At 45.9% G+C, this 115,343-nt stretch carries 61 protein-coding genes and 6 pseudogenes (1 of these 67 running past the window's edge); 27 read left to right on the top strand and 40 right to left on the bottom strand.

What is annotated here, in order from left to right:
• Both Xenpb_RS10750 and Xenpb_RS10745 read left to right on the top strand, forming a co-directional pair.
• Positions 1-94, top strand: the final stretch of a protein-coding gene (locus tag Xenpb_RS10750) for a hypothetical protein (protein ID WP_187654313.1). The gene continues 1,283 nt to the left of window position 1, outside the view; the window shows 94 of its 1,377 coding nt (coding positions 1,284-1,377); its start codon lies off the left edge, out of view; it ends in the stop codon at positions 92-94.
• 250 nt (positions 95-344) lie between these two features.
• Complete coding sequence (locus Xenpb_RS10745) at positions 345-845, top strand: cupin domain-containing protein (protein WP_368666815.1); 501 nt, start codon at positions 345-347, stop codon at positions 843-845.
• A gap of 465 nt (positions 846-1,310) precedes the next feature.
• On the opposite strand, the gene fabI is transcribed toward Xenpb_RS10745, so the two are convergent.
• From fabI to pspF, 7 genes are all read right to left on the bottom strand, one after another.
• Positions 1,311-2,099, bottom strand: coding sequence for an enoyl-ACP reductase FabI (fabI, locus tag Xenpb_RS10740; protein ID WP_187654312.1), 789 nt, complete (start codon positions 2,097-2,099; stop codon positions 1,311-1,313).
• A gap of 201 nt (positions 2,100-2,300) precedes the next feature.
• Entirely contained in the window at positions 2,301-3,110 is an 810-nt protein-coding gene (gene sapF, locus Xenpb_RS10735) for a putrescine export ABC transporter ATP-binding protein SapF (protein ID WP_099115205.1), read from the bottom strand.
• Positions 3,111-4,103: a putrescine export ABC transporter ATP-binding protein SapD gene (sapD, locus tag Xenpb_RS10730; protein WP_187654311.1), complete on the bottom strand. Its 993-nt coding sequence runs from the start codon at positions 4,101-4,103 to the stop codon at positions 3,111-3,113.
• Complete coding sequence (gene sapC / locus Xenpb_RS10725) at positions 4,103-4,990, bottom strand: putrescine export ABC transporter permease SapC (RefSeq protein WP_187654310.1); 888 nt, start codon at positions 4,988-4,990, stop codon at positions 4,103-4,105. Before sapC ends, sapD begins: the two co-directional genes overlap by 1 nt.
• Positions 4,977-5,942 (bottom strand): putrescine export ABC transporter permease SapB, encoded by a 966-nt coding sequence (gene sapB, locus Xenpb_RS10720; RefSeq protein WP_187654309.1) that lies wholly within the window; start codon positions 5,940-5,942, stop codon positions 4,977-4,979. Before sapB ends, sapC begins: the two co-directional genes overlap by 14 nt.
• Complete coding sequence (gene sapA, locus Xenpb_RS10715) at positions 5,939-7,759, bottom strand: ABC transporter substrate-binding protein SapA (protein ID WP_304952549.1); 1,821 nt, start codon at positions 7,757-7,759, stop codon at positions 5,939-5,941. The genes sapB and sapA overlap by 4 nt, the downstream gene beginning before the upstream one ends.
• Positions 7,760-8,116: 357 nt before the next feature.
• The gene (gene pspF, locus Xenpb_RS10710) at positions 8,117-9,136 is read right to left on the bottom strand and encodes a phage shock protein operon transcriptional activator (RefSeq protein WP_187654308.1); all 1,020 of its coding nucleotides are present in this window, start codon (positions 9,134-9,136) and stop codon (positions 8,117-8,119) included.
• Between the two features lie 257 nt (positions 9,137-9,393).
• On the opposite strand from pspF, the gene pspA reads away from it, so the two are divergent.
• The 6 genes from pspA (at position 9,394) to tyrR (ending at position 15,088) form a co-directional block, all read left to right on the top strand.
• Positions 9,394-10,065: a phage shock protein PspA gene (pspA, locus tag Xenpb_RS10705; protein ID WP_187654307.1), complete on the top strand. Its 672-nt coding sequence runs from the start codon at positions 9,394-9,396 to the stop codon at positions 10,063-10,065.
• Positions 10,066-10,113: 48 nt separating this feature from the next.
• Positions 10,114-10,335: an envelope stress response membrane protein PspB gene (gene pspB / locus Xenpb_RS10700; protein WP_187654306.1), complete on the top strand. Its 222-nt coding sequence runs from the start codon at positions 10,114-10,116 to the stop codon at positions 10,333-10,335.
• Positions 10,335-10,697, top strand: coding sequence for an envelope stress response membrane protein PspC (gene pspC, locus Xenpb_RS10695; protein WP_187654305.1), 363 nt, complete (start codon positions 10,335-10,337; stop codon positions 10,695-10,697). The genes pspB and pspC overlap by 1 nt, the downstream gene beginning before the upstream one ends.
• A gap of 185 nt (positions 10,698-10,882) precedes the next feature.
• Positions 10,883-12,280, top strand: coding sequence for a YcjX family protein (locus Xenpb_RS10690; protein WP_187654304.1), 1,398 nt, complete (start codon positions 10,883-10,885; stop codon positions 12,278-12,280).
• Positions 12,277-13,362 (top strand): YcjF family protein, encoded by a 1,086-nt coding sequence (locus Xenpb_RS10685; RefSeq protein ID WP_187654303.1) that lies wholly within the window; start codon positions 12,277-12,279, stop codon positions 13,360-13,362. The genes Xenpb_RS10690 and Xenpb_RS10685 overlap by 4 nt, the downstream gene beginning before the upstream one ends.
• A gap of 136 nt (positions 13,363-13,498) precedes the next feature.
• Positions 13,499-15,088, top strand: a complete 1,590-nt coding sequence (tyrR, locus tag Xenpb_RS10680) for a transcriptional regulator TyrR (protein ID WP_187654302.1) — start codon at positions 13,499-13,501, stop codon at positions 15,086-15,088.
• Between the two features lie 248 nt (positions 15,089-15,336).
• Here tyrR and Xenpb_RS10675 read toward each other — a convergent pair whose 3' ends face one another.
• From Xenpb_RS10675 to Xenpb_RS10585, 19 genes are all read right to left on the bottom strand, one after another.
• The gene (locus tag Xenpb_RS10675; RefSeq protein ID WP_187654301.1) at positions 15,337-16,350 is read right to left on the bottom strand and encodes a serine/threonine-protein kinase; all 1,014 of its coding nucleotides are present in this window, start codon (positions 16,348-16,350) and stop codon (positions 15,337-15,339) included.
• A gap of 25 nt (positions 16,351-16,375) precedes the next feature.
• Entirely contained in the window at positions 16,376-19,000 is a 2,625-nt protein-coding gene (gene tssH, locus Xenpb_RS10670) for a type VI secretion system ATPase TssH (protein ID WP_187654300.1), read from the bottom strand.
• Positions 19,001-19,070: 70 nt separating this feature from the next.
• Complete coding sequence (gene tssG / locus Xenpb_RS10665) at positions 19,071-20,165, bottom strand: type VI secretion system baseplate subunit TssG (protein ID WP_255523111.1); 1,095 nt, start codon at positions 20,163-20,165, stop codon at positions 19,071-19,073.
• 2 nt (positions 20,166-20,167) lie between these two features.
• The gene (gene tssF / locus Xenpb_RS10660; protein ID WP_187654299.1) at positions 20,168-22,042 is read right to left on the bottom strand and encodes a type VI secretion system baseplate subunit TssF; all 1,875 of its coding nucleotides are present in this window, start codon (positions 22,040-22,042) and stop codon (positions 20,168-20,170) included.
• Positions 22,043-22,056: 14 nt separating this feature from the next.
• Complete coding sequence (locus Xenpb_RS10655; RefSeq protein WP_187654298.1) at positions 22,057-22,608, bottom strand: type VI secretion system baseplate subunit TssE; 552 nt, start codon at positions 22,606-22,608, stop codon at positions 22,057-22,059.
• An 82-nt stretch (positions 22,609-22,690) separates the two neighbouring features.
• Positions 22,691-24,319, bottom strand: coding sequence for a type VI secretion system-associated FHA domain protein TagH (tagH, locus tag Xenpb_RS10650; protein ID WP_222942948.1), 1,629 nt, complete (start codon positions 24,317-24,319; stop codon positions 22,691-22,693).
• A gap of 95 nt (positions 24,320-24,414) precedes the next feature.
• Entirely contained in the window at positions 24,415-24,960 is a 546-nt protein-coding gene (locus tag Xenpb_RS10645; protein WP_187654297.1) for a type VI secretion system tube protein Hcp, read from the bottom strand.
• Between the two features lie 85 nt (positions 24,961-25,045).
• Positions 25,046-26,551, bottom strand: coding sequence for a type VI secretion system contractile sheath large subunit (gene tssC, locus Xenpb_RS10640; protein ID WP_187654296.1), 1,506 nt, complete (start codon positions 26,549-26,551; stop codon positions 25,046-25,048).
• Positions 26,552-27,103, bottom strand: coding sequence for a type VI secretion system contractile sheath small subunit (tssB, locus tag Xenpb_RS10635; protein WP_187654295.1), 552 nt, complete (start codon positions 27,101-27,103; stop codon positions 26,552-26,554).
• A 139-nt stretch (positions 27,104-27,242) separates the two neighbouring features.
• Complete coding sequence (gene tssA, locus Xenpb_RS10630; protein ID WP_255523106.1) at positions 27,243-28,319, bottom strand: type VI secretion system protein TssA; 1,077 nt, start codon at positions 28,317-28,319, stop codon at positions 27,243-27,245.
• A 38-nt stretch (positions 28,320-28,357) separates the two neighbouring features.
• Positions 28,358-32,041, bottom strand: coding sequence for a type VI secretion system membrane subunit TssM (gene tssM / locus Xenpb_RS10625; protein WP_187654294.1), 3,684 nt, complete (start codon positions 32,039-32,041; stop codon positions 28,358-28,360).
• A gap of 38 nt (positions 32,042-32,079) precedes the next feature.
• Positions 32,080-33,309 (bottom strand): DotU family type VI secretion system protein, encoded by a 1,230-nt coding sequence (locus tag Xenpb_RS10620; RefSeq protein WP_187654293.1) that lies wholly within the window; start codon positions 33,307-33,309, stop codon positions 32,080-32,082.
• A gap of 51 nt (positions 33,310-33,360) precedes the next feature.
• Positions 33,361-34,701, bottom strand: a complete 1,341-nt coding sequence (gene tssK, locus Xenpb_RS10615; protein WP_187654292.1) for a type VI secretion system baseplate subunit TssK — start codon at positions 34,699-34,701, stop codon at positions 33,361-33,363.
• 25 nt (positions 34,702-34,726) lie between these two features.
• Positions 34,727-35,209 (bottom strand): type VI secretion system lipoprotein TssJ, encoded by a 483-nt coding sequence (gene tssJ, locus Xenpb_RS10610; RefSeq protein WP_187654291.1) that lies wholly within the window; start codon positions 35,207-35,209, stop codon positions 34,727-34,729.
• 198 nt (positions 35,210-35,407) lie between these two features.
• Positions 35,408-35,812 carry a DUF4150 domain-containing protein gene (locus Xenpb_RS10605; RefSeq protein ID WP_187654290.1) on the bottom strand — a complete coding sequence of 135 codons (405 nt, stop codon included), beginning with the start codon at positions 35,810-35,812 and terminating at the stop codon, positions 35,408-35,410.
• A gap of 12 nt (positions 35,813-35,824) precedes the next feature.
• Complete coding sequence (locus Xenpb_RS10600; RefSeq protein WP_187654289.1) at positions 35,825-36,445, bottom strand: DUF3540 domain-containing protein; 621 nt, start codon at positions 36,443-36,445, stop codon at positions 35,825-35,827.
• A gap of 14 nt (positions 36,446-36,459) precedes the next feature.
• The gene (locus Xenpb_RS10595) at positions 36,460-37,533 is read right to left on the bottom strand and encodes a pentapeptide repeat-containing protein (protein ID WP_187654288.1); all 1,074 of its coding nucleotides are present in this window, start codon (positions 37,531-37,533) and stop codon (positions 36,460-36,462) included.
• Positions 37,530-40,097 (bottom strand): DUF2169 domain-containing protein, encoded by a 2,568-nt coding sequence (locus Xenpb_RS10590; protein ID WP_187654287.1) that lies wholly within the window; start codon positions 40,095-40,097, stop codon positions 37,530-37,532. Before Xenpb_RS10590 ends, Xenpb_RS10595 begins: the two co-directional genes overlap by 4 nt.
• Before the next feature lie 82 nt (positions 40,098-40,179).
• Positions 40,180-42,150, bottom strand: coding sequence for a type VI secretion system Vgr family protein (locus tag Xenpb_RS10585; RefSeq protein WP_187654286.1), 1,971 nt, complete (start codon positions 42,148-42,150; stop codon positions 40,180-40,182).
• Between the two features lie 953 nt (positions 42,151-43,103).
• Here Xenpb_RS10585 and tssI point away from each other — a divergent pair.
• The 4 genes and pseudogenes from tssI to Xenpb_RS10570 form a co-directional block, all read left to right on the top strand.
• Positions 43,104-43,798: pseudogene (gene tssI / locus Xenpb_RS10580) on the top strand (type VI secretion system tip protein TssI/VgrG); the annotation flags it as partial.
• On the top strand, positions 43,781-44,068 hold the full coding sequence (locus Xenpb_RS20015) for a PAAR domain-containing protein (protein WP_368666817.1): 288 nt from the start codon (positions 43,781-43,783) through the stop codon (positions 44,066-44,068). The pseudogene tssI and the gene Xenpb_RS20015, both read left to right, overlap by 18 nt.
• A gap of 11 nt (positions 44,069-44,079) precedes the next feature.
• On the top strand, positions 44,080-45,702 hold the full coding sequence (locus tag Xenpb_RS20010) for a hypothetical protein (RefSeq protein WP_255523105.1): 1,623 nt from the start codon (positions 44,080-44,082) through the stop codon (positions 45,700-45,702).
• Positions 45,703-45,757: 55 nt separating this feature from the next.
• Positions 45,758-46,603 carry a hypothetical protein gene (locus Xenpb_RS10570; RefSeq protein ID WP_187654285.1) on the top strand — a complete coding sequence of 282 codons (846 nt, stop codon included), beginning with the start codon at positions 45,758-45,760 and terminating at the stop codon, positions 46,601-46,603.
• A gap of 61 nt (positions 46,604-46,664) precedes the next feature.
• Here Xenpb_RS10570 and Xenpb_RS10565 read toward each other — a convergent pair whose 3' ends face one another.
• Positions 46,665-46,958: a transposase gene (locus Xenpb_RS10565; protein WP_368666816.1), complete on the bottom strand. Its 294-nt coding sequence runs from the start codon at positions 46,956-46,958 to the stop codon at positions 46,665-46,667.
• Here Xenpb_RS10565 and Xenpb_RS10560 point away from each other — a divergent pair.
• The 5 genes and pseudogenes from Xenpb_RS10560 to Xenpb_RS20005 form a co-directional block, all read left to right on the top strand.
• Complete coding sequence (locus Xenpb_RS10560; protein WP_187654284.1) at positions 46,942-47,118, top strand: hypothetical protein; 177 nt, start codon at positions 46,942-46,944, stop codon at positions 47,116-47,118. The genes Xenpb_RS10565 and Xenpb_RS10560 overlap by 17 nt on opposite strands.
• Before the next feature lie 52 nt (positions 47,119-47,170).
• A complete protein-coding gene (locus tag Xenpb_RS10555; RefSeq protein ID WP_187654283.1) occupies positions 47,171-48,004 on the top strand; it encodes a hypothetical protein in 834 nt (277 codons plus the stop codon).
• A 341-nt stretch (positions 48,005-48,345) separates the two neighbouring features.
• The gene (locus Xenpb_RS19685; RefSeq protein WP_222942947.1) at positions 48,346-48,501 is read left to right on the top strand and encodes a hypothetical protein; all 156 of its coding nucleotides are present in this window, start codon (positions 48,346-48,348) and stop codon (positions 48,499-48,501) included.
• Between the two features lie 52 nt (positions 48,502-48,553).
• Positions 48,554-49,405, top strand: coding sequence for a hypothetical protein (locus Xenpb_RS10550; protein ID WP_222942946.1), 852 nt, complete (start codon positions 48,554-48,556; stop codon positions 49,403-49,405).
• A 470-nt stretch (positions 49,406-49,875) separates the two neighbouring features.
• Positions 49,876-50,075, top strand: a pseudogene (locus tag Xenpb_RS20005) (IS3 family transposase); the annotation flags it as partial.
• Positions 50,076-50,110: 35 nt separating this feature from the next.
• Here the strand turns inward: Xenpb_RS20005 and Xenpb_RS10545 are convergent.
• Entirely contained in the window at positions 50,111-50,977 is an 867-nt protein-coding gene (locus tag Xenpb_RS10545; RefSeq protein ID WP_187654281.1) for a DUF817 domain-containing protein, read from the bottom strand.
• A gap of 598 nt (positions 50,978-51,575) precedes the next feature.
• Between Xenpb_RS10545 and Xenpb_RS20000 the strand changes: the two genes are divergently transcribed.
• Positions 51,576-51,794 (top strand): hypothetical protein, encoded by a 219-nt coding sequence (locus Xenpb_RS20000; RefSeq protein ID WP_255523103.1) that lies wholly within the window; start codon positions 51,576-51,578, stop codon positions 51,792-51,794.
• A 325-nt stretch (positions 51,795-52,119) separates the two neighbouring features.
• Here the strand turns inward: Xenpb_RS20000 and tpx are convergent, their stop codons facing one another.
• Positions 52,120-52,623 (bottom strand): thiol peroxidase, encoded by a 504-nt coding sequence (gene tpx / locus Xenpb_RS10535; protein ID WP_187654280.1) that lies wholly within the window; start codon positions 52,621-52,623, stop codon positions 52,120-52,122.
• A gap of 183 nt (positions 52,624-52,806) precedes the next feature.
• On the opposite strand from tpx, the gene Xenpb_RS10530 reads away from it, so the two are divergent.
• Both Xenpb_RS10530 and zntB read left to right on the top strand, forming a co-directional pair.
• Entirely contained in the window at positions 52,807-54,423 is a 1,617-nt protein-coding gene (locus Xenpb_RS10530) for an ABC transporter substrate-binding protein (RefSeq protein ID WP_187654279.1), read from the top strand.
• Between the two features lie 38 nt (positions 54,424-54,461).
• Positions 54,462-55,445 (top strand): zinc transporter ZntB, encoded by a 984-nt coding sequence (gene zntB, locus Xenpb_RS10525; protein WP_187654278.1) that lies wholly within the window; start codon positions 54,462-54,464, stop codon positions 55,443-55,445.
• 258 nt (positions 55,446-55,703) lie between these two features.
• Here zntB and panP read toward each other — a convergent pair whose 3' ends face one another.
• The 4 genes from panP to Xenpb_RS10505 form a co-directional block, all read right to left on the bottom strand.
• A complete protein-coding gene (panP, locus tag Xenpb_RS10520; protein ID WP_187654277.1) occupies positions 55,704-57,320 on the bottom strand; it encodes a pyridoxal-dependent aspartate 1-decarboxylase PanP in 1,617 nt (538 codons plus the stop codon).
• A gap of 107 nt (positions 57,321-57,427) precedes the next feature.
• The gene (locus Xenpb_RS10515; protein ID WP_255523102.1) at positions 57,428-72,253 is read right to left on the bottom strand and encodes a non-ribosomal peptide synthetase; all 14,826 of its coding nucleotides are present in this window, start codon (positions 72,251-72,253) and stop codon (positions 57,428-57,430) included.
• Positions 72,254-72,264: 11 nt separating this feature from the next.
• On the bottom strand, positions 72,265-79,002 hold the full coding sequence (locus Xenpb_RS10510; RefSeq protein ID WP_255523101.1) for a non-ribosomal peptide synthetase: 6,738 nt from the start codon (positions 79,000-79,002) through the stop codon (positions 72,265-72,267).
• Between the two features lie 14 nt (positions 79,003-79,016).
• Positions 79,017-101,873 carry a non-ribosomal peptide synthetase gene (locus tag Xenpb_RS10505; RefSeq protein ID WP_187654274.1) on the bottom strand — a complete coding sequence of 7,619 codons (22,857 nt, stop codon included), beginning with the start codon at positions 101,871-101,873 and terminating at the stop codon, positions 79,017-79,019.
• A gap of 461 nt (positions 101,874-102,334) precedes the next feature.
• Here Xenpb_RS10505 and Xenpb_RS20460 point away from each other — a divergent pair.
• The 6 genes and pseudogenes from Xenpb_RS20460 to Xenpb_RS10480 all read left to right on the top strand — a co-directional run.
• A pseudogene (locus Xenpb_RS20460) lies at positions 102,335-102,490 on the top strand (hypothetical protein); the annotation flags it as partial.
• Positions 102,487-103,701 (top strand): MFS transporter, encoded by a 1,215-nt coding sequence (locus Xenpb_RS10495; RefSeq protein WP_187654273.1) that lies wholly within the window; start codon positions 102,487-102,489, stop codon positions 103,699-103,701. The pseudogene Xenpb_RS20460 and the gene Xenpb_RS10495, both read left to right, overlap by 4 nt.
• Before the next feature lie 72 nt (positions 103,702-103,773).
• Positions 103,774-104,136, top strand: coding sequence for a DegT/DnrJ/EryC1/StrS family aminotransferase (locus Xenpb_RS19680; RefSeq protein ID WP_368666814.1), 363 nt, complete (start codon positions 103,774-103,776; stop codon positions 104,134-104,136).
• Entirely contained in the window at positions 104,102-104,293 is a 192-nt protein-coding gene (locus tag Xenpb_RS20455; protein ID WP_222942943.1) for a hypothetical protein, read from the top strand. Before Xenpb_RS19680 ends, Xenpb_RS20455 begins: the two co-directional genes overlap by 35 nt.
• A gap of 168 nt (positions 104,294-104,461) precedes the next feature.
• Complete coding sequence (locus tag Xenpb_RS10485) at positions 104,462-104,995, top strand: hypothetical protein (protein ID WP_187654272.1); 534 nt, start codon at positions 104,462-104,464, stop codon at positions 104,993-104,995.
• A 284-nt stretch (positions 104,996-105,279) separates the two neighbouring features.
• Positions 105,280-106,381 (top strand): annotated as a pseudogene (locus Xenpb_RS10480) (IS3 family transposase).
• Positions 106,382-106,911: 530 nt separating this feature from the next.
• On the opposite strand, the pseudogene Xenpb_RS10475 reads toward Xenpb_RS10480, so the two are convergent.
• The 5 genes and pseudogenes from Xenpb_RS10475 to Xenpb_RS10455 form a co-directional block, all read right to left on the bottom strand.
• Positions 106,912-107,238: pseudogene (locus tag Xenpb_RS10475) on the bottom strand (IS1 family transposase); the annotation flags it as partial.
• A 175-nt stretch (positions 107,239-107,413) separates the two neighbouring features.
• Positions 107,414-108,439, bottom strand: coding sequence for an ExeA family protein (locus Xenpb_RS10470; protein ID WP_187654271.1), 1,026 nt, complete (start codon positions 108,437-108,439; stop codon positions 107,414-107,416).
• Complete coding sequence (locus tag Xenpb_RS10465; RefSeq protein ID WP_187654270.1) at positions 108,372-110,036, bottom strand: DDE-type integrase/transposase/recombinase; 1,665 nt, start codon at positions 110,034-110,036, stop codon at positions 108,372-108,374. Before Xenpb_RS10465 ends, Xenpb_RS10470 begins: the two co-directional genes overlap by 68 nt.
• Positions 110,020-110,580, bottom strand: a complete 561-nt coding sequence (locus Xenpb_RS10460) for a recombinase family protein (protein ID WP_187654269.1) — start codon at positions 110,578-110,580, stop codon at positions 110,020-110,022. The genes Xenpb_RS10465 and Xenpb_RS10460 overlap by 17 nt, the downstream gene beginning before the upstream one ends.
• Before the next feature lie 168 nt (positions 110,581-110,748).
• Entirely contained in the window at positions 110,749-111,924 is a 1,176-nt protein-coding gene (locus Xenpb_RS10455) for an alginate lyase family protein (protein WP_187654268.1), read from the bottom strand.
• A gap of 326 nt (positions 111,925-112,250) precedes the next feature.
• Here Xenpb_RS10455 and Xenpb_RS10450 point away from each other — a divergent pair.
• Positions 112,251-112,436 (top strand): annotated as a pseudogene (locus tag Xenpb_RS10450) (type II toxin-antitoxin system HigA family antitoxin); the annotation flags it as partial.
• Positions 112,437-112,588: 152 nt separating this feature from the next.
• Here the strand turns inward: Xenpb_RS10450 and ttcA are convergent.
• Together ttcA and Xenpb_RS10440 are read right to left on the bottom strand one after the other, a co-directional pair.
• Positions 112,589-113,482, bottom strand: a complete 894-nt coding sequence (gene ttcA, locus Xenpb_RS10445) for a tRNA 2-thiocytidine(32) synthetase TtcA (RefSeq protein WP_099115850.1) — start codon at positions 113,480-113,482, stop codon at positions 112,589-112,591.
• Positions 113,483-113,834: 352 nt separating this feature from the next.
• Positions 113,835-115,343: thioesterase domain-containing protein (locus tag Xenpb_RS10440; protein WP_187654267.1), on the bottom strand; the 1,509-nt coding region annotated here is incomplete at its 5' end.

Genomic DNA, 115,343 nt, shown 5'->3' with positions numbered 1-115,343 from the left:
CGGCAGTGGCAAGGTGAAAGTCAGGGAACGGGTTGACACTATCCGGCCGCAACGTGTGGTAAGCCGCAATAAGACGCAGATGCGTAAGGGATAATACCTTTGCATCGGTTAAAACTGCGGCCTGTATGGCTGGAAGGCGAGCAGCCGCCCAATCGGCGGTAATATCCTTAGAAAACAAACTCCAGTTTTACTGGCTTTTTTAGAACAAAAAGTGTACTTCATGAAATAAAATTCAGTCCATAATACTTAATTCGTTAATTTATAGGTAAAAAATTTATGAAGCAGTACGAATTTCAACATAGTTAAAGACAACTAACAACATTCCATCACCTAGAGAAAGAACAGTGATAGACGAGAAGCCAAAGAATAATTTTATAATCAAAAATATAAATGAAGTTGAATTGGATAATTTTGAACGTTCTCCATTTTACGCATCTCGTGGAGCCTCTCTGACCGATGGCACTCCGGCTTGCAAGCTTGGTGCTTCTGTTGACTGCGTCCCTCCCGGAAAACGCGCAGTACCGTATCATTTCCATCATTCACAGGAAGAGATGTTCATTATTATGAATGGATCTGGAACACTCCGTATCGCTGATAACATAATCCCTATCAAAGAGGGTGATGTTATCTGCATTCCTCCGGGAGATAAATATCCACACCAAATTATCAATACGTCTGATGAAATGCTACGTTATATTTCTATAAGTACAATGGAAGGTCCTGAAATATGTGAATATCCTGATTCAAATAAATATTTAGCCAAATCGACGATAAATGGAGTTAACAAATTCAGAGCCATAAATTTTCGGAACGAGGACGTTGATTATTGGGAAAACGAGCCATAAAAAGGTTGAGGAATCCCCAGAAAAAATATAAAGGTTAAAGGTTGTTTTCTCAACGAGTATTACTGACAAAACAACCTCATAAGCCAAGCTGCATAGCAAACAGCTGCGTCAACAAAGGAGTAATTTTCCCGGCAGTACGTACTAACTCCCCATGCGGTATTCAATGGTCATGTGGTCAATGAATATACACCAGAAACCGGGGAAGATAATGGAATAACATCTGCATAGGGAATAAAGAACAGACAGGATTTAATTCATCAGTTATTGGGGCTCATTATGGACGGACATTTTGCTGGTTATTACGAGGTGAGAAATGATGTTATTTTCGCCCAAACTGTGGAAAAGAAATAAACCCAGCAATATTATCAAGCTGGGCTTATTTAATATCCTTTTCATCTTTCAAATTGCTGTCTTGTTAATTACAACTTGAAATCTATTGAGGATACAAACAATCAGTTATTGAGCTTATTTCAATTCCAATTCGTTCATAGCAGCGATGCTGAAACCACCGTCAACGTGCAGAATTTCACCTGTCACACCACCAGCCAGATCAGAACACAGGAATGCAGCAGCGTTACCAACATCTTCTGTAGTTACAGTACGGCGAATCGGTGTAACTGCTTCACAATGAGCCAGCATTTTACGGAAATCCTTAATACCGGAAGCTGCCAGTGTACGAATTGGGCCAGCAGAGATGCCGTTAACACGAATGCCTTCAACACCCATTGCATTTGCCATATAACGTACGTTGGCTTCCAGGGAGGCTTTCGCCAGACCCATTACGTTATAGTTAGGAATTGCACGTTCTGCACCCAGATAGCTCAAGGTAAGCAGGGCTGAGTTAGGATTCAGCATTTCACGGCATGCTTTCGCTATTGCAACGAAGCTGTATGCACTGATGTCATGTGCAATTTTGAAGCCTTCACGGCTGACGGCATTAACATAATCGCCATCAAGCTGGTCAGCCGGAGCATAACCGATAGAGTGAACGAATCCGTCGAATTTAGGCCATACTTTGCCTAATTCGGCAAACAATGTATCGATACTTTCGTCTTCAGCCACGTCACACGGCAGAACGATATTAGAATTCAGTGATGCAGCGAATTCTTCGACACGAGGTTTCAACTTGTCATTTTGGTAGGTAAAAGCCAGCTCTGCACCTTGTTCGTGCATTGCCTTAGCAATCCCATAAGCGATAGACAGTTTGCTGGCGACGCCAGTAATGAGAATGCGCTTGCCGGTCATGAAACCCATAGCAGTATCCTTATTGTTCTTTGTGATCAAAATAGTTCTTTGTGATCAAACACTAATAGTCATGAGTAACAAAATGATATACCCAACATGACCATAGTGTTTATTGTTAATAAACGGGGACAATTCTATCACGCCGGAGAAAAATGTGGTGAGTTTCCCACGCTGTTCCGATCAGTGAATAAAATGCACCCAATGAAAATATTAGGTGAGATCCTGACGCCATGCTTCAGCAGACAAGGCTTCACCAAAATGGCTGGCTATCAATTTGCGTGTAATATCATGCAGTGGAGAAGCCAGTACCTCCGCTGTATTGCCACGCTCTACAACTTCGCCTTGGTGCATTACCAGTACTTGATCACTGATATGTTTCATCATACCGAGATGTTGAGTGACATAGATATAAGAAATACCGTGTTTCTCTTGTAATTCCAGCATCAGGTTAATGATTTGAGAGCGCATCGACATATCAAGAGAAGCTAATGCTTCGTCTGCGACAATAATTTGTGGCTGCAATATCAAAGCCCGGGCCAGAGCTACACGCTGTTTCTGCCCTGATGCCAGCATATGTGGATAATAATTGGCGTGGTCTGGTAATAAACCCACTTGGCGCAATGTCTGATTGATCCGTTTCTCCCGTTCGGAAGGGGATAACTCAGTATTCAGGATTAATGGCATATCCAAAATCTGGCCGATGCGCTGGCGGGGATTCAATGAAGTGCTGGGATCCTGAAAAATCATGCGGATGCGCTGGCTACGGTAACTGTAATCACCATAAGCCAGCTTATGGTTGTTAATCAGAATTTCACCCGAAGTCGGTTCAATAACCCCTGATAACATCCTCGCCAAAGTAGATTTGCCAGAGCCATTTGCACCAATAATGGCCAGTGTTTTTTTAGATTGCAAAGTAAAGCTCACGGGTTTTACCGCGTCAAGATGATGACGGCGAAATAGCCCGGTGCGATAACGGAATGTTTTAGTCAGGTTTTTGACTTCCAATAATGTGTCAACCACTTACGATTCTTCCATATTCAAAGGGAAATGGCAGGCGAATGCGTGATTCTTAATCACCCGTAACCGAGGGGTCGCTATACAGGTTTTCTGTGCATAGGGGCAACGTGGCCCCAAACGGCATCCTATCGGCAGATGCTCCAGTGACGGGATAGCTCCGGGTAATGTATTCAACCGGCTCTTATGCGGCAGTGGGCTGCCAAAATCAGGAATTGAACGGATCAGCGCTTGTGTATAGGGATGATAAGGTCTTATCAGCAACTCATCCGGCGTAGCACTTTCTACTGTTTGACCGCAATAAAGTACATTGATGCGTTTCACCAGTTTGCTCATCATTTGCAGATCATGGCTGATCAACAGAATTGTCATGTTGTTATTCTGATTTAAGCTCGACAGCAAACGGAATATCTGAGCCTGTGTGGTTGGTTCCATTGCATTGGTTGGCTCATCTGCAATCAGCAAGCGTGGTTGATTGGCAAGAGCAATGGCAATCATCACTTTTTGGCATTCACCTTCCGTTAATTCATAAGGATAACTGTGCATGATGTCATAGTGGTCTTTGATACCAACACGATGCAGCAGTTCAATTGCACGGCGTTTTCTCCAATTAAATCTCTGCCACCAACGGCCTTTAAACGTCCATCCGGGAATAGCTTGAATAAGCTGCTTACCCACATTTTCTGATGGATCGAGACAGGATTGCGGTTCTTGAAAAATCATTGAGATATTGTGACCAATCACTTTACGGCGTTGCCGTGGTGTCAGGCGCAATAAGTCAATATCATTGAAACGAAAACGATCAGCGGTGACTTTAAGATTATCTTTTGTGACGCCACATATCGCTTTGGCAATCAAACTCTTCCCTGATCCTGATTCGCCCGCCAAACCGAGAATTTCACCTTCTGTCAGTGAAATACTCATGCGGTCAACCGCTTTGACGGGACCTTCTGCTGTCATAAACTCAATGGTGAGGTTTCGAATATCAAGCAATGGCATTATTCGACTCCTGCGTTAATGGCGCGGTGGAGTCCGTCACCCAGTAGGTTAACGAATAGAACGCTGAGCATAATTGCGCCTCCCGGCAACATCACAGTCCATGGCGCAGCATAGATCAATTCCAATGAATCTCCCAGCATCGCACCCCATTCAGGTGATGGCAGCCGTGCTCCAAGATCGAGGAAGCCCAAGGCTGCAATATCAAGGATGGCGATGGAAAGTGTGCGCGTTAGCTCAGTGACGATTACCGCAGTGATATTGGGAAAAACGGCATAGCGTAGAATATGGTAATTTGATGCGCCATCCAAACGTGCTGCGATAATATATTCCTTATCCAATTCGTCATGTACAGCCGTATAAATAGTGCGCACTATTCTTGGCAGTAATGCCAGCCAGACAGCTATCATGGCATGATGCAGACTGGCTCCAACGAAAGCAACGACAATAATCGCCAGCAATAAAGAAGGAATAGAGAGTAAGGTATCAAGGATATGGTTCAGGACCGCAGACTTAAACCCATGGGTCATCCCTGCGAGGCTGCCGATGATTAGTCCCACAATGGCTGCTGCCGCGGTTACAACCAGTGCAGATCCGAATGTGGAAGATGTACCAATCAGCAGGCGGCTGAAAATATCACGACCAAGATCATCGGTTCCGAGAAAAAAGGCGACATTACCGTGATGCGACCATGAAGGTGGCATCAGTTGATCCAGAAATTGCTGATCAAGCCGATAGGGGGCGAGATGGTTTCCCAACAAACTCAATGCAATTAAAACCAGTACCCCATAGAAACCCGTCATCGCTAATATGTCAGCATAGAAAAACCGCCCAATAACTTTCAACGGCGACGGCATTTTCTTTTCTTGGTAAAAATTATCTAAGGGCATACCATTCCTTATTCTTCAGAGGATTAGCCACCGCTCCGATGATATCAGTCAACACATTAACTGAAATAACTAACGTGCCTATCACCATAACTCCTGCTGAAATGACTGAATAATCCTGTTGGCGAATAGCACTGATAAGCCAGCGTCCTAAACCAGGCCAGTTAAATACCTGTTCTGTCACCATCGCTAATGTGAGCATGGTTGAAAATTGCAATCCCAGTTTGGGAATAATAGGCGGTAAAGCGTTATGCAGCAGGTGACGGCGAATAATTGTCAACCGTGATAAGCCACGCGTTGCTGCTGATTTAATATAGTTTGCGGTTGATATTTCCTCAGTGCTATTACGCATCAAACGAATGACTTCCGTTGTGGGAGCAACAGCCAGCGTGATGACAGGCAGAATCATGTGCAGAATAACACTCATGATCATCTCATTACGATGTGGTGATTCCGACAACCAGGCATCAATCAATGCAGAACCAGTCACGGGCTCCATCCGATAGAGCAAATCAAATCGCCCTGAAACGGGCAGCCACCCTAAGTAAAGTGAAAAGAGCAGCGTCAGCAAAAGCGCTAACCAGAAAACCGGGATGGAAAAACCACAGAGAGCAAATGTGCTGATAATGACATCGACTTTTTTATTGCGCCAGACACCGGCGATAATCCCCAGAGGGATACCGACTAACAGAGCCATGGAAAAAGCAAGAATACAAAGTTCCATTGTTGCGGGGAGAACATCATACAATTGTTCAATAATTCGTTCCCCGTTAATGCTGGAAATACCAAAATTCCATTGGAGCAATCCACTGAAATAGTGAATGAAAGCATCTGTCAGTGATGCACCGCTCAAAGGGCCGTGCGGTGTGAAATACATCAGGCTGAAACTGATTAATGAAAGAAAAAACAACGTCACAACCAGAAGCAGCAAACGACGTAAGATATAAATAATCATTTGCTTTCCTCTTTATTTTCATCAGTCGTGGTGATTATTTGTTCTCGGTATACACTGCCAAAGGGGCTATTGCCAAACGGGCTTAGCACCAAGCCTTTGATGTTATAACGAAATATTTGCAGACGCATCGCATAAGCCAGTGGCAGTACAGGTAATTGCTGTGCCAGAATTTCTTGTGCAACTTGATAATTTTTGATGCGTGAAGCAAGTTGTTGATTTAATAAAGCCTGATGAAGTGCATTATCGAAATCAGCATTACACCAACGGCTTAGGTTAGTTTGGGAGGCGATAGCCGCACAACTCAGTAAAGGACGGAAAAAACTATCGGGATCGTTGCTATCCGTAGACCATCCAGCCAATGTCATATCATGGGTTTTGTCCATCAGTTGATTTTCTTGGTAACGGCCTTCGACAGGGCGGATGGACATTTTAATCCCGACTTGGGCCAAATCTGCCTGAATAAGTTCCGCCATTTTCAGAGGGCTTGGATTATAGGCTTGTGACGCAGTTGGCACCCATAATGTTAACTTCAATCCATGTAATCCCAATTCATCTAACATCTTGCGGGATTTTTCAGGATCATATTCGGTAACTTCGGCACGATTATCATACGCCCAAGATGCACGTGGTAAGATCGACGCCGCTGTTTCAGCAGTACCGTAATAGATAGATTTCATCAGGCGTTGGTTATTGATGGCATAAGCAATCGCCTGGCGAACCTCCAATTTATCCAACGGTGGGTTGCTGGTATTAAATGCAAGATAGGCGATGTTCATGCCTGAACGTAATGTCTGGCGCAAGTTTGGATCATCATGCAAAATATTCCACTGGTTGGCATCGGGATAGGCCAGTACATCGCATTCACCCGTGAGCAGTTTTGATATTCTGCCTGTACCACCGGCTCCGGTATCTATAACAACCTGTTCCATGCGTGGCTTACCTCTCCAATATTTATCATGACGAACAAGGCGGATAAATTGTTCCATCTGATAATCCTCCAGCATGAATGGCCCCGTTCCTACAGGTTTCCAGTCAATCTCTCTCTGCTGATTTATTTGCTGCAATTTTTGAGCATATTCCTGAGACAGGATAGGAGCATAGTATGTTGCCAGATGCCAAATGAAAGAAGCATCAGGTGCTTTAAGGCGAAATTCAACGGTATATTTATCGATTTTTCGAATATCCTGTACTGAATCACCAAATTGCAGGCTGTCAAAATAGGGATAGTGACCACCATTAACATTATGATAATAATGTGTTTCATCGAAGACGCGGCGGAAGCTGAACACCACATCATCAGCATTCATCGTGCGAGTTGGTGTAAACCAATCCGTTGTTTGGAAAGCAACATTATGGCGCAGGTGAAAGCGATAAGTTGCACCATTGTCTCTCACTTCCCAGTCGGAAGCCAGCTCAGGAATTAAACGATAGGTAAGGGGATCAACGCCCAGCAGGCGATTGTAGATTTGTGCTGCAAGCGTATCCACAGTCAAGCCGCTGATGCTCAACTGTGGATTAAATGTATTCAGGTTGCCATTAACACAATAGATAAAACCATTCTGTCTTAATTTGCTTGAAATGTAAGACAAATTTTCTGGGGTGTTGCTGGGCGTGGAGTTAGGGAATGATTTAATCGATGTTGGAATAGGGCCCGAAATCGATTCTGGAATGGTTTGCACCGGTGTAGTTTGCACAGGTGTAGTTTGTATAGGTGTAGTTTGCACAGGTATAGTTTTCATGGATTCTGGAATAGCGTTCTCGGCTGCAAGGGCAGGGGCAGCAAGCAATAATATAATCCAGTAAATCAAATAGCGCATATAAAACGTCATTCATAGAAAAGAGTTCGGCCATTGTAACTTAATTAACGCTTTTTGCTCAAAAACAACGATCAGATCACGTCAATGAGAAAAGTTCTCAATAAAGTGCTTTACAAATAGAATTGAGACGTATTATCATTCGTATCGTGCTTTCGGGAAAACATCTTTGCAATACGCAGGATGTAATCTTCAGGAACAGCACGACATTGCTCACATTGCTTCCAGTATTTTATTAGCCGGCTCGGGTGCCGGCTATTTTTTTATCTTATTATTCATCGTCAGATTACCACTATGGTTTACCAGAATGTTTACCAAGATCTGAAATCGATTGGCTACCTTATTCCCACTGATTTTCATTTATTCACTGGTATGAATATCAATATCGTGTTTTTTGATTAATCCACGTAGCTGGTGATAAGTCAGGTTGAGCTTATCAGCCGCTTTTTTCTGATTGAATTGACTTTTTACCAATGCCTGTATGATCAAAATCCTTTCACTATCATTTTGCCATTGCCTTAAATCAAGGGGTAATTGGGGAAGGGTGTAATCGGTCGGCTGACTATCAATAGATCGCGAATTAACAGGTTGTTCAACAAGCCCTTGTGATGATGAAAATGGATTGATAATGATAGTGTTTAATTCATTCTGATTATCGCCGTGTCGATAAATGGAGCGTTCTATGACGTTCTTTAATTCTCGGACATTGCCGGGCCAATGATAAGAAAGTAGCTGCTGTTTGGCTTTGTCAGTAAATCCGGGGAAAAAGGTCAGCTTTAATTCGCGACACATCTGAATCGCAAAATTCTGTGCCAGTAACATAATATCCTGTTGTCGTTGACGTAGTGGCGGAATTTGAACCACATCGAATGCAAGCCTGTCAAGTAAATCAGCCCTGAACTTCCCGCAGGCAGCCATAGCAGGCAAATCTTCATTGGTTGCACAGATCAGACGTACATCGACTTGTAAGGACTTATTGCCACCTACGCGTTCCAAATGACCATATTCAATGACGCGCAGCAATTTTTCCTGTACCTGCATCGGGGCGGTAGCCAGTTCGTCAAGAAACAACGTTCCACCATCTGCCCGTTCAAAGCGCCCCTGATGTTTTGCATGAGCGCCTGTGAATGCGCCGGCTTCATGACCGAAGAGCTCAGAATCAAGCAAGTTTTCATTGAGCGCAGCACAGTTCAAAGAAATGAAGGGGCCTTGCCAACGCGGAGAAAGATAATGCAAACGACGGGCGATTAACTCCTTACCTGTTCCCCGTTCGCCGAGAACCAAAACAGGCTTATTCAACTTTGCCAGTGCAGAGACTTGTTCCAAAATTTCAATAAAACAGTTTGCTTCACCTAATAGGTTATCAATAAACTGGGACATGGTATTTTTCGCCACTAATTAGTCAATTTAACCACATTAAATTATGGCAATAAAAAGTCAAAGGAAAATTATTTTATTTATTTCAATAAGATAATAAAGATATAAAAGTTGGCATGTATCTTGTATTTATATTTAAGTCATTTGTATTTAAGTGATTTGTATTCAAGTAATTAAATAAATGCCTTACCGTGTATCTTATTACCCGCTTTAACAGTACACAGGCATAACATACATTCTAATGAAAGAGGTTTATGACTATGGGTATTTTTTCTCGCTTTGCTGATATCGTTAATGCCAACATTTCTTCTCTGCTGGATAAAGCGGAAGATCCACAAAAAATGATCCGCTTGATGATTCAGGAAATGGAAGACACGCTGGTTGAAATTCGTTCAACCTCAGCGCGTACACTGGCAGAGAAAAAACAACTTTTGCGCCGTATTAGCAATGGCGAAAGCCAAATTGAGGGTTGGCAGGAAAAAGCTGAACTGGCGCTGAGTAAAGGTAAAGAAGATCTGGCTCGTGCGGCGTTGATTGAAAAACAGAAAGTTAACAGTCTGGTTGAAGTATTAACAAACGAACTGTCGATTTTGGATGAAACGCTTGAACGCATTAAGGGTGAAGTGACGGAGCTGGAAAATAAATTGACAGAAGCGCGTGCAAGACAACAATCATTAACTTTGCGTCATCAGGCTGCGGCATCTTCCCGTGAAGTACGTCGTCAGCTAGATAGTGGTAAAATAGACGAGGCAATGGCGCGATTCGAGCAGTTTGAGCGCCGGATAGATCACATGGAAGCCGAAGCGGAATCCGTTGGGTTGGGTAAACAAAAATCACTCGAACAGCAATTTGCAGAATTGAAAGCGGATGATGAAATCAGTGCGCAACTTGCGGCCCTGAAGGCTAAAATGAATCTCAAAGATCCACAATGATGACATATGTCATGCACAACTTATGTTATGCACAACTAAGGAAAGATAATGGGCTATATATTTCTGGGGATCCCACTGATCATCTTCGTGCTTTTTGTTTTACCCATTTGGTTGTGGCTGCATTATAGCAACCAGAATCGAGGTCAGTTAGGGAGCAACGAAGTTCAGCGTTTAGAGCAATTGACAGAGAACGCTCGGCGTATGCAGGAACGGATCAAAACGCTGGAAGATATCCTTGATGCTGAGCATCCAAACTGGAGACAGTCATAATGTCGAATACATACCGCCGGAAACTCTATCGCTTGCCAGATCAGGGGATGGTAAAAGGGGTTTGTGCCGGGCTGGCAGATTATTTTAACGTGCCTGTTCCGCTTATCCGTACTATCACAGTACTGTCGCTGTTCTTTGGGTTATTTGGCATAACTGTATTGGCTTATATTATCTTAACCTTTGTGATGGATCCCGCGCCTGCGGGATATTTGGCGGAGGAAAAAGATAGGGGGCCATCAGCACAGAAAATGTTGGATGAAGTAGATTACCAACTGAGGGCAAGTGAAGCTCGTTTGCGTCAGATGGAACGTTATATTACTTCAGACACTTACAGTGTACGCAGTCGTTTTCGCCAACTTTAGACCGTGAACAAGGTTAGGCTATAAATTTAGAATACTAAATTTAAATACCCTAAAATTTTATATAGAAAAATAGGGGATCTGGTCAGTAACATCGAAATAATATCAACCTGTTGATAATAAATGTAATTGTGCCGATGTTACAGACCGGATGAAACAGAGTCACGGTATTCCCCATTAGGAGAAACATGAAACGGTTGCAAAATGAACTTTCAGCGCTTGTTAATCGTGGAATGGACCGCCATTTGCGGCTGGCGGTAACAGGACTAAGTCGCAGCGGAAAAACCGCCTTTATTACTTCTTTAGTAAACCAGTTACTGCATGTGCATAGCGGAGCCAGATTGCCGCTATTTTCTGCTGTGCGTGATGGGCGTTTGCTGGGAGTAAAGCGGGTACCACAGCGAGATTTTGGTATTCCCCGTTTTGCTTATGATGAAAATATTGCCGCATTGCAAGATACACCACCGTATTGGCCAATACCAACGCGTGGAGTGAGCGAAATTCGCTTGGCTTTGCGTTATCGCTCTGAAGATTCTCTCTTTCGTTATCTAAAGGAAACCTCCACCCTTTACCTGGAAATTGTTGACTATCCGGGAGAGTGGTTACTCGATTTACCCATGCTGGAACAAAATTATCTGGCGTGGTCACGACATATGAATGGATTGCTCAAAGGGGAAAGAGCGAATTCGGCTAAACCGTGGTTGGAATTATGCAAACAATGTGATCCATTGGCGCCTGCTGATGAAAATTTACTTGCCAGAATCGCTCAGGCTTATACCGATTATCTGCATCAATGCAAACAACAGGGGTTGCATTTTATTCAGCCAGGGCGGTTTATATTACCGGGGGATTTAGCGGGAGCGCCAGCGCTGCAATTTTTCCCATGGCCGGATATCGACAGAATTGGAGAGCCTCAATTAACCAAGGCGGATAAACATACTAACATTGGAATGTTGCGGGAGCGCTTTGCTTATTATTGCGATCATATCGTCAAGGGTTTCTATAAAGAGCATTTCCTCCGTTTTGATCGGCAAATTGTTCTGGTGGATTGTTTACAGCCTTTGAACAGTGGCCCACAAGCCTTTAACGATATGCGGCTTGCATTGACACAGCTTATGCAGAGTTTCCATTATGGTAAACGAACATTGTTTCGTCGTTTATTTTCCCCTTGTATCGATAAATTGATGTTTGCGGCCAGCAAAGCTGATCATATTACAGCGGATCAACATGCCAACCTTGTTTCTCTTTTACAGCAATTGGTTCAGGAAGCCTGGCAAGACGCGGCGTTTGAAGGGATCAGTATGGATTGTGTGGGGCTTGCATCCGTTCAGGCAACAGAAAGTGGTATTGTCATTCATGATGGTGAAAAAATTCCTGCCATTAAAGGCAACCGCTTGTCAGATGATAAATCAATGACATTCTTTCCGGGAGAAGTGCCACAGCGTTTGCCGAACAGCGATTTTTGGCAAAAACAGGGGTTCAATTTTGAATCATTCAGGCCGAAACAAGCCAATATCGATATGCCGTTACCCCATATTCGCATGGATAGCGCAATGGAATTTTTACTGGGAGATAAATTAACATGACCGAGCCTTTGAAACCGAGAATGGATTTTGACGATCTTGCACCAACATCGTCAGAGCCGTCGCTGAAATCAAAAAAAGAATTCAATGGGCAGGAAAAGGAATTCTATCCGGTTATGCCTGAACTGGACGCAGAGGAACAAGAGGGGGAATTTGAAGGTGCTGTCAATCAGGCATTGAAACCAAAACGGAGTTTGTGGCGAAAAATTTTTTCCGGCGCAATATTGTTGTTAGGTGTCAGTGTGATTGCACAGTTTATTCAGTGGATATATCAATCATGGCAGCAGAATGATTGGATTGCACTGGGTGTTGCAGCAGCGGGTGGGCTGATTATTTTTGCGGGAATCGGCACAGTGATAAGAGAGTGGCGGCGTCTCTATCACTTACGCCAGCGTACTGAAGAGCGAGATACTGCGAAGGTGCTGTTGCAAAGCCATGGTATTGGTAAAGGGCGTCAATTTTGCGAAAAACTGGCAGAGCAAGCTGGAATTGAGCAACAGCACCCGGCATTGCAGCGTTGGCAGGCGGCTGTACATGAGACACACAATGACCGTGAAATAGTCATGTTATACAGCAAATTGGTTCAGCCGGTCTTAGATGTACAAGCGAAGAAAGAGATCAGTCGTTCTGCGGCAGAATCTGCTTTAATGATTGCTGTCAGCCCGTTGGCTATTGTCGATATGGCCTTTATTGCGTGGCGAAATATTCGTTTGATTAATCGCATAGCGGCACTATATGGAATCGAATTAGGTTATTTTAGCCGCATTCGTCTGTTCCGGTTAGTCTTGCTGAATATTGCCTTTGCGGGCGCGTCAGAATTAGTGAGAGAAGTGGGCATGGACTGGTTGTCTCAAGACATTGCCGCCCGTCTTTCAGCGCGTGCTGCTCAGGGAATTGGCGCGGGGCTGCTTACTGCACGTCTGGGTATTAAAGCAATGGAACTGTGCCGTCCTTTGCCGTGGATTGATGGCGACAAGCCGAAACTGGGGGATTTTCGCCACCAATTACTAACCCAGCTTAAAAGCACATTACCGATGACAAAAACCAAAAAGACCGAGAACAATACAGTCACCAAAATACAGTAGCCAAACAGTGGCTACTGTCATTCCAGATTGACAACTTATTTTATCGTAAACTTTTGCTGACAAGGGCTTCATCTATTGCACAGTAACGGGTAACATTTCAGAAGGTTATGCACATCGTGTAAATAAGGTCAAAATAATGCGATTAGAAGTTACTTGTCAGGATCGAATTGGGTTAACTCGTGAGTTACTTGATTTACTGGTTTTAAGAAATATTGACCTGAAAGGAATTGAGATTTCTCCTGCTCGTCGTATTTACCTTAATTTTACTCAGATTGATTTCAACACCTTTCGCTTATTGATGGCGGAAATTCGCCGCATCAGCGGAGTGATTGATGTTCGGACGGTCGCCTTTATGCCGTCAGAAAAAGAGCATAGGGCGATGTGGACATTGTTGGAATCGGTTCCTGAACCTATCTTTTCTATTGATATGAAAGGAAACATCGAGCTGGCTAACCCCGCTTCATTGGTACTATTTGGCCTCGGTAAAGAAAAGATAAGCCAAAAAAACATCAGTCATCTGATTAACAATTACAATTTCCTCCGCTGGCTCGAAAGTGAGCACCACCAACCTCATTCGGCACATTTATCCATCAAAGGGCAGGACTATGAGATGGATATTGTTCCTATGCAGTTAACAGATGAAAATCAGGTCGTCAGGTGTGTAGGCGCTGTAATTATGTTGCGTGCTGAATCACGTCATTCAGAAAAAAATATTGAATCATCGCTTAAACGATTAACGGTGAATGATGATCGTGCTTTCGAGCAAATTATTGCCGTCAGTCCTAAAATGGTTCATGTCGTTGAGCAGGCACGTAAAATGGCAATGCTTGATGCCCCGTTGCTGCTTATTGGAGAAACGGGAACCGGAAAAGATGAATTTGCTAAAGCTTGTCATTTGCGGAGTGCCAGAGGAAAAGAGCCTTTTCTTGGGTTAAATTGTGCTTCCATGCCAGATGATGTTGTCGAAAGTGAGCTGTTTGGTTATGCGGCGGGAGCTTACCCAAATGCGATGGAAGGCAAAAAAGGTTTCTTTGAGCAGGCGAATGGCGGAACGGTTTTGTTGGATGAGATCGGTGAAATGTCGCCACAAATGCAGAATAAATTGCTGCGTTTCTTGAACGATGGCACATTCCGCCGCGTTGGTGAAGATAATGAAGTTAAAGTTAATGTTCGGATTATATGCGCGACTCAGAAGAATTTGGTTGAGTTAGTGCAAAAAGGGATGTTTCGTGAAGATCTCTATTACCGGCTGAATGTGTTAACTATTACATTACCTCCCTTACGGGAGCGTCGGGCGGATATTATGCCGCTGACAGATTACTTTGTTACGCGTTTTGCACAAGAGCAGGGTTTAACCAAGCCTAAGCTTTCTTCTGATTTGGAACCATTTTTGTCTGGTTATCACTGGCCGGGGAACGTCAGACAACTGCGGAATGTTATCTATCATGCGTTGACTCAGCTTGAGACGAATAAACTATGCCCGCAGGATATTCAGTTACCTGAATTAGAATCAGAGATAGCATTTAGTGAAGATGTGCTGGTGGGGTCTTTGGATGAAATCAGCAAGCGTTTCGAACGTTCTGTATTGACGCGCCTTTATCGCCATTATCCCAGTACGCGTAAATTGGCAAAACGGCTTGGTGTTTCTCATACTGCAATAGCGAATAAACTACGTGAATATGGATTGAGTGGAAAGAAGCATACCTCTGAACATGAAGATGAATAATTATTGATTTTAAATACTCCGCCAAAGATTATCTCTGGCGGAGGCGTTTTTATTTTTTATTAACGTGAATATCGTTTTTGCACTTTGATACCTATATTTAGTTTCCCGTAATGGATTTGATAAAAAATCATGATGATGATTAACACTCAACGATCTTTTTCTATATATCATGGCCAGACTCCCTTAAATTACACAATAATTATTTATATCTGCATATTGTCATCTTGAAATCCACAGGGAATAGATTGTCAGTACTCTGATAGCGTACCAAAATCAGATAATGTCAAGGGCAAGGAGGGTTCTACAGCAGATGATTTTATCAACGTTGTTAATTCTGACGTGGTCATTGGTCGTTCAGAAGGTTGAATGGCTAAAGCGCGATCGATAGCATGTAGAAATGAGAGTGAATAACCAGCAAGTTTCCGTTCGGCCAGAGGTTGATAATTATCTTCAAGATTACGCACGATACTGACTGGCGGGGGAGTTCCTGTAATTAAAGTATGAAGTGCTGCCCCTATCGCATAGATATCTGTCCAGGGGCCTAGCTGTCCTTCTTCATTGGCGGTGTATTGTTCGATAGGCGTAAAACCTGATCTTATGGTAACTTCAAGTTCATCAGACAGTCGTTCGTTCAGTTTTCTGGTTGAGCCTAAATCGAGTAGTACCGGTGCTCCATTTTCTTGAATCAAGATATTATCCAAAGAAATATCACAGTGCAGATAACCCGCTTGGTGAAGCGTATTAAGTGCATCAAGCAAAGGATATAAAATGTTGCTGAGCCAGCGTTGATTGATAATTTCTGGTTGTGTCACTTGCAATGCCTTTAACGTCTTTCCACGGTAAAAAGGTGTTGCAATGTAGGCAGTGCAGTTTTGTTGCCAAAAATGAAGAAAAAATGGTAAGCATGGGTGATTGAAACAACTCATAAAATGCGCTTCACGCATAAAATTAGTCAGCCCCATTTGAAATCTTTTTCTGAAATCTCCTCTGCGTAGTTTTAACGTTAAATTTTGTTCACGTATTACCAAAGAAGAAGGCATATATTCTTTGATCGCAATGCTTCGTTTCAGTCGGTGATCCCAGGCACGATACACAATCCCGAACCCGCCACTGCCAATAACTTTTTCGATCTCAAATCCGTTCAAGCAATACCCAACAGGTAGTGCGTGTAAAGATGGATGATTGCCACTGAAATAGTTATTATAAGGATAATTATTATAAGAGTAGTTATTATAATAATGGTTATTATAAAAGTTCGGCATAATAAATAGTCTCCTGCTCACAAGCCTAATTCGTGAATTGACAGTGAAACTCACCTTGTTCGAGAAATACTTGTAGCTGATGATACTGTTGATCATTAGCAGTGGCAGAAAGAATATGCTGACTGATTTGTGGTAGCAAGGTGTTGGTCAGAATGGCATCTACCATGCGGCCTCCTGATTCGATTTCTGTGCATCGTTCGACGATATGTTTAACCAGAGCATTATCGAATGTAGCTATAATGCCGTGGTTCTCCAGTAAGCGTTTTTTAATACGATTTAATTGCAGATGAACGATATTTGACATCACTTCATCACTCAATGAGTAGTAAGGTATAACCATTAAGCGCCCTAGCAAAGCGGCAGGAAATACTTGTAGTAGCGATTTTCGCAATGCTGTGCTGAGTTTTTCTGGGTCTGGGATAGTGGCTGATTGTAAACACAGTGAGCTAACTAAATCAGCTCCAACATTGGATGTCAGGATAATGATGGTATTACGAAAATCAATGTGGCGACCTTCGCCATCTTCCATCCAACCTTTATCAAAGACCTGAAAGAAAATTTCGTGAACATCGGGGTGGGCTTTTTCAATCTCATCCAGCAATACCACGCTGTAGGGGCGGCGACGAACTGCTTCGGTCAACACGCCACCTTCACCATAACCTACGTAACCGGGAGGAGCACCTTTCAATGTGGATACGGTGTGTGCCTCCTGAAATTCACTCATATTGATGGTGATTAGATTCTGCTCGCCACCATATAACGTTTCTGCCAGTGCCAACGCGGTTTCAGTCTTGCCGACACCGGATGGGCCGCATAGCATGAATACACCAACCGGTTTATTGGGATCATCTAATCTGGCTCGTGAAGTACGCACCCGTTTTGCGATTAATTCTAAGGCGTGGTACTGGCCGATGACACGTTGGTTGAGTGTATCAGCTAAATGTAATACAGCCTCGATTTCGTCTTTTACCATACGGCTGAGCGGGATGCCCGTCCAATCCGATACAACGGCAGAAACAACATTACTGTCTACTGTAGCGAAAATAAGCGGGATATCTCCTTGCAAAATTTTCAATTGCTGCTGTAGCTCTGTCAGCTCAGTATGGAGGGTATCGATATCATCATGGTGCTGCTGTTCATGAAGCTGAGTTTGTAGGTGAATAATTTTATCAATCAGGGCGAGTTCTTGTTGCCAGCGATTTTCCAGTTGGCGCCGTTTTTCTTCCAGTACAGAGAGTTTCTCGCGGATAGTTTCTGACCGTTGTTGATCCCCAATGCCGACTTTTGATTCCCGTTCAGCGATTTCCAGTTCAATTTGCAAGGCATCAATTTGATGGCGACAGTTTTCTAACTGAGGGGGTTCAGCATGCTGGCTGATTGCAACTCTGGCACAAGCGGTATCCAACAAAGCTATCGCTTTATCAGGTAATTGGCGAGCAGGAATATAGCGGTGCGAGAGACGTACCGCTGCCTCAACAGCTTCATCCAATAAAAGGACATGGTGATGTTTCTCCAGTGTATTCACCAGCCTGCGTAGCATCAGCAATGCTTTGGTTTCATCCGGTTCATGAACCTGAACAACTTGAAAACGGCGCGTAAGGGCCGGATCTTTTTCGATATATTTTTTATATTCTGACCATGTGGTCGCGCCAAGAGTCCGTAATTGACCCCGTGCCAATGCGGGTTTTAACAAATTGGCGGCATCCCCGGTTCCTTGTTGTCCGCCGGCACCGATCAGAGTATGAATTTCATCAATAAACAGAATAATGGGAATTGGGCTGGATTGTACTTCTTCAATCACTTTGCGTAAGCGGGACTCAAACTCACCTCTGACCCCTGCACCGGCCTGTAACATACCAATATCCAATAGCCAAAGCTGCACGTTTTGTAGAGGAGGGGGGACTTCATTTGTTGTAATCCGCAGTGCCAATCCCTCAATGACAGCAGTCTTACCAACACCTGCTTCTCCTGTCAGTAGGGGATTATTTTGACGTCGCCGCATCAAGATGTCGATAATTTGCCGGATCTCTTCATCGCGCCCCGATACAGGATCAATATCACCATTACGGGCGCGGGCAGTCAGTTCCTGCCCGTATTTTTGTAACGCGCTGTCAGCCGATGGTTGTACCGTTGTTTGCGTATTATTGAGGGATAATTCGGTACTCTCTTGTGCTTCATTACTGCTACCGCAGATAGCGTTGAAATTATCCACCAAAGTATCTGTATTGATACGATCGAACTGCGGGGAAATGGCTTTCAACGTATTGCGCAGATTGAACGTTTTTAACATACCAATTAGCCAATGCGCACTGCGGATCTTGTCAACACCAAATTTCAGTGAACCGTATACCCAAGCGCGTTCTACAGCGCTGTCAATGTGTTCGGAGAGATCGGATATCGTGCTGGCACCGCGTGGTAAACGATCCAGTGCTGCAATAATATCCTTTGTCAGACTGGGCTCATCCAGTGCAAAGTAACGGATAATGAGTTGCAGGTCACTGTTTTGCAGTTGCATGAGTTGATGCAGCCAATGCACCAGTTCGACATAAGGATTACTGCGTAGTTTGCAAAATGTTGTGGCATTTTCCAGCGAAGTGAATAACAAACGATTAAGTTTACCAAAGAGAACAGAACGACTGATTTCTGACATAAATATAACCCGCAATAATAGTTGTTGCTTATGGGAGAAGTTAAGTTAACCAAAGGCAAATAGAAATAGATTAGAATTCGTTCCGGGGGGATTCTGGGTTATAGATTAAATCATCATAGTGAGCTGATTGGGTAACTTGTCCAATCCAGCTATTCAGGCCCAATTTTATTGTTTTTGACAGACGCATTTCTGTTATGGCTGATTTATCAAGTACTAGCCTGATATCCCATACATATTCAATACCCAGATATTGATATACCCAATCACGTAATTGCTGCGCTTTAGGTTGTCCGGGCAGAAACATGTCATATTCTGATTGGGTTAATGGCCCCAGCTCAATGCGGAATTTATGTTGAATATCATATGCTGCGATACCCAGGAAGGCAGATTTGCCTAAACTGGGCATATGACGTCCCGCCTTCAATCGAGCCTGATCCTGAGTTTCTATTTTCAGCCATTGTGGAATATTTTGGATGATTCTGACGGGGACTTTGAAATAAAAGAGCAGGATTTTTTCCAACCCTTCCGCACTATGCCATTGGCGGGAAAGATGACCCGCTAGCGAGTAACGAGCGTGGCTTTTGATGGTGTCATTGGCAGTGTTACGACTGAGAGTATCAAGATCCTGTTGGGCGGGTAATCCCGTACCTATCAGGCAGGCCAGATAACGGCAGAATTTCTGATTGTCCTGCCTGTCCAAAGAGGAAACCGGTTGTGCGTTAGCCCAGGCCCGGTAGAACAGAAGTGTTAGTCGATGATGGAATAAATTGGCAAAGGAGCTTAACGTTGAGTCGTGATAAGTATACTCCCGTGAATAGGCATACTCGGTTAAATGCAGGGGCAGTGGCCCATTGGGACCAAATAACCCGAAACTGTAAATGAGAATATCATACAACTTCGAATTTTCCCGTTGTTGAACTTCTGAAATCGTCGAAGGCGCGAATACCATTGAGGCTTTTTGTCCCAGGCGTAGAGGTTCATATCGCGGTAACGGAGCCGTTCCTAGCCGATAATATTCTCCGGATTGGGCATCTATTCGACGCAGAGTCTGGAATAAATCGAATTTCCACGGTGCCTGAGTAAGTTGTTGCCAAAAAGTATTTGGTAAGCGACATATACGATGAATGGTAATGATATCCGTCTTCATGTTTTTTATATATATCATGCTCATAACAATTTCTTGCTGCCTATACGGGCAGGCCAGAAACCTATCTGCCCGCGTTGCTGGCTATGCAGTGTCATTTCTATAAATGAGTTCATGGTTACCAGACGCGAAAATAATTTTTCCAGCACGCTGCCCAGAAGCCATGGGCTGGTTCCTGCAAACTCTTGCTCATCCACTTCAAGCTTAATGCTGACACCCCGGGCAAAGACAATTGGACCCGGCTCGGTTGTCCGGCGATAGATTTCTTTTAGCGAGCAATGGCGTATTCCATTGATTTGGCGTGTCACTGCGGGTTCAGCAAGGGTGGCATATAGGCTTAATAATTGCTGTAGTACCTGAGTACTTTCCTTTTTATCTTTATCCATAAAATTCAAATAATTAATTTGAAGTTGGCTAATTAAATTCCATGATATAGCGCCTTCTGCCAGAGCGGGATGTGGAATGGTTGGCCTTTTAAGAAACACAATTTGATTAATAGGGATGGACTCCAGCATAGCAAAACTGTCGATATCTTGTTGTCGCAACATCGCAGGTAAATCACGGTTGGTGCACATAACATCGGCACTTAAATATTTTAGTGCGTCAGGCCATGGAGAATGGTGTTCATCGACAATTGAGATGAATGTTTCTGTACCGATATAGCTGGTACGGGTTCCGTAGTGATGAGCGTGTTCAGACAAAATACGGGGATCGCGGCGTAGGGTGAAATACGCTCCATAATTGCTTTTATCATCACTGTTCGTTGACCAAAAAGGGCGAAATATGCGTTCTTCGTTATGGTTTTCATCAACGCCATATAAATGTTGTACAGAAAAAATTTCGTAATCCAGTGGACGGATATTATCCACAACCAGATGATACTCATTGGTACTTTCATCGACAGTGACGCGTTCAGTCACTTTCGGGAAAAGATTAATCACGGGAGTACAGTTCAGTGCCAAATAAGAGGCATCGACCAAACTTTCTAAGTCACTATCGATTTTGTCCAGAAGCAGAATCAGTTCAAATTCGCTTTCTTTCTCTGTTTGTTCCAGCAAAGATTGCATTCCACGGATACTGAAGAAACGGAAACGTACAGGAAAAGCAAAATATTCCTGAATCTGGCGATACCCACTGAAATTACGAGGATCATTAGGTAACATTGCCTGATTATCTTCAAAACCCTCGTGATGCGGTGAAATATCAGGCAATACCTGATACTGTGGCGTTTCACCTAGCGTCTGACATACCATGCCAACAGAGTGTTCCATAATCAATTCCAGCAATCTCTGGGACTGAATATCGGGTCCTGAAAGAAAAAAAGTCAGCGTGCTTAAATCCAGTTCGTTAAGGAAAAATTTCCCCTGACAGGCAAAGCGGATCCGCAGTGCGCTGACGGCACCATACTGATGAAGATTTAATCCCATAAGAGGAATGTTGGCCGGGATCTTGCCAAGCTCCACTTTTTGTAAATTCAGTGGTTGTAAAACGACATCTTGAGTTGTGGCATATTGAAAAGTAATTCCCTCTTTCTTCAATGTCTGGCAGAGCATGATAGTTCCGCGGGGAACCAGAAATCCGTGGCTGACATCCCCTTTACTCATATCTGGTTTGAGTTCGGTGATCGCCATTGAGGGGGTAGGGGCCAAATAGTTGGGATACAGCATTTCCAATAAATGCTGGGAAAAATGTTGAAATTCCGCATCCATTTTCAACTGGATGCGGGCGGTGAGGAAAGCGAAGCCTTCTAACAAGCGCTCAACATAGGGATCAGCGATATCAATGCCATGTATTCCTAAGCGGTTAGCAACTTTGGGATAGCGTTCAGCAAATTCTTTTCCCATTTCACGCAAATACACCAGCTCTCGGTTGTAATATTCCAATAACTTGCTATCCATGATTTTTCCTGTTTTTATCCTGTTTCTTTCATAATGAAATAACCATTTTCCAGATCGATATCACTGCGGAATAAAAATTCAAGTGGCCAGGGAATACACCACAAAAACCCTTTTATTTCGATGGATAATATATTGTATAGCGACAGTGAATTTATATCGGAAATGCAGTTCACCTGAAGGTTATCGGGAATGATGCGCGGTTCAAAAATACGAATGGCATTAATAATCTTATTTTGAATATCGCACCATTCGATATCAGACATATTTCTACCGGCCAGTGGTTCCATGCCGAAGTTATAAACAGAGTGTTGTATTTCTGGGAAAGAGGAAAGATCTTGATTAGGTTCTCGATTGATGCTGTTAAGTAACCACTGCAAATCCCGTAGTACATTTTGCCGCAGGGCTTTGTGTGATAATAGGTAATTGTTGACAGTTTCTTTTTTCTTGACAGTGTCGTTATCTGTGAGCCTGTCAAGTAAAGAAGGCAGCATTTTATCTCTGGCTGTTATGCGCGGAGGTTTTCTCGCATGATAACCGCCATATAATAAAGTAATATTGTCATTCATTAGTCACCTATTAGGTATTATGGTTATGGGTGATATTGGTTGAAGTGACGAAAAAATTAGAGGAGAGAAAAATTAATTCTTTTTATTTATTTGGTTTATTTTGAGAACATTTATATCGATGTATTTCTGCCTCATAGGCTTGCAGGAAATTTTTCCCGAATAAAGCATCATCCTGATCAAGTTTATGTACTGTTTTCTGATAATGTTTAGCGAGATAATCCCATAAAGCGGCTTTATAAGTTGATGTTAATGATAAACGAGGAAATCCACCCTCTTTGTGTGCTTTTTGTTCAATAACGTTAGGATCGAATAATTGCAGGATATCTGCTGTAATGGTACGTAATCCGGCGATCATACCTAATTGATGGGCTTGGAGTTCAATTAAAATATCCCGCGTAGCTTGTTCTGGTGACATAAAGCCAGGCATCTGGTTACCAAACATCTGAACCAATACAGCCTGGCCTGAAGGTAAAAGTTTAAACGGATTGTTGGCATCAGCCAAAACTTGGGTCATGTCTGCATCTGTCTTGTGTTTTAACAAGGTTCTTGAAGCATTAAGAGCCATAATGCCTTGGGATAGCTGACTGACCAATTTCCCCAATTGATATATTTTATGTTCATCAAACTGGGGTTGTTGAATATAATTGAGTCCCATACCGTTTAATAAAGCTTCCAGAAACTTACCTTCTAATTTAACTTCATCTGTTTGGTGTGGATGTGGGGTATAGGTGATGGGATCAATATCAAGACGTTCGCCGACACTTTCGTCATTTTTACTGTTATTATCATGACGAAAAGAATGATCTTGATAATTAACAGGTTCTTGATAATAGTTTTGATTCTGGAGTTCAGTGTCTGATGGATTTTTTACTGAGTTCTTGGTTATTTCTTCTGTTATGTTATCCAAAGGCGCCAGTGGTTCAGCATTATTTAGCATTAAGTTCAAGGGATCATCATTTTTAATATTCCCCTGAGTATGCTTATTGGCAAATAGTACCAGAGGATCAATTTCCTGCTTATTGTTCTGATTACCATATTGATTACTTTGCTGTAATAACGCGCTGGGCGTGGTGTCATTCAGAATATTTTCTTGTTGGAAATCGGTATCAGGATTAAACATTGTAATAGGATCAGTGGCACGGAATTGCAGGCTATCAAGGTCGATTGTTGTCTCCATTTGTTCCAGTGGATCAATAGGATTACGTTCCTGATGTTGTTGGGGCTTTATCAGCGGATTATCATCATTCAATGGTGTCGTTTGCGCTAGTGTAGTCTCTGTTGGAGTGAAAATATTTTCCAATCCGTCCCAGACCTCATTAGGAATATCCCCCGGTTTATTGTTGGAAGATTCAGTCGTATTGAGCGTTCGCGTTGTGGCCGAGGGTGGTGTACTTTGTTTGATATTAACAACCTGAATTTGATAATCACCAATATTCAGCATATCACCATCACAAACTTCAACCTGACGGTCGGGTGCCATTGGGATTGTGTTCAGTGAAATCTCAGAAGCAGTACCACGATTAATCATGCGGCATTCGCCATCGGAAGAAATAGAAACAATCGCCTGTAAACGGGCTATGGCCTGTTCTTCATCGGGTAAAACCCAGTTATTGTCCGTGCTACGGCCAATAGTACCGCCAGGTGGTGTAAAATCATAACTGAGTTGTGGCGGTTGGTTTGTTCCGGTATTTTTAACAATGGTGAATCGCATAATTATGGATGCCTATTGTTGGTGGAAGTAATCCCCTTTTTGGGAAAAGGGGATTATTATAATGTGAATCCATTTTGTAAGTATTAATATAAATTTTATGTGGCAGAAGGCGCACTACCTTTATGCGCACCCAGATCACCTAATGTTGATATAGTGACTTCCTTCCCTGCGGTAAGATCATAACCAAATAAAACGGCAGCCTGTTGTACTCCCTGATCATTTTGCGGGAAATAAGCAAAACCGAATTTTTTGGCGGTAATAGCTAATGATATTCCGCTGGAATCTGGACTAATATTTACATCACTAGTGTCAAAAGCAACATCAATAAAAATAAATCTTTCTATAGGAAGAGACTTATCTCCTGGGCCTGATACGCAACGTTCTATTACTGCCCAAGCATGGGTTGTCTTCCTGAACATACTGGCTAAAATCGTTACAGAAGCTTTATTAAATTCAGTATAAAAAATCAGAGGACTAATATAGCCACGTCCTGCATGACCTCCGGTGACAACTGATGATACTGCGTTTGATAAACATATACTTGAACTGAAGATATTTATCCAATCTTTATGATCAGAATCTAGAGATTCACCTGTTATTTTGTCGACTTTTAGGAAAAAGTTATTAAAAGGAACACTCATAATATGTTACTCCTATAAGTACTTCATTTTTTGAAATGGATTAGAATCAGCAGTACATTATTAATAGAAATGGCATAGAAAATAGCTAAGATTTTGCTGAGGGTAATTTTGATACAAGTCGTAAAGACACTGTTAAACCTTCTAATTGGTAATGAGGGCGAAGGAAGAATTTTGCATTATAATACCCAGGGTTACCTTCTACTTCTTCGACCTGAACTTCAGCCGCTGCCAAAGGTTTCATGGATTTGGCTATTTGAGATGAATTAATGGGATCACCATCAATATAATTTGTGATCCATTGATTTAACCAGCCTTGTATATCCTCCCGATCCTGAAAAGATCCAATTTTATCGCGCACAATGCACTTTAAATAATGGGCAAAACGGCAGCAAGCAAATAAATAAGGTAAACGAGCCGAAAGATTCGCATTAGCAGTAGCATCAGGATCATCATATTCTGCTGGTTTTTGGAGTGATTGTGCGCCAATAAATGCTGCCATATCCGTATTCTTGCGATGTAACAACGGAATAAAACCATTCTTTGCCAATTCTGCCTCACGACGATCACTAATTGCAATTTCAGTGGGGCACTTCATATCAATTCCCCCATCATCGGTTGGGAAAGTATAACAAGGCAGATTTTCCACGAGTCCGCCGGACTCTATGCCACGGATAGAAGTACACCAGCCATACAGTTTAAATGAACGATTTATATTAATGGCCATAGCATAAGCAGAATTGGCCCAAGTGTAGTTGCTGTGTGTGGGGCCTTCCGTATCCTCTTCAAAATTAAAAGCGTCTACGGGGTTGGTTTTGTTGCCATAAGGCAGACGAGAGAGAAAACGGGGTAGCGCCAACCCCAGATAACGAATATCTTCAGAATCACGCAAACTGCGCCAAGGGGCATATTCCGTATTCTGAAAAACTTTGGTCAGATCGCGTGGGTTAGAAAGTTCTTGCCAGGATTCCATTTGCAACACACTTGGTGCGGCACCTGTAATAAATGGGCAATGGGCTGCTGCACTAATTTGTGCTATTTCACGCAAAAGCTCAACATCAGGCGCGGTATGGTCAAAATAGTAATCACCAACCAGACACCCGTATGGTTCACCACCAAACTGACCATATTCTGCTTCATAGATCTTTTTAAAGATAGGGCTTTGATCCCAACTGACGCCTTTAAAACGTTTTAATGTGCTACCCAACTCTTTTTTGGAAATGCACATCACACGGATTTTCAGCATTTCGTCAGTTTCAGTATTATTGACCAGATGATGCAGGCCGCGCCAGGCGCCTTCCAGAGCCTGGAATTCGTCATGGTGCAAAATATGATTAATTTGTTGCGATAATTTACTATCGATTTCAGCAATGAGGGCCTGAATGGTACGGTAGGTATCACCGGAGAGCGTGACAGTATTTTCCAGCGCCTGCTGAGCTAACGTTTTCACCGCATTTTCAACGGCATTGCGAGTCTGATCACTTTGGGGTCGAAATTCTTTATTCAGGAGTACACTCAGCTCATCAGGCGTATACTCTTTCGGTACCTGTTCTTGCTCTTGCTGAAGTTCAGTTTCTTGTTCAGTTGTGCTCATTTATGACTCCTTATTTTCAGTCTCTTCTTCAGGGGTATTCTCTGTTTCAGTAGCACTTTCTGAAGGTTTGGGCGCTTCGGCCAGAGATTTCATCAAGGCCGGGTTTTGCAGAATTTCGGAGATCAGTTGTTCTGCGCCGTTTTTACCGTCCATATAGGATAATAAGTTTGCCAGTTGGGTCCGTGCCTCCAGCAGTTTAGCCAACGGCTCCACTTTTTTAGCAATGGCATCAGGTTGAAAGTCTTCCATTTTTTCAAAGTCTATTACGACACTCAGCTTTTCATCCCCTGTTAACGTATTGTCGACTTGAAAAGCAACACGGGGTTTTATTGATTTCATGCGCTCATCAAAGTTATCAATATCAATTTCCAAAAAGCTGCGTTCATTGACCTCAGGCAAGGGTTTTATCGGCTTTCCGGCTAAATCAGCTATTACCCCCATAACAAATGGTAATTGAATTGTCTGTTCTGAACCGTAAAGTTCAACATCATATTCAATCTGTACACGTGGGGGACGATTTCGCCCGATAAATTTTTGTCCACTGGATTTCATAGCAAATTCTCCATTACTGGCTAATTAATTTGACAGCTTAATAAGTTAATAAGTTAATAAGTTAATAAGTTAATAAGAAATGAGTCGCTAATAAGGCATGTTGAAATAAGAGTAGAAACGGCTAACTTTACTCTGTGTCTCAGTTATCCTGACGACCAAAAATGATTTCGAGTTGATTTAGTCCATCTGGGGCAAGATCATAAACAATATCAACAAAATCACGATCAATTAACCGCTGAATGCGGGCAATCATCATCGGAGCAGGATGACTGGGTTCATACTTAAGAAAATAGTCTTTGGCTTTCTCTAATAACATGCGTGCTTCATCACGGTTGTTGGCTTCTACTTCGCTCCAATACGTTGATGTCTTATTTTCCGTATTCTTTGATAATAGGGAGTTTGTCCGTTCCGCAAAGGGGGGGATTGGTGTTGGTGCATCCGGCATTTTTCCTTTGTCAGGAATGTTTTTGTCAGAAACATGGGTTGCTGATTGAAATACTGGTGCGTGGCAAAATTCGATTACCTTATTTAAATTCTTTAAAAGATTAGATAATTCAGGCACATATATTGCTGGTAATTTATTGCCAATAATGTTCAGTATTGCGATAAGGTGATCGCGAATACTTATTACGGCTGTAATTTCGGGGTTATCACCTAGTTGTTTTAATTCTTCCACCAATCGAGTGCGCCCACCTGTATAGCCACAAATTTCAGTTATTGTTCCGTCAAGTAATGAAAAGACTTCCTGTAATGACAATTCTTTTGAAATGCTTTTCAGCAGAATGGAACGTTTCACTTGTAAGGTAAGAGGTGAATCATCTTCAATAGCCGCGAGTATATTAAGGCGAAACAACGGATCATATTCTCCCTCAAACTCCAGTGTCGGCCAGACCTCCTCCCAATAGCGCTCCAGTGTTTGCCTGAGCAAATCCATACCATCGGCATAACCACATAATCCCCGCATTTCTAACCATGATTGTGTTAGCGCTATGATGACACGCAAGTCTTTAGTACGACTCAATAATTTTATGGATTGCTTTTCTACTTCTGTCCAGTTGGGCTGTTCTGCGGGAATAGTAATATCACCAAATTGCTGTTCTACTTTTCCGAACAAGGATTGTTCTAACTCCATAAATTCGGCATCGTATTCCAAATCTTCTCCACAGGGCGATTCGGTGCTGATTGGCTTAAGTAAGGCATCAATATTCATAGTCATTTTCTGCTCGTGTTGATGATTAAATACGCTACCGATTTTTATGAATTTATTAAGTTGGGGCAGGTGAAATTGGGTAGCTGAAATGGGCTAAAAATACTGTTTGGGATAAATTTCAATGAAATATGATGACCATTGATGTTGAATGTTGCTGACAGGCTCATATCGCTACTGGCGCTTTGTTGTTGTGGAAAAGGTTTCGCATAATCTAGCAGGCGGTTTAAAGCCCACGGGCCAGAAGCCATTAAGCTGGCTGTTGTTCCATCTGCTAAATTCAATTGGATGCGAACCTGATTTGTTTTACCGGGACCGGGCCAATTGAACCGCTGTGAAACGGGAGGGCCGTGACTATATTGTAATTGCTGACCGTCTACATCCAGTATCATGCTCAATATGTTGTAATCCATATCAACCGTGCGCACGATGATTTGGAATGAAGGCGCAGTGGCTTCACCAGTAAAAAAGGTATTGCGGATAATCTCAGCTTGTTTAAATGGCTTGAGTAATTCTTTATTTTCCGGCGATACTTTTCCATCCACTACTGAGATAAAACGCCAGTCTGGTTGGCTGGTATCCACTTTTCCCACAAGATTCTTCTGGAAAAAGCTGTCCATCATGCCTGCGGGTGCAAACATTCGTGCCATGTCATTGGGTTTTATATCATTACGGGCGCTATGTGACAGCGGGTAGCGGTTGGCAATCGCCTGATTGCAGAAACTGCTGACTTCTGCGTTAAGATGCTTACCGATATTCTTTATATCACTGAGCTGCGTATCACTGTTGGCACCCATCGCCAATGAAGAAATCATATTTCTGAACGGGATGGGCAGAAGTTCAGCCGTTGCCTGTAGCTGCATAATGATTTTATTTGGTGGTGCAGGCATACCTATATTCGCTGCATCTTGTACCGAATTCAGGTATTCATATAATTCATTGATTTTTTTCAATATATTATCAAAAGGAATTTTTTTGGTTTTGCCATCAGAGATTTTTGCCAATGCAGTGATTTGTGCAAAATGCTCTTTTAGTGTTTGTTCTGGTGTAGGTTGTTCGTCTTCTGGTCGCAGTTGATTGGGGACGAGTTTTGTTAATGATTTAGCGTGATTATTGACGAGATTGCCTATTTTATCTGCCTTGCCATTGCTCAGCCCTTCATCCAAGGTGACATTCTTACTGATATTAATCAGCAGATGACGCATGGGAGAAAGATTTGAAGCTAATAAGCGGGCCATGTTGGCGCGTTGCTCCATATTGGTGATATTGTTCAGGCGAATATCAGACAGAAATTGATCCCACTGATAAATATAATCATTGATATAAAACTGGCGTACAAAAAATGCGATCTCTTTAGGAGGTTGTTTTCTTTCATATTTTCCCAGTATCCAGCTATCCTGACTGTACAGCGTATCGATAAGCGCGTTGAGATCCTTGCCAAAACCTGTTTTATAACCTGCCGGAGTAAACATTCCGGGTATACCCTGGGTTATCGGTGTACCACTGATACGCGAAAAAACAAGTTCAGTTTGAGGACCTGCAAGAGTTATCAGGCTTACCGGCGGTAAATTAGCGTTATTCAACAAGTTATACTTCAAATGAGTATAGATGCGTTGTGCTGGTGGAATGCTGCTGAGCTGAGCCTGTTTTTGTTCCACCAGTTGGTTATCACGGATATAGGGTGATGTGACAATTTGATTGTCCAGCAGTTGTTTAAGATGTCTGTCAATTTGAGAAAACTGTTCTTGGTCTTGGGGAATACTGGGTTGCAAATGGGTTTGCAGATATTGCATTACCCAATTACGTAAAAACTGACTGTCATAATACTTGGGCTGATATAACATTTGATAAGCTTTCAGCGTATTGTATGCGCTATCCACATTAGCATCTTTGTCTTGGCGCAACTCAGAGGTTATTAACTGTGCGATTTGTGGCAACAATAATGAATTTAATGTCTTTGTGTATAGGGTTCTGCTTGCATCACTAATCTGTTCACCACAATACAATCCCATCCGGTAGGATAGAGGGGGATCATCAAGTGAAAATTTCTCACTCTTCGCCAAATTAGCCAGATTGTTCAAAACAGGTAGCAGGGAATAAGTATCGATATTATTGGTTTCTTTTTTTAACTCAGCATCTTTTAATTCAGCACCTTGGCGAAGAATAGGGGGGATCTTAGCCTGTACTTCTATGAGGTAATTTTTGTTGTTGCTATAGCTGGTAAAAAATAAGGTGATAATGAATACCAAAATTGTAACCAGAATCGTATAACCCAGTCCATTCAGCAGATAACTGCGGTATACCCACCAGCGGTTGTAACTGGCTAGTCCCGCTTCCTGAAAAATATTTCCCAATAAGTTCTTCAGAAAATAAGCCTGATGAATTTGAGGCTGATTAATGGGAGGTTGATGTAAAAAGTCCTCATTATTCTGCCATGCCTGATGATTGTTCCATGATAGTGAACAACTATTATTATCTGTTGGTAATTGGAGATGATGGTTAAGCCTTTCCATGACCTTATCAAATGGCACGTCTTTTTGCATTCCACTGGTGAAATAAAGCCCTCGTGGAGAGTAAGGAATTTCAAATCCAGATTTAGCGAATACGAGTTCAAGGTATTGCCCAATTAATGGACGTAATGCGGCGAATTCTTGTGGAAATAAATAACTTTCGGCACAGTGCCGAGGCATATTGTGTTGCAGTAAAATATTGGGTAATTCTGCATCTAATCTTTTTTGTAACAGATCATATTGCTGTTCAAAAAAATCGCTTATATTCCAGTCAGTTTTATTCCACGGGAAAGTAAATCCCCAGATTTGATTGTGTTGCGTCTTGTCAAAATGAGCAAAGTAAGCATTAAATCCTTTTAATAAGTCTGTTTTCGTGACGATGACATAAATCGGAAACCGGATTTTAAGCTGTTCATGTAATTCTGCTAAGCGCCTGTGTAACATATAAGCCTGCCGTTCACGGGCTTCCTTGGATAAATTCAGCAAATCTTCCACACTGACAGTCATAATGACGCCATTGAGAGGCTGGCGTGTACGATATTGTTTCAACAGCTTAATGAAACATTTCCACTCACTGGCGTCTTGTATTGGCTGCGTATCTTGTGTGATATATCGTCCCGCCGTATCCAGCAGGACTGCGTCATTAGTGAACCACCAGTTACAGTCATTAATTCCTTTCATGCTGTACAGTGCCGATTTTTCGAAATGGTCTGATAATGGAAAATGCAGGCCGGAATTTGCCAGTGCGGTAGATTTCCCTGAATGAGGTGCTCCGATAACGACATACCATGGTAATTGATATAAGTATTGTCGATTGAAGAAATGCCTCCAATTCGGTTTGTATTTGGTATTCAGTCCATAAAAATAGGCGTTTTTCAGGAGCCGTGAAGCATGAGAAAAACGTTCTGACAGTGTTGTTGTATATTGAACCTGTTCACTTTCGTCATTCTCCTTGTTTTCCTTACTGTCCTTGCTCAATTGATTAGATAACTTTTTTTTATCCAACCATGCCCGGTAAAGGCGGGGCACTAACTGAATTAAAACCCAAATAAGAAATAATGAGGCGATGGTAATTATGCGTACCCAATTTGATTCAAAAGGCACCATGCTGCCGATGGAAATAATAGGCCCAATAAACCAGATAATGGAAGAAATGGCGGTTATTCCAAGTAAACTCCACATTAACCGGCTGGTAATGATGGAAAGAATGGCGTTCAACATGTTTCAGTTTTCTCACTCCGTCTGATTTACAGGAGAAACTAATTTACAGGAGACACTAACAGTATGATTTCTACACGTCTGTTTTTAGCTCGATGGCTCGGTGTATCATTTGGCACTAAAGGGTTACTGGCTCCTCTTCCTTCCGTTTTGACACGTGCGGGTTGATCCAGATATTTTTGAAGTTCTCTTTTTACTGCCTTGGCTCTGGCGAGTGATAGTGCATAGTTGGATGAAAAACTCGCGCTGTACATGGGAACGTCATCGGTATAACCAATAACCAGAATTTCACCTTTGAAACGGTTTATTGTCTCAGCAATGTTCTTGATAATATTCAAGTAATGGCTGTTAATGTGTGTGGAACCTGTTTTGAATAATCCATCACCTTGCAAGGTGATGATACTTCTGTCAAACGAATCGACCACATTCAGTAATCTTGTGGCATTTTCCTTCCTTAGCATCTCTTGCAGATTCAACGTCGGTGGTACGGCAGGTACAGCAGGTACGGCTACGGCGGGTGATATCCGATCATTAACTGACACGTTAGGCAAATTGGTTTGATAGATTGTGGCTAATACAGGGCTGGCGAGATCACCTAATTGCCAGTTCAACCCAATATACAAAATACAAACGAAAAAACTGATCACCGCGACACCGGCCCATATCGGGAAAGGGGATTGCCAGAGTTTGTTCGGTGCCGTAGTGTTCTTGAGCACCGGTGATAATTCCGGGGGATGGTTTCCACGGACTGAATAAATTAACTGGAATAGACGTTGCTTCACGGTTTCCAATTGGGAGCGTCCATTATCCATAATGCGGTAACGCCCCTCAAATCCAAGTTGTAGGCAAAAATTAATGAGTTCCAGCAGAAACAAATTTTCTTTTGGTTTCTGTGATAATGTCGCTAATAGCTGGAAAAACTTTTCACCTCCCCACGTTTCATTGTGAAAGGTAACCAGTAGCCCACTGCCGGACCAGACACTACGAACTCCCCAGGGTGTTAATGCCGCAGCTTCATCCAGCGCGGTACACAGGCAATAACGTGCTCCGATGATCACTTCGTAAGGAAGTTTGGCTTGCTGGCATTTCACTTCAAAGCCCCGGATTTCATCGATCAATTTTTGTCGTAAGCCTATTGGATCTGGATGTTCTGTGGAGTGGCGGATCTGCGGGATACTATTCAACAGAGGGTTTGCGGCATGAACCAAGGAGTTATCACGAGAGTCACCAGAAAACACCGTATAATCATGTGCATTTTTGCTTTGCGTCATATGAAACGTTCCCTCTATTTATTTTTATTATTCTTATTCAGCCTGATTACGTTATTTGGGCTGATTACGAATAGCCCAGAATTCCATGTTCAGGCCAGGAAATTCACCAGACAGATGTAATGCAAAACCACCGGATTTCTCCATTTGGTTCCATAATTCACCCTCTTTTTCTAATTCGAAGTATAAATAGCCTGAATGCCAAGGGATCTGTCTGGGGACGGATGGCATTGCACATACTGAAATACCGGGTAATTGCAACTGAACCAGTTCACGTATACGGCCAACAGGGGCAATTTTCATCTGGGTAGGAAAACGGTTCATCAACGTTTCTTTGGGAACATCAGCATAAACGGCCAACACAAAACTGAATGTGTTCAGCATGTTGACGTCTGGCAAAGTGGCCACATTCAACCCATGAGAATATTCGGTCAGAGGTAACAGGATCGCATGTTCTTCTAAAATGATTGATAACCCTTGACGCAATTCGAACATCAGATGATCGAAACACATTGCCAAATTATCATGATCATAAATTGGGAGTTTTTCTTCCGGCATTCGTGTTTGAGAAAAACTGGCTAATTCGGTAGCAAATTGTAGCCATTCACTGAACAGGCGTTCTGGATGCAGTAATGGCAAATTTCGTATGTGGCTCACCTGACCGCTATAACGGTTTATCAATGACAGCAGAAGAAAGTCCATGACTTCTGAATCGTTGCGTCGTCCCAATTGTAACAAACGCTGGCTTATTTGCTGGCGACGCTGTTCCAGCAAACCCTGCAAATCTGCAATGAAACTGACCACTTGCGGATGTGCATGACAATTGAGTAGGGGAGGAATAAATTGTGAACTGATATGCAGCTTATTATCGCGGCTTCTGTTCATAACATGCACAATACTCAATGAAGTCCATTCTGGTGTTAGATCTGATTTCAGCATTAACCGCAGACGCATTCTCCCAAACTGCACTGTGGCACTTCCGACTGACATCGCATTAAAATCATTGACTTCAGACTCAACGCTGACAAAACGTGCCATGGAGTCGTTTCTCTCACTGAAAATGATCTCTTCTTTTCCTCCCCGGAAAATTGGCAATGCCAATACGACATTTTCTCCTGTTTGATTTTCTGCAATTTGCAAGGGCGTTGGTGCCTGGGCTTCATTAAAACGAAATGGCGTTCCATCAGGAAAAATGCCGCTGGCTGATGAAACCATCACCTTGCCTTGCTCAAGAAATGACTGATCCAATTCCAGAGTCAAAAAGCCCCAATAATATGAAGTTTGTGCCATTCCCCAATCTCGGACATAAGCTTCCAGATAATTTTCAGATTGTTGAAAGTGATGGGGACGTAAAAACATGCCTTCTGTCCAGATAACTTTTTCTGATCTATTCATCCAGTTCCTTCCCTTGCGGCATACATTAATTGTCTTTATTGATAAGATTCAAACCGTTGCCTGTGACTTGAATGTATATGTCTAATTCGTCTGGCGATGAGGCCCAAAATTGGTAAAAAGCAGGTTGTTCAGGTTCGGGGACGGGGAATGAGATGCGCCATTTTTTCCCATTCAATTGTTTATATTCAGCGAAAATTCCGATGTAGCTGGCTTCTGGCGTATTTTTTTCAAACCAGAATCGTTTATTTTGGGCAGGCAGTAAAAAAAACTGATCAGCATTCACCAGTTTATTGCCCAATACAGCTTCTGCTTTTTCTTGTAGTGAAAAGAAATCAGCAGACATAAACTCTACATTGGATTTCAACAAGATAACGTGTATTTTCAGTGGGGCTGAGTTATTCGCGTTAATTGGGATATCAAAAATCAATTTATAGGGTGGCAATTTTTTCTGTTCTGGTGATGAAGAACATCCTGTGAATGCCATCAAAACAAGAGAGAATAATATCATTCTTATCCATCTGATATTTAAATTTAATTTGTTTATCAAAACTCTCTTTGTTTTATCAGAAAAAGGTCGTTTTTCATGGGGAATATTCCCTGCATTGTCCATGATTTCCCCCATTTTCCATTTTGTAATCAGCGATTGATTTAGCCTCATTGAGGGATTCATTGAGGGATTCATTGAGGAATAAAAAAACAAGGTGAATCAGGCACCTGAAATATCGACTTTTATCTGGCTAGGGGCGGAACGTGATCCCATGGTATTGGTTGAGTTCTGCATGGTCAGGCTTGATAAACGGGTTGCTGGTGAACCTTTAATCAGCACACTATTAGCGCCCAGCGTATGACGGGATGGTCCCATTACCGTACCTGAAACAACGCCAAGATTAACACCGGCATTATCTCCATTCGTCATAGCAATGTTTGTTGACATGTTATGGGCAGGACTCCCCATAAAAAGAATATTGGTGGTACTGGGACTGATACCAGTCGTACCTTGCGCAAAATTGGGATAAGGTATTGGTAATGGTGGCAACGGGGGCGTTGGTGTCAGGCAGACATCTGGTATTATTGCCATATCTGTGCCACCTGCTTGGGTATTAGCGTACATCGCTTTTCCTCCTTAGCCAATGTGGATTTGTTCAGCATCTATTTTGGTAATTGCTTTGGCGGAAATGACCGTATTTTGGGCATGTAATCGCATATAGTTTTCAGCCTGCATATCCAATTGCCCTGCGTGCACTTGCTCTGTTTGTGTGGTATGGCGAAATAGCCGGTTACTCAATTGTGTGACGACCTGCCAAACGGATTCAAGTTGATTGCCTATGATTCTGGTGACAGAAACCCAGGCGGACAGAGATTCGCCACTGTATTGCATTTCATTGATATGGCAGTTCCCGTTATCTGCTGTAATATTCAGTCCATTGCTGTATAAGCTCAAATTTCCCTGAGAAGTTATGGATAAGTCACCGGGGATATTTATTTCAGCCGGGTTCTGTTGTTCAGTCCGTTCTAATATAGCCAGTATCCATAACTGTTCATGGACCTTTGTGACCAATACGGTGTCGCCCATTCCTGGGGTTAAAAGACAACTGGCAGCCCGTCGGCAATGCCAACCCCGATTTTTGCTTTCGACCATCAAACTGCCATCCTGAAGAATATTCACGACCTGTCCCGCAATCTGTTGTAGTGGTTCGGTAGCAAGAGAAGAATATGAAGAGAGAGCATAAGAGGATTCCGTCATTTCGATTCTCCAAATTAAATCTTACGTTGGCGTTGTTGCGTACTCCACTCTTCCGCAGCAAATAGCTCAGGATCATTTTCCAATATGCCCTGACGGTCAGAAAACAATGTCCCAACTTGTTGAGTACGATGAAAAAGAGTTCTCATGAACCGTGCTGCGCGAAAATCACTTTTGCTGATATTGGCATAGGAAAGATCTGCGTAGGTCATATTGCAGCCAGTAAACTGTGTATTAACCGCATGGACTTTACGCATGATAGCCTGTTGTAATTGGCTGTGTCGGAAATCAGCAAGTTTAAGACAAGAACCGATAAAAATAGCTCCATTAAACAAACTGTTACAACAACACGCATTTGTCAAATCAGCGTCAATGAATAACGCTTGAGTAGCATCGGCATTTGATAATTGAGCGTTTTGTAATCCAGCTCCTTTGAAATTGCAATGAGTCAATTTTGCATGGTTGAAATTAACTGCTTCGAGTTGATTGTCTGTAAACAAGCATCCTTGAAATTGTTGTCCCTGATAATTTTGACCACATTGGTCACAGGCAAAAAAAATGGTTTTGATGAATTCACAGCTATAAAAATCTGTTTTTCGTAAGTCTTGACGAAAAAAAGTCACCATAAAAACATAACAATTATGTAACATTGCGTAATCTAATGAGGAGTCGGTAAAAGTTACTCGATCAAGCTTACTACCATTAAAATCAGCATATTGCAGATCACAGAATGAAAACTGGCTACTATTTTGTTTGGTTATTTTAAACTGTGCTTTTTTCAAAGCACATTGAGTGAATAAACAATTGTTCAGTGAGCTCTTGTTGAACGTAGCACGCACCATATCACACTGTTCAAATAGGCTTTGGTCACATGTCACTGAATTAAAGCGAGTCTCTTCAAGCTGGCATTCAATAAAGACGGATTGTTTTAGAATGGAATGGGAAAAATCGGCTTCTGAAAAATCGACTGACCTGAATCTGCCACCTGATAAGTTTTGACCAATTAATGAGATTCCCTGCAAATTGACTTTTTCAATGACATCACCCTGCTTGATTTTAGTAATGAGTTCATCCGCTGTCAGTGTACTCATATTACTTCCTGATCGCGTTTGGGCAAGGTTTTAGTACGTTGTGTATATGCCTGATCAATCAACGTTGAATCGTCAATGATTGATTGCGACATATCAGTGCGGAACAGATTGGTTTCCCGTAAATCAGTTCCATTGAAGCTGCATTTCTGCATAAGGGCACCTATCAGATTGGCATTGTTTAATTGGGCATCCCGAAAATCTGTTCTGATGAATATGCTCTGAGCCGTATTTAAATACTGCATATTGGTTAATTGGCAGTTTGCTTCACTAAAGTCACTATTATTCAGCGTTGCCGAATAGAATGTAGACTGAATCAGAAGAAGCTGGCGCAAATTACACTCTGTGAGCGTGGCACCACTGAAATCTGCCTGATTAAAATTACTGCCCATCATAAATGAGCAGGTCAGTAATTTGGCAGCACGAAAATGGATTGATTCTGCTTTTGTCTCCGCCCATGAACAACTGTCAAGCGTGGCATGATCAAAAACGGCTTTCTCCAACTGGCACTTAATAAAGGAAACTTGATTAAGGCTGGCATAGTTGAACTTGGGTGAAGGCAGTGTCATTTCCAGAAAAGTACAGTTTTGCCATTGTGAATGTTGAAAACGACATTGAGTGATAAAAGCCCCGTGCAGGAATAAATCGGCGAAGAGGGTATTGTTAAATCGGCAATGATCAAACAGCGTTTCCTGCAATTGAGTTTCTTTAAAACTGGCGGCAGAAAAATCACTCTGTTGACATTTTGCTTGTGACAAATTGGTATTATCCAGTTTTACGCCATACAGAGAGGCATTGTCTATTTCTGTTCTGACCAGTATTGCTTCACTGAAATCCGCATCATCCAACTGACAATTATTGAAACAGGCGCTTTCTAATAAGGTGCGGGAAAAATTGGCACCGCGCAGATCCATGTCGGAAAAGTCGACTCCTGTAAAGTCCATTCCACAGAAATTACCGCCTTTCTGCATGATTTGTTGAACACGCTTGCGAATAATCTGTGACAGATCACCCGATAAACGCAGGGCAGGGCCTTGTGATTGCACTGAGGCCAGATACATTTTGTACAACGCCCGTTCAGCCTGCGTTAGCTTTTCACTGTTAAGTCCGAGCTGTTGTTGCTGTTGGTGCAATATATCCCGTACCTGAAAGTAATTTTGTGGCCCCCTGAGTTGATTATCCATCGTGCTCTGATCGACATTAATGCCTCGTTTTATGGCTCTTGCCCGGATTTTTTCTCGCTGTTGTTCCGCTTCCGCGTATTTTTGAGCGGCATCTTGTTCTGTCTGGTTAACAAATTCTGATAATTCATCAGGTTTGGGATTAGAAACGGGTTCAGAAAGAGGAATTAATGTATTGATATCTCTGCCATATCTCTCCATCCGCTCTCGTTGTTGCTCGCGCAGGCGTTTTTCCCGATTTTGCAGATTTTCTCTCAAAGGGCTGTCACCATCCGGTTGTTCTGTGTCCACCCATGGACCAATAATTTCTTCGGGAATCAGGTCTTTTTCCCGAAAGGCGTACAGCGCTCCTTTCTCTTTATCCATGCGTTGGTTAAGGATTTGAAGATAGTGACTTTCGGCACGAGGTTCCCCGCTGAGTTCCATTGTGGCAAGCATTTGTAAGACATCGGTGGCATCATCTTCATTAATGTGCGCACAACCATGCCAAATCAGGATCATTTGTTCCAGGTGAGGAAAAAACCATACTGTTGTATTGCGCATGATAATTTCTTCGAAAACCTCTTCATCAACACGCAATCGCTTGATAAAACAACGAGCCTGCCATGGAGGAAGCATCCCTTCCTGTACCGGTTTTTCAGGGTGCATATTCCAAATCCGCCACGCTGCCTTTTCGGGTAACGCTTCATATTGTTCCCACCACTGATCACGGGGAGCGGCATTGAACAGTCGCCAGTCAATATCACTGGCAAAACCAGGAAATTCATTTTCGAGCCACTGCTTGTCATATTTTTTACCTATGCGGGTAAAACGACGGGGCCATATTAAATCCAATGGACAAAAGCTGGCCGGGTTGGGTTTATCCCGTGGCGATAATAATTGTCTGTGCAGGGTTTCAATGTTTGGCAGACGATGGATCTCTACCCCATTTTCCTGCATTTCGGGCGTGAAACCGATACCGTGTGGGTTTTCTTCATCATCTTTTCCGCCGAAAGCCCGGCTCCAGTCCAGCCGCATCTGTTCAAATTCTTGAGGCTTTGACGGGGTATTGTTAACCCAGTGGCGGTCGCCGAAAACAACTAATGTTTTATCTAATTGCTCCACCTGGATACGTACAGAACAAGATGTTTTATCTGCCTGATGGTGCGTATAGGCATAACCCGTAGCGAGGAATTCTGAGTAGGATTTAGGCATGGCAAGATCGATAATACCATTGCAGGTTTTCAATTCAGCCTCTGCAAGTTGCCAAAGCTCCGGCTCTGGTCGTAGGCGGGGGGATGCACTCATATCGGTCAGAGCCATGATGGACACCCCAAGATAATTCTTTTGCTGCCAGCGATAAGGGCGATAAAGCATACTTAGACGCAGAGGTTTAATGATTTTCATTGAAACACCCCAAATGAGTCTTTTTGTATTGAATATTCATTCCCGCTAATGCTAAGAATGTATGAGGAAAATGTTCAGCAGATTAACCCAATTTGATCAGTGCAGCGTTTATCGTACACATGGATATACCTTTAATATCGCATAACGTACCTTTAATATCGCATGTAGAGCTGGATTGTATTTTCATCCTACTTCCCTTGATTTCGACAGATCCTGTTACTGAGTCTTTTTTATTGCCTGTAACCTTGAGTTCGTAGTTTCCAGTCACCTTTTGTGTAAAATTGCCGCCGACCTTTGATTGATAATTTTCACTAATTTTTTCTGATTTATCGCCAGTGATATCTGCTTTATATCCATCAGAAACAGTATATTTAATCCCACCACCTGTAACTTCGATTTCTTTGCCTTTGGCAACCGTGGTCTTTTGTTTATCCTTGAAGTTGGCAGTTTCTGCTTTTTCTACTGTTGTTTCGCGAGTGCCATCAATTTTTACGGTTTGGTTCTTCTCTATAGTGACTTTCATATCCTTTTCAGCATGTATTTCGAAGGATTCTTTACCTTGGGCATCATCAATAAATAAATAACTGGCATTATCTTTTCCTCCCTCAAGACTGCGCGACATTATGCCTATTTTTGTAGCTTCTTTAGGTAACGTCCAGGGAGGCATATTATTTTTGTTAAAACTACGTCCCACTATAAGAGGCTCGTCCGGATTGCCGTGAATAAAACTGACGATGACTTCTTCTCCAACCCGGGGAATTTGTATCATGCCAAATTTAGCGCCTGCCCAATTATTGGAAACCCGCACCCAGCAGGAACTTTTATCGTCTTTTGTATCGCTCCGATCCCAGTGAAACTTCAATTTGACGCGGCCATGTTCATCTGTCCAAATGGTTTTTCCACTGGCACCCACAACAGTAGCCCGCTCTGTGTTTGCTACTGGCCATGGCGTGGTGCGGGGAGCTCGCCAATTTACTTTGGCTGGAATGGCTGTAAAGTCGGTAACTATAATATGTTCGACTTTATCTGAATCTGGGCCAAAATGATCCATTCCCATAAAGTATGGGGCTTCGTGGAATTCATAATTTGCGCTGACAATAAGATATTCACCGTTATCTTTATCCCGCAATGCGTTTGATAACGTGAAGGTATAACCCGGAGCAATACCCGGCTCTTTACTTTTTGCCTTGATATATTGGCTATGTGCGGTATTGGATTGTTGCAGAACACGAACATAGAACTGGCCTTGTGAACTTTCGCCATAATTTCCGGGCCATTCGAACAGTTCTGTTTTTGGTACAGAGGAGTCCGGATTTTGCTGTGTTTCTTTTAGCTGAGCATTTGGTTTAAGGAAATTATAATCACTCATCGTATAAAGCTTGGGAGTAATTGAATAACTTACTGTCCAATCATATAAATAATGCTTGTCTTTTATACTGGGGGGATAATGGTTAGGATAATATTCAATGGAGGAACATTCAGGCAGAGCAGAGTGAGATTGAGGCGAATCAGCTAATATAAGCGTGTGCTCATTCTTACTGTGTTGAAAATAATAATAAATTCCTTCGCGCTCCATTATCCGGCTCAGAAAGTCGAAATCAGTTTCTTTGTATTGAGTGCAATATTCTAATGGTTGATATTTTGCATTGAGGCTATTCTTGAATTTTATTTTATGTTTATCAAAAATATCTTTAATAATCTCAGGCGCTGTTTTCTTTTGCCAGATTTTGAAATCTTTGTTCAGGGTTAATGTAAACAGAGCTGGTTGGATGATGAGTTTATACAAATAAAAATAGTTATGATAATAATCACAAATAATAGCTTCACGAACCAGTCCACTCAAATAGCGTGATTTTGCTGAAGTGTTTGCCGGATCCTTTATCTCAACAGAGAGCGGTTTGTTTCGTAATGCTTTGATATCAATGTCTTTATTATCACTAAAGAGTTCCACTTCAAAACTATAAATAGTTGACAATTTTTCTTCTCCTTTTAATGACTTAAAAAGAAAAGTGTCGTCACCTAGAGAGGAGTGAGCAATAATGAATCTTTCCATCGAACGCTCCTTTTAGAACCAAAGCTACCGCATGAACCTTTATATAGAGGGCCTGAGTATAAATAAAGGTACGTAATATCCATTGGTTACTGATACTAAGGAAACTATTTCTATTATCATTGATTCAGTATCTAATATTTCACACGATAAACTGTATTGCAACAAAATTATAACCATTGTTTCTTTTTTGTGACGAAATGTTACATTTTGAATAATGCTATACGTCGAATGATGTTGTATTTGTGGGAAAAAATACGCGGGGACTGAAGTCCAATTATACGGAAACGTACATCAAGCGTGTTTTTTGAACAATTCACTGCGTTACTGTCTTATCTCCTCATGATCTTCATGATTATCCTGCCTGTTCTTCTGGTGGTTTCAACAATCTACTTGAGTTCCGGATGGGTATGTGTATTGCATCAGTCGAGTGATCTTCAACTTTTCCGAAGTTGTGCCGGAAAATGAACGTGATCCGTTTTGGGATGGATATGCCGGGTGCATTGGCAGAATATAGGCAGCATTATCTGCCAGAAGAATAATTTTTTATTATTACAGGCATTTTTCAAAAAAATATAAAAAAGTGTTCACTACTTCGGAGAAGACAAGCGCAGCGCGCCAGTGTGATTTTAATCTGTTGTATTACATGAAATTAAAGTTAAGTAATTCCCTGATTTAATTTAAAAAGGGAAGTTAATCACAATTTTCCTGCTGTGTTTTTATTCATACTGGTATATATAAACAATTCTATTGTATCCTGCTCAGTAATGCACACAAAGTATGCAAGGGTAATGTCATTACTAAATTATTTTTACTATTCAGGCAGTAAATAAGGATTGATACACCAGAATATTATGGAGAATACAAGTGAGCAGGGTAATAGATAAAATCAATCAACTACTTGATCGCTCAGGTTTGGTATTTACACTGATTACGGAAAATTTACCTGAACAAACGACAGAACGTTTAAGAATCCACGCTGGAACCGGGAATTTTGGTATGAAGGGCGCAATCTTGACAATCAGAGAATACTAAACAGCTACCATTATTATGATTTCCCCAGCCGCTGTAAAGATGACGAACTGGGACAACGGGCAAGTCAGTATCGTCTGGAATACTTGCGCCGGGACAGCTATTTAATCTGGATGATCACCCCAGAGAGACATTTAATGATCAATGGCAGCTCATCCAAATCACGCATTCTGGTAGTCAGCCACAGGCAGATGAAACCCAGTCCGGCGATGGGGGTACGTGGCTGTCTAATCAATTTACTTTCACCACCCGAAAAAACTCTTACCGGCCTTCCCCCTACCCGAAACCCCAAATGGAAGGCCCGCATATTGCCACGGTTGTTGGGCCGGAAGGCGAAGAAATTTTCTGTGACGAACACGGGCGCGTTCGTATTCAGTTTGACTGGGACAGATACGGTAAATTCAACGATCAAAGCTCATGCTGGGTACGAGTCAGTCAGGCGTGGGCAGGGCAATTAATGGGCATGATTGCCATTCCCCGTATTGGTCATGAAGTACTGGTGGATTTTGTCCACGGCGATCCCGACCAGCCGATTATTGTTGGACGGGCTTATCACGCCAATAATATTCCCCCAAACCGCCTGCCGATGGCGAAAACCCAGATGTCTATCCGCTCGAAAATGGGTAATGCAGTCAAAATCGGAGATATCGGTACAGAGCATGGTGATTGTTCAGCAACTCCCGTTATTACCGGAGCGAGTACGGTCAAAGTTGATGGAGCTTATCTGGCACGACAAGGTGATGCTCTGGCATCTCATTGTTCACATCCAAGAACAATTTCAGTTGGATCGGGTTCTGTATTTATCGAAGGGAAGCCTGCCGCCAGAACAGGAGATGCTGTCGATTGTGGTGGTGTTGTGATTGGCGACGGCAGCATAAATATAGGTTAAGGAGAAATATAATGACATCAACAAAAGCAGGTTCAGCAATATGTGGTTGTGACAACCCAGATGATTGCACACATAGAATTGATATCAAATTAGGCGATAAAACAATCAGTTATCAGCAGTCTTGGATTCAACAACATTTTTTCTATGTGCTTGATTCACCATTGATAACCTTTGAATATGTAAATGAATTACCGAAGGAAGAAAAACCAAAGGTATCTGTTGAATTAAGTTCAATCAGTAAAGGCTGTATTTCACACAACCCTGATTGTCCGATTGGTAATGTGTTTGATGAAAAATACCAACCCCTCGCTCAATTTCCACCTAAAAAACCTTATAAAGGAGAACTGGTTTACCACAAATCAAGTCAGGATTTTTTAGAGGTTGAACAAGGACCATTTTCTGTTTTAGCACGTTTCCTGAAAAAGGATTTTCATACCAATATAAAAAATCAGCATTATGCTATCAGAGTCGATGAATGCTCAGGGAAACCATTAGTAAAGAAGGAGTATTCTGGAATAGAAAAAATTCTATTCACGGTATTAGGAGAAAAAACGGTCCTTAGTTCCAATATTTATTTAGTAACCAAAGAAAAACAGGAAATCGATCTAGTTTTCAAGGCTAAGAAAGACATTGAAGAATTCACTGATCAACAAAGAAGAAGACAGCAAACTCAAGCTAATAGAGAACGGGGATTAGGGCATAGAAAACATCGTGGTTGGACTCAAGATACGACGCGTTACAAAGTAACAAATGCATTGGCTGTAGAGGGGATAATTAAACTTCAGAAAGGCTCAGCCAGTCGTACATGGACGCATACTTTGCAAAAAGAATTTAAGAAGAATAAAAACGAGATAGGGCCAATAGAATCATTTGTACAAGGCATTGGCAAAATAACGAATGTTTTGTCAGTCGGACATGATAGTGATAAGTTCAAAATCCTAAAAATGGATTTTATCTATCCTTCGATTAAGCTTCATGGTGAACATGAGCTTTCTCACAATAATAACTTTCAACTATATTCCAAATTTGGAGCAGAGATAGCGGCAGCTCCTTTAATTGGCCTAGAATTACGCGTTGATGTTCTTCAAATAGTAGCTGCTTATTTTAAGGTTGAAAGAGCACTTTCCTCACTTCGTGAAGCTGGCCAACTCTACGAAGAAAAAGTCAAAAAAGGCGAAAATGGAGCATATGCAGGTGCACAGTTGGATCTCATTTTAACAGGAGAATTGAATGTTAAATTTGGTTGGGAATCTGATGAAAAAGGAGACTGGTCTTTCAAAAAAGATAGTGTATTAGAAACTGGATTTGGTATTAAAGCTGAAACTAATATTCGTGGTGGAGTAAGTTATTATGCTATTCATGGTTATGTAGATGCAACAGCTAAGGCCGAAGCAAAATTACTGGCAGCACTGGAATCAAAACCCAAAAGTCTGGATTTGGTATTTTATCATGATGGAATTAAGGCATCTGTAGATTTGAGTTTCGCTTTTGGTGTAGGAAAAGAAGATTCGCTTGAAGATGATAAAATTAAAACAACTGTAAATATAGATAAAAAAGAAGGAACAGCACGTGAATGGGTATTTCAAAAACCACTTTCTAAAGATAAATCGTCTTATCGGATTTCTTTGGGGTAGTCTCTTATTTTGTTCTTATATGTTATTTAGCACTTCTGCATCAGGGAGATCAGATATGGAATATAAATATTTACTTTCATTCAATACAAACCAAAGTCTCTGCGTAGTACGTATTAATGGTATGACAGCTATGGATAACTTAAATGCTCCCAATGGAATTCAATCCAGCGGTATAAATTCAACCGCTTTTTTAGAAAATGGAGATAATACCATAGAGTTACTATTTGGCAGTCGATCTTTTGAAGACGAACTTATACCTGAGTCCCGATGTGAGGCAACCTTAAAAAAGGTGTCGGCTTACGATGAAAATGGTGAGATTATTAGTCGCATTAAATTAATAGTTGATAAAGAGGGTAAGCCAGTCACTGAAGAATCACTCAAGAATATATCTAATGAGAAGGCAGGCTTTGATTTTACTGGTATGTCCACAATACCAGCAGAAGAAGGTTTATTCTCTGCTAAAAAAACATATTCGATTGATAGATTGCCAGATTGGATGTGGACAAAGGCCCAACCAGTGACAGAAAAAGATTTGTCGGTTATAAAATCTTTTTATCAGGAAATAATTCACTCATTTGCTCAAAAGGATTTGGGTAAAATATGGAGTATGAGTAAACCTGCCTGGGAAGAATGGGCTATTGCAGATAACAGTAACGCTAAGTTTTTTTTCCATTCGATGAGGTTTGAAGATAAAATCGATAGCGATAAATATACAGTCAGAACAATACCTGAATGGAAAAAATTCAAATTAGTCAGTTATAAAAATGGGCGTCTATTCCGTCTGGAAGCTGGTGCTCATGGTCGTTCTCCTATATTGTTCGATAATAAAATCACAGGTGATACTGCAACTTATAGTCCTTACTTATCCATTATCAATGGTAAAATCGTTATAGCCAGATAATTTATTTATTTTGGTTAACCAGTTTTTAATGAACTTGGTTAACCAAATGCCAATTAAGTACTCAAGAAAAATTAATTGCAAATTGATCACCATAACCTTCCAATAACGTATTTAGCTCATACTCCATGGTATCTTGAGTCCAGGTGATAAAACGTTGCCAGTGATATTTGGCTTGTTTCCAGACGATTTCAATCAGGTTCAGCTCTGGGCTGTAGGCGGGAAGATAAAGTAAAAGCAGGTTGTGCTCTCGTAACCAGCGATGTCTGGTTTTTTCCGCGATCCCATGGTGGATACGCGCATTATCTAGCACTAAAAATGTCAAACGGTTGTCTCCTTGTTTGGCTATAAAAGCGATGGTAAATGTAGATTTGGCTTTTGGGCTAGGTGATGATGATCAACTCAATGAAGACCATGATAAAAAAGGTGGAGAGGTAAGTTTAAATGGTGAAAAAGAATGGGTATTCCACAAACCACTGTCTAAAGAAGAGTCAATATATCGGATCTCGTTGGGTTAGTATTCTATTTTTGACATGTATTGTTTCAAATAACGCATTAGGTAAACCTGAAATGGACTATAAATACTTACTCTCAATGAATACAAGTAAAAGCTTTTGCTATTTAAATGTAAATGGCATGCCTGCAATGAATAATCGCAAGGCTCATAACGGAATTCAATCCAGTGGCTTAAATGCAACCGCTTTTTTGGAAAATGGTTCCAATACCATGGAATTGTTGTTTAGTGATCTCGCATCAGAAAGATCAAATAAATTTGATCCTGAGGCTCAATGTGAAGCAACATTAAAAAAAGTATCTGCCGCCGGAGATAGTGAAATAATCAGCCATATAAAACTGACTGTCAATAAAGAGGGTAATACTTTAACATCAGGGTCAGCCAATCAATCCGAATTTGAATTCAAAGGCATGGCAACAGAACCAGATGATGAAGGTTTTTACAGGGCACGAAAATTATTTAATCTGAAAGGGTTACCCGACTGGATGTGGACCAAAGCACGCCCAGTAACAGAAAATGATCTCCCTGTAATTAAAAATTTCTATCAGGAAATTATCAATACACTTGCACATAAAGATCTAGATAAATTATGGAAAATGAGTAAACCTGCATGGGATGAATGGGCAATGGCTGAAGATAGTAATCCTAGAATATTTTTTAATTCAATGAATTTTGAAAAACTGACCGATGAAAAGACATATGCAATCAGAATTTCCCCTAAATGGCAGGATTTTAAATTAGTCAAATATAAGGAAGGGCGGTTATTTCGGTTAGAAACAGGCGTTTTTGGGCGATCACCTATAATAATGGATAGAATAAATACAGATAGAGTAGCAACTTACAGCCCATATTTATCCATTGTTGATGGAAAAGTTGTTATTGCCAGATAATAAGTAAATTATTATAACCAAAGTTGAAAATAGGTGTTTTCAACCTTGGTTATTTAATTTAATGGAACCAATAATATAACTATCTCCTATCACTTTATGACGTATAAAAATATGATAACCCATTTGGATTCGGATGATAAAGGGGTTGGGAGTTTAAAAAAGACGAAAAGTTTGAAATAGGATTTAGCATTAAAGCCGAGTTTAATATCCGCGGAGGGGCGCGTTACGACATTATTTATGGCTATGTTAATGCAGCTGCTAAAGCGCTTATTGGGCTTGCCCCAAATCCCCAAAATGAAAAAGTTTTGGATTTGGTATTTTACCATGATGGTATAAAAGCGATGGTAAATGTAGAATTGGCTTTTGGTGTAAGTAAGAAAGGCAATGAAAATGATGAACAGAGAGACAAAGGAATAAACACAAATGCTGAAAAAGAATGGGTATTCCAAAAACCACTGTCAAAAGAAGAGTCGACGTATCGGATTTCGTTGGGTTAGTGTTCTATTGTTGGCATGTACTTTATCAAATAATGTATTAGGAAAATCTAAAATGGACTATAAATACTTACTCTCAATGAATACAAGTAAAAGTTTTTGCTATTTAAGCGTAAATGGCATGCCTGCTATGGATAATCGCGGTGCTGGTACGCATGGTGTTCAATCCAGTGGTCTAAATGCAACCGCTTTTCTGGAAAATGGCACTAATACCATAGAATTACTTTTTAAGGATAGAACATCTGAAAAATCAAATAAATTTGATCCCAACGCCCGGTGTGAAACCACATTAAAAAAAGTATCCGCCGTCGGTGATGAAGAAATAATCAGTCATATCAAATTGACTGTCGATAAGGAGGGCAATACCCTAACATCAGAGTCACTCAATCAAATAGGAAGAACAGGATCAGAGTTTGAATTCACGGGGATGGCAACCGCACCTGGTGATAAAGGCTTTTACAAGGCAAGAAAATCATTTAACTTGAATGGATTACCCGACTGGATGTGGACCAAAGCACGTCCGGTAACAGAAAATGATCTCCCTGCAATTAAAAATTTCTATCAGGAAATTATCAATACACTTGCACATAAAGATCTAGATAAATTATGGAAAATGAGTAAACCTGCATGGGAAGAATGGGCTATAGCAGACAATAGTAGCGCTAAAATATTTTTTGATTCAATGAATTTTGAAGAGCTGACTGATAGCAAAATATATACCCTCAGAACGTCCCCTAAATGGCAAGACTTCAGGTTAGTCAAATATAAGGGGGGGCGGCTATTTCGTCTAGAAAAAGGGATTTTCGGACGCTCCCCAATAATAATGGATGAGAATGGGACTGATTATATTTCTACATATGACCCATATCTATCCATTATTGATGGGAAGGTTGTTATTGCCAGATAATTAATTCATTTTGGTTAACCTGTTGTTAATTAACTTGGTTAACCAAATTCTAATTAATAAAATCCCGTTATTCATAGAATAATTTAAGTTGATATCTTCCCCGCATCCATTATGATAATAAAACATATTATAAAAACAAAAATTCCAATGTTTATTTTTATAGCATTTAGTCCTTTTTCTCATTCTATAACTAAAAAAATCAGTTAGTCTAGGCTGGTTAAAAACACTTTTTAGCGACTATAAAAACTCCCGTAGCCTGAAAAGGAGAGCAAGATTGCGGTACATCTGCACACCTTTGGAAGCAGATATTGTCAGACATAAACCCCTTGTCTGGCGATGAAGGTTTTTTTAAACTAAAAAATACCCCAAAAGGGCGTTTTTATATTGTCATCTAAGTGCATTAAACGTTGAATCATGCACTTATTTTTCATCTCAACATTAGACCATATTTTCATTTATCTTTCACCCATAGCATGAGTTGGCGGGGTAATTGTTTGGACAATTCCCCGATGGAAAGGGTAAGGGTATTTCGCAGTTTGAAGAGTGAATGGAGCCACCGGAAGGATATAAGGGTATCCATGAGGCTATACGGGATACCACTCAATATCTTGGAGGCTATTATAATTATCTTTGCCCCCATAGTTATAATAGAGGAATTTCATCGGCTTAAAGCAAAAGACAGGGCTTACGGCGTATTTAGCTAAATTAACGGGCAATTGCCACGTTCGCTTTGATATGTTTAAGGTGAACGACAATCGTAAAGGTCACAACCACCAATAACGACCATGCCCCCCATTTTCCTGCATGAACAACAGACCAAGCGCCTAATTGATTCGGGTATTGCCAGATACCAAAGAAGGTACCGAAGTTTTCCGCTAACCAAATAAAAAAACCAATCAGTATAAAAGCAAGTAATAGTGGCATCCTGCGCTCTTTATCCAATGGTGTATAAAAAACAGTACCACGTGCATACAAACCGAAAATAAAAGCAGTTAAGTACCAGCGATAATCATCAATATAATGATGACTAAAGAAGTTGATATAAATTGCCAGTGCCACCAGTGTTGCCATCCAATACGGTGGGTAATGCTCAATGCGTACCTTAAAAAAACGCCATGACTGTATAATGTAGCTCCCCACCGCCGCATACATAAAACCTGTAAATAGCGGGACTCCCCAAAGCTTAGTAAACGCAGCATCAGGATATTGCCATGAACTGATAGATGCTGATGTCTTAAATAGCTCCATTATAAAACCGACTAAGTGAAAAACGCAGATTGCTTTCAATTCATCCCATGTTTCGAGTTTTGACCATATGAGTAATGTTTGAAAGGTCACGGCAAATACTAAGAGTACATCATAACGCGGTATGCCCACGATGCCTTTTGCCGGAACCAAAAATAAAGCCAAAAAAAAGAAACCAGCAAATAAGCACGAGCGTGCATTAATCAATCCAAAGAAAAGAAACTCTAAAATAAATCGCTTAACACCTGTGCTGTTATTGGGCTTATGGGCCATTAAGAAGTTATCAACTTTACGCAGGACATTCAGTTTCTGGCACAGACTTTCCATTTAATTAACCTGTAGGTGTTATTTGTTATCAATTCGCTACGATAATGCCTATTTCACGCCGCGAATTCTAGCAGGATTTGAGTAACCATTCACCAGCATCTATTGAATAATCCGGTTAAGCACATCCGGGTATATGTATGGCGTGTTAACTCTTACCGCTCGCTTAAATGTGAGCGGTATCAGTATATTGGAGTCCTCTGTTTCATGGTTACTTAAAATGAGGATGAGGAGATGGATTGCAAACATGGCCTTTTGTCAGCCAGGTTATAACGGTGTCATAGCGACACGACAGTCACTTCAATGTAAATTTATTTTTTCATTTCAATAACGTAGTAGCTGCCATTTTCTGTGAAAAAATTCAAGTTGTAGTGATATAGGGACGATTTCAAGAACTGATGAAAGCACATTTCTTCGTGGGGCACAAAGGACAGACAAAGAAGGTATAGTCAGATTCACCACAATTTTCCCCGGTTTTTATGCCGGAAGAGCTATCCATATTCATTTATCAGCAAGGAATGCGAATGTACAAAAAAGACAGGAAGATAAATTCTATTTTGTAGGCCAACTCTATTTCCCTGAGGATATATCTAAAGAAGTCATGAATAATGATATGTATTCTCCAAGGGATGTTAATAGGCTTAAAAATGAAGATGATTCCATCTTTTCTGGCGTTAAAAATAGAGCTGCAATTTTGACAGTAAAAAAAATCGGTGATAATCCATTGGATGGATTACACGGAAAGATAGTTTTATCTATTAATAAAGACAATGTGTCCAAGAAAATAACCCCTAAAGACTTGGCTAAATACACTGTGTAGGTGTAATGATCTTATTCATGATTCATGCGATAACCGTCAACATTTAATCTGTTGATTTGTTGGTATTTTTATTCATGTGTCAAAAACGGTCGTTTTCGGCACATTTGATAGGGACCTCCACTTTTTCGTGAGAGGTGGTTTTTTTAAGCGGGCGTGGGGTGGTTATTTGTAATAAGGTGAGAGTGGTTCAGATATCTCTGAATAAACTGGCGGCGATGGGTTCACTCATTGTGAAATCATCGCCGCCATGAAAATAAAAATTTATTATAAAACGATTATTTTGCCGTGCCGTAAAACAAAAGCAATATTATCAATAATAAAATAATTATTTTAATGCTGATAATGCACTGTCATAGTCAGGTTCATTAGTGATTTCATCAACTAACTGACTATAAATAACTTGGTTATTTTCATCCAAAATAACAACGGCACGTGCAGTTAAACCACCCAGTGGGCCTTCGGTTATTGCAACGCCGTAATCTTCCTGAAACTTTCCACCACGGAGTGTGGAAAGAGTAATAACGTTAGACAAACCTTCAGAACCACAGAAACGAGATTGAGCAAAAGGCAAATCTGCTGAAATGCACAGTACAACAGTGTTGTCCAACTCACTGGCAAGTTGATTGAATTTACGGACAGATGTGGCACAAACACCGGTATCGATGCTTGGGAAAATGTTAAGCACTTTACGTTTGCCTGCATATTGGCTCAATGCAACATCGGCAAGATCTTTAGCAACCAGAGTGAAATCTTTCGCTGCCTGGCCTGCTTGTGGAAAATCTCCGTTAACGGTGATATCACTACCTTGGAACTTGACTGCTTGTGTCATGGTTTTCTCCCTCTATAAAATAAACTGCGCCATCAGTGTAAAGGACCGCCAGTGTAAAGGAATAGTGCGATCTTGCCCACAAAAATAGACGCAATATTCATGAAATACTCAGGCTCCCGTTAATTAACAATGTCTTATAATATATTTTTAGGATGATTATTAGACTCATAAGGCAAAAGAATCATGTATCGTTTTTCGTTACTCTCCTCTGTATTATTGATGACCGGGCTTTCTTTTTCTGTTTCTGCCGCCCAAGTCCCTGCCGGTACTCAACTTGATCCTCGTCAGGAATTGGTCCGTCAATTGAAAGATGAACCTGCATCGCTAGACCCGATCAAATCTTTCGGTTTGACTGAGGCGCAAGTATTGCGTGATCTGTTTGAAGGTCTGGTAAATCAAGATGCTCATGGTCAGGCCATTCCGGGCGTTGCTATTGACTGGAAAACAACAGATAACAAAACATGGATATTTACACTGCGTCATGATGCCCGTTGGTCTAATGGTGACAGTGTCACAGCCTCTGATTTTGTTTATAGCTGGCAGAGATTGGTCAATCCTGCCAATGCCTCTTCTTTTTCTTGGTTTGCGGCCTTATCAGGTATTCAGAATGCACAAGAAATCATTGATGGAAAATTACCGCCGGAAAAATTGGGCGTGGAAGCTATCGATCCTTACACGTTAAAGGTGAGTCTGGATCGGCCTGTACCTTATTTTCCCAGTATGACAACCAACTTTAGTCTCTATCCGGTCAATAAGCAGAGCGTCGAAAAATATGGCAATGATTGGACCCGGGTAGGGAACTTGGTTGGTAATGGTGCATTTATGTTAACGGGGCGGGTTGTGAATGAAAAAATTGTCCTGAAGCCAAACCCCCATTATTGGGATAATAAAAATACGGTACTGACAAAAGTTACCTTTATGCCTATCAATCAGGAATCTCATGCAACCAAACGTTATCTGGCGGGAGATCTGGATATTACGGAGTCTTTCCCTAAGAACATGTACCAGAAATTGTTGCGGGAACTTCCGGGGCAAGTTTTTACGCCGGATCAGTTGGGAACATACTACTATGCTTTTAACACAAAACGGGCGCCAACAAATGATGTTCGGGTGAGACAAGCACTTTCCATGACAATCGACAGGAACTTAATTGCGAAAAAAGTAGTGGGTACGGGAGAAAAACCGGCATGGCATTTTACTCCTGATGTTACGGCAGGCTTTCAGCCAGAGAAAAGCCGGCAGGAAACATTTACTCAACAGGAACTCGATAATCAGGCGAAGGCATTGTTGAAAGCAGCCGGATATGGCCCTGAAAACCCATTAAAAATATCATTACTTTATAACAACCTGGAAAACAACCAGCGGATAGCGATCGCCATTAGCTCAGAATGGAAGAAAAAATTGGGTGTGGAGGTGAAATTAGTTAATCAGGAGTGGAAAACCTACGTTGATAACCGTAACACGGGGAATTTCGATGTGGTCAGGGCGTCCTGGACCGGGGATTATAACGAACCATCAAGTTTCCTGTCTCTTTTGACATCCACTCACAGTGGCAATATCGCGAAATTCCACAATGCTGAATATGATGCGTTGCTTAAAGCCGCCAGTAATGAAACTGACGATGTAACCAGAAACCGTGATTACAATCAGGCAGAAAAAATGATCGCAGAACAAGCGCCTATTGTTCCGATTTATCAATATACCAATGGCCGATTGATCAAAACGTGGTTAAAAGGATACCCGATCACCAATCCTGAAGATGTGGCCTATAGTCATAACATGTATATCATCAAGCACTAAACTAAGTACAAAAAGATAAGTACGAACTAGGAGCAGATGTGGAAACGATCTATGGCTCAGTATTCAAAGGCTCAAATGCCATTTATTCCTGCCAGTTGAATGGCAAAGGGGGAATGGTGACATTGGGGGAAAATTCACTCGCCACCGCAGAACAGCCATTTTGGCAACATCTTGACTATAAAAATCAGGAGAGCCAGCAATGGTTGATGAATACCACGTTGTTAACACTTCCTGTCAAGGAAGGATTAATGAATGAAAGTATTCGCCCGAAGGTGCTACGCACGGGTGAAGGCACTTTGATTACGTTGAGATCGGTGAACCGCAATGATAATGCGCGGCCTGATCATTTAGTTTCGTTCCGCATCTATGTTAATGACCAGATTATTATCTCCAGTTGTCATCGGAAAATTCATTCCATTGATCAAATTTTGGATGATTTACATAACGGTGTTGGTGCAAAAAGTACGGGTCACTGGTTGGTTGAAATCGCCGGGGCAATGACTGATGAAGTGAATGATTTTATCGAAGAGCTGCATGATAACCTGATTGAACTTGAGGATAATATTTTAGAGCAAAAAGTGCCTGGTCGTGGGGAGTTGGTATTGCTGCGCAAACAATTAATCGTCCTGCGTCGGTATATGGCGCCTCAACGTGATGTTTTCATTCGCTTAGCCAGTGAGCGGCTACCGTGGATGAGTGACGAAGAACGTCGCTTAATGCAGGAAATTGCCGATCGCTTGGGGCGGGGTTTGGATGATCTTGATAGCTGTATCGCCCGGACTGCGGTTCTTGCGGATGAAATTGCCTCTATGATGGCGGATGCCATGAACCGCCGCTCTTACATCATGTCTCTGTTGGCAATGATATTCTTGCCAACAACTTTTTTGACAGGGTTATTTGGTGTCAATCTGGGTGGGATACCCGGCAATGCTTATCAGTTTGGGTTCGGCTTATTCAGTCTTTTCTTATCGGTATTGATAGTCATTTTCGCCTGGTGGTTAAGGCGCAGTAAGTGGTTATAGAGAACGTAGTTATGGAAAATGTGGTTATGGATAATGACGGTAGGAAAAAAATAGTGGCACCGACTTTGAGATATATCAATAATTCAATCTCACAAATAGGGCACTATGACTCCCGCAGGTGAATGCAACGTTGAGCGATAAACGTTGTGCTCCATAATTGTAGTTTTTCTCACACTGAGCTTTATACAGAATAATTGACCATTATTATGCCGATGTTAGTGTTAGCATCGGCTATTTTTTTGTCCTCAGCCTATACCCTCAACTGACCAAATCCTGTAGCGTTTGCCAGAACGGGCTTTGTAGTGCGAGTTGTCGCTGTTCTTCAAGCATATCTTCAAGTATTTCAGGGGTCGTCAATGGATTTGCCAGTACAACACGCAAAACGGTTGTTGGTTGTCGATCCCATTGCACCGGATTGATAGTGGTGCGGGAGACAAAAGATTTTCCCGCAGTCCACTGCATCGCCTGAATATTTTGGTTAAGTGCATTAAGCATGTCATGCAGTTTTTGTTTCACCGATGCCGGGCCTTTGCGTAATGCTTGTAACACCATTGGTGGTATGTATCGGTAGGTCAAAAGACAAAGTTGGGGTTCACTGATTAATTCGAAATCCTCCTGCTGGCGGATGAGATCCGCAAATTGTCGTGCTTTCTCGATGCTTGCATCTATCAGGTGAGCCAACCCCCGTCTGCCGAGTAGATGGAAGTTACTGTGCAGCATAAGCGACATCGCGCTGCGTGAGCCTTCTAAAGTATGGCGTCCGAGATCTTTCGAGTCCTTGCGGACAATGTAATTAGCATGTTGGGCAATGGCATCAGTCAGGGTAGGCTGACGGAACAGCACCATACCGGCCCCCATTGGCACATACATTTGTTTATGCGCATCAATTGTCACAGTATCGGCACGTTCGATACCGTCGAATAAATGTCGATAGCGTTCGGACAACAAACTCGCTCCGCCCCAGGCGGCATCAACATGAAAATGACACTGTTCCTGTTCAGCAATGTCTGCCAGAACATTCAGCGGATCGATAGAACCCGTTTCTGTGGAACCGGCTATCCCGACAATAGCCATCGGCTTGATATTGCGTTGACGCAAATTCTGCAATTGCATGAGCAGGGCATCAATGCAGATCCGGCCATTTCTGTCGGTATCGATTTTTACCAGCGCATCTTGTCCCAAACCGAGCACATCCACGGTTTTTTTCAGTGAATAGTGTCCCAATTCCGAAACCAGAATCGCGAGTCCATTATAACCATAATGAATGAGTCCTCTGGCTAAGCCTTCACGGGCAAGGCCGGCAAAATTTCCATCGGCTGGCATAAGCTGATTCCGGCATGCCCACATGGCGGTCAAATTAGCCAGCGTTCCGCCAGAACAAAAAGTTGCCAGCGCATGATTGCCATTATGGAGCCACTGTTGATAGAAATCTTCGTCGCGGTTGTATACCAATTTGTGCATCATACCTAGCACTTGACGCTCCAGCGCGGTTAAAACATGCGATGTTTCCAGTTTGACCAGATTCTGGTTGAGCGCTGTCAATATTTTGCCAAGCGCCGGTAAATGCTTAGGCAGAGCCGATGTCATGTGACCAACAAATGTTGGTGATGATACGGGCACGACATGATTAAGAATGTCTTCGCTTAAATGCCGGGCGTATGTTCCGGTATCAACCGGAAGTTCAGGAATAATCACTGAAGTAAACTGTTTTTCAAGCTCCGTCAATTCGTGTACCGGCTTGTTTAGCTCGTGCTGACAATAAGTGACAGGATCACCAGCAATATGTGTTTCCAGTTCGAGCAGTCCTTCCTCACCAGCATGGGGGATAAACTGATCGAGCAGCGCTTGCCATTCTTGCCGAATAATATCGTTCATGTTTTGCTCATACATACGATTTTGCAACTTTACAGTGATCAATGAATAAGTACCAAATCTGAATAAATCCTTATTTAACCGCCCTGAGTCAGGGCGGTTTGAATAAATCAGTGAGGTTTTCTCTTTCCGAATAAAAACGCGGAATTTGGGTTATTTGTGTAATCCAATGTCTGCCATAGCTGAGTCAGCCAGTGCTCAACCTGTGGTGTAGATAACATGGTCATATGATTTCCGGGAGCAAGCATCGTGTTCAGTTTAGCAACGTGAGTGCTCCATTGAGTTTCGCGGGTTTTCCTTTCATCGATATTCCCGTTCTCTGCACTGATCAGGTGAACAAGTCCCTCATAACGTGTACGGGGGATATAGCGGGCGTTCAGGTTAGCCTGCATAACGCGGATGACTCCCTGTAGCAGTGATATTGGCGTTTTGACTGGGAAAAGACCGGCTTTCACCAAGGCACTGTGTAGAAATTGGATCTGTTCATCCGGCGCCAGATGATCAAAATCTTGTCTGGTGAGCGGAAGGGGCTGGTTTAATATCATATCGTAGATATCAATCAACTCCATTATCGTTTCAATATAATTGGTTGACTTACGGGCGCTGCCTTGCTGGTCAGGCTCATCCGTATCGATAAGAATGAGATCGGAGACTTGTTCCCCCTCAGCCTGTAATTGTAAAGCCATTTCAAAGGCGATCCAGCCACCAAAAGAATGCCCTAGCAGGTGATAAGGGCCATGGGGTTGGGTTTCACGGATAACCTGAATATAGGCACGGGCAGCGCCTTCAACGCTGGTATAAGGATAATTATGTTCGACGGTAAAGCCACGTGCCTGTAAAGCGTATACCGGGAGTGGCTGTGGGAATGATAGTGCCAGTTCAAGCAAACTAGAAGGGCTGGCACCCGCGCCGGGCAAGCAGAATAGCGGCGATACCGATTTAGATCCCAGTTGAATGATAACGCGTGGATCGAAAGCAGGAACAGCCCGCACGTGTTCGGTGATTGAATCCGCTATCTGATTGAGTAAAGGAGGGTGCATAATAGAAAAATGCGTCCCACCGATCGTGTGAAGTTCTGAATTTTGGCCGGCAATATCGTGCCAACCCCGCCAAATATCCCCGTTGTTTAACTCATCTGCTGTATAGAGATGGATAGGTAAGGATGATTTCGGCGCGATATAATCTTGACCAAGCTGCGTAATCAGCTCCGCAGTATATAAACGAATGAGGACATCCTCTCGTGTGATATTAGTCGGTAGCCATTGGTGTGCAACGCAGTGATCAATTACCTGCTCCAATTTGTTCAGTTTGTGCAGCTCTTCCAATACCTGTTCGTCTTTGACGCTTTCGTGAGTACGCAGTGAGTCAATGATGAACTCAATTTGTCTTGCTTCCTTATCTACAGGCTGGTCAGTCATCATTGACAGTTCATTATTCCCTTCAGAGAAACCGTTATTGGCATGATGATAAGAATCAATCATACCGAGGAACTCTATCGTCTCTCCGTCATTCGTGAGTTGCTGAGCTATTTCATAGGCAATCAAACCACCAATTGACCATCCGGCCAGACGATAAGGCCCTTGCGGTTGAAGTCGACGGATTGCCTGAATGTGACTGGTCGCCAGTTCCTCAATCGACACAGGTGGGTGTTCAAGTGTGTGAATGCCAAGCGCCTGCAACGCATAAACGGGGAGTTCGGGTGGCAGTAAGGCCGCCAATGGGGAATAAACCAAAGGATCACCGGAAGTTTCATGCACCAGAAATAGAGGTAGCAAAGAACCTGCCGGGCTTAATGGTACGGGATTCGCATCAAATGGAGATACAGGTAGAGCAGCAAGGTGTTCACTGGCAGCCAGCGCCAGTGAGCACAACGTCGGGTGTGCGAACAAGGCGGTCAGCGGAACTTCCATGTCTTGTTCACGCATCCGATTCAATAGTTGTACAGCGAGCAATGAGTGACCGCCGAGCTCAAAGAAATGATCATAACGGCCGATTTGTTCCAGTCCCAATAAATCTTGCCAAATCTGAGCCAGAATTGTCTCAGTTTTACCAATCGGAGCGGCATAACCACGTACTACAATAGCGGACGAATCAGGGGCAGGGAGCGCCTGACGATCAAGTTTACCGTTGGATGTCAATGGGAAAGCCTCTAACGTTACAAAGGCGCTGGGTATCATGTACTCAGCGAGATGTTGGGTGAGTTGCTGGCGCAGTTCGGCCGGCACCAATTCAATACCTGTCTGAGGCAGCAAATAAGCGACCAGTCGTTTTTGCCCCCCTGTTTTTTCATAATCTATTTTCTCATAAAAAGCCTCTTCGCGGGCAATAACCACAGCTTCACGCACACCGTGACATTGTGCGAGCCGGGTTTCTATTTCACCGAGTTCAATTCGGAAGCCACGCAGTTTAACCTGAAAATCATTGCGGCCGAGATATTCGATATTACCGTCGGGTAGCCAACGGCCGAGATCGCCGGTCTTATACATGCGTGCATCCGGATCGGAGGAGAACGGACAGCTAAGGAAATGTTCCGCGGTCAGTTCAGGACGATTCAGGTAACCGCGGGCAACTCCCATGCCGGCGATGTGAATTTCTCCGGTCACACCAAAAGGAACGGGTTGTCCATATTCGTCAAGAACATAGATTTGGGTATTGGCAATTGGACGTCCGATCGGAATAGAGCGGGTAACATTCACGGGTGATGCAATGGTATAAGTTGCAGCAAACGTCGTGGTTTCTGTTGGACCGTATCCGTTAATGAGATGTGCGGGTTGTGACTCAGCCAACTGTACACGTTGGATTTTCTTTGGATCGAGAACATCACCGCCGATAAGCAGGTAGCGTAACTGTCCAAATAAAGGGGTGAGCACATCGAGATACTCGTTGAATAAGCCTGCGGTTAACCATAGGGCGGTCACTTTCCCCTTGATGAGTGAATCACAAAAACGCACCGGATCAAGCAGCACGGATTGTGAAACCACATGCAAACGCCCACCGTTTAACAGGGCTGACCAAATTTCCCAGGTCGATGCGTCAAAAGCAATATTGGCACAATGGGCAACGCAGTCATTCGCACCGATATCCGCATAAGCGTTATTGATAACCAGTCGATTGACACTGCGGTGCTCAACCATTACTCCTTTGGGTTGCCCTGTCGAGCCGGATGTGTAGATCACATACGCCAGATGGCGTGAGGTTAGCCCCAATTTTCGAGCTTCCGGATTGTGATCCGGTTGTGCTTCCAGAGAAATGTCTTGTATATCAAATAATAATGTAGGCACAGTGTCATGCAGTTTGTCGCTTTGTGCTGTCTGAGTCAGTAATACTACGGGAGCAGCATCTTCGAGCATATATACCAGCCGTTCAGTGGGATAGGCCGGATCAAGCGGGACATAAGCACCGCCCGCTTTGAGGATGCCGAGTAAACCCACAATCATTTCGGGGCTGCGTTCGAGACAAATGGCGACCCGATCATCCGGACACACACCCAACGCAATCAGATGATGGGCCAGACGATTGGCGCGCCGGTTAAGTTCGCCATAGCTAATGATTTGATCGCCAAACATCACCGCAATAGCGTCAGGGTGTTGTGCCGCCTGAGCTTCAAATAGCTGGTGGATCAAAGCATCTTGCGGAAAATGCGTTTGAGTGGCGTTGAAGTCTACCAACAATTGTTGCCGTTCTGATTTCGGTAGCATTGGTAACGTAGCAATGGCTTGCGTTTCGTCAGCCGCCATCGCTGCCAGTATATTTGTCAGATAATCAACCATACGCTCAACGGTAGTGGAGTCGAACAAATCAGCCGCATAAGCCAGCGCACCAGCCAAACCGGCCTCAGTTTCGGCTAATGATAATGTCAAATCAAAGTGGGTGCTATGGTGCATCTGTTCAAATGGTGTGAATTGTAGTTCCGGTAAAGCCAGTTCTTGAGCTGGCGTGTTATTTAAGGCCAGCATCACCTGAAAGACGGGGCTGTAACTGAGGCTGCGTTCAGGTTGTAATGCTTCCACTACCTGCTCAAAAGGCAGATCCTGATGGGCATAGGCCGCGAGCGCCCGCTCCCGGACCTGTGCAAGCACATCAGCCACACTGAGACCATCATGGAATTTGATGCGCAAGGCCAGTGTGTTGACAAAGAAACCCATTATTCCTTCAAGTTCATGATGTGGGCGATTGGCAACCGGCGTACCAATCACAATATCATCCTGTCCACTGAGCCGGGCAAGCACAATGCTCCATGCGCTCAGCACAGTCATAAACAAAGTAACATTATGGCGCTGTCCCAGTCCCTTAAGTGATGCCAATAGTGTGACATCAAGATGGAAGGAAACCTGACCGCCAACATAAGTTTGTACTGTTGGGCGAGGGCGATCAGTCGGCAGGGCCAGTAAAGCTGGTGCGCCCTCCAGTTGAGTACACCAGAAATCACGCTGTTCAGTGAGGGCCGTTCCCTGCAATTGTTCATGTTGCCAGACGGCATAGTCAGCATATTGAATGGACAATGGGGGTAAAGGATTATCGTGGTTATACAGGGCAGCGCGGTAGAAGATACCCAGTTCGCGTACTAATACACCAATAGACCAGCCGTCAGTGATAATGTGATGCAGGGTAAGCAGTAACACATGTTCTTCCTCTGCCAGTTGCAGCAGTTGACCGCGAATAAGCGGGCCCTGAGTAAAATCGAAGGGAGTTTGTGCCTCAAGGTCGGCGAGTTCAGTCACACGGCGGGTATGCAAGGCCGGATCGAGCTGACGCAGGTCATGGCAGGACAGGGCAAAGCCGGTATCAGCGGGATCGATATGCTGGCAGGGTTGACCTTCCACCAGCACAAAACGAGTCCGTAAGCTCTCATGGCGGGCAACCAGACGATCAAATGCCATGGTCAACGCCTGACGATTGAGCGAACCGATAAGGCGCAGTGCCGAAGGAAGATGGTAAGCCAGACTCGCCGCCGGATCGAGTTGTCCCAGAAACCACAAACGCTGTTGGGCAAAAGATAAAGGCAATGGTTGGCTCCGGTCAGCAACGGGGATAATGGCCTGAGTGGTTGCAGCCGCGTCAGTAATGGTCTGGGCCAAATCCATCAGGACAGGTTGGGCAAAGAGTTGTTGCAACGGCAACTTCCGGGCCAGCGCCTGACGTATACGTGCAACGAGCTGAACGGCCAGCAGGGAATGACCACCGAGTTCAAAGAAGTGGTCATGGCGTCCAACCCGTTCCAGTCCTAGCAATGTTTGCCAGATCTGCGCCAGAACGGTTTCTGTTTCACCGACAGGTGCTGCATAACCGCGCGTCACCATGGCAGATGAATCCGGGGCAGGAAGCGCTTTGCGGTCAAGTTTTCCATTGGGCGTCAATGGGAAAGCTTCAAGCATCATAAAAGCACTGGGCAGCATATATTCAGCGAGGTGCAGGGCAAGTTGCTGACGCAGTTCAGCGGGAACCAGTTCAACACCCGCCTGTGGGCGCAGATAAGCAACCAGACGTTTCTGATCCGGTTCATCTTCGCGGGCAAGAACAACCGCATCACGCACCCCGTAACACCGCATCAGTTGGGCCTCGATTTCACCCAACTCAATACGGAAACCGCGTATTTTGATCTGAAAGTCATTGCGGCCGAGGTATTCAATATTGCCATCAGCCAGCCAGCGGCCGAGGTCGCCGGTTTTGTACATGCGGGCATCGGGAGTTGCGGAGAACGGATCAATGAGGAAACGTTCGGCGGTCAGCTCAGGACGATTTAAGTAACCACGGGCAACCCCCGCGCCAGCGATATGGATTTCCCCTGTGACGCCAAGAGGCACAGGCTGACCATATTGGTCAAGAATATAGATTTGTACGTTGGCTATCGGGCGACCGATGGGAGGCAACATTGGCCAGTGCTCACTCTCCTTGTCCAATATATAGAAGGTCGCAACATGGCTTTCCGTTGGGCCATAGTGATTGTGTAACCGGCAGTTGCCAGCCCGTTGCAGAAAACGCTGAATGGCGGGTGTAATGCGTAATTGCTCACCAGCAGTAATAATATGCGTCAGGTTGTCAAAATCTCCCTCACTGTGATTGGCCGCTTCCGCAAGATGTTGGAGGGCGATGTAGGGGAGGAAAATACGATCAATTTGTTTTTGCTGAATCAACCGGAGGATCTGTTGAGGTTCCCGCCGCATGGCTTCATTAATCAGGATCAGGCAACCGCCTTCACACAGGGTCGTAAATATTTCCTGAAAAGCGACATCAAATCCCAGAGCGGCGAATTGCAGGGTTTTGCCGGTTCCGGTGGGATGTGAAGGAGCCTGACGGTGCCATTGCAGCAAGTTTGACAAGGCCGCCAGCGGCATTTCTACCCCTTTGGGTAAGCCGGTCGAGCCGGATGTGTAGATCACATAGGCCAAGTGGTGCGATGCCAGCCCCAATGCCTGTGTGTCCGGGTTATGGGTTGGCTGTTCGGACAGACAGACTTGGGGAACATCAAGTAACACAGTAGTGTGTCCGGCGGCAGGCACGGCATGGTTCAATGTCTCAACAAGCGTTGTCTGGGTAAGTAAAGCTACCGGTGCTGAATCCCTGAGCATATACGCCAGCCGTTCGGTCGGGTAAGCAGGGTCGAGCGGGACATAAGCCCCACCGGCCTTGAGAATGGCAAGTAACCCCACCACCATATCCAGACTGCGTTCAACACAAATCGCCACCCGTTCATCCGGGTGGACACCTAGTGCAATCAGGTGATGCGCCAAACGGTTAGCGCGGCGGTTGAGTTCGCCATAGCTCATAGTTTGATCATCAAACATCACGGCTGTTGCATCAGGCTGCCGGTCGGCCTGAGTTTCAAACAGTGAGTGAACTAAGGTGTTTTGCGGACTGTCGGTCTGCGTGGCATTGAAATTCACCAACAATTGTTGTTTTTCCGATTCAGGCAGCATCGGCAGAGCCGCAATCGCCTTCGTCTCATCTGAAACCATCGCAGTCAGTATATTTGTCAGATAGCCAGTCATACGTTCGGCGGTTGTGAAATCGAACAGGTCAGCGGCATAAGCCAGAATACCAACCAAACCAGACTCGGTTTCAGTCAGTGATAACGTTAAATCAAAATAGGCGCCATGATGTGCCTGCTCAATGGATGCAAGCTGTAAACCGGGTAATACCAGCTTCTGGGCTGGCGTGTTATTTAAAGTCAGCATCACTTGGAAGATTGGACTGTAACTGAGGCTGCGCTCAGGTTGTAATGCTTCCACTACCTGCTCAAAAGGCAGATCCTGATGGGCATAGGCAGCGAGTGCCTGTTCCCGGACCAGTGCAAGCAAGTCAGCAACGCTGAGTTCATGTTTGAACCTGACACGCAAAGCCAGCGTATTGACAAAGAACCCGATCAATCCTTCAAGTTCATTATGTGGACGGTTGGCAACGGGTGTGCCAATCACAATATCATCCTGACCACTGAGTCGGGCAAGCACGATGCTCCATGCGCTCAGCACCGTCATAAACAAAGTGGCGTTATGGCGCTGTCCCAGTCTTTTAAGCGATGCCAATAATGTGGCATCAAGATGGAAGGAAACCTGACCGCCAACATAAGTTTGTACCGATGGACGTGGGCGATCAGTCGGCAGTGCCAGTAAAGCCGGAATACCCTCAAGTTGAGTACACCAGAAATTACGTTGTGCAGTCAGTGTAGCTTCTTGCCGCCAGCCACGTTGCCAGACGGCATAATCAACGTATTGGATGGGCAGCGGTGGTAAGGGATCATCATGACCATCAAGGGCCGCGCGGTAGAAAGCCCCCAGTTCGCGCACCAGTACACCAATAGACCAGCCGTCAGTGATGATGTGATGCAGGGTAAGCAATAACACATGCTCTTCATCTGTCAGTTGCAGCAGTTGACCGCGAATAAGCGGGCCCTGAACAAAATCGAAGGGGGTTCGGGCTTCGATATCGACAAGTTCAGCGACACGGTTGGCGTGCAAATCGGGATCAATCTGGCGCAGGTCATGGCAGGACAGGGCAAAGCCGGTATCAGCAGGATCGATGTGTTGGCAGGGTTGCCCTTCAACCGACACAAAACGAGTACGCAAACCTTCATGACGGGCAATCAGACGATCAAGGGCAGTAGCCAAAGCATGACGATCAAGCGAACCGGTAAGGCGCAGTGCCGCAGGGATGTGATAGGCCAGACTTGCCGCCGGATCGAGTTGCCCCAGAAACCACAAACGCTGTTGGGCAAATGACAGAGGCAACGGCTGGCTGCGATCAGCTATGGGGATAATGGCTTGTGTCGTTGTGGCAGCCTCAGAAATTGTATGAGCCAACGCCATCAGTATCGGTCGGGAAAAGATCGTCTGTAATGGTAACTCTCGTGCCAGCGCCTGACGAATGCGTGCGACAAGCTGGACCGCCAGCAAGGAATGACCGCCGAGTTCGAAGAAATGGTCATTACGGCCAATTGACTCCAGCCCCAATAAGTCTTGCCAGATTTGCGCCAAAGTGGTTTCTGTTTCACCGACTGGCGCAGCATAGCTGCGTGTTACCACGGAAGATGAATCCGGTTCAGGGAGTGCCTTACGATCAAGTTTACCATTGGGTGTCAATGGGAAAGCTTCAAGCATCATAAAAGCACTGGGTAGCATATATTCAGCGAGGTGCAGGGCAAGTTGCTGACGCAGTTCAGCGGGAACCAGTTCAACACCATCCTGTGGACGCAGATAGGCAACCAACCGCTGCTGATTCGGTTCACTTTCGTGGTCAACAACTTCTTCGTGGTCAACAACTTCTTCGTGGTCAACAACTTCTTCGCGGACAACAACGACGGCTTCGCGTACTCCGTGGCACTGCATGAGTCGGGCCTCGATTTCACCTAACTCAATCCGGAAACCGCGCAGTTTGACCTGAAAATCATTGCGACCGAGATATTCGATATTGCCATCAGGCAACCAGCGGCCGAGATCGCCGGTTTTGTACATGCGGGCGTTTGGATTTGCAGAGAAAGGATCGTTAAAGAAACGTTCAGCGGTCAGTTCAGGGCGATTCAGGTAGCCACGGGCAACCCCTGCACCAGCAATATAGATTTCCCCTGTTACGCCAAAAGGAACAAGCTGACCGTGAGTATCGAGAATATAGCTTTGGGTATTGGCGATGGGACGGCCAATCACCGAAGCTTCGGGTATGCCGGGCGTCGCGCTGTATTCATACCACGTAGCATCACCATTAATTTCAGACGAACCATAAAAATTCAGCAACCGAAGCCAAGGGTATTCTGCCACTACCTGCCGCGCCAGTTCAGGGGCAAGTCGTTCTCCGCTGCAAATCAATGTCCTGATTGATTTCAGGTAATGACCATTGTCATTACGATTCTGTATCAAGAGCTTCAATAGTGAAGGTACTACCACCAAAAGGTTAACGTTAAAGCGTTGCAAACCTTCACAGAAGCGAACAGGATCTTTCACTTCATGGTTGTTGAAAACCACCAGCTTACCGCCGGCCAGCAATGTCCCCAGTGTTTCTGTGATCGAATCGACAAAACTGATGCTGGTTTTCAGCGCTGCGATCAATGGGGATGTTGCGATATCACGCACGAACCACAACAACCGGTTACCCAAAGCCCGGTGGCTACTCATCACGCCTTTGGGGATGCCTGTTGAACCAGAAGTGTAAACAACATAGGCCAGATGGTGAACTGTCAGATCCGGCACTTCTGGGTTGTGTTCCGGCTGTGTTTCCATAAACGGTTCTTGGGTATCGAGCATGACGATGGGTATAGAACCTGTAGACTCAGAGCCAATCAAGGTGTTCAAACCAATCAAGGTGTTCAAACCAATAAAAGTGTTCAGGCACACCGTTTGTTGAATTGCTTGTTGGGTCAGCACTACCACTGGTGCGGAATCCTCAAGCATATAAGCCAGCCGTTCAGCCGGATAAGCCGGATCAAGCGGCACATAAGCACCGCCAGCCTTGAGAATGCCAAGCAATCCCACCACCATCTCCAGACTGCGTTCGACACATATCGCTACCCGATCGTCCGGTCTTACACCCAATGCAATTAAATGATGTGCTAAACGGTTGGCACGGCGATTCAGCTCTTCATAGCTGAGTAATTGTTCGCCATACACCATTGCAATCTCAGTGGGATGACGTGCTGCTTCAATTTCAAATAATTGGTGGACCAAAACATCTTGTGGGAAGTCTGCCTGAGTAGCGTTGAAATCCACCAATAGTTGTTGTCGCTCTGAAGCCGGCAGAACCGGCACTTGCAGAATGGGTTGTTGTGGATCATGGGTTAAGGCATCAATCAGTCCACTGATGGCAGTGGTTAGATATTGAATCATGCGGGCAGGGTCGATTCCGGGCACAGTCTGAGCCATCAGATGGAAACCCAATCCCAGATCATCCACTGACAGGGTGACGGGATAGTTGGTTCGTTCCTCAGCAGCCAGAATACGCATCCCTGTCCACGTCGTGTTAACGGCATCTGCTTCGCTGGTCTGACTGTGGCGATAATTCAGCAAGGCGCTGAAAAGCGGCATGGGTTGTGCCACGCCACTGCATCGTTGGGCCAGCGCCAACGGTGCCTGCTCATGTTCCAGCAATGTTGTCAGATTGCGGTAAGTGGCTTGTATGACTTCCCGAACACTGCGTCCTGTCAGGGAAATCCGCATCGGCAGAGTATTGATGAACATGCCCAGTATTCGTTTGATTCCTGAAATTCCCTGTAGACGGCCCAATAATACCGAACCAAAGACCACATCGTCGTGACCGCTGGTATGTGCCAATACCTGTGCCCAGGCGACATGGAACAGTACGCCGGAGCTGACGCCCAGACGACGGGCCTGCGCGCGAATATTCTTCGCCAAAGCGGGATCGAGTGGGAGGCGGGATTCGTTGATGGTGCTGCTGTCACTGTGTACTTTGAGTATCCCGAATGGGGCTGTCGGCTCAACAACATCAGCAAGTTGGGCGCGGAAATAGTCTTCATGCACCGTGGTTGGCACACTTAACGTCTGGGCGATAAAGTTGCGGTAAGGCAGTGCCGCGGGCAGCATTTCGGTATTTCCCTGCAACACCTGAGCAATTTCAGCGAAGATCAGCTCTAATGTCACATGGTCGCTAACCAGATGGTGAAAACGTAAGGACAACAGCCATTCACTTTGTACCGGATCGTGGGCTATATCCACAGCAAACAGTGGGGCGCGGCTCAGATCAAGACGATTCCTGCGAGGATCGGTATGAGCACGTAATTGCGACGGAACGTCGTCCGCTGTAATCGGAGTAAAGACCTTGATACACAACGGAGCATGACGCCAGACCACCTGAACAGGTTGGGCCAGCTCTTGCCAATAAGCAGAAGTACGCAGAATATCATGGCGGTCAATGATTTGTTGCAACGCGCCTAAAAAGGCATCGAGACGTTCACGGGTATCAAAGGCCAGCAGGCTTTGCAGCAGATAATCATCACCTTGTGTCTGCAATAAGTGATGGAACAAAATTCCTTCCTGCAACGGTGCCAGCGGATAGATGTCCTGTATATTGCTTACCCCGTCGGGAATCGTTTCAACAATGGCATTGATTTCAGCCTGAGACAGCGAAACCAGCGGCAACATATCAGGTGTGATGGCTGTACAATCTTCACGGATAAGATTAGCTGGCACCACGAAAGCAGAAGTATTGTTCTGATATGCGAGAACAGCTTGCGCCAGTTCACTCAGGACAGGCGTGGCGAAGACACTGCGCACGTCAAGCCGCCAACCGAGGTTGTGCAGTTGTTCAATCAGGCTGACGATCATCAGCGAGTGACCACCGAGTTCGAAGAAATGGTCATGACGACTGACTTGCTCCAGTCCTAGCAAATCTTGCCAGATCCGGGCCAACGCAATTTCTGCCTCTCCGATCGGTGCTTCATAGCCACGTGCCACCACGGCAGATAAATCGGGTGCAGGAAGTGCCTGACGGTCGAGTTTGCCGTTGGGGGTCAATGGAAAAACGTCGAGAACCATAAAAGCACTGGGCAGCATATACTCAGCAAGATGCTGAGTAAGTTGCCGGCGTAATTCCGCAGGAACTAATTCAATACCATCCTGAGCCAGCAGGTAAGCAACCAATCGCTTCTGACCGACTGTTTTTTCAGCAGAGATATCTTCGCGGGCAACAACGACGGCTTCGCGCACACCATGACACTGCATTAGCTGTGCTTCGATTTCACCCAATTCAATTCGGAAACCCCGTAATTTAACCTGAAAATCATTACGACCGAGATATTCAATATTGCCACTGGGCAGCCAGCGTCCGAGGTCGCCGGTTTTGTACATGCGTGCATTCGGGGCAGAGGAGAACGGATCAATGAGGAAGCGTTCAGCGGTCAGTTCAGGACGATTTAAGTAACCCCGGGCGACACCAGCACCAGCGATATGAATTTCACCGGTCACACCAAGAGGAACGGGCTGACCATAAGTGTCGAGGATATAGATCTGCGTATTAGCGATTGGACGCCCGATATGAGAGACAAAACCGGTTGCCCGATTCATGCGCATCCATGTTGAATAAGTTGTTGTTTCAGATGGGCCATACAGATTGCACACGTTCTGTACGGAAGAACGGGCAAACAAATGCTCAACAATATGCGGTTTCAGGGCTTCTCCTGCCAAATTGATGGTTTTGGTTACAGCAGGGATCGCATTGGCATCAATCAAATGTGCAATAGCTGACGGCACGGTGTTGATTAGGCTGATTAACTGCTTTGTAGTGGATGGTTTTGTAGTGGATAGCTTTGTTGCTGTCAACTCTGTGGTGATTAATGACAGTGCATCGGAAACAATATGAACCGTGCCACCAGAAATGAGGGGCGCAAGGCATTCATATACCGCCAGATCAAAATTAAGTGACGTAGCAAAAAGGGTATTAGCCAATTCTTCAGGGCTGAATGTTTGTTGTGCCCAGGTCAGTAAATTCACGGTATTGCGGTGAGCAATGGCGACCCCTTTTGGCCGTCCGGTGGAGCCGGAGGTGTAGATCACATAGGCCAAGTGATGCGATGTCAGTCCCAATGTTTGACTATTTGGATTGTCTGCCGATGGCCCCTGAATGAACGGTTCTTGGTTATCAATGAATACCGTGGGTACGGGGCGGGTTAGTTTGTCTGCGAGTGTTGTTTGCGTCAGTATCACCACCGGAGCCGCATCTTCAAGCATATACACCAGTCGTTCAGCCGGATAAGCGGGATCAAGGGGAACATAGGCACCACCAGATTTGAGAATAGCCAGCAAGCCTACCACCATTTCCAGATTACGCTCGGCACAAATCGCTACCCGATCATCCGGGCGCACACCTTGTGCAATCAAATGATGAGCCAGATAATTAGCACGCTGATTCAGTTCGACATAACTGAGTGACTGCTCTCCGCATACTACGGCGGTGGCATTGGGCGTAAGCGCAGCTTGTGCCTCGAAGAGTTGATGAATCAGGGCATCCTGTGGGAAATCTGCCTGAGTGTTGTTGAACTCTACCAGCAGTTGTTGTCGTTCCGAAGCCGGCAATAACGACAGGTGAGCAATGGTTTGTGTGGCATCCGTTGTCATTGCGATCAGCACTTGTTTCAAATAGCCGACCATGCGTTCAACAGTGGCAGAATCGAATAAATCAACGGCGTATTCCAGTTCACCGAGCAGGCCAACCTCAGTTTCGGTCAGCGACAGCGTCAAATCAAAGTGGGTACTGTAGCGTATTTGTTCTGCGGGCGCGAGTTGCAGGCCGGATAGCGTTAGCGTTTTGGCGGGTGTGTTGTTTAAGGCCAGCATGACCTGAAAAACCGGGCTGTGGCTGAGGCTACGTTCGGGTTGCAATGCTTCCACCACTTGCTCGAAGGGCAAATCCTGATGAGCATAAGCGGCAAGTGCCCGCTCGCGGACTTGCGTAAGCAAGTCGGCAACACTGGCGGTATCATTCAATGTGACACGCAAGGCCAGCGTATTGACAAAGAAACCAATCAACCCTTCAAGTTCGTGATTCGGGCGGTTAGCGATCGGTGTACCAATAACAATATCGTCCTGACCGCTGAGCCGGGCAAGTACGATGCTCCAGGCCGCCAGTATGGTCATAAACAAGGTCGTGTGATGGCGTTGCCCGAATGATTTAAGTGATTCCAGCAAGGGTGCATCGAACTGAACGGATACTTGATCCGCGGTATAAGTCTGTATGGCCGGGCGTGGCCGATCAGTCGGCAGATCCAACAAGGTGGGTGCACCTTTGAGTTGTGCACACCAGAAATCACGTTGTTGAGCAAGGATCTCGCCTTGTAGCCAGTCACGTTGCCAGACGGCATAATCGGCATACTGAATGGGCAGGGGGGGAAACGGGTCATCCTGATTGTCGAGAGCCGCACGATAGAGACTTCCCAGTTCGTGCACCAGCACACCAATAGACCAGCCATCAGAAATAATATGATGCTGCGTGATCAGTAAGACATGTTCTTCATCCGCCAGTTGCCGCAAATGCCCGCGGATCAGCGGGCCTTGAGTCAGGTTGAAAGATCGCTGTGCTTCAAAAGCTGTCAGTTCGGCAAGGCGATGAGTCTGTGTTTCTGAATCCAATGAGCGCAGGTCTTGATAAGATAGCGCAAAGCCGGCACCGGTAGGATCAATGTGCTGGCAGGGCTGTCCCCCGATAAGCACAAAACGGGTACGGAGAATTTCGTGGCGGGCAATCAAACGGTTGAGCGCGTTAGACAGGGCGTAATGATGAAGTTGCCCCGTCAGACGCAACGCAACAGGGATATGATAGGCCAGACCAGTGGCCGGATCGAGTTGGTTAAGGAACCACAGACGCTGCTGGGCGAAGGACAATGGCAAAGGAAGATCACGGGCAACTTGCCTGATTGGCGGCCGTTTCTGATACTTCTGAGTTTGTAATTGTTCTTTAATTTTCTTTTTTAAAACGGCACGTTTCAGATTATCGAGATTCATGTTAGTCCTTATCATTGGTTACTGTCTCCACCTAACACCGCCATCAGTTCTTCTGTTGACATTAAATCCAGCGTGTTCTGGAGTGATTCAATGTCGTTTTTCCCTATAGCATCCATTTGAGCTGTAAAGATAATTTCGGCCTGTTCCGCCAATTTGGGGGAAAGAAATAACGAAGAAATAGGGATATCAACCAGAAATTCGTCTTGTATGCGTGTTGCCAGTTGCACGATCATCAGTGAGTGGCCGCCGAGTTCAAAAAAGTTATCGTGGCGTCCCACGCGTTCCAATCCCAACAGGTTTTGCCAAATCTGAGCCAGAATGATCTCTTCTTCCTCATTCGGTTCTTCATACTCGTGGGTTGCGATGGCAGATAAATCGGGGAGAGGAAACGCCTGGCGGTCAAATTTGCCATTGGGTGTCAGCGGAAAAGCGTCGAGTGTTACAAAAGCACTGGGGAGCATATAGTCTGCAAGATGCAGGGCGAGCTGCTGGCGCAGTTCAGCCGGAACCAGTTCAACACCATCCTGAGGCATCACATAAGCAATTAAGCGTTTCTGGCTCGCTTCATCTTCACGCATCAAAATCACTTCACGCATCAAAACTACTTCACGCATCAAAACTACCGCATCGCGCACGCCGTGACATTGTCTGAGCTGAGTTTCAATTTCACCCGGTTCAATCCGGAAACCACGTAGTTTGACCTGAAAATCATTGCGGCCGATATATTCGATGTTACCGTCAGACAGCCAGCGTCCGAGGTCACCTGTTTTATACATGCGGGCATCTGGCTCCGAAGAGAACGGATCGGTCAGAAAACGCTCTGTGGTCAGTTCAGGGCGGTTCAGATAACCACGGGCAACCCCCATGCCGGCGATATGAATTTCACCCGTCACACCAAGGGGAACGGGCTGACTATGTTCGTCGAGAATATAAATCTGGGTATTGGAAATAGGCCGGCCGATGGGTAGCGGGCGGGTAACATCAATGAGTGACGGAATCGCATAGGCTGTGGCAAACGTAGTGGTTTCTGTTGGGCCATATCCATTAATCAAACAGGCGGGCGGCGATTCAGCTAATTGTACCTGTTGTATTTTTTTGGGATCGAGTACATCACCGCCGACGAGCAGGTAACGCAATTGTCCGAACAGAGGCTTGAGCACATCAAGGTATTTATCAAACAAGCCCGTCGTCAACCAGAGCGCAGTAACTTGTCCCTTGATCAGGGAATCACAGAAACGTACCGGATCGAGCAACACGGATTGGGGGATAATATGCAGACGCGCGCCATTGAGCAAGGCGGACCAGATTTCCCAGGTTGATGCGTCAAAAGCAATATTGGCACTATGGGTAACACAATCGTCAGGGCCAATATCAGCAAAACCACTGTTGATGATGAGGCGAAGCACATTGCGGTGTTCGACCATCACACCTTTAGGCAATCCGGTGGAGCCTGATGTGTAAATCACATAGGCCAAATGGCGTGACGTCAGCCCTTGTGCCTGAATATCCGGGTTGTGAGTTGGCTGAGTTTCGGGGTTATCAAATTCATCACTGAGTAAATTATCCAGCAGGATCGTAGGTAAAGGACTGGTCAGTTTGTCAACCCATGCGGTTTGAGTCAGTAAGGCGATGGGAGCCACATCCTCAAAGATATAGGCCAGCCGTTCGGCCGGAAAAGTCGGATCGAGCGGCACATAAGCCCCCCCCGCCTTAAGGATAGCGAGTAAACCCACAATAAGTTGCGGGCTGCGTTCGGCACAGATCGCAACGCGATCGTCAGGACGTACCCCAAGCGCAATCAAATGATGTGCCAGACGATTGGCACGTTGGTTCAGTTCGTCATAGCTGAGTGTCCGGCCTTCGCAGACCACGGCGGTGGCATGGGGGCGCTGTAATACCTGAGCTTCAAAAAGCGAGTGGATGAGCGCATCTTGCAGGAAGTCTCTCTGAGTGGCGTTGAAATCTACCAGCAATTGTTGCCGTTCTGTCTCTGGCAGGATCGGAATATTCAGAATCGATAGTTGCGGGTCATGAACCAAAGCATTAACCAGGCCCCTAATCGCGGTCAGCAGATAATGGGTGACACGGGTCGGATCGATACTGGCTACCGTTTGGGTGCTTAAATGAAAACCAACACCCAAATCATCCACCGACAGCGTAATCGGATAGTTGGTCCGTTCCTTGGTTGCAATGACGCGCATACCTGACCAAGTCGCGTTAACCGCATTTTCTTCGTTGATTTGAGAATGACGGTAATTGAGCAGGGTACTGAACAACGGCATGGGTTGCTCTACGCCACTACAACTTTGTGCCAGTGTCAATGGTGCCTGTTCATGTTCCAGCAGTGCCATCAAATTATGATAGGTACTTTGTACTACAGCCTGTACGTTGCGGCCAGCAAGGGATACGCGTATTGGCAAGGTATTGATAAACATGCCTAATATTTGATTGGCCCCTGCGCCACCTTGTAAACGTCCTAGCAGCACGGAACCAAAAACGACATCATCACGCCCGCTGGTTTGTGCCAGCACTTGTGCCCAGGCAACATGGAACAGGACACTCGGGCTGACTTTCAGACGCCGGGCCTGAGCGCGAATGGATTCTGCCAATTTCGGATCGAGAGGAAGATGCGCTTCGGTAATAGATTTGTCGTCGGCCGTTATCTCGTTGTTCAGTGCTTGATTGTTCGGTATTGAGAGCACACCAAACGGTGCCGTCGGCGCGTCAATATCGGCAAGCTGTGCACGGAAATAAGCTTCATGCTCTGCCGCTGACTCACTCAGGATCTGGGCAATAAAATTGCGATAGGGTAACGCTGTGGGCAACGTGTCTGTATGCCCCTGCAATATGAGCGCAATTTCAGCAAAAATTAACTCCAGTGTCATGTGATCGCTGACCAGATGATGAAAACGCAAGGCCAACAACCATTCATCCTGCACTGAGTCATAAGCAATATCAGCCGCAAACAGTGGTGCCCGGTTCAGATTAATACGATGCCGGCGTGGATCGGTGTGAGCCCGTAGCTGCGCAGGAATATCGTGCTCTGTAGCAGGCATAAAGACCTCAATGTCCAGCGGCGCCTGACGCCAGACCGCCTGAACGGGCTGTGCCAATCCTTGCCAGTAAACCGCGGTGCGCAGAATATCGTGGCGGTTGATAACCTGCTGCAAGGCGGCTAAAAAGGCATCAAGACGTTCACGACTATCGAAAGCCAGTAAGCTTTGCAACAAATAAGTATCGCCTTGTGCCTGCATCAAATAGTGAAACAGAATACCTTCCTGCAACGGTGCCAGCGGATAAATATCCTGCACATTACCGGCTCCGCCGGGAATGGTTTCGATGATGGCATCAATCTGGGGTTGAGACAGCGCAACCAATGGCAACATATCAGGAACGATCGCAGTACAACCCTCTGGAATGCGGTTAGGTGGCACAATAAAAGTGTCAGCGTCACGCTGGATAGTCAGTGCCATATCGGCAAGGACAGGCGTGGAGAACACATTACGGACATCAAGTTGCCAGCCAATGTTACGCAATTCCTCGATCAGATCGACGATCATTAATGAATGACCGCCGAGTTCAAAGAAATGGTCGTAACGGCCAACCTGTTCAAGCCCCAATAAATGTTGCCAGATCTGCGCCAGAGCGATTTCTGTTTCACCCATCGGAGATTCATAATTGCGGACTATGAAAGCGGACGCATCAGGAGCGGGAAGAGCGTCACGATCGGTTTTACCGTTAGGAGTCAGAGGGAAAGATTCAAGTATTATAAAAGCACTGGGCAGCATGTATTCAGCGAGATGTTGGGCAAGCTGCTGGCGCAGTTCAGCGGGAACCAGTTCAACCCCTGTCTGGGGCTGTACATAGGCAACCAGACGTTTTTGTCCCTCCGTTTGTTTATCACCTGTTTGTTCATTACCTGTTTGTTCATGAGAAATATCTTCACGAGCGAGAACCACCGCTTTTTGCACGCCACGGCATTGAATGAGCTGAGTTTCAATTTCGCCGAGTTCAATGCGGAAGCCACGTAGCTTGATCTGAAAGTCATTGCGACCGATATATTCGAGATTACCGTCGGGCAGCCAGCGGCCCAGATCACCGGTCTTGTACATGCGCGCATCCGGATCGGAAGAGAACGGATCAGTTAGAAAGCGCTCGGCAGTAAGTTCAGGGCGGTTCAGATAACCCCGGGCAACACCCGCGCCAGCGACATAAATCTCACCCGTCACGCCAAGGGGAACGGGCTGACCATGGGGATCCAGGACATAGATCTGAGTATTAGCGATCGGCTGGCCGATGGGGATTTTTCTTTCATCTTCTTCTATAAGGGGAATTTCATAGGTAGTGGCAAACGTGGTTGTCTCCGTCGGGCCATACATATGCAGTAAGTGTTTTGGTGGATGTTCAGCCCTGAGGCGAATGGCTGGACGGGTATCAGTCTGTTCACCACCGAAAAAGACATAACGTAAACCCGACAATGATGGCGCAATCAAATTCGCATATTGGTTAAACAGTGCCGTGGTAAGGAATAGCACACTGACACCTTCTGATGACAAATACTGACCAAAGTGAGTTGGCTGTAGTAAAGTTTTCTCTGGGATCAACAGAATTCGGGCGCCATGGGCTAAACCAGACCACACTTCCCAGACCGCCGCATCGAATGAAATATTGGCACAATGGGCAATACAGTCATCTGGCCTGATATCGGCAAAACCATTATTGATAATCAGGCGAAGGACATTGCGATGCTCAACTATAACCCCTTTGGGCAATCCCGTTGAACCGGAGGTGTAAATGATATATGCCCTATGGCGCGATGTCAGACCTAATGCCTGAGCATCCGGGTTGTGAACAGAGTCTGTTGTCGGAGACGCAAAAAGAACGGCATCTAAAAGAACAGTGGGCACAGAGTTGCCTAGCTTACTGGCCCATTCAGTCTGGGTCAGTAAAGCCACGGGGGCTGCATCCTCAAGCATATAGGCCAGCCGCTCGGCGGGATAGTTGGGATCGAGCGGCACATAGGCTCCGCCGGCTTTAAGGATGGCAAGCAGGCCCACCACCAACACCAGACTGCGCTCAGCACAGATTGCCACCGGATCATCAGGACGCACGCCCAACGCAATCAGATGATGAGCCAGGCGATTGGCGTGGCGGTTCAGTTCGTCATAGCTCAGCGTCTGACCTTCGCAGACCACCGCCGTGGCATGGGGACGCTTTACTACCTGATCCTCAACGAGCTGGTGGATCAGCATATTTTGCGGAAAATCCGCCTGAGTGGCATTGAAATCAACCAGCAGTTGTTGTCGTTCTGAGGCTGGCAACATTGGCAGAGTGGTAACGTTTTGTGTCTCATCAACGGCCATTGCCGTTAACACATTCGTCAAATAGCCGATCATGCGCTCAACGGTGGTAAAATCGAACAAATCAGCAGCATATTCCAGATCACCGACTAAGCCAGTCTCGGTTTCGTTCAGTGATAACGTTAAATCAAAATGTGCTCCACGACGTTCCTGTTCAATCGGTGTGAGTTGCAAACCCGGTAATGTCAACGCTTGGCTTGGCGTATTATTTAACGCCAGCATCACCTGAAAGACGGGGCTATAACTGAGGCTGCGTTCAGGCTGTAGCGTTTCCACTACCTGCTCAAAAGGCAGATCCTGATTGGCATAGGCAGCAAGCGCCCGCGCCCGAACTTGTGCAAGCAGCTCTGCCACACTGATGTCGTTATTTAATGTGACACGCAAGGCCAGCGTATTGACAAAGAAACCAATCAATCCCTCAAGTTCATGATGAGGTCGGTTAGCGACTGGCGTACCAATAACAATATCATCCTGACCACTTAGCCGGGCAAGTACGATACTCCAGGCGGTCAGCACGGTCATGAACAAGGTAGAGTTATGGCGCTGCCCAAGTCCCTTAAGTGATGCCAACAAAGTGCTGTCAAGATGAAAGGAGACTTTGCCGCCGATATAGGTCTGTACTGCCGGGCGTGGGCGGTCAGTGGGAAGCGTTAATAAAGCCGGAACACCCTTGAGTTGATCACACCAGAAATCACGCTGTTCAGTGAGGGCCGTTCCCTGCAATTGTTCATGCTGCCAGACAGCATAGTCAGCATACTGAATAGGCAACGAGGGTAAGGAAGCTTCGTGGCCTTCAAGAGCGGCACGGTAGAAGGCGCCCAGTTCCTGCACCAGAATACCGATGGACCAGCCATCCGTAATAATGTGATGCAGGGTGAGTAATAATACATGCTCTTCGTCTGTCAATTGCAGTAGTTGACCGCGGATAAGCGGGCCCTGAGTAAAGTCAAAGGGAGTCTGAGCCTCAATATCAATGAGTTCGGTAACATGGTCAGTATGCAAGGCCGGGTCTGACTGACGCAGGTCATGGCAAGACAGGGCAAAGCCGGTATCGGCCGGATCGATATGCTGGCAGGGCTGGCCTTCGACCAGTACAAAACGAGTACGCAGGCTCTCATGGCGGGTAATCAGGTGGTCGAGTGATGTGACCAGCGCATGGCGGTCGAGTTGACCGCTGAGGCGCAATATCACTGGCAGATGATAGGCCAGACTGGCCGCCGGATCGAGTTGACTGAGAAACCATAACCGTTGTTGTGCAAAGGATAACGGTAATGGTTGATTTCGATCCGCTTGTTCTATCAATGACTGTTGCTGCTGATTTCCACGGGCTTTCAATTGTTCTTCGAGTCTTTTCTCCAGAACAGCACGTTTCAAGTCATCGAGATTCATATTAGCCCTTATCATTATTCATTGTCTCCGCCTAAAATTGCCATGAGTTCTTCTGCTGACATTGAATCAAGATTGCTTTGCATTGATTCAATCTCGTTTTCTCCTATCTCGTTCATTTGAGCCGAAAAGATGATGTCGGCCTGTTCCATCAAGGTGGGCGAAATGAACAACGAGGTGAGAGGAATGTTGACCATAAATTGGTTTTTTATACGTGTTATCAGCCGTACCACCATCAATGAGTGACCACCAAGTTCAAAGAAGTTGTCGTGACGACTAATACGCGCCAGTCCTAATAAGTCCTGCCAGATCTGTGCCAAGGCCGTTTCTATTCTTCCCTGTGGCGCTTCATAATCATGTGTTACTACGGCATCCGCATCTGGGAGAGGAAGCGCCTGCCGGTCAAGCTTGCCATTAGGTGTCAACGGGAAGGCGTCAAGTGTCACAAAAGCACTGGGCAGCATATAGTCGGCGAGCTGCTGTGCGAGCTGCTGGCGCAGATCGGCAGGAACCAGCACAACACCCGCCTGAGGTTGTAAATAAGCGACCAGGCGTTTCTGATTGGGTTCGTCTTCGCGGGCAAGAACAACCGCATCACGCACCCCGTGACACTGCATTAACTGCGCCTCGATTTCGCCGGGTTCGATACGGAAACCACGCAGTTTGATCTGAAAGTCATTGCGACCGAGGTATTCGATATTGCCATCGGGCAGCCAGCGCCCGAGGTCGCCTGTTTTATACATGCGTGCATCCGGATCGGAGGAGAACGGACAGCTAAGGAAACGTTCTGTAGTCAGTTCAGGACGATTCAGGTAACCGCGGGCAACCCCCATGCCGGCGATATGAATTTCGCCGGTCACACCAAAGGGAACGGGTTGTCCATATTCGTCAAGAATATAGATTTGGGTATTGGCAATTGGCCGGCCGATGGGAATAGAGCGGACAGCATCGACAGGGGATGCAATCGCGTAAGTTGCAGCAAAGGTTGTTGTTTCCGTCGGGCCATATCCATTGATCAGGGTGGCGGGTTGTGACTCAGCTAACTGAACAGCCCGTATCTTTCTTGGGTCAAGCACATCTCCACCCGCCAGCAGGTAACGCAGTTGACTAAATACCGGCTCAAGATAGTGGTGATATTCGTTGAACAAACCTGCGGTCAACCAGAGCGCAGTAACCTGCCCCTTGGTCAGTGAATCGCAGAAACGCACCGGATCAAGTAAGACGGATTGGGAAACAATATGCAGACGCGCACCATTGAGCAGGGCAGACCAAATTTCCCATGTCGATGCGTCGAAGGCGATATTGGCACAATGAGCAACGCAATCATCGGGCCTGATATCCGTAAAACCATTATCAATAATCAGACGAAGGACACTGCGATGCTCAATCATGACGCCTTTGGGAAGACCGGTAGAGCCTGAGGTATAAATCACGTAGGCCAGATGGTGTGGCATCAGCCCTAATGCCCGTGCGTCTGGGTTACAAGTCGGTTGTTCCGCCAATAACACTGCTTGCGTGTCGAGTACTACAATAGGTACAGAAGAAGGAATAGGTACAGAAAGCGGCACAGAGATCACCGGCTCAGAACGGAGTAACTTGTCGGCTTGTGTCGCTTGGGTCAACAAGACGACAGGCGCCGAATCTTCAAGCATATAAACCAACCGTTCGGCCGGATAGCTTGGATCAAGCGGGACGTAGGCCCCGCCAGCCTTGAGGATAGCCAGCAGCCCGACGATCAGCTCCGGGCTACGCTCGATACATATCGCGACCCGATCGTCGGGTTGCACACCCAGTGTTAACAGATAGTGGGCCAACTGATTAGCACGGCGGTTTAGCTCACCGTAACTGAATATCTGTTCTTCAAATACGATGGCAGTGGTATCGGGATGATGCGCCGCGTGAGCTTCGAATAATTGGTGTATCAGGACATCGTGTGGCAGATCTGCCTGAGTGGCATTGAAATCGACCAATAATTGCTGCCGCTCTGTGGCAGGCAGGATTGATATATCCCGAATCAACTGTTGCGGGTCACGAGCCAGCGCCTCAATCAAACCGCTAATCGCCGTAGCCAGATAATTGATGATCCGGGCGGGTTCGATACCCGCCACTGCTTGGGCCGTCAGTTGGAAACTGACACCCAAATCATCCACTGACAGAGTGATTGGATAGTTGGTTCTCTCTTCTGCGGCCAGAACGCGTATGCCTGCCCAAGTTGTATCAATTCCCTCAGCTCCACTGGTCTGGCTGTGGCGGTAATTCAGCAACGTACTGAACAGCGGCATGGACTGTGGCACGCCGCTGCAACGTTGGGACAATACCAATGGGGCCTGTTCGTGCTCCAATAGCATCATCAAATTGTGGTAGGTGTCTTGCACCACTTGCTGAACTGTGCGGTTGGTCAAAGAGACCCGCATTGGCAGGGTATTGATGAACATTCCCAGTACGCGCTCAGCACCCGCTCCGCCCTGAAGCCGGCCCAATAATACAGAACCGAATACAACATCACTGCGGCCGCTGGTTTGTGCCAGTACCTGAGCCCATGCTACATGGAACAGCACACTTGGGCTGACTCCCAAACGGCGCGCTTGGGTGCGAATGGTTTCTGCCTGTTCAGACGTTATGGAGAGACGCGCTTCAGTAACGTGCGTATCGTCAGTAGGGACTTTGAGCACACCAAATGGCGCAGTGGGTTCGCTGATATCAGTCAGTTGATCGCGGAAATAAGCCTCATGATCGGAGGCAGGTACGCTCAGCGTCTGGGCGATAAAGTTGCGATAGGGCAGTACAGCAGGCAACATACCCACATTTCCCTGCAATATCAGCGCAATTTCTGCAAAAATCAGCTCCAGTGTCATATGGTCACTGACCAGATGGTGGAAGCGCAGCGCCAGCAACCACTCATCCTGTGCTGTGTCGTGAGCGATATCTGCAATAAACAGCGGTGCGCGATTCAGATTGATGCGGTGCCGGCGTGGATCGGTATGGGTCCTTAGTTGGGCAGCGACATCCTCTGTTGTGGTTGGGTTGAAAACGTTAATCACCAACGGTGCCTGACGCCAGACCACCTGAACGGGCTGTGCCAGCTCTTGCCAATAGGCAGAGGTACGCAGGATATCATGGCGGTCGATCACTTGTTGCAAGGCCGTCAGGAAAGTATCCAGGCGTTCACGGCTGTCAAAAGTGAGCAAACTTTGCAACAGATAATTATCACCTTGTGTCTGTAACAGGTGATGGAACAGAATACCTTCCTGCAACGGTGACAGTGGATAGATATCCTGTACATTGATCGCGCCGCCGGGAACTGTCGCGACGATGGTATCGATCTCTGTCTGAGACAGTGAAACCAAAGGCAGCATATTCGGCGTGATAGCCGTGCAATCCTGAGGGATACGATTAGGGGGCACAACAAAGGTGTCAACCTTATGCCGGATCGCTCGTGCCATATCGGCAAGAACGGGAGCGACAAACACGCTGCGAACGTCGAGTTGCCAACCGATGTTTCTCAGTTCTTCAATCAGGCTGACAATCATCAGAGAATGCCCGCCCAGTTCGAAGAAGTGATCATGCCGGCCAACCCGCTCCAGCCCTAAGAGATTTTGCCAAATCCGGGCAAGAGCGGTTTCTATTTCGCTAACCGGGGCTTCATAGCTGCGTACCACAATAGCGGATGAATCGGGCACAGGCAGTGCACGGCGGTCAAGTTTCCCGTTCGGAGTCAGAGGGAAAGCGTCGAGCGTGACAAAAGCACTGGGTAACATGTACTCAGCAAGGTGCTGTGTAAGTTGTTGACGTAATTCAGCGGGAACCAGTGAAACACCCGCCTGAGGCAGAAGATAAGCAACCAGACGTTTCTGATTGGGTTCGTCTTCGCGCGCCAGAACCAAGGCTTCACGCACACCGTGACATTGCTCAAGCCTTGCCTCAATTTCACCAAGTTCAATCCGGAATCCGCGTATCTTGACCTGAAAATCATTGCGGCCGAGATATTCGATATTGCCATCGGACAGCCAACGCCCTAAGTCACCTGTTTTATACATACGGATATCTGAATCCGGTAAGAACGGGTCGGCAAGAAAACGTTCAGCGGTCAGTTCAGGCCGGTTCAGATAGCCGCGGGCAACCCCTGCACCGACGATATAGATCTCTCCGGCCACCCCCAGAGGAGCCGGTTGACCATAAGCGTCGAGAATATATATCCGCAAATCGGACAGGGGCTGACCAATCAGGCTACCGCGCCCTGAGTTGATATCGGATTCTGTCAGTTCACGGTAGGTGGCATGCACGGTAATTTCGGTGATGCCATACATATTGACCAGACGAGTTTGCCGGGTAGGATTGCGGGCAACCCACGGGGCAAGCGTATGCAGTTCTAATGCTTCCCCACCGAATATGATGCAGCGCAGAGAGTGCGGGGTAACATCCTGAGCAGCAATCAACTGACGGAAAGCACTGGGTGTTTGATTCAGGACGGTGACCTGTTCACGACACAGCAGTGAATAGAACATTTGCGGTGAGCGGGCGCAATCGGCGGAAATAATGACCAACCGACCACCGTAAGACAAGGCTCCCCACAATTCCCATACCGAGAAATCGAAAGCAAAGGAGTGGAATAGTGTCCATACATCGTTGTCATCAAACCGGAAGCGATCCTGTGTGGCGGCGAACAGGCGAATGACATTGGCGTGCTCGACCATGACCCCTTTGGGTTTTCCGGTCGACCCCGACGTATAAATGACATAGGCCAGATGGCGTGATGTCAGCCCCTGCGTTTGAGGATCTGGGTTATCGGTTCGCTGTGTTGTCAGGAATGATGCTTGATCATCAAGTAAGACCGTTGGCAAGGCGCTGGTAAGTTTGTCGGCTAATGTTGCCTGAGTCAGTATTACTACGGGTGCTGAATCTTCAAGCACATAGGCCAGTCGATCGGCAGGATAGGCCGGATCAAGCGGGACATAAGCCCCGCCTGTTTTGAGGATGGCAAGTAAGCCAACCACCATTTCCAAACTGCGCTCGACACAGATCGCTATCCGATCATCAGGACGTACACCCCGCGCAATCAGATGATGAGCCAGACGATTGGCCCGGCAGTTTAGCTCGCCATAACTGAGAGTCTGTTCCTCAAATACGACGGCAACGGCATCAGGACGATGTGCTGCCTGAGCTTCAAACAGTTGGTGAATCAGCGCATCTTGCGGGAAATCAACCTGATGAGCATTGAACTCTTCCAGCAATTGTTGTTGCTCTGATAGGGGCAGCATCGGCAAAGTAGCAATGATTTGCGTCTCATCAATCGCCATTGCTGCCAGTACATTTGCTAAATAACCCACCATGCGCTCAATGGTTGCAGAATCAAACAGGTCAACGGCATAGGCCAGTTCACCTTCCAGACCTGTGTCGGTTTCAGTTAATGACAGCGTTAAATCGAAGTGAGCGCTATGGTGCACTTGTTCAATCGGTGTGAGTTGTAAGCCGGGTAGCGCCAAATCTTGGGCCGGAGTGTTGTTTAAGGCCAACATCACCTGAAAGATCGGGCTGTAACTCAGACTGCGTTCAGGTTGTAGGGCTTCCACGACTTGCTCAAAGGGCAGATCCTGATGGGCATAGGCGGCAAATGCCTGTTCCCGGACCTGTGTGAGCAAATCAGCAACACGGGAGGAATCATTCAGTGTGACGCGCAGGGCTAGGGTATTGACGAAGAAACCGATCATTCCTTCAAGCTCTTGGCGCTGGCGGTTAGCAACGGGTGTACCAATAACGATATCATCCTGACCACTGAGCCGGGCGAGTACGATATTCCACGCTGTCAACACAACCATAAATAAGGTGCTGTTATGACGTTGTCCAAGCCCTTTAAGCGAAGCCAATAAATCAGCATCAAAATGAACAGGAACCCGGCCTCCGATGAAGGATTGCCCCGCCGGACGTGGGCGATCGGTCGGGAGTGCCAGCAGGGCCGGCGCACCTTTGAGTTGGGTGCACCAGAAATCACGTTGTGCAGCAAGGGTAGTTTCTTGCAGACTGTCACGTTGCCATACGGCATAGTCCGCGTACTGAATAGGCAGTGGAGGTAACGGCGCATCTTGTCCGTCAAGGGCTGCGCGGTAGAGAACCCCCATTTCATGTATCAGCACACCGATGGACCAGCCGTCAGAAATAATATGATGTTGCGTGATCAGTAATACATGTTCCTCATCCGCCAGTTGCAGCAAATAGCCCCGGATCAGCGGGCCTTGGGTGAAGTCAAAAGGCGTCTGAGTTTCGAGGGTCGCAAGTTCAGTGATATGGTTTTGAGTAATATGGTTTTGAGTAATATGGTTTTCGGCAATATGGCTAATGTGTGCATCTGATGCCAGTGCGCGTAGGTCTTGGTAAGACAGGGCAAAACCAATATCCGCAGGATCAATTTGCTGACAAGGTTGGCCTGCAACCAGAACAAAGCGGGTGCGCAGAATTTCCTGTCGGGCAACCAAATTGTCGAGTGCACGGGTCAACGCATGGTGATTAAGTTGACCCGTAAGGCGCAATGCCACGGGGATATGATAAGCCAGACTGGCGGCCGGATCGAGCTGACCGAGGAACCACAAGCGTTGCTGGGCGAAAGACAGTGGCAGTGGCTGGTTACGGTCAGCCACCGGGATGGCGACCTGATTTGTTATCGAAGCAGCGGTAAGCACTTGGGCCAAATCGGCCAGGATTGGTTGATCAAACAGTTGTTGTAGCGGTAACTCTCGTGCCAGCATCTGACGTACACGTGCCGCGAGCTGGACGGCCAGCAGCGAATGCCCGCCCAGTTCAAAGAAATGGTCGTAGCGACCGACGCGTTCCAGTCCCAGTAAATCTTGCCAAATCCGTGCCAGTCCCATTTCTGTCTCACCGACAGGGGCTTCATAGTCACGCGTCACGACAGCGGATGAATCAGGCGCAGGGAGTGCCTGACGATCAAGTTTGCCATTAGGGGTCAGCGGGAAAGCGTCAAGCATGATAAAGGCACTGGGCAACATATATTCGGCAAGATGCCGGGAAAGTTGCTGGCGCAGTTCAGCCGGAACCAATTCAATGCCATCCTGTGGCCGCAGATAGGCCACCAGACGTTTCTGGTTCCCTGTTTTTTCATAACCTGTTTTTTCATAACCAGTATTTTCATAAAAAGCGTCTTCGCGGATCAGTACTACCGCTTCACGCACACCGTGGCATTGTCCGAGTCTTGCCTCGATTTCACCCAGTTCGATACGGAAACCACGCAGTTTGACCTGAAAATCATTGCGGCCGAGATATTCGACATTGCCATCGGAGAGCCAACGACCGAGGTCACCGGTTTTGTACATACGGGCATCGGGATCGGAGGAGAACGGATCGACAAGGAAACGTTCTGCGGTCAGTTCAGGTCGGTTCAGGTAGCCACGGGCAACACCGGCACCCGCAATATAAATTTCACCGGCAACGCCAAGAGGCGCAGGTTGGCCTTGCTTGTCCAGAATGTAGACCTGGGTATTAGAGATCGGGCGGCCAATAGGGATTTTTATTTCACCTTCACCCCATTTAGCTTCCATGAAAGGTATCTCATAGGCGGTGGCAAACGTGGTTGTCTCCGTTGGCCCGTATATATGCAGTAAATGTTGTGGCGGATGTTCGGCCCTGAGACGAATGGCTGAACGGGTATCAGTTTGTTCACCACCAAAAAGCACATAACGTAAACCAGACAATGATGGCGCAATCAGATTCGCATATTGGTTAAACAGGGCCGTGGTGAGGAATAGCGCACTGACATTTTCCGATATCAGGCACTGACCAAACCGGGCGGGTTGTAGCAGGGTCTTTTCCGGAACCAACAGAACACGCGCCCCATGAGCCAGAGCTGACCACACTTCCCAAGTCGCTGCGTCAAATGAAATATTGGCACAATGGGCAATGCAGTCATCAGGCCCGATATCAGCAAAGCGATTATTGATAATCAGGCGAAGGACGCTGCGGTGCTCGACCATCACGCCTTTTGGCTGACCGGTTGAACCCGACGTATAAATCACATAGGCCAGATGACGTGATGTCAGGCCGTGTGCCTGAACATCTGGGTTGTCAGTCGGTTGTGTCATTATGAACGACGCCTGAGTATTGAGTTCATCACCCATGGCATCATCGTTCAGTAAATGATCGAGTAAGACCGTAGGCAACGCGCTGGCAAGTTTATCAATCCACCTTGTTTGGGTCAGTAAAGCCACAGGGGCTGCATCCCCAAGCATATAATCCAGTCGTTCAACCGGATAGGTCGGATCGAGAGGGAGATAAGCCCCTCCTGCCTTGAGGATAGCCAGTAAGCCAATCACCATTTCCAGACTGCGCTCAATACAGATGGCTACGCGATCATCAGGACGCACGCCCAACGCAATCAAATGATGCGCCAGACGATTAGCGCGTTGGTTCAGCTCGTCATAGCTCAAGGTCTGGCCTTCGTAAATCACAGCGGTAGCATCGGGGCGTTGTAATACCTGCGTCTCAATTAGCTGGTGGATCAGCGCCTCTTGTGGAAACTCTGCCTGAGTTGTGTTGAAGTCCACCAGTAGTTGTTGCCGTTCGGCTTCCGGTAAAACCGGTACATCCAGAACCCATTGTTGCGGATTGTGAACCAAAGCATCGATCAAACCTTTGATGGCAGTCGCCAGATAGGTGGTGACTTGATCCGGAGCGATTTCAGTGACGGTCAGTGCAGTGAGTTGGAAACCGTGGCCTAAATCATCCACTGACAGAGTAATGGGATAATTAGTCCGCTCTTTGGCAGTGAGTACGCGCATATCTGCCCATATTGTGTCAGTTTCATCTCCCTGACCGGTTTGACTATGGCGGTAATTCAGCAACGCACTGAACAGCGGCATAGGTTGTGCCACTCCACTGCACCGTTGTGCTAATGCCAATGGTGCCTGTTCATGCTCCAGTAATTTTGTCAGGTTGCGATAGGTATCCTGCACAATGTCCTGCACATTGCGTCCGTTCAGGGAAATCCGCACAGGCAGGGTATTGATAAACATCCCCAATGTTTGATTGGCACCCGCGATCCCTTGCAGGCGGCCTAACAGTACGGAGCCGAAAACGACGTCATCACGACCGCTGGTTTTTGCCAGTACCTGAGCCCAGGCGACATGGAATAATACACTGGGACTGACGCCCAGACGGCGTGCCTGAGTGCGTATGGCTTTTGCCAGATCGGGACTGAGTGCAAGAGTGGCTTTTGCAACGGGTTCACTGTCTTCGGGTAACTCACAGTGCTTTGAAATAGCTTTTGGCATAGTGAGAACACCGAACGGAGCCGTTGGTTCGTCAATATCGGCGAGTTGTTCGCGGAAGTAAGCTTCATGTACTGACACCGGCACACTCAGTGTCTGGGCAATAAAGTTGCGATAGGGCACGGCAACAGGCAATATCTCACTGTTTCCCTGGAGAATCTGGTCAATCTCCGCGAAGATAAGTTCCAGAGTCATATGGTCGCTGACGACATGATGAAAACGCAGCGTCAGCAGCCACTCATTTTGAGCCGGATCGTGAGCAATATCAGCCGCGAACAGGGGGGCCTGAGTCAGATCGATACGATGCCGGCGCGGATCAGTGTGAGCCCGTAATTGGGTGGTAACATCGTCCCCCGTCGTTGGGGTAAATACATTGATGGGCAAAGGTGCCTGACGCCAGACCACCTGAACGGGTTTTGCCAGATCCTGCCAGTAGACAGCGGTGCGCAGGATATCATAGCGGCCGATAACTTGTTGCAAAGCGCTCAGGAAAGCATCAAGGCGCTCACGGGTATTAAAGGCAAGTAAGACTTGTAACAGATAATCATCACCTTGTGTCTGTAACAGGTGATGGAACAAAATACCTTCCTGCAACGGTGCCAGCGGATAGATATCCTGAACATTCTCCGCGCCATCAGGAATATGACTGATAATGGTGTCAATCTCAGTCTGGGACAAAGAAACCAGTGGCAACATATCGGGCGTGATAGCGGTACAGCCATCAGGGATTGGGTTAGGCGGTACGACAAAAGTGTCGGCATCACGCTGAGCCGCTTTTGCCATATCAGCAAGAACCGGTGCAGCGAACACACTACGAACATCGAGTTGCCAACCGCTGCCACGCAATTCCTCAATGAGACTGACGATCATCAGCGAATGCCCGCCCAGTTCAAAGAAATGGTCGTGGCGGCTGACGTGTTTCAGCCCTAATAGATTTTGCCAGATCTGAGCCAGCGCGTTTTCTGCTTCACCGATTGGCGATTCATAGTGGCTTGCAACAAAAGCGGACGTATCAGGCGCAGGAAGCGCCTGACGATCAAGCTTACCATTGGGTGTCAGCGGAAAAGCCTCAAGCGTGACAAAAGCACTGGGCAGCATATACTCCGCAAGATGCAGGGAAAGTTGCTGGCGCAACTCAGCCGGAACCAATTCAATGCCATCCTGTGGCCGCAAATAAGCGACCAGCCGTTTTTGGTTCGGCTCATCTTCGCGAATAAGGACGATAGCTTCACGCACGCCTTGGCATTGCACCAGTTTGGCTTCAATTTCGCCAAGTTCAATCCGGAAGCCACGCAGTTTAACCTGAAAATCATTGCGTCCGAGGTATTCGACATTGCCATCAGCACGCCAGCGGCCAAGGTCACCGGTTTTGTACATACGGGCATCCGGTTCTGAAGAGAACGGATCAGTGAGGAAGCGTTCCGCCGTCAGTTCGGGGCGGTTCAGATAGCCGCGGGCAACGCCAGCGCCAGCGATATAGATTTCGCCGGCGACTCCAACAGGAACAGGCTGGCCTTCAGGATCAAGGACATAGATTTGGGTGTTGGCAATCGGGCGGCCAATAGGTGGCGCGCTTTGCTCCTGACTGTCACACAGATACATCGCCGCACAAACTGTAATTTCAGTAGGGCCGTAAGCGTTCAGCATGCGCCGTTTTTCTGACCAGCGTTTAACCTGTGAAACTTGACAAGCTTCACCGCCCACGAGCAGTGTTTCCAGTGTTTCAGGTAGGGCATCCATGGCTGCCAGTGCCGTTGGTGACAGAAGAATGTGTGTAATGGCCTGTGTTTCCAAAACTGCCTGTAATGCCGGGCCGGGTAGAAGATGAGTACGACGGGCAAGATGGAGACGAGCGCCACCCAAAAGTGCCATGCAGCATTCCCAGATACAGGCATCGAAACTGTTTGACGCAAATTGCAGGATACGACTGTCTGGTTTGATCGCTAAGGTAGCTTGCTGTGTCGTAATCAAGTTACTTAAGCTGCGATGTTCAACCATGACCCCTTTAGGCACCCCTGTGGAGCCGGAAGTATAGATGACATAAGCCAGATGGCGGGATGTCAGCCCTAATGCCTGAGAGTCCGGATTGTGGGCTGGCTGTGACGCCAGTAGTGAGTCTTGGGTATCGAGCAGTAACACAGGGACTGAATCGGGCAGTTTGCCGGCCAGCGTTTCTTGTGTCAGCAACACTCTCGGTGCCGCGTCCTCAAGCATATAAGTCAACCGCTCAGCGGGATAGGCCGGATCAAGCGGCACATAAGCGCCTCCGGCTTTGAGGATAGCCATTAAGCCGACCACCATTTCCATACTGCGCTCGACACACATCGCCACGCGGTCATCCGGGCGGACACCCAGTGTAAGCAAATAATGGGCCAGACGATTGGCGCGGCAGTTTAATTCGTCATAGCTAAGCGTTTGCCCCTCGAATACGACGGCAATGGCATCAGGCGTATTTGCCGCCTGAGCTTCAAACAGTTGGTGGATCAACACCTCTTGTGGGAAATCAGCCTGAGTTGTATTGAAGTCCACCAGCAGGTGTTGCCGCTCCGATACGGGTAACATCGGCAAAGTGGCAATGGATTGTGTTTCACCAGCTACCATTGCAGCTAACACCGTGTTCAGGTAACTGACCATACGTCCAATGGCTGCGGCATCAAACAAATCAGCGGCATAAACCAGATCACCCACTAAACCGGTTTCAGTTTCAGTCAGTGACAAAGTTAAATCAAAATGAGCACTGTAATGCGTCTGTTCAACGGGTGTGGACCGGAGATCCGGTAACGTCAGCGCTTGAGATGGCGTGTTGTTCAGGGCCAGCATGACCTGAAAGATCGGGCTATAACTCAGGTTACGCTCAGGCTGTAAGGCTTCCACCACTTGTTCAAAGGGCAGATCCTGATGGGCATAGGCAGCGAGTGCCCGTTCACGAACCTGGTTGAGCAGGTCAGAGACACTGATGGAATTATGCAGCGTGACACGCAAAGCCAAGGTATTGACGAAGAAACCTACTAACCCTTCAAGTTCATGATGAGGCCGGTTAGCAACTGGTGTGCCGATGACGATATCATCCTGACCGCTGAGGCGGGCAAGAACGATACTCCAGCCAGTCAACACAGTCATAAACAGGGTGCTGTTATGGCGTTGTCCAAATCCTTTCAGTGATGCCAATAGATCCCTGTCAAAATGGACAGGAACCCGGCCTCCGACGAAGGATTGTACTGTCGGGCGCGGGCGGTCAGTCGGCAGGGCCAGTAAGGCCGGAGCCTCTTCAAGCTGAACACGCCAGAAATCGCGTTGTGTCGTCAGGGTCGTTTCTTGCAGCCAGTGACGCTGCCAGACAGCATAGTCAGCGTATTGAATGGGCAGAGGCGGTAAAGGATCGCTTTCACCCTCAAGGGCAGCACGATAGAGGGCACTCAATTCGCGCATCAGCACACTGATAGACCAACCATCAGAGATAATATGATGATGGGTGAGCAATAAAACATGTTCCTCGTCTGTCAGTTGCAGCAAATATCCCCGGATCAGCGGGCCTTGAATAAAGTCAAAAGGTGTCTGGGTTTCAAGCGAGACAAGCTCAGTCATCCGGTGATGACGTTCTTCTGGTGCTAATGGGCGCAGGTCTTGGTAAGACAAGGCAAAGCCAATATCAACAGGATCGATTTGCTGGCAGGGTTGACCTGCAACCAACACAAAGCGGGTACGTAATATTTCCTGTCGGGTAACCAGATTATCGAGAGCGTAGCTCAGTGCCTGATGATTGAGCTGACCGGTAAGGCGCAATGCCACGGGAATATGGTAGGCCAGACTGGCGGCCTGATCGAGTTGACTCAGGAACCATAACCGTTGTTGAGCGAAGGATAACGGTAATGGCCGATTTCGATCAGCGACAGGAATTGTTAGCGGAGCGGTTGTCGAAGCGTCAGTAAGCATTTGAGCCAAATCTATCAGAAGCGGCTGGTCAAAGAGTTGTTGTAGTGACAACTCTCGCGCCAGATCCTGACGTACATGCGCGACGAGTTGGACAGCCAGCAGTGAATGACCGCCCAGTTCAAAGAAATGGTCATGACGGCCAACCTGTTCTAGTCCCAACAATTTTTGCCAAATCCGGGCCAGTGCAATTTCTGTCTCGCCAACAGGAGCTGCATAACCGTGCGCAACCACAGCCGATAAATCAGGGGCAGGGAGTGCCTGACGATCAAGTTTGCCATTCGGTGTCAGCGGGAAAACCTTAAGCGTGACAAAAGCGCTCGGTAGCATATATTCCGCAAGATGTTTGGCGAGTTGCCGGCGTAATTCAGCCGGTACTAACCCGGCGCCATCCATCGGTTGCACATAAGCGACCAGACGTTTATCGTCACGGACGATCACAACCGCTTCGCGCACGCCATCACATTGCTCAAGTTTTGTCTCTATTTCGCCCAGTTCAATCCGGAAACCACGCAGTTTGACCTGAAAATCATTGCGGCCGAGGTATTCGATATTGCCATCAGACAGCCAGCGCCCGAGGTCACCGGTTTTGTACATACGGGCATCTATATCTGGGGAAAACGGATCGACAAGGAAACGTTCTGCGGTCAGTTCGGGCTGGTTCAGATAACCGCGGGCAACACCCGCACCGGCAATATAAATTTCGCCAGCCGCCCAGAGAGGAACCGGTTGTCCGTATGGATCGAGGATATAGATCCGGGTATTCGCAATCGGGCTGCCAATGGGAATAGAACGAGTCACATCAACGGGTGAGGTAATCGCATAAGTTGCAGCAAACGTGGTGGTTTCCGTTGGGCCATATCCGTTAATCAAACAAGCAGGCTGCGATTCAGCCATTTGAACATGCTGTATCTTTTTGGGATCGAGTACATCACCGCCGACCAGCAGGTAACGCAATTGCCCGAACAGGGGCTTGAGCGCATCAAGGTACTCATTGAATAAGCCAGCCGTTAACCAGAGCGCAGTGACTTGTCCCTTGATCAGGGAATCGCAGAAATGCACCGGATCAAGCAGCACGGATTGTGCAACGACATGCAGACACCCGCCATTGAGCAGGGCAGACCAGATTTCCCAGGTTGATGCGTCAAAAGCAATATTGGCACAGTGGGCAACACAATCGTCAGGGCCAATATCAGCAAAACCACTGTTGATGATGAGGCGAAGTACATTACGGTGTTCGACCATCACCCCTTTAGGCAATCCGGTGGAGCCTGATGTGTAAATCACATAGGCTAAATGGCGTGATGTCAGATTCAGTGCCTGAATGTCCGGATTATGCGCTGCTTGTGTTGATAGAAACTGTGTTGCCAAAAACGATTCTTGAGCATCAAGCAACACAGCAGGGATGTGGCTGCCCAGTTTATCCACATGGGTTGTTTGAGTCAGCAAGGCCACGGGCTCTGCATCTTCAAGCATATACATCAATCGTTCGGACGGATAAGTCGGATCAAGCGGCAGATAAGCACCACCTGCCTTAAGAATGGCGAGCAAACCCACAATAAGTTGCGGACTACGCTCGACACAGATCGCCACCCGATCGTCAGGACGTACCCCCAGCGCAATCAAATGATGCGCCAGACGATTAGCACGACGGTTCAGTTCGTCATAGCTTAATGATTCACCTTCAAACACAACGGCAATCGCATCGGGATGACGTTGTACTTGGGCTTCGAACAGTTGGTGGATCAAGGCATTTTGTGGGAAATCCACCTGAGTGGCATTAAAGTCCACCAATAATTGTTGCCGCTCTGTCGCTGGCAGGATTGATAGCGCTTGAATCAACGGTTGCGGATGGTGAGCCAAGGCATCAACCAGGCCACGAACAGCGGTCATCAGATAAGTGGTAATGCGTGTTGGATCAATACGGGTTACTGTTTGCGCTGTGAGGCGGAAACCGATATTCGTATCATCTACTGTTAATGTGACGGGATAGTTAGTCCGTTCTTCAATAGCGATGATACGCATACCTATCTGGGGCATCTCAATAACGTCAGCCTCATTAAGCTGAGTGTGACGGTAATTGAGTAACGTACTGAACAGTGGCGTTGGCTGTGCCATGGCGCTGCAACGCTGTGCCAGCGCCAATGGTGCCTGCTCATGTTCCAGTAGGGCCGTTAAATTGTGATAGGTGGCCTGTACCACATCCTGCACATGACGACCGGCGAGAGAAATTCGTACCGGCAGCGTATTGATAAACATCCCCAGTGTTCGGGAAGCGCCCGCACCTCCCTGTAGACGGCCTGACAGCACAGAACCGAAAACAACCTCGTTGCAACCGCTGGTTTGTGCCAGCACTTGCGCCCAGGCGACATGGAACAACACCCCCGGACTGACGCCCAGGTGGCGAGCCTGAGTGCGGATCGCTTCCGCAAGAGCAGGATCGAGCGAGAGATGAGCTTCAACGATAGGCTCACTATCATCCTGTATTGAGAGGACACCGAAGGGCGCTGTCGGGGTGTCAATATCAGCAAGTTGAGTACGGAAATACGCTTCATGCACCTCTGTCGGCACACTCAACGTCTGGGCAATAAAGTTCCGGTAAGGGAGCGCCGCAGGCAGTGCTTCGGTTTGCCCTTGTCGTATTTGGGCAATTTCAGCAAAAATCAGCTCCAGAGTCATATGGTCGCTGACCAGATGATGGAAGCGCAGGACCAGCAGCCATCTGTCCTGCGCGGGATCATGGGCGATATCCGCAGCAAACAGCGGTGCCCGGCTGAGGTCGAGACGGCTTTCACGTGGGTTAACATGGGCCTGTAATTGAGATGGCACGTCATCCGCCGTCGCTGGCGTGAACACATTGACATGCAGTGATGCCTGACGCCAAACCACCTGAACTGGTTTTACCAATCCTTGCCAGCAGGCTGCGGTGCGCAGGATATCGTGGCGGTCGATGACTTGTTGCAGACCGGACAGGAAAGCATCAAGGTCGCTGCGGATATCAAAGGCGAGCATACAATGTAACAGATAGGTATCGCCCTGTGTTTGTAACAGGTGATGGAACAGAATACCTTCCTGTAGTGGTGCCAGAGGGTAGATATCCTGTATATTGCCGGCCCCGCCGGGGGTTGCTGCGACGATCGCATCAATCTCAGCTTGGGAAAGTGATACCAAAGGCAGCATATCAGGCGTAATGGCGGTGCAACCGTCAGTAATACGGTTAGGCGGCACAACGAAGGTATCAATATCCCTTTGGATCGCCTGTGCCATTACAGACAGTACGGGAGCAGAGAACACACTGCGAACGTCAAGTTGCCAACCGAGGCTGTACAGTCGTTCAATCAGGCTGACGATCATCAGGGAATGGCCGCCCAGTTCGAAGAAATGGTCATGACGACCGACTTGTTCTAATCCCAACAGATCTTGCCAGATTTGCGCCAAAGCTATTTCTATTTCACCGACTGGTGCTGCATAACCGTGTGTTACCACGGCAGATGAATCCGGGGCAGGCAGGGCCTTGCGATCAAGTTTACCGTTAGGTGTTAACGGGAAAACCGCTAATGTCACAAAGGCGCTAGGCAACATATACTCAGCAAGGTGTTGGGCAAGTTGTTGGCGCAGTTCGTTAGGAAGTAACTCAACACCCTCCTGTGGACGTAAATAAGCGACTAATCGCTTCTGTCCGGACTCCTCTTCACGGGAAATAACCACCGCTTCGCGCACACCGTGACACTGTATCAGTTGCGCCTCAATTTCACCCAACTCAATACGGAAACCGCGCAGTTTGACCTGAAAGTCATTACGGCCAAGGTATTCGATATTACCATCAGACAACCAGCGACCGAGGTCACCCGTTTTATACATACGTGCATCGGGATCGGAAGAGAACGGATCGGAAAGGAAGCGTTCGGTGGTCAACTCAGGACGATTCAGATAACCGCGGGCAACACCCGCGCCGGCGATATGAATTTCACCGACAGCACCAAGTGGCACCGGTTGACCATGCGGATCAAGGATATAAATCCGGGTATTGGCAATCGGACGACCGATATGGCTGTCAAATCCCGTTGCACGGTGCATTCGTGTCCACGTTGAATACGTTGTCGTTTCAGAAGGGCCGTACAAATTGCATACATTCTGGACATGGGTGTGGGTAAATAAGTGTTCAACAACGTGTGATTTCAGGGCCTCACCGGCTAAATTGACGGTTCGGACGCTCATGGGCACCGCATTGACTTCAATCAGCCTTGCGATAGCCGATGGCACGGTGTTAATCAGGCTGATGGCCTGTTTTGTGACGGCTGATTCTGTATTAACCAGCGACAACACATCAGGGACAAGGTGCACCGTACCGCCAGAGAGCAAAGGAGCAAAACATTCGTACACAGCCAGGTCAAAATTCAGTGAAGTGGCAAACAACGTATGTACCAATTCCGTCGGGCTAAACATTTGTTGTGCCCACGTCAGGAAATTCACGGTATTGCGGTGTTCGATTGCCACACCTTTGGGCAGACCGGTAGAGCCTGATGTGTAAATAACATACGCCAAATGGCGTGAAGTCAGCCCCAGAACCTGCGCATCGGGATTGTGGTCTGGCTGTTCTGTCAGGAATGGTGTTTGGGTGTCGAGGATATTATCGAGCAGAATCTTGGGTACAGAACGGGTCAGCTTGTTGACCAGTGCCGTTTGGGTCAGGATTACTATCGGTGCTGAATCTTCCAGCATATACGCCAGACGTTCGGTGGGATAGGCCGGATCCAACGGCACATAAGCCCCGCCCGCTTTGAGGATAGCGAGCAGACCAACCACCATTTCGAGACGGCGCTCAACACAAATGGTTACCCGATCATCCGGGCGAACTCCCAACGCAATCAGATGATGTGCCAGACGATTGGCGTGACGGTTTAATTCGTCATAACTGAGTGTTTGGTTTTCACATACAACTGCTGTTGCAGTAGGGCATTGTGCCATCTGAGCTTCAAATAGCTGGTGGATCAGGGCATCTTGCGGAAAATCGGCATGGGTGGCGTTGAAATCCACCAACAATTGTTGCCGCTCCGATTCGGACAGCATCGGCAGACGCGCAATGGCTTGGGTTGTATCGGTTGCCATTGCTGCCAATACGCGTTGTAAATAGCCAACCATGCGCTCAACGGTGGTGGAATCGAACAGATCAGACGCATACTCCAATCCGCCAATTAAGCCCGTGTCGGTTTCAGTCAATAACAACATCAAATCAAAGTGTGCGCTATGACTTACCTGTTCAATACGTGAGATCTGTAATCCGGGCGAAGTTTGCTCTTGAACGGGTGTATTGTCCAAAGCCAGCATTACCTGAAAAATGGGGCTGTAGCTGAGACTGCGTTCAGGCTGTAAGGCTTCTACCACTTGCTCGAAGGGTAAATCCTGATGGGCATAAGCGGCGAGTGCCTGTTCCCGGACTTGGGTAAGTAGGTCAGTAACGCTGAGGTCATCATTAAGTCGGACACGCAAAGCCAGCGTATTGACAAAAAAGCCCATTAATCCCTCAAGCTCACGGTGTGGGCGATTGGCGACCGGCGTACCAATCACAATATCATCCTGACCGCTGAGTCGGGCAAGGACAATACTCCAAGCGGCCAGTACCGTCATAAATAAGGTGGTGTTATGACGTTGTCCAAGTGCCTTAAGCGATGTCAGTACGCTGGCATCAAGATGGAAGGGCACCTGACTGCCAACATAAGTTTGTACCGCCGGGCGTGGCCGATCAGTGGGAAGTGACAATAGGGCAGGTGCATTTTCAAGTTGTGCATACCAGAAATCGCGTTGTTCTGTAAGATTGTTTCCCTGCAACCATTCACGCTGCCAGACAGCATAGTCAACATATTGAATCGGCAAAGGCGGCAAGGGAGCGTCATAGTCGTTGAGGATGGCGTGATAGAGAACATCAAATTCGCGCACAAATACACCAATAGACCAGCCATCAGTAATAATGTGATGCAGGGTGAGCAATAACACATGTTCTTCATCTGTCAATTGCAACAATTGACCACGAATAAGCGGGCCCTGAGTAAAATCGAAAGGGGTTTGAGCCTCAAGATCAGTAAGTTTGACAATATGGCTGATGTGCAGGGCCGGATCGAGCTGACGCAGGTCATGGCTGGACAGGGCAAAACCCATATCAGCGGGATCGATATGTTGGCAGGGTTGACCTTCCACCAGAACAAAACGGGTCCGTAAGCTCTCGTGGCGGGCAACCAGACGTTCCAGTGCAGTCGTCAGGGTGTGGAAGTTAAGTTCACCGGTCAGACGCAATGCCACGGGAATATGGTAAGCCAGACTTGCCGCCGGATCGAGCTGACTCAGGAACCACAACCGCTGTTGGGCAAAAGATAAAGGCAATGGCTGGCTGCGGTCAGCCACGGGAATCATGGCCTGAGTGGTTGCAGCCGCGTTAGTAATGGTATGGGCTAAATCCATCAGGATCGGCTGGGTAAAGAGCTGTTGCAGCGGCAACTCTCGTGCCAGCGTCTGACGTATGCGTGCTACGAGCTGAACGGCCAGCAGGGAATGTCCCCCCAGTTCAAAGAAGTGATCATGACGGCCAACCCGCTCTAATCCTAGCAAGTTTTGCCAGATTTGCGCCAAAGCCATTTCTATTTCACCGACAGGTGCTGCATAATCGCGCGTTACTATGGCAGATGAATCCGGGGCAGGCAGGGCTTTGCGGTCAAGTTTGCCGTTAGGCGTTAACGGGAAAGTCGCTAACGTGACAAAGGCACTGGGTAGCATATACTCCGCCAGATGTTCGGCGAGTTGCTGACGCAGTTCAGCGGGAACCAGTTCAACACCCTCCTGTGGACGCAGATAAGCGACCAGACGCTTCTGACTCAGCTCATCTTCACGGGCAAGAACAACGGCTTCACGCACCCCGTGACACCGCATCAGTTGGGCCTCAATTTCACCCAATTCAATACGGAAGCCACGTAGCTTGACCTGAAAGTCATTGCGGCCAAGGTATTCGATATTGCCGTCAGACAACCAGCGGCCGAGGTCGCCAGTTTTGTACATGCGGGCATTCGGATCGGCGGAGAACGGATCGGCAAGGAAACGTTCGGCAGTGAGTTCAGGACGGTTCAAATAACCACGGGCAACCCCCGCACCCGCGATATGGATTTCTCCCGTTATGCCAAAGGGCACTGGCTGACCATATTCGTCAAGAATATAAATCTGGGTATTCGCTATCGGGCGCCCAATGGGGGGAAGCGTTGGCCACTGTTCAATTTCCTTGCCCAATGTATATGACGTTACGACATGGCTTTCTGTCGGGCCATAGTGATTGTGTAACTGGCAATGACCAGCCCGTTGCAGGAACCGCTGAATGGCGGGTGTAATGCGTAATTGCTCACCGGCAGTAATAATATGAGCCAAATAAGAAAAATCGTCTTCACTGTCGTTGGCGGCTTCCGCGAGATGCTGGAGGGCAATATAGGGAAGAAAAATACGATTAACCTGTTCTTGCCGGATCAGCCGAAGAAACTGTTGAGGCTCCCGGCGCACGGCTTCATTAATCAGAACCAGACAGCCACCTTCACACAGGGTGGTAAAGATTTCCTGAAACGCAACATCAAATCCCAGTGCCGAAAATTGCAGGGTTTTACCGATACCGGCGGGAGTTGAAGGGGAGTGACGGTGCCAATGCAGCAAGTTTGATAATGCTGCAAGCGGCATTTCTACCCCCTTGGGTAATCCGGTCGAACCTGACGTGTAGATCACATAGGCCAAATGATGTGATGCCAGCCCCAGAGCCTGAATATCCGGGTTATGAGTTGGTTGTTCAGCCAGATAAGGTTGCCGGGTATCAAGTAACACAGTTGTGTATCCGGCAGCAGGTACGGCACCGTTCAGGGTTTCAGCGAGAGCCGTTTGGGTGAGTAACACCACCGGAGCCGAATCCCTGAGCATATACGCCAGCCGTTCGGTCGGGTAGGCGGGGTCGAGTGGAACATAAGCCCCACCGGCCTTGAGAATAGCGAGTAACCCCACCACCATCTCCAGACTGCGCTCAACGCAAATCGCCACCCGTTCATCTGGGCGAACACCCAATGCAATCAAATGATGCGCTAAACGGTTGGCGCGGCGATTGAGTTCACCGTAGCTGAGTGTTTGCCCTTCAAACATCACGGCTGTGGCATCAGGTTGCTGTGCAGCCTGTGCTTCAACCAGTGGATGAACCAAGGCATCTTGCGGGTAATCCGCCTGCGTAGTATTGAAATCCACCAACAATTGTTGCTGTTCTGCCGGTGGTAATATTGGCAGGTTGCGGACTTGAGCCTCCGGAGACGTGAGTGCACCTTCTATCAGTGTCATCAGGCGGGATTGGAGTGCTATGGCTTCGGCACGACTCAGATAATCGGGTGAATAATCAAACTCAAGTGTGTAGGGCTTATGGGCATCTTTACTGTTGGCGAAGGCGTATTGGTGGATCGCAATAACGAGAGGGAATGGGGCGCCACGTTGTATTTTTGAGTATGCGAGCGTGGCGTTTGGCATACCGGCATTCACTTCGATCTGCTCAAATGACAGCATGATATCGAATAGTTGAGTTTGCCCGGTCTTTTGTTGGGCTTGTATGTGTCGGTTCAGCTCTGCAATCGGCAAACGCTGACGTTTATAGCAACGCCGCAATTCTGCTGCGGTTTTGTTCATCACATCAAGGAAAGTATCATGCGGTGTAACGGTAATACCGACGGGAATAACGGATGAAAACATCCCTACTATGCGTCTTTGTTTGACGTTTTTACGGTTGTGCACGGGGATGCCAAGAACAATTTCCTCAACATGGCTGGTGCGTGAGAAGTAACAAGCCAGAACGGCATACATAAAATGCAGGACAGATAATCCTTGTGCGGCCACAATATCTTCGATTCGCTGATAAATCGCTTTGTCCAGTTGCCAAATTAGAGGTTCAGGGTGTTCGTGTTCTGTTATTTTGTTTGAATTTGATGGCTGAATTAATGTGGGTGGTAAATTTTTATAGCGTTCCAGCCAAAATTGCCGATCTTGTCTATAGCGCTGTGAGTTCAGGTAAGCGATGTCTTCATCAATAAAGTCGAGATAAGAGGGAACCGCTTCGGTGAGTTCCTCACCTTTGGCTAAGCGACTATAAGTGTTAGCTATCTCTTCGGGGATAAGTCCTAACGTTATCCCGTCAGCAATCAGATGATGGCAACTGAACTGCCAGTACCAGCGGTTATCACTCACCCGCAGCAGCTCAAAGCGCCATAGTTCACCATTCAAATCGAACGGACGTATTAGGGCAGCACGTATATGTTGCTCAGCAAGTTCTTCTGAATTGGCATGACCAGAGAAATCATGAATTGTCACGGACACAGGCAAAGCGTCTGCCAGTTCTTGCAGTGGTAATTCTTGGGTATTCACGAGTCGTAAGCGCAATACATCATGACGATCAACAACGGTCTCAAAGGCGCGCACTAACAGCGCTTCATCCAATTCTCCCTCAATGAGAATAACTGAACCCAGATTGTAACAGGTGCTGTCAGGGCGAAGAATCTGGTCAAGCCAGACGACTTGCTGGGGAGAGCTGAGGGGAAATGGATGAGAGGGGGAGGAAGAACAATTCCCAAACGAAAGTTGATCTTCGTTGTTAATACGATTGCATGACATAGGCATTACTTAACTCCTGCTCGCGAGTCTAATAAATTAGGCTAATGAATTAAATGTGATTTATGTGACATTGCGACATGATGAGATGTTGAAGGACTCACTATTTCATAATCATAAATGGTTACTTTATTTTTTTAATTTCTATTATGAAAGAGCTATACTCTATCTATTTTTGATAGTTGTTTATAAAAATTCTAATATGATTGTTGTGGGTAATGGCATTACGAATAAATTTCTCTGCATATTCAATGTTGATTCGTGTACGACGGCAAAGTCGCGGATGTCCTGTACGAGAAATATTTCTTAACTAAGATTTATTAACACCCATGCAGATTCCATGCTGATTGATGTTATGGGCGGGGGATGTGTACTGATTTTGTGATTCACTACAAGGGCTTGTTGAAGGTTTAGCTGGACTTCGTGTTGATGATGAAAGACTTTATCTTTGCCCCTGATTACCATCTGATTGGAATTCCTATCGGTTCGTAATTTATTTCCGTGGACGACGACTTATGATCACTGTACTTGCAGATGGTATTGTGGATATCTATTGTGGGGAGAAGAAACTCACTACCACATCTTGCTCCGATGGGCGCATCTATATTTGCGGAGAAACAGAATGACTTCATTCGCTGAACGCGTATCACCTTATTCCGAGGTGTTACGCTCTCCATCATTCCGGAAATTACTTATTGGTCAAGGTTTGTCAATGATTGGTGATGCAGTCTGTTTGGCAGCTCTTCCAGTTGCTCTGATCCATGCCAAACTTAGTGGAGAAGTGTTCGGAGTTGTCATGGCTGCGGTAGGGTTGGGGACGGTCATTGGCGCTGTCGCTGGTGGGTTGCTGGCAGACAGAAAGTCACCAAAGCATATTCTTATCACGACAGATACCATCAGAGGATTGGCGCAAGTTGCTGCAACTATGTTGCTTGTGTTAAGCGCCCCGTGGTGGGGATTAGTACTTGCCTATTTAATATTTGGTATTGGAATTGGTGTTTCTCGACCATGTGTTCAAGTTATGCTCGTGAATTTACTACCCAAGCAAGCCTTAGTCGCAGGGAACGGAGCCATGAATTTTGTTGATAACTTTGTGGCTGTGGTTTTCCCTGCCACAGTAGGCGTTATGATCATATTATGGGATCCTGTATGGGGAATATTGATTGATGGTATTACGTTTTTCGCCGCGGCTCTTTTTACTGCCCTGATACCCGATATCGGGTCTCGCAACTCCGACGATAAATTCTCCATACGAGAGGTATTGAACGGCATCACAGTCATTACTGGTAACTCTGTTTTGTCACTCGGGTTTATCGCTACTTTGATCCTGAATGTATTGTGTTTTCCAATTTTCTTAGTCGTCGCTCCATATGCAATCAGCGATCGATTCAGCGATACAATGTGGGGGTTTTGTCTAGCAGCTTCGGGGGCTGGTGCATGTATTGGATCTGTTGTCACGGTACTTACTGCCGGTCATCAGCGCCTGATACTTCTTGCTGTGATCTGTGGTTTATTTCTCTGTAGTGCAATGCTTTTATTGGGTATGGGTGGCTTAGCTTGGATGGTAATTCTGGGGGCAATGTTTGTTGGAATTGTTGAAGCATCTTGGCTTACTGGTTGGGCAACTTCTATGCAAATCCTCTCTCCGGAAAAAGACCTTGGAAAAGTTGTAGCTGTTGATACCTTTGTTACCAGTGGTGCACATCCATTCATTTACCTTGGAGCAGGAATCATAGGTGCAACGGTCGGATATTCTGAAACGTTGATACTTACTGCAATCGTCAGTGCTATTGGAATCGCTGCCATCGCACTTGCTGCTGTCACACGAAAAATTTAAAAGGCCGTGATATGATTAAATGCAACAATATTCAAGAGCAGGCGTTCGACCTATCCGAACAAATTTAGAAAAATGGATGTCACAATGTTGTGTCGCATGAGGGGGGTGTCTGTTATTGAAGATTGTGCCCAAGCTATTGGAACCACTATCAATGGCCTACAGGTTGGTACATTAGGTGATGCTGCAGCTTTTTCACTACACCCACTGAAAACACTGGGAAATTTTGGTGATGGTGGAGTTCTCATCACTATTAACCCGAAGATCGCTGAATATGCAAAACTTGCTCGTAATCATGGATTGCAGACACGTAATGAATCTGTCTTATTTGGTATGAATTCGCGTCTTGATACTCTACAAGCGGTGGTATTAAATATTAAAACTCAGTTACCTAGATCGGTGGTTGCAACGTCGCAAAGAAATTTCAGCTTTCTATGATAAGGAATTATTCAATACAACAACTGGAATGGATCTAGGGACGGGAAAACCGGGGAACGCTTATTATCATTATGTTGTGAAATCAAAAAATCGAGACAAACTACAGCAGCACTTAGCTAAACATGATATTGAAGCAGCTATCCGACATAACGCTTGAGCCAAATTTCAGAAGTATAAAGGGATAGCAAGCTCTCCTCTGATATCAATAAACCCTATTCTGCCAATTTATAATGGACATCAGTACAGCATTATCGATTGTGTTGCCTTTCAGAGTGATGATTTAATGCTCGGCACCATCTTTTCGAGATAAATTAGGAGAATGTGAATGAATAAGCTAATTCTTCCCCCTGATGTGTTGTTGAAAGAGGGACAAACCGTATCATTAACCCCAATAGATCTAACCAAAGAAGATTCATCCATGCTGGAGCTACTACAACAGCAAACAGAAGCAGAGGACAATCTGGCGCAACAAGCCGGACCAAGTTGGTATCGCGCTAATTCAGGGCCTAAACCAACTCAAGGCGGAGTGTTTATTTCTGGTGCGACTTTGGCTCCTTTAAGTGGACAAAATCCGTCAGGGGGAGTTGTAAGCACCATTCTGTGTAATTATAACCGGCTCAATTGGGCTGGTTGGCAAAATCAAATCACGTTGCGTCTTGTTATTACCACTCCAAATAATTCTGCTGCATGGGAAGCGTTTTTGGATGTAGCCAGTAGCTCGACTACGGTCAATGCTGCAGGATCGAATATTCCGGCAGACTGTAGGATCACCCTGCAAATGAAAGTTGGAAATATCACTGGCGGGTTGTATCAACCACCGTATATTTCGACGTATGACTGTACGGTGTATTACAACTAATATGAACGAATAAGGACTTGCCTTTGATTTCCCGTTGCGCTTTAGGTTTCACGGAAGTAATCAAGTCGAAAGGAATCCTTTTTTCAGTTGTTAAGACAAGTAGTTGTTCTGCATAACAGTAAAAGGGCAGGGGAGATATATAGTGCTCCCCCGCCCTAAAAGATGGGGGAAGATATGAAGAAGAGAAGTTATTGACAATAATTATGAATGCTGATGTGGCACCCTAATTTTGGTCACCGTCATAGAGGTGATATTCTCACTTCGATAATTCAACAGGTGACAGGATGAAAAGAAGTTTCAGCCCCGAGTTTAAATTAGAGTCAGCCCAATTAGTGCTGGATCAAAACGACAGTATTGCCGAAGCCGCCAGCGCCATGAATGTCAGTCAGTTCGCGATGGGGCGATGGGTTCACCAATTAAAGCAGGAGCGACAAGGTCAATCCTCCAAAGCCTCGCCCATCACGCCGGAGCAAATTGAACTCCGTGAACTGAAAAAGAAACTCCAACGCCTTGAAATGGAAAACGAAGTCTTAAAAAAACGTCAGCACTCTTGATGTCGGACTCCCTGAACAGTTCTCGTTAATCGAGCAATTCAGAGTGCATTATCCGGTGGCTTTCCTTTGCCAACTGTTCGGGATTCATCGTAATAGTTATCAGGCCTGGCATAAGCGGGGAAAACACCCAGATCCTAACCGGGTGAAATTGAAAAGTCTGGTGCGCGAGGCGTTTAACGAGAGCCACGGTTTAGCCGGTGCACGAACCATTGCCATCCTAGTGACCGGCAAAGGCGGGCCATTAGGTCGCTGGCTGGCCGGGAAGTTAATGGCTGAATTGGGGCAGGTCAGCCGTCAGCAGCCAAAACACCGCTCTTCACGAAAGGAGTAAGAACATGTTGATATTCCTAACCATCTTGACCGTCAGTTTGCGGTCACCGAGCCCAATCAGATTTGGTGTGGTGATGTGACCTATATTTGGACCGGAAAAGGTTGGGCCTATTTGGCGGTGGTTCTCGACTTGTTTGCACGTAAGCCTATCGGTTGGGCGATATCTTGCTCGCCAGACGCTGAGCTGACGAAGAAAGCGTTAGAAATGGCATTTGAATCAAGAAGGCGGCCGCAAGGGATCCTGTTTCACCGTGATCAAAGCAGCCACTATACCAGCAAAGCGTTCAGACGATTATTGCAGCGTTATGGCATCAAACAAAGCCTGAGTCGGCGGGGAAATTGCTGGGATAACAGCCCGATGGAACGTTTTTTCAGGAGCTTAAAAAGCGAATGGGTCCCTTTGGCGGGATATGCAAATTTTAGGAAGACTCACCACTCTAGTACCCAATATATAACGGGTTATTATAGTCAGCTCCGCCCTTACTGGTATATTGCCTTCTAAGGTTAAATGGCACTCAGGTTTGTCATAAACCCAATCCATGTGTTGCATTAACACAAATAGCTTATTCCAATGAAGATTCTGTTAACATAGTTTGCAGCATGATGATGAGATCTGGTTGTTTTTTGCGGAAGTAATTAAAATAAATCATCATGCTGTCTAATAATCTCTCACAAAACGTCAACAGACCACAATATAAATTATTTTTATTTTTCATTAATATAGTGAAGTAAGTAAAATAACCATTTCTGTAATAGATAAATTTCCTGCATGATATATAAACATAAGCTCAATACGAATATGTTATTTGTTGACGAGTGTACTTATTGAGTGACATTATATCTATAACAACAAGTTATAACTTTAATAATTAATTATCAGGTGATTCTGATCATTATAGTTTATAACAAAAATGGAAAGGATAATAAGATATTAAAATTATTACTTACTACATGAATTCATATAATTAATCGAAGATCATGCAGTCTGATCATATAGCAAGTTAGGTCATGTATTCAATCTGTTAATGAGTATCAAATATAGTAATGACGTTCAATGAATGTACCAATGATTTTATCGTGCAGTTCGGGGGATTTAGAATAACCGAGTGTCTTGCGATTGAGCCGCTTAATTCGGGGGCGTAAAGTCCAATTTTCTCGCTCAATACGTTGGGTAAAACTCTTTCCGACGAGATGTTGGTTTTCGGGTAGGAGATTGTACGCCTTGAAATTATCGGTACACCAGAACACAACATTAAACGAGGCAAGCTTCTTGAGCAGTTTCCTGAGTGTTTTTTTGCTTCTTTTTCCAAACGGATGAGCAATGATCCGTTTCAGACGAGGCTCCCAAGCATACCATAACTGTAGCGGCTCGCAATCGAAATCCCCCCGACTCGCAATCAGCGCAGATTTCGGCCCACATTAACTGCAAATGAAAACCGCTTCCGACTCACATTAAGTGATAATGGGTTCGCATTTATCCTGCCCGGCTCGCAATCCATTTCGCCGGGCTCACAATAACTGCAAATCAACATCGTCATATCGGCAAGCCAACCGCCAGCATTCTGTCACGAAGCTCAGCTGTGCGGGCAGGATCCAGTTGATTGTTAAATAATGCCCTGATTTCAGCAGGTTTTGCATCAAACTGCTCTACCATGTCTTTCAACCTGTAACCATGTCGCGTGAGTGTCGGCTCAAGGTCATCCAGCTGGCGTGACAGAACGGACTCAACCAGCGTGGCTGTTATTGGTTTTTCGCCTGTCTGGTATCCTGCTTCCATTGCCAGCGTCAGGTGCAACTGAACCTGCAGCGGTGTACGCAGTTTCATTGCCAGCAGGTCGACAGCTTCGGTCGTCAGAATATCTTCCGGCTTACCTTTGCCAGTGCTGGTTTTCAGCAGCCACTGGATGTACTCGCGCTGGCTGCCGGTGATCCCGTCCAGCGTAAAAATATCGGTACGATAGCCAATTTCCTCCATCGTCGGACGACGCAGGTCATTACGCAGCTTTGGATGACCGGCCAGAACGACAGATAACCTTCCGCCACCATCCTCGACCACTTCCATCAACCGTTTGAACCCCGTCAGTGTATTTCCGTTCAGGTCATGCGCTTCATCAACAAACAGAGCTACCGGGCGCTTACCTTTTTTGACCAGCTCCTGCAGTTCTCGCTCACGGCGTTCACCCTGTTTGGGGATCTGCACCTGCTTATCCTGCGCCAGATCGTAAAACAGGGCGTTAATCAGCGTGGCGAGCCGGACACTGTGTTTGTCCACCGACAGGGAGCGGGCGACAATAATTTTGTTTTCATCCATCAGTTGCTGCTGCAGGCGTCGCAGGGTGACCGTTTTGCCACTCCCGACCACGCCACAGACGGCTATCAGTCGTCCTTCGCGTATCGCCCCTTTAATGTCTTTCATCAACTGCTTATGGTGGGCAGTTTCATAATACCCCGCCTGTTCAATAGACTGCGTCAGTCCATAATGCTCCATTACTTCAACCCGCATGGTCTTCTCCTGATTGTCTGTTACGAAAATAGTCTCTGATGCGGGCGAGTACTTCACTACGGTTAAGCGTCTCAGTCAAAATACTGTCGATAAACGCCCGGTCTTCATCCGACATTCTGGCCAGCGGTATGGCCAGATCGTCGGCAATAGCCAGTTTTGCCGCGATGACGGTGGGAAAGTGGTATTCAAATTTTCGGGCATCAAAGGGCTGATGTGGCAACTCATCAATGCGCTGCTGAGTGTCATCACTGACCACGCGGAGATCGCTGCCGGACAATGCGCTGATGGGGATGTTCAGCTGCCTGGCCAGAGCATGGATACGATCGGCTCGTTCAGCCGCTTTACCGCGCCTGAACGTCCGGTAACGGTGTAGCGGCACAGGCCCCGATACCGGATAATAAGGACCCCATGTTTCACCGGTAAACTCCACATACATCTCTTCGTCAAACAGCCCCCACAGCAGAATAACGGTTTCACCCGCCATATCCGGTTCAACTTCCCATGCGGTGCCGTCTATCGTTACCCGCGCATCAACACCCACCTTGCGGGACTCAGGCTCCCGGGCGAACCGACAGTATTGTTCCCAACTGCACATATCTCTCACGCCGTCCTGGGGGATATTTGCCAGCCAGTCCTCCAGTCGGGAGTGTTTCTCGCTGCGGTGACGCTGCGCGTTATAACGGCTCAGATAGTTCCAGAGCCATTCGTTGGCCTGCAGCTCCGTCTCTGGTTTATGGAAATGGTACAGGGTTTCATGCGCCTCTTTGACGGTTCTGAACGGACGCTCTACTTTACCTTTGGACCGTGCCGTCGTCCGGGTGCCATCCTTACCTGCAGGTGTATGCGTCAGCCAGTCAATCTTCAGGGACTGCATCACATTCTGGAATACATGGCTTTTGGCCACAGGTCCATTATCGAGGTACAGCATTTTCGGGCGGCCCTGGAAAGGAAAGTCAGCTCTGGCTTTTGGTGCCATGGCGTTGAAGAGAAAACGTAGCGCTGACTCCGCATCTTCGCCATACACACATCGGTATTCCTGGTAAGCAACACCGCTCCGGTCATCCACAACGCTGAACAACATCAGTGTGGGTTCGCCCCGGGCAGGATCAATCCAGTCAGGCCGTTCAATATGCTTGAGATCGGACGGTGACATATCAAACTGCCAGCAGTCGTTGCTGTTTTCGGCCTGAAATCGTACCGCCGGAGGCTCACGCAACAGTCGGGGCTGGTCGAGACGCCAGCGGGAAAGCCAGCGATTAACTGTTTGTTTTCGAAGTAATCCTTTGGGGCTTTTGATCAATCCCTGAACCGTCTCCACGCCGTGCTCTTCCAGCAACTGTATTGCCCGCCCGGTTGACAGATGGCGGCCGGATTTATTCGTGGTTCGCAGCTTCAGCGCGGCAATCAGCTCACAGTAATGCTCCAGTTCGGACGGAGGCAGTATGCGGGGCCGCCCATGATCGCTGCGGTGAGCCGTTCGTGGTCTCAGGACCAGACGAAGGGCGCGATAGACAGTTGTGACTGAAATACCATACAGCTGAGCAGCAGCGGTAATCTGAGTGGCCCGTTCAGGACTTTTTGGCGGCAGGCGATCAAGCCGTTGCCGCAGTTGCAACAGGGAGTCAGCCGGGATAGCGCTACGCCGGCTGCTCATAATTTTCCAGGGCCCGGTAGACTGAGGCCCTCCCTATCCCAAGCTGGCGGGCAATGGCCGTGGCCCCCATCTTCTCCATAGTGTACAGGCGCCAGACCTCCGCAGGGTCTATTGAGGGCTTTCTTCCGCGGTACACGCCCCGTGCTTTCGCCGCGGCAATCCCTTCCATCTGGCGTTCACGTCGCAGATTGGTTTCAAACTCAGCGAAAACGCCCAGCATATCGAGGAATGCCTTACCTGCTGCCGAGCGTGTGTCCACTGGCTGTTCTGTTGCCCTGAGCGTTACGCCCTGCTGATTCAGGACATATACAATATCCTGCAGATCCTTAATGCTGCGGGCCAGGCGATCCACTCGGGTCACCATCAACGTATCACCGGGGCGCAGGAACTCCAGTAATAGCTGCAACTCGCTCCTTCCGGTCCGGCTGCTTCCACTGGCTTTTTCTGCACGAATGATTTCACAACCGGCAGCGCGGAGAATTTGTGTCTGCAGGGTAAGATCCTGATCACTGGTTGAAACGCGGGCATAGCCGTAAAGTGCCATAATGATGAAAACTGTCTCGTTTAACTCTAGATGATGAAAACGTAACACCAGGATGAGACGAAAACAACCCAAATGAGACAGAAAAACTGTCTCACCGGATTGTCTGCTTTGGGTTTACCTAAAACGGACGGGTTTAATATGGCTTTGCCCACAGGAAGGTCAGTTATCTTAGTTACGATCACCAACTAAACCGTGAGTTAATGTCTCCCAGAGGTAATGAAAATGCCCTTTGGTTGGCCTGGTGCTTACCAGAAATTCAGAAGTGTGAGGGAGGTCAAGTCCTTGGCGTACAGAGTACTGGTTAAATCCGACTTCAAATGTACCTTTAGTATTGAGTTTGTAGCCATCATAGTTTTGGCATAATTTATCAGATAACGCAGCAGTCTGGTATGCACTGTGCAATTCCATAGCTTTAATAATGCGCATCTGAGCATTGCTGGACTTATTCTGATATAAATCAATATGCTGCAACCTGGCTGTCTCGGCAGTATTGATTATGGCTGCCAGGCCGTAAGCAGTATGCTCAAAATCACGGCAACTTTCCTGTGTCAAACCATCAACATAGCTTTTGGGGTTATTCCAGTATGCATTTATTTGTGAGTCATTGCGTGAACACCATGATGCGTTTTTAGGTCTGGAACCATCGGACGACAGATAAATATAGGACGGGACAAGGCTGTGCCATTTTTCAATGGCACTATTGAACCAATTCGTATTTTTATTGAAAATTGCAATATTTAACATCGCCTCTATCGCACTTGCATGCCAGTTCTTATTATAACAAGCGTAGCTACCGGAAAACATTCGTGAAATGTCGGGGTAATACTGCTCGGCAAATAATTTAGTCACCTTGTTTTTTTCTGATTGAGGCCAACTGGTATAAGTGTACTTAACAATTTCAGCCGCCCGGGTAAACATTGTTGCGGCCCAGGATGCCTGCAATGGTCCATTGCTATTAGTATGTCCCCCCGTGAGGGTATTAGCCCAGGCATTCAAAATCTTGCGTACATTTTCAGCGTAGACAGTCTCACCACTAAGCCTCCACAACAGCGCCTGTGTATAAGCGGCTTGAGCATCCCTTACTTCATCCGTACATCCATTATTTGGATTAGAAGAGGAACCACATTCAACAGTACTCCAGGGGGTTGGTTCATAATGTTTGTCAGCGAGAGGGTCTTGTAAAACCTTTTCGTAGGCTGACTTCCACGGCTCTCTGGATAGATTATCCTTAACATATTGCAACTGTTTTAAACTTACAAAGACACCAGGGTGATTAAAGCCGTTCTCAGCAGCGCCACAAAAGAAAGGTGTCAAAATAAAAAACATAAAAATATATCTAATCATAATTTCCTCTCAATAAAAAACATAAAAATATATCTAATCATAATTTCCTCTCAATAACATGAAAAGTAGTGTGTAGTCAGGACACAGTGCAATCCAGATCCGACAGCTACCCCGACATGGAGGAAATCATAGTATGGCTTATACAATCTGCGTAAATTTCATTTGCAGTTATTGTGAGCCCGGGGCAATGGATGGCGAGCCGGAAAAGATAAATGCGAGCTCATTATCACTTAATGTGAGCCCGGGAGGATTTTCATTGTCACTTAATCTGAGCCGAAAATTGTGCTGATTGCGAGCTTGAGGGATTTCGATTGCGAGTCGTTACACCTACTGGTGTAGCTGCTCTACGTGTGTTGATGGATCAACATGGCCTGTCATACTCAGATTTACAAAAAGAGATAGGTTCAAAATCACTTATCAGCCAAATTTTTTCGGGCAAACGCTCATTAACTATTGCACATATCAAAGCGCTTTCCGAACGTTTTGATGTGAAACCAGATATCTTTCTTTAAGAGAAAGAGGATGAGTCTGACGTTAGCTTGGATGAGCCAATGCCGCGCAAAAGCGCGGCTATGTTCATACAATGGAGATACTATGGATAAAAAACAGTTTAATCGGAAGTGGCGATTACACAAAATACTAAACAAGGTCTAAGTATGTGCTTTTAAATGTTTGTAACATCAATAAACATTGCTTCATCAATGTTCGTTGATGATACGACCGCTTCGTTAAACGCATACTCTTCTCTTTCTCCCTCGCGGGACAATGGCAGGTTAACAAAGTCGAAAAGCGTTCTATCGGCCAATTGGCTTGGGCTAACATTTTGCAGAGATTTGAAAATACTTTCTACTCTGCCCGGTGTTTTCTTGTCCCAATCCACCAACATTGCTTTGATTGCCTTGCGCTGTAGGTTTTCTTGGGAACCACATAAATTGCAAGGAATGATTGGGAATTCTTTGTGTTCCGCATACTTAATCAGATCTTTTTCCCGGCAATATGCCAGCGGCCTTATGACAACATTACGGCTATCATCAGAACGCAGCTTTGGCGGCATTGCTTTCATTCGTGAACCGTGAAACATATTAAGAAACAGGGTCTCAACAATGTCATCTAAATGATGTCCAAGTGCAATTTTCGTCGCCCCAATTTTTTCTGCAAAAGAATAGAGCGTGCCCCGGCGCAATCTTGAACACAAGCCACAAGTGGTTTTGCCTTCCGGTACTTTTTCTTTCACCACTGAGTACGTGTCTTTGTCGACTATGTAGTAGGGAATATCCAGACTTTCAAAATATTGAGGTAAGATGTACTCAGGAAAACCAGGCTGTTTCTGATCAAGGTTTACTGCAACGACTTCAAATTTTATTGGCGCAGCCTTTTGCAGATTCAATAGAATATCTAACATCGCAAATGAATCTTTGCCGCCACTGATACATGCCATTACAACATCATTATCTTCAATCATATTGTAATCAATAATAGCATTACCAACACTTCTCCTCAGGCGTTTCTGGAGCTTGTTGAATTCAAGTGTTTCTTTTCTCGTATCTTTCTGATTCATTGCGACTTCTCACCATTGCCGATCGTATCGACGATAGATTTCTTATAGGGATTCTTTGCAGGGGGTGGATTATACGGATTTTTCTTTTTGTTTGAAACAGATCTGTGTCTAATCAAGCCCGGTCCTGTTATGAAGGAACACCGGTTACCACAATTGCCTGCAATATTGCTATGCCATGGTGAAGACCTGACTTGACCTCATCATCAGACGAAGGTTGTTGCAAGGCTGGATAACCGCTCAATTTATCAACTAAGGTTAATTCTATTGGAAATTGCGCAAACAAAGTTTTTTGATCAAAAAGAGATAAGAAAATATGAGGCCAGTTTTGCTGGCCTCATTAATCGTAATCAAATTAACTTATATTATCTTTAATTGATAATGTGTTGATTATTTCTGTGCTGATAATGGAAACGGCTTCAATAATATTCTCATGATAAAAATCATCAATCAATGTAATTACTAATGGATTGACTGTAAATTGAGAAATATTATTATCCGGGATTTTCTTTGTTAATTGACCAAGCTCAAATCCAACGCCTTCTTTATAGTATGGGTTTGTTCTGCCCGCTTTAAATAAGGTGATGTTTGTATGTGCCAATTTCCCACTTAAATTACCATTCGCTATGTTAAGCTCAAGCGGTATTGCTCCCAATACTGTATTGATATAAGCATCGCTTGCCCCCATTTCCTGCAATTTTTGGGTGGCTTTCTTATATTCACTTGGCATATCCAGTTTACTCTTAAGATCTTTTATCTCATCGTTATTGATAATAGTATCTAATAAAAATAAATGAATCTCTTTTGCGCCTAGCTGTTCTAATTGAAATGCAATTTCTATAGCTAATTGCCCTCCCAATGACCAACCTAAAATGCGAATAGGTTGATCAATAGAAGTTTCTGTCAGGATTAACTCCATGTAGATTTGAGTTATCTTCTGTAGAGAATCTGTTTGATTATCCATACAGTGATTATAATTATTGATGCCTATGCAGTTATACGCATCAGATAATGTATTTGCCAGAGAGGCATATACTTCACTACCGCTATTAGCCGGATGAACCATAAACAGTTTCTTTGTTGCCGTTGATTCTGGTGTTAAGAAATTAAGTAAATCAGGTTTAACACTGCCTATTTCCAGCCATTGAGCTAACAAAGCAATACATTTGTAGCTAAACAAAATATTTAAAGGAATATCAATGTCTATTTCATTGCGTATTGCTGCGGTCAGTTTAATCGCTGTTAAGGAATTGCCACCAATGCGGAAGAAGTTATCTTCAATACCAACGCGTTCTAAGCCCAATACCGCCTGCCAGATAGCACACAGTTGGGTTTCCAGTGTATTACGGGGAGCGGCATAACTGTCCTGCGTTCCCCATACCGGCTCCGGCAGGGCGCGGCGATCCAGCTTGCCGTTCAAGGTCAGCGGCACGGATTCAATGCGGGTAAGGCTGGCAGGTAGCATATAATCCGGCAAATGGGCAGAGAGGTGTTTAATCAGGGCTTCATCGGACAGTGCTTCTTCTGCCACCAGATAGGCGGCCAGCACTTTATTCCCGTTGTGCTCGCGGTCAATCACCACGGCCTGTTTCACCTGCGGATGAGAAGCGAGGGCATTTTCAATTTCGCCCAGTTCAATGCGGTAACCGCGGATTTTGACCTGAAAGTCATTGCGCCCCAGATATTCCAGATTGCCGTCCGGCCGCCAGCGCACCAAATCGCCCGTTTTGTACAGGCGGGTATAGCCTTTCGCCTTGTCTTCGGCCGTCGCGAATGGGTTCGCCACAAAACGCTCAGCAGTCAGTTCAGGCCGGTTCCAGTAACCCCTCGCCAGTCCCGCACCGCCAATGTACAGTTCTCCCGG

It is taken from the genome of Xenorhabdus sp. PB62.4, assembly GCF_014467285.1.
In the GTDB taxonomy this organism is placed as follows: Bacteria; Pseudomonadota; Gammaproteobacteria; order Enterobacterales; family Enterobacteriaceae; genus Xenorhabdus.
This window is presented reverse-complemented; position numbering and strand designations above follow the sequence as displayed.

Bases quoted from the DNA above. Each gene is read 5' to 3' on its own strand.
- fabI (WP_187654312.1), bottom strand. From the start codon at position 2,099: ATGGGTTTCATGACCGGCAAGCGCATTCTCATTACTGGCGTCGCCAGC.
- sapD (WP_187654311.1), bottom strand. From the start codon at position 4,103: ATGCCATTGCTTGATATTCGAAACCTCACCATTGAGTTTATGACAGCA.
- sapC (WP_187654310.1), bottom strand. From the start codon at position 4,990: ATGCCCTTAGATAATTTTTACCAAGAAAAGAAAATGCCGTCGCCGTTG.
- sapB (WP_187654309.1), bottom strand. From the start codon at position 5,942: ATGATTATTTATATCTTACGTCGTTTGCTGCTTCTGGTTGTGACGTTG.
- sapA (WP_304952549.1), bottom strand. From the start codon at position 7,759: ATGCGCTATTTGATTTACTGGATTATATTATTGCTTGCTGCCCCTGCC.
- pspF (WP_187654308.1), bottom strand. From the start codon at position 9,136: ATGTCCCAGTTTATTGATAACCTATTAGGTGAAGCAAACTGTTTTATT.
- pspA (WP_187654307.1), top strand. From the start codon at position 9,394: ATGGGTATTTTTTCTCGCTTTGCTGATATCGTTAATGCCAACATTTCT.
- pspB (WP_187654306.1), top strand. From the start codon at position 10,114: ATGGGCTATATATTTCTGGGGATCCCACTGATCATCTTCGTGCTTTTT.
- pspC (WP_187654305.1), top strand. From the start codon at position 10,335: ATGTCGAATACATACCGCCGGAAACTCTATCGCTTGCCAGATCAGGGG.
- Xenpb_RS10690 (WP_187654304.1), top strand. From the start codon at position 10,883: ATGAAACGGTTGCAAAATGAACTTTCAGCGCTTGTTAATCGTGGAATG.
- Xenpb_RS10685 (WP_187654303.1), top strand. From the start codon at position 12,277: ATGACCGAGCCTTTGAAACCGAGAATGGATTTTGACGATCTTGCACCA.
- tyrR (WP_187654302.1), top strand. From the start codon at position 13,499: ATGCGATTAGAAGTTACTTGTCAGGATCGAATTGGGTTAACTCGTGAG.
- Xenpb_RS10675 (WP_187654301.1), bottom strand. From the start codon at position 16,350: ATGCCGAACTTTTATAATAACCATTATTATAATAACTACTCTTATAAT.
- tssH (WP_187654300.1), bottom strand. From the start codon at position 19,000: ATGTCAGAAATCAGTCGTTCTGTTCTCTTTGGTAAACTTAATCGTTTG.
- tssG (WP_255523111.1), bottom strand. From the start codon at position 20,165: ATGATATATATAAAAAACATGAAGACGGATATCATTACCATTCATCGT.
- tssF (WP_187654299.1), bottom strand. From the start codon at position 22,042: ATGGATAGCAAGTTATTGGAATATTACAACCGAGAGCTGGTGTATTTG.
- Xenpb_RS10655 (WP_187654298.1), bottom strand. From the start codon at position 22,608: ATGAATGACAATATTACTTTATTATATGGCGGTTATCATGCGAGAAAA.
- tagH (WP_222942948.1), bottom strand. From the start codon at position 24,319: ATGCGATTCACCATTGTTAAAAATACCGGAACAAACCAACCGCCACAA.
- Xenpb_RS10645 (WP_187654297.1), bottom strand. From the start codon at position 24,960: ATGAGTGTTCCTTTTAATAACTTTTTCCTAAAAGTCGACAAAATAACA.
- tssC (WP_187654296.1), bottom strand. From the start codon at position 26,551: ATGAGCACAACTGAACAAGAAACTGAACTTCAGCAAGAGCAAGAACAG.
- tssB (WP_187654295.1), bottom strand. From the start codon at position 27,103: ATGAAATCCAGTGGACAAAAATTTATCGGGCGAAATCGTCCCCCACGT.
- tssA (WP_255523106.1), bottom strand. From the start codon at position 28,319: ATGACTATGAATATTGATGCCTTACTTAAGCCAATCAGCACCGAATCG.
- tssM (WP_187654294.1), bottom strand. From the start codon at position 32,041: ATGTTGAACGCCATTCTTTCCATCATTACCAGCCGGTTAATGTGGAGT.
- Xenpb_RS10620 (WP_187654293.1), bottom strand. From the start codon at position 33,309: ATGACGCAAAGCAAAAATGCACATGATTATACGGTGTTTTCTGGTGAC.
- tssK (WP_187654292.1), bottom strand. From the start codon at position 34,701: ATGAATAGATCAGAAAAAGTTATCTGGACAGAAGGCATGTTTTTACGT.
- tssJ (WP_187654291.1), bottom strand. From the start codon at position 35,209: ATGATATTATTCTCTCTTGTTTTGATGGCATTCACAGGATGTTCTTCA.
- Xenpb_RS10605 (WP_187654290.1), bottom strand. From the start codon at position 35,812: ATGTACGCTAATACCCAAGCAGGTGGCACAGATATGGCAATAATACCA.
- Xenpb_RS10600 (WP_187654289.1), bottom strand. From the start codon at position 36,445: ATGACGGAATCCTCTTATGCTCTCTCTTCATATTCTTCTCTTGCTACC.
- Xenpb_RS10595 (WP_187654288.1), bottom strand. From the start codon at position 37,533: ATGAGTACACTGACAGCGGATGAACTCATTACTAAAATCAAGCAGGGT.
- Xenpb_RS10590 (WP_187654287.1), bottom strand. From the start codon at position 40,097: ATGAAAATCATTAAACCTCTGCGTCTAAGTATGCTTTATCGCCCTTAT.
- Xenpb_RS10585 (WP_187654286.1), bottom strand. From the start codon at position 42,150: ATGGAAAGATTCATTATTGCTCACTCCTCTCTAGGTGACGACACTTTT.
- Xenpb_RS20015 (WP_368666817.1), top strand. From the start codon at position 43,781: ATGTCTATCCGCTCGAAAATGGGTAATGCAGTCAAAATCGGAGATATC.
- Xenpb_RS20010 (WP_255523105.1), top strand. From the start codon at position 44,080: ATGACATCAACAAAAGCAGGTTCAGCAATATGTGGTTGTGACAACCCA.
- Xenpb_RS10570 (WP_187654285.1), top strand. From the start codon at position 45,758: ATGGAATATAAATATTTACTTTCATTCAATACAAACCAAAGTCTCTGC.
- Xenpb_RS10555 (WP_187654283.1), top strand. From the start codon at position 47,171: ATGGACTATAAATACTTACTCTCAATGAATACAAGTAAAAGCTTTTGC.
- Xenpb_RS19685 (WP_222942947.1), top strand. From the start codon at position 48,346: ATGGTAAATGTAGAATTGGCTTTTGGTGTAAGTAAGAAAGGCAATGAA.
- Xenpb_RS10550 (WP_222942946.1), top strand. From the start codon at position 48,554: ATGGACTATAAATACTTACTCTCAATGAATACAAGTAAAAGTTTTTGC.
- Xenpb_RS10545 (WP_187654281.1), bottom strand. From the start codon at position 50,977: ATGGAAAGTCTGTGCCAGAAACTGAATGTCCTGCGTAAAGTTGATAAC.
- Xenpb_RS20000 (WP_255523103.1), top strand. From the start codon at position 51,576: ATGAATAATGATATGTATTCTCCAAGGGATGTTAATAGGCTTAAAAAT.
- tpx (WP_187654280.1), bottom strand. From the start codon at position 52,623: ATGACACAAGCAGTCAAGTTCCAAGGTAGTGATATCACCGTTAACGGA.
- Xenpb_RS10530 (WP_187654279.1), top strand. From the start codon at position 52,807: ATGTATCGTTTTTCGTTACTCTCCTCTGTATTATTGATGACCGGGCTT.
- panP (WP_187654277.1), bottom strand. From the start codon at position 57,320: ATGAACGATATTATTCGGCAAGAATGGCAAGCGCTGCTCGATCAGTTT.
- Xenpb_RS10515 (WP_255523102.1), bottom strand. From the start codon at position 72,253: ATGAATCTCGATAATCTGAAACGTGCCGTTTTAAAAAAGAAAATTAAA.
- Xenpb_RS10510 (WP_255523101.1), bottom strand. From the start codon at position 79,002: ATGAATCTCGATGACTTGAAACGTGCTGTTCTGGAGAAAAGACTCGAA.
- Xenpb_RS10505 (WP_187654274.1), bottom strand. From the start codon at position 101,873: ATGCCTATGTCATGCAATCGTATTAACAACGAAGATCAACTTTCGTTT.
- Xenpb_RS10495 (WP_187654273.1), top strand. From the start codon at position 102,487: ATGACTTCATTCGCTGAACGCGTATCACCTTATTCCGAGGTGTTACGC.
- Xenpb_RS19680 (WP_368666814.1), top strand. From the start codon at position 103,774: ATGGATGTCACAATGTTGTGTCGCATGAGGGGGGTGTCTGTTATTGAA.
- Xenpb_RS10485 (WP_187654272.1), top strand. From the start codon at position 104,462: ATGAATAAGCTAATTCTTCCCCCTGATGTGTTGTTGAAAGAGGGACAA.
- Xenpb_RS10465 (WP_187654270.1), bottom strand. From the start codon at position 110,036: ATGAGCAGCCGGCGTAGCGCTATCCCGGCTGACTCCCTGTTGCAACTG.
- Xenpb_RS10460 (WP_187654269.1), bottom strand. From the start codon at position 110,580: ATGGCACTTTACGGCTATGCCCGCGTTTCAACCAGTGATCAGGATCTT.
- Xenpb_RS10455 (WP_187654268.1), bottom strand. From the start codon at position 111,924: ATGATTAGATATATTTTTATGTTTTTTATTTTGACACCTTTCTTTTGT.
- ttcA (WP_099115850.1), bottom strand. From the start codon at position 113,482: ATGAATCAGAAAGATACGAGAAAAGAAACACTTGAATTCAACAAGCTC.